General features: G+C 68.1%; 106 protein-coding genes and 5 pseudogenes (2 of these 111 running past the window's edge). 44 read left to right on the forward strand and 67 right to left on the reverse strand.

All coding sequences use genetic code 11. The features are described 5' to 3' along the window. The 9 genes from asnB to HEB94_RS03425 all read right to left on the reverse strand — a co-directional run. Positions 1-98, reverse strand: partial view of an asparagine synthase (glutamine-hydrolyzing) gene (gene asnB, locus HEB94_RS03385; RefSeq protein WP_192748586.1) — the 5' end (the start) only. The gene continues 1,753 nt to the left of window position 1, outside the view; the window shows 98 of its 1,851 coding nt (coding positions 1-98); the start codon lies at positions 96-98; the stop codon falls past the left edge of the window. Between the two features lie 89 nt (positions 99-187). After that, positions 188-433 carry a hypothetical protein gene (locus HEB94_RS03390; RefSeq protein WP_192748587.1) on the reverse strand — a complete coding sequence of 82 codons (246 nt, stop codon included), beginning with the start codon at positions 431-433 and terminating at the stop codon, positions 188-190. Then, a complete protein-coding gene (gene car / locus HEB94_RS03395; RefSeq protein ID WP_192748588.1) occupies positions 430-3,933 on the reverse strand; it encodes a carboxylic acid reductase in 3,504 nt (1,167 codons plus the stop codon). The genes HEB94_RS03390 and car overlap by 4 nt, the downstream gene beginning before the upstream one ends. A 98-nt stretch (positions 3,934-4,031) precedes the next feature. After that, the gene (locus tag HEB94_RS03400; RefSeq protein WP_192748589.1) at positions 4,032-9,518 is read right to left on the reverse strand and encodes a non-ribosomal peptide synthetase; all 5,487 of its coding nucleotides are present in this window, start codon (positions 9,516-9,518) and stop codon (positions 4,032-4,034) included. Continuing rightward, complete coding sequence (locus tag HEB94_RS03405) at positions 9,515-10,225, reverse strand: VOC family protein (protein ID WP_192748590.1); 711 nt, start codon at positions 10,223-10,225, stop codon at positions 9,515-9,517. The genes HEB94_RS03400 and HEB94_RS03405 overlap by 4 nt, the downstream gene beginning before the upstream one ends. A gap of 13 nt (positions 10,226-10,238) precedes the next feature. Further along, the gene (locus HEB94_RS03410) at positions 10,239-11,333 is read right to left on the reverse strand and encodes a Gfo/Idh/MocA family oxidoreductase (protein WP_192748591.1); all 1,095 of its coding nucleotides are present in this window, start codon (positions 11,331-11,333) and stop codon (positions 10,239-10,241) included. A 2-nt stretch (positions 11,334-11,335) separates the two neighbouring features. After that, positions 11,336-12,433, reverse strand: coding sequence for a saccharopine dehydrogenase NADP-binding domain-containing protein (locus HEB94_RS03415; protein WP_192748592.1), 1,098 nt, complete (start codon positions 12,431-12,433; stop codon positions 11,336-11,338). After that, on the reverse strand, positions 12,430-16,968 hold the full coding sequence (locus HEB94_RS03420; protein WP_192748593.1) for a non-ribosomal peptide synthetase: 4,539 nt from the start codon (positions 16,966-16,968) through the stop codon (positions 12,430-12,432). The genes HEB94_RS03415 and HEB94_RS03420 overlap by 4 nt, the downstream gene beginning before the upstream one ends. 66 nt (positions 16,969-17,034) lie before the next feature. Further along, positions 17,035-17,607: a methyltransferase domain-containing protein gene (locus HEB94_RS03425; protein ID WP_192748594.1), complete on the reverse strand. Its 573-nt coding sequence runs from the start codon at positions 17,605-17,607 to the stop codon at positions 17,035-17,037. Between the two features lie 247 nt (positions 17,608-17,854). On the opposite strand from HEB94_RS03425, the gene HEB94_RS03430 reads away from it, so the two are divergent. Continuing rightward, the gene (locus tag HEB94_RS03430) at positions 17,855-18,583 is read left to right on the forward strand and encodes a thioesterase II family protein (RefSeq protein WP_192748595.1); all 729 of its coding nucleotides are present in this window, start codon (positions 17,855-17,857) and stop codon (positions 18,581-18,583) included. Between the two features lie 7 nt (positions 18,584-18,590). Here the strand turns inward: HEB94_RS03430 and HEB94_RS03435 are convergent, their stop codons facing one another. The 9 genes from HEB94_RS03435 to HEB94_RS03475 form a co-directional block, all read right to left on the reverse strand. Further along, positions 18,591-20,195, reverse strand: a complete 1,605-nt coding sequence (locus HEB94_RS03435) for a (2,3-dihydroxybenzoyl)adenylate synthase (protein WP_192748596.1) — start codon at positions 20,193-20,195, stop codon at positions 18,591-18,593. A 64-nt stretch (positions 20,196-20,259) separates the two neighbouring features. Beyond that, positions 20,260-21,564: a Rieske 2Fe-2S domain-containing protein gene (locus HEB94_RS03440; protein ID WP_192748597.1), complete on the reverse strand. Its 1,305-nt coding sequence runs from the start codon at positions 21,562-21,564 to the stop codon at positions 20,260-20,262. A gap of 55 nt (positions 21,565-21,619) precedes the next feature. After that, positions 21,620-22,633: an iron chelate uptake ABC transporter family permease subunit gene (locus HEB94_RS03445; RefSeq protein ID WP_202896090.1), complete on the reverse strand. Its 1,014-nt coding sequence runs from the start codon at positions 22,631-22,633 to the stop codon at positions 21,620-21,622. Positions 22,634-22,755: 122 nt separating this feature from the next. Beyond that, positions 22,756-23,817: an ABC transporter substrate-binding protein gene (locus tag HEB94_RS03450; protein ID WP_337917451.1), complete on the reverse strand. Its 1,062-nt coding sequence runs from the start codon at positions 23,815-23,817 to the stop codon at positions 22,756-22,758. Between the two features lie 16 nt (positions 23,818-23,833). Continuing rightward, entirely contained in the window at positions 23,834-24,991 is a 1,158-nt protein-coding gene (gene solA / locus HEB94_RS03455) for an N-methyl-L-tryptophan oxidase (protein ID WP_192748600.1), read from the reverse strand. Further along, a complete protein-coding gene (locus HEB94_RS03460) occupies positions 24,984-26,255 on the reverse strand; it encodes a DegT/DnrJ/EryC1/StrS family aminotransferase (RefSeq protein WP_192748601.1) in 1,272 nt (423 codons plus the stop codon). The genes solA and HEB94_RS03460 overlap by 8 nt, the downstream gene beginning before the upstream one ends. 4 nt (positions 26,256-26,259) lie before the next feature. Further along, on the reverse strand, positions 26,260-27,027 hold the full coding sequence (locus tag HEB94_RS03465; protein WP_192748602.1) for a class I SAM-dependent methyltransferase: 768 nt from the start codon (positions 27,025-27,027) through the stop codon (positions 26,260-26,262). 38 nt (positions 27,028-27,065) lie between these two features. Then, positions 27,066-27,806 carry a class I SAM-dependent methyltransferase gene (locus HEB94_RS03470; protein ID WP_192748603.1) on the reverse strand — a complete coding sequence of 247 codons (741 nt, stop codon included), beginning with the start codon at positions 27,804-27,806 and terminating at the stop codon, positions 27,066-27,068. Positions 27,807-27,839: 33 nt separating this feature from the next. Then, a complete protein-coding gene (locus tag HEB94_RS03475) occupies positions 27,840-28,733 on the reverse strand; it encodes an ABC transporter ATP-binding protein (RefSeq protein ID WP_192748604.1) in 894 nt (297 codons plus the stop codon). Between the two features lie 1,170 nt (positions 28,734-29,903). Here HEB94_RS03475 and HEB94_RS53300 point away from each other — a divergent pair. Together HEB94_RS53300 and HEB94_RS03485 are read left to right on the forward strand one after the other, a co-directional pair. Then, positions 29,904-31,070 (forward strand): methyltransferase, encoded by a 1,167-nt coding sequence (locus HEB94_RS53300; protein WP_192748605.1) that lies wholly within the window; start codon positions 29,904-29,906, stop codon positions 31,068-31,070. A 113-nt stretch (positions 31,071-31,183) separates the two neighbouring features. Beyond that, positions 31,184-33,151 (forward strand): GMC family oxidoreductase N-terminal domain-containing protein, encoded by a 1,968-nt coding sequence (locus tag HEB94_RS03485; RefSeq protein WP_192748606.1) that lies wholly within the window; start codon positions 31,184-31,186, stop codon positions 33,149-33,151. 875 nt (positions 33,152-34,026) lie between these two features. Here HEB94_RS03485 and HEB94_RS54260 read toward each other — a convergent pair. Both HEB94_RS54260 and HEB94_RS03495 read right to left on the reverse strand, forming a co-directional pair. Beyond that, the gene (locus tag HEB94_RS54260; RefSeq protein ID WP_192748607.1) at positions 34,027-34,701 is read right to left on the reverse strand and encodes a 4'-phosphopantetheinyl transferase family protein; all 675 of its coding nucleotides are present in this window, start codon (positions 34,699-34,701) and stop codon (positions 34,027-34,029) included. After that, the gene (locus HEB94_RS03495) at positions 34,698-34,967 is read right to left on the reverse strand and encodes a hypothetical protein (protein ID WP_192748608.1); all 270 of its coding nucleotides are present in this window, start codon (positions 34,965-34,967) and stop codon (positions 34,698-34,700) included. The genes HEB94_RS54260 and HEB94_RS03495 overlap by 4 nt, the downstream gene beginning before the upstream one ends. A gap of 1,062 nt (positions 34,968-36,029) precedes the next feature. Here HEB94_RS03495 and HEB94_RS03500 point away from each other — a divergent pair. Continuing rightward, entirely contained in the window at positions 36,030-36,659 is a 630-nt protein-coding gene (locus HEB94_RS03500; protein WP_192748609.1) for a hypothetical protein, read from the forward strand. Between the two features lie 474 nt (positions 36,660-37,133). Here HEB94_RS03500 and HEB94_RS03505 read toward each other — a convergent pair whose 3' ends face one another. Then, positions 37,134-37,334: a helix-turn-helix domain-containing protein gene (locus tag HEB94_RS03505; RefSeq protein ID WP_192748610.1), complete on the reverse strand. Its 201-nt coding sequence runs from the start codon at positions 37,332-37,334 to the stop codon at positions 37,134-37,136. Between the two features lie 113 nt (positions 37,335-37,447). Here HEB94_RS03505 and HEB94_RS03510 point away from each other — a divergent pair, with 113 nt between their 5' ends. After that, a complete protein-coding gene (locus HEB94_RS03510) occupies positions 37,448-37,651 on the forward strand; it encodes a hypothetical protein (RefSeq protein ID WP_192748611.1) in 204 nt (67 codons plus the stop codon). 124 nt (positions 37,652-37,775) lie between these two features. Here HEB94_RS03510 and HEB94_RS03515 read toward each other — a convergent pair whose 3' ends face one another. Next, positions 37,776-39,206, reverse strand: coding sequence for an MFS transporter (locus HEB94_RS03515; RefSeq protein WP_192748612.1), 1,431 nt, complete (start codon positions 39,204-39,206; stop codon positions 37,776-37,778). Beyond that, positions 39,203-39,910: an NAD(P)H:quinone oxidoreductase gene (wrbA, locus tag HEB94_RS03520; RefSeq protein WP_192748613.1), complete on the reverse strand. Its 708-nt coding sequence runs from the start codon at positions 39,908-39,910 to the stop codon at positions 39,203-39,205. The genes HEB94_RS03515 and wrbA overlap by 4 nt, the downstream gene beginning before the upstream one ends. A gap of 78 nt (positions 39,911-39,988) precedes the next feature. Here wrbA and HEB94_RS03525 point away from each other — a divergent pair, with 78 nt between their 5' ends. The 3 genes from HEB94_RS03525 (at position 39,989) to HEB94_RS03535 (ending at position 41,696) form a co-directional block, all read left to right on the forward strand. Then, positions 39,989-40,456, forward strand: coding sequence for a MarR family transcriptional regulator (locus tag HEB94_RS03525; protein ID WP_192748614.1), 468 nt, complete (start codon positions 39,989-39,991; stop codon positions 40,454-40,456). 69 nt (positions 40,457-40,525) lie between these two features. Continuing rightward, positions 40,526-40,771 (forward strand): hypothetical protein, encoded by a 246-nt coding sequence (locus HEB94_RS03530; protein WP_192748615.1) that lies wholly within the window; start codon positions 40,526-40,528, stop codon positions 40,769-40,771. Positions 40,772-41,420: 649 nt separating this feature from the next. Continuing rightward, positions 41,421-41,696 (forward strand): hypothetical protein, encoded by a 276-nt coding sequence (locus tag HEB94_RS03535; protein ID WP_192748616.1) that lies wholly within the window; start codon positions 41,421-41,423, stop codon positions 41,694-41,696. A 420-nt stretch (positions 41,697-42,116) separates the two neighbouring features. Here HEB94_RS03535 and HEB94_RS54265 read toward each other — a convergent pair whose 3' ends face one another. The 4 genes from HEB94_RS54265 to HEB94_RS54275 form a co-directional block, all read right to left on the reverse strand. Continuing rightward, positions 42,117-42,458, reverse strand: coding sequence for a type 2 periplasmic-binding domain-containing protein (locus HEB94_RS54265; protein WP_420481574.1), 342 nt, complete (start codon positions 42,456-42,458; stop codon positions 42,117-42,119). 189 nt (positions 42,459-42,647) lie between these two features. Beyond that, positions 42,648-42,998: an alcohol dehydrogenase catalytic domain-containing protein gene (locus HEB94_RS54270; protein ID WP_420481510.1), complete on the reverse strand. Its 351-nt coding sequence runs from the start codon at positions 42,996-42,998 to the stop codon at positions 42,648-42,650. 134 nt (positions 42,999-43,132) lie between these two features. Beyond that, entirely contained in the window at positions 43,133-44,878 is a 1,746-nt protein-coding gene (locus HEB94_RS03545; RefSeq protein WP_192748203.1) for a helix-turn-helix domain-containing protein, read from the reverse strand. A 195-nt stretch (positions 44,879-45,073) separates the two neighbouring features. Beyond that, the gene (locus tag HEB94_RS54275; protein WP_420481511.1) at positions 45,074-45,529 is read right to left on the reverse strand and encodes an alcohol dehydrogenase catalytic domain-containing protein; all 456 of its coding nucleotides are present in this window, start codon (positions 45,527-45,529) and stop codon (positions 45,074-45,076) included. Between HEB94_RS54275 and HEB94_RS48925 the strand changes: the two genes are divergently transcribed. From HEB94_RS48925 to HEB94_RS03560, 3 genes are all read left to right on the forward strand, one after another. Continuing rightward, positions 45,421-45,981: a TetR/AcrR family transcriptional regulator gene (locus tag HEB94_RS48925; protein WP_202896091.1), complete on the forward strand. Its 561-nt coding sequence runs from the start codon at positions 45,421-45,423 to the stop codon at positions 45,979-45,981. The genes HEB94_RS54275 and HEB94_RS48925 overlap by 109 nt on opposite strands. Further along, entirely contained in the window at positions 45,978-46,235 is a 258-nt protein-coding gene (locus tag HEB94_RS48930) for a hypothetical protein (protein ID WP_202896092.1), read from the forward strand. The genes HEB94_RS48925 and HEB94_RS48930 overlap by 4 nt, the downstream gene beginning before the upstream one ends. Positions 46,236-46,799: 564 nt before the next feature. Then, on the forward strand, positions 46,800-48,689 hold the full coding sequence (locus HEB94_RS03560) for an RCC1 domain-containing protein (RefSeq protein WP_192748618.1): 1,890 nt from the start codon (positions 46,800-46,802) through the stop codon (positions 48,687-48,689). Here HEB94_RS03560 and HEB94_RS03565 read toward each other — a convergent pair. Beyond that, positions 48,670-49,194, reverse strand: a complete 525-nt coding sequence (locus HEB94_RS03565; protein WP_192748619.1) for a hypothetical protein — start codon at positions 49,192-49,194, stop codon at positions 48,670-48,672. The genes HEB94_RS03560 and HEB94_RS03565 overlap by 20 nt on opposite strands. Before the next feature lie 221 nt (positions 49,195-49,415). Between HEB94_RS03565 and HEB94_RS54280 the strand changes: the two are divergent. From HEB94_RS54280 to HEB94_RS54290, 3 genes and pseudogenes are all read left to right on the forward strand, one after another. After that, a pseudogene (locus HEB94_RS54280) lies at positions 49,416-49,538 on the forward strand (MerR family transcriptional regulator); the annotation flags it as partial. A 248-nt stretch (positions 49,539-49,786) separates the two neighbouring features. Beyond that, positions 49,787-49,960: pseudogene (locus HEB94_RS54285) on the forward strand (TipAS antibiotic-recognition domain-containing protein); the annotation flags it as partial. Further along, positions 49,961-50,083 (forward strand): hypothetical protein, encoded by a 123-nt coding sequence (locus tag HEB94_RS54290; protein ID WP_420481512.1) that lies wholly within the window; start codon positions 49,961-49,963, stop codon positions 50,081-50,083. A gap of 267 nt (positions 50,084-50,350) precedes the next feature. On the opposite strand, the gene HEB94_RS03580 is transcribed toward HEB94_RS54290, so the two are convergent. Together HEB94_RS03580 and HEB94_RS03585 are read right to left on the reverse strand one after the other, a co-directional pair. Next, on the reverse strand, positions 50,351-52,168 hold the full coding sequence (locus tag HEB94_RS03580; protein WP_192748620.1) for an ABC transporter substrate-binding protein: 1,818 nt from the start codon (positions 52,166-52,168) through the stop codon (positions 50,351-50,353). A gap of 86 nt (positions 52,169-52,254) precedes the next feature. Beyond that, positions 52,255-53,094 (reverse strand): phytanoyl-CoA dioxygenase family protein, encoded by an 840-nt coding sequence (locus HEB94_RS03585; RefSeq protein ID WP_192748621.1) that lies wholly within the window; start codon positions 53,092-53,094, stop codon positions 52,255-52,257. Between the two features lie 64 nt (positions 53,095-53,158). Between HEB94_RS03585 and HEB94_RS03590 the strand changes: the two genes are divergently transcribed. Next, positions 53,159-54,025 (forward strand): helix-turn-helix domain-containing protein, encoded by an 867-nt coding sequence (locus HEB94_RS03590; RefSeq protein ID WP_192748622.1) that lies wholly within the window; start codon positions 53,159-53,161, stop codon positions 54,023-54,025. A gap of 99 nt (positions 54,026-54,124) precedes the next feature. Here HEB94_RS03590 and HEB94_RS03595 read toward each other — a convergent pair whose 3' ends face one another. From HEB94_RS03595 to HEB94_RS03605, 3 genes are all read right to left on the reverse strand, one after another. Further along, the gene (locus tag HEB94_RS03595; RefSeq protein ID WP_192748623.1) at positions 54,125-54,778 is read right to left on the reverse strand and encodes a DUF2399 domain-containing protein; all 654 of its coding nucleotides are present in this window, start codon (positions 54,776-54,778) and stop codon (positions 54,125-54,127) included. Positions 54,779-55,162: 384 nt separating this feature from the next. Next, complete coding sequence (locus HEB94_RS03600; protein ID WP_192748624.1) at positions 55,163-55,477, reverse strand: DUF6221 family protein; 315 nt, start codon at positions 55,475-55,477, stop codon at positions 55,163-55,165. A gap of 1,395 nt (positions 55,478-56,872) precedes the next feature. Continuing rightward, positions 56,873-57,517: a dihydrofolate reductase family protein gene (locus HEB94_RS03605; protein WP_337917452.1), complete on the reverse strand. Its 645-nt coding sequence runs from the start codon at positions 57,515-57,517 to the stop codon at positions 56,873-56,875. A 328-nt stretch (positions 57,518-57,845) separates the two neighbouring features. Here HEB94_RS03605 and HEB94_RS03610 point away from each other — a divergent pair, with 328 nt between their 5' ends. Both HEB94_RS03610 and HEB94_RS03615 read left to right on the forward strand, forming a co-directional pair. Next, a complete protein-coding gene (locus HEB94_RS03610; RefSeq protein ID WP_192748203.1) occupies positions 57,846-59,591 on the forward strand; it encodes a helix-turn-helix domain-containing protein in 1,746 nt (581 codons plus the stop codon). 305 nt (positions 59,592-59,896) lie between these two features. Next, the gene (locus tag HEB94_RS03615) at positions 59,897-60,106 is read left to right on the forward strand and encodes a hypothetical protein (protein ID WP_192748625.1); all 210 of its coding nucleotides are present in this window, start codon (positions 59,897-59,899) and stop codon (positions 60,104-60,106) included. Between the two features lie 79 nt (positions 60,107-60,185). Here HEB94_RS03615 and HEB94_RS03620 read toward each other — a convergent pair whose 3' ends face one another. Next, entirely contained in the window at positions 60,186-60,833 is a 648-nt protein-coding gene (locus tag HEB94_RS03620) for a hypothetical protein (protein WP_238361406.1), read from the reverse strand. 148 nt (positions 60,834-60,981) lie between these two features. Here HEB94_RS03620 and HEB94_RS03625 point away from each other — a divergent pair, with 148 nt between their 5' ends. Further along, positions 60,982-61,431, forward strand: coding sequence for an Hsp20/alpha crystallin family protein (locus HEB94_RS03625; RefSeq protein ID WP_420481513.1), 450 nt, complete (start codon positions 60,982-60,984; stop codon positions 61,429-61,431). 552 nt (positions 61,432-61,983) lie between these two features. Here the strand turns inward: HEB94_RS03625 and HEB94_RS03630 are convergent. From HEB94_RS03630 to HEB94_RS03640, 3 genes are all read right to left on the reverse strand, one after another. Next, a complete protein-coding gene (locus tag HEB94_RS03630) occupies positions 61,984-62,214 on the reverse strand; it encodes a hypothetical protein (protein ID WP_192748627.1) in 231 nt (76 codons plus the stop codon). A gap of 111 nt (positions 62,215-62,325) precedes the next feature. Next, positions 62,326-62,478 carry a hypothetical protein gene (locus HEB94_RS03635; RefSeq protein ID WP_192757182.1) on the reverse strand — a complete coding sequence of 51 codons (153 nt, stop codon included), beginning with the start codon at positions 62,476-62,478 and terminating at the stop codon, positions 62,326-62,328. A 32-nt stretch (positions 62,479-62,510) separates the two neighbouring features. Further along, positions 62,511-63,377 carry a helix-turn-helix transcriptional regulator gene (locus tag HEB94_RS03640; protein ID WP_192748628.1) on the reverse strand — a complete coding sequence of 289 codons (867 nt, stop codon included), beginning with the start codon at positions 63,375-63,377 and terminating at the stop codon, positions 62,511-62,513. 114 nt (positions 63,378-63,491) lie between these two features. Between HEB94_RS03640 and HEB94_RS03645 the strand changes: the two genes are divergently transcribed. Then, a complete protein-coding gene (locus HEB94_RS03645) occupies positions 63,492-64,190 on the forward strand; it encodes an SDR family NAD(P)-dependent oxidoreductase (protein WP_192748629.1) in 699 nt (232 codons plus the stop codon). Positions 64,191-64,497: 307 nt separating this feature from the next. Here the strand turns inward: HEB94_RS03645 and HEB94_RS50120 are convergent, their stop codons facing one another. From HEB94_RS50120 to HEB94_RS03655, 3 genes are all read right to left on the reverse strand, one after another. After that, positions 64,498-64,788, reverse strand: coding sequence for a Dyp-type peroxidase (locus tag HEB94_RS50120; RefSeq protein ID WP_420481575.1), 291 nt, complete (start codon positions 64,786-64,788; stop codon positions 64,498-64,500). After that, complete coding sequence (locus HEB94_RS54295; RefSeq protein WP_420481514.1) at positions 64,677-65,273, reverse strand: Dyp-type peroxidase domain-containing protein; 597 nt, start codon at positions 65,271-65,273, stop codon at positions 64,677-64,679. The genes HEB94_RS50120 and HEB94_RS54295 overlap by 112 nt, the downstream gene beginning before the upstream one ends. Before the next feature lie 163 nt (positions 65,274-65,436). Continuing rightward, positions 65,437-65,727, reverse strand: a complete 291-nt coding sequence (locus tag HEB94_RS03655; protein WP_192748630.1) for a periplasmic substrate-binding domain-containing protein — start codon at positions 65,725-65,727, stop codon at positions 65,437-65,439. Positions 65,728-66,565: 838 nt separating this feature from the next. Between HEB94_RS03655 and HEB94_RS03660 the strand changes: the two genes are divergently transcribed. After that, the gene (locus HEB94_RS03660) at positions 66,566-67,405 is read left to right on the forward strand and encodes a hypothetical protein (RefSeq protein ID WP_192748631.1); all 840 of its coding nucleotides are present in this window, start codon (positions 66,566-66,568) and stop codon (positions 67,403-67,405) included. Positions 67,406-68,027: 622 nt separating this feature from the next. Here the strand turns inward: HEB94_RS03660 and HEB94_RS48940 are convergent. Further along, complete coding sequence (locus HEB94_RS48940; RefSeq protein WP_202896094.1) at positions 68,028-68,417, reverse strand: hypothetical protein; 390 nt, start codon at positions 68,415-68,417, stop codon at positions 68,028-68,030. Between the two features lie 200 nt (positions 68,418-68,617). Between HEB94_RS48940 and HEB94_RS48945 the strand changes: the two genes are divergently transcribed. Next, on the forward strand, positions 68,618-69,085 hold the full coding sequence (locus HEB94_RS48945) for a Tn3 family transposase (RefSeq protein ID WP_238361933.1): 468 nt from the start codon (positions 68,618-68,620) through the stop codon (positions 69,083-69,085). Continuing rightward, a pseudogene (locus HEB94_RS54300) lies at positions 68,977-69,252 on the forward strand (Tn3 family transposase); the annotation flags it as partial. The gene HEB94_RS48945 and the pseudogene HEB94_RS54300, both read left to right, overlap by 109 nt. Before the next feature lie 113 nt (positions 69,253-69,365). Here HEB94_RS54300 and HEB94_RS03670 read toward each other — a convergent pair. Then, positions 69,366-69,992 carry a TetR/AcrR family transcriptional regulator gene (locus HEB94_RS03670; RefSeq protein WP_202896097.1) on the reverse strand — a complete coding sequence of 209 codons (627 nt, stop codon included), beginning with the start codon at positions 69,990-69,992 and terminating at the stop codon, positions 69,366-69,368. A 144-nt stretch (positions 69,993-70,136) separates the two neighbouring features. Between HEB94_RS03670 and HEB94_RS55060 the strand changes: the two genes are divergently transcribed. Continuing rightward, a complete protein-coding gene (locus tag HEB94_RS55060) occupies positions 70,137-71,021 on the forward strand; it encodes an SDR family NAD(P)-dependent oxidoreductase (protein ID WP_475554055.1) in 885 nt (294 codons plus the stop codon). Next, entirely contained in the window at positions 70,939-71,529 is a 591-nt protein-coding gene (locus tag HEB94_RS03680; RefSeq protein ID WP_238361407.1) for an NADPH-dependent F420 reductase, read from the forward strand. The genes HEB94_RS55060 and HEB94_RS03680 overlap by 83 nt, the downstream gene beginning before the upstream one ends. Positions 71,530-71,672: 143 nt before the next feature. Here HEB94_RS03680 and HEB94_RS50125 read toward each other — a convergent pair whose 3' ends face one another. From HEB94_RS50125 to HEB94_RS54305, 4 genes and pseudogenes are all read right to left on the reverse strand, one after another. Then, entirely contained in the window at positions 71,673-72,695 is a 1,023-nt protein-coding gene (locus HEB94_RS50125; RefSeq protein WP_238361408.1) for a hypothetical protein, read from the reverse strand. 142 nt (positions 72,696-72,837) lie between these two features. Further along, positions 72,838-73,917, reverse strand: coding sequence for a cytochrome d ubiquinol oxidase subunit II (locus HEB94_RS03690; RefSeq protein ID WP_192748633.1), 1,080 nt, complete (start codon positions 73,915-73,917; stop codon positions 72,838-72,840). A 9-nt stretch (positions 73,918-73,926) separates the two neighbouring features. Further along, the gene (locus tag HEB94_RS50130; RefSeq protein WP_337917454.1) at positions 73,927-75,288 is read right to left on the reverse strand and encodes a cytochrome ubiquinol oxidase subunit I; all 1,362 of its coding nucleotides are present in this window, start codon (positions 75,286-75,288) and stop codon (positions 73,927-73,929) included. 555 nt (positions 75,289-75,843) lie between these two features. Next, positions 75,844-76,095, reverse strand: a pseudogene (locus HEB94_RS54305) (phytanoyl-CoA dioxygenase family protein); the annotation flags it as partial. A 418-nt stretch (positions 76,096-76,513) separates the two neighbouring features. On the opposite strand from HEB94_RS54305, the gene HEB94_RS03700 reads away from it, so the two are divergent. Continuing rightward, on the forward strand, positions 76,514-76,828 hold the full coding sequence (locus HEB94_RS03700; protein ID WP_192748635.1) for an AbrB/MazE/SpoVT family DNA-binding domain-containing protein: 315 nt from the start codon (positions 76,514-76,516) through the stop codon (positions 76,826-76,828). Positions 76,829-76,863: 35 nt separating this feature from the next. Beyond that, entirely contained in the window at positions 76,864-77,136 is a 273-nt protein-coding gene (locus tag HEB94_RS03705) for a hypothetical protein (RefSeq protein ID WP_202896098.1), read from the forward strand. Between the two features lie 62 nt (positions 77,137-77,198). On the opposite strand, the pseudogene HEB94_RS03710 reads toward HEB94_RS03705, so the two are convergent. From HEB94_RS03710 to HEB94_RS50135, 10 genes and pseudogenes are all read right to left on the reverse strand, one after another. Further along, positions 77,199-77,842: pseudogene (locus HEB94_RS03710) on the reverse strand (transposase); the annotation flags it as partial. 88 nt (positions 77,843-77,930) lie between these two features. Beyond that, positions 77,931-78,230 carry a YybH family protein gene (locus HEB94_RS03720; protein WP_192748639.1) on the reverse strand — a complete coding sequence of 100 codons (300 nt, stop codon included), beginning with the start codon at positions 78,228-78,230 and terminating at the stop codon, positions 77,931-77,933. Between the two features lie 322 nt (positions 78,231-78,552). Beyond that, the gene (locus tag HEB94_RS03725; protein WP_192748640.1) at positions 78,553-79,845 is read right to left on the reverse strand and encodes an IS256 family transposase; all 1,293 of its coding nucleotides are present in this window, start codon (positions 79,843-79,845) and stop codon (positions 78,553-78,555) included. A 153-nt stretch (positions 79,846-79,998) separates the two neighbouring features. Further along, a complete protein-coding gene (locus HEB94_RS03730) occupies positions 79,999-81,567 on the reverse strand; it encodes a hydrogenase large subunit (RefSeq protein ID WP_337917455.1) in 1,569 nt (522 codons plus the stop codon). Next, on the reverse strand, positions 81,564-83,063 hold the full coding sequence (locus HEB94_RS03735; RefSeq protein WP_192748641.1) for a proton-conducting transporter transmembrane domain-containing protein: 1,500 nt from the start codon (positions 83,061-83,063) through the stop codon (positions 81,564-81,566). Before HEB94_RS03735 ends, HEB94_RS03730 begins: the two co-directional genes overlap by 4 nt. Then, positions 83,060-83,722: a hypothetical protein gene (locus HEB94_RS03740; RefSeq protein WP_192748642.1), complete on the reverse strand. Its 663-nt coding sequence runs from the start codon at positions 83,720-83,722 to the stop codon at positions 83,060-83,062. Before HEB94_RS03740 ends, HEB94_RS03735 begins: the two co-directional genes overlap by 4 nt. A gap of 7 nt (positions 83,723-83,729) precedes the next feature. Then, a complete protein-coding gene (locus HEB94_RS03745) occupies positions 83,730-84,689 on the reverse strand; it encodes a respiratory chain complex I subunit 1 family protein (RefSeq protein WP_192748643.1) in 960 nt (319 codons plus the stop codon). After that, positions 84,686-86,725 (reverse strand): proton-conducting transporter transmembrane domain-containing protein, encoded by a 2,040-nt coding sequence (locus HEB94_RS03750; RefSeq protein ID WP_192748644.1) that lies wholly within the window; start codon positions 86,723-86,725, stop codon positions 84,686-84,688. The genes HEB94_RS03745 and HEB94_RS03750 overlap by 4 nt, the downstream gene beginning before the upstream one ends. Then, positions 86,722-87,213 (reverse strand): NADH-quinone oxidoreductase subunit B family protein, encoded by a 492-nt coding sequence (locus HEB94_RS03755; protein ID WP_337917456.1) that lies wholly within the window; start codon positions 87,211-87,213, stop codon positions 86,722-86,724. The genes HEB94_RS03750 and HEB94_RS03755 overlap by 4 nt, the downstream gene beginning before the upstream one ends. Before the next feature lie 163 nt (positions 87,214-87,376). Beyond that, positions 87,377-87,688, reverse strand: coding sequence for an ArsR/SmtB family transcription factor (locus HEB94_RS50135; protein WP_238361410.1), 312 nt, complete (start codon positions 87,686-87,688; stop codon positions 87,377-87,379). Between the two features lie 392 nt (positions 87,689-88,080). Here HEB94_RS50135 and HEB94_RS03765 point away from each other — a divergent pair, with 392 nt between their 5' ends. Then, positions 88,081-88,542 (forward strand): STAS domain-containing protein, encoded by a 462-nt coding sequence (locus tag HEB94_RS03765; protein ID WP_192748645.1) that lies wholly within the window; start codon positions 88,081-88,083, stop codon positions 88,540-88,542. Positions 88,543-89,671: 1,129 nt separating this feature from the next. Here HEB94_RS03765 and HEB94_RS03770 read toward each other — a convergent pair. The 3 genes from HEB94_RS03770 to HEB94_RS03780 form a co-directional block, all read right to left on the reverse strand. Then, a complete protein-coding gene (locus HEB94_RS03770) occupies positions 89,672-89,827 on the reverse strand; it encodes a hypothetical protein (protein ID WP_192748646.1) in 156 nt (51 codons plus the stop codon). A gap of 187 nt (positions 89,828-90,014) precedes the next feature. Next, the gene (locus HEB94_RS03775; protein ID WP_192748647.1) at positions 90,015-91,046 is read right to left on the reverse strand and encodes an aldo/keto reductase; all 1,032 of its coding nucleotides are present in this window, start codon (positions 91,044-91,046) and stop codon (positions 90,015-90,017) included. 53 nt (positions 91,047-91,099) lie between these two features. Then, positions 91,100-91,543 (reverse strand): nitroreductase family deazaflavin-dependent oxidoreductase, encoded by a 444-nt coding sequence (locus HEB94_RS03780; RefSeq protein ID WP_192748648.1) that lies wholly within the window; start codon positions 91,541-91,543, stop codon positions 91,100-91,102. Positions 91,544-91,779: 236 nt separating this feature from the next. On the opposite strand from HEB94_RS03780, the gene HEB94_RS03785 reads away from it, so the two are divergent. From HEB94_RS03785 to HEB94_RS03795, 3 genes are all read left to right on the forward strand, one after another. Further along, complete coding sequence (locus HEB94_RS03785; RefSeq protein ID WP_238361411.1) at positions 91,780-92,349, forward strand: TetR/AcrR family transcriptional regulator; 570 nt, start codon at positions 91,780-91,782, stop codon at positions 92,347-92,349. Positions 92,350-92,420: 71 nt separating this feature from the next. Next, complete coding sequence (locus HEB94_RS03790; protein ID WP_192748649.1) at positions 92,421-92,669, forward strand: DNA ligase-like domain-containing protein; 249 nt, start codon at positions 92,421-92,423, stop codon at positions 92,667-92,669. A gap of 756 nt (positions 92,670-93,425) precedes the next feature. Then, positions 93,426-96,107, forward strand: coding sequence for a polysaccharide lyase 8 family protein (locus HEB94_RS03795; protein ID WP_192748650.1), 2,682 nt, complete (start codon positions 93,426-93,428; stop codon positions 96,105-96,107). Between the two features lie 249 nt (positions 96,108-96,356). On the opposite strand, the gene HEB94_RS03800 is transcribed toward HEB94_RS03795, so the two are convergent. The 5 genes from HEB94_RS03800 to HEB94_RS03820 form a co-directional block, all read right to left on the reverse strand. Then, positions 96,357-97,448, reverse strand: a complete 1,092-nt coding sequence (locus HEB94_RS03800) for an amidohydrolase family protein (protein WP_192748651.1) — start codon at positions 97,446-97,448, stop codon at positions 96,357-96,359. A gap of 105 nt (positions 97,449-97,553) precedes the next feature. Next, complete coding sequence (locus tag HEB94_RS03805; RefSeq protein ID WP_192748652.1) at positions 97,554-98,420, reverse strand: carbohydrate ABC transporter permease; 867 nt, start codon at positions 98,418-98,420, stop codon at positions 97,554-97,556. Continuing rightward, positions 98,413-99,357, reverse strand: coding sequence for a carbohydrate ABC transporter permease (locus HEB94_RS03810; RefSeq protein ID WP_192748653.1), 945 nt, complete (start codon positions 99,355-99,357; stop codon positions 98,413-98,415). Before HEB94_RS03810 ends, HEB94_RS03805 begins: the two co-directional genes overlap by 8 nt. 30 nt (positions 99,358-99,387) lie before the next feature. Further along, the gene (locus HEB94_RS03815; RefSeq protein ID WP_192748654.1) at positions 99,388-100,734 is read right to left on the reverse strand and encodes an ABC transporter substrate-binding protein; all 1,347 of its coding nucleotides are present in this window, start codon (positions 100,732-100,734) and stop codon (positions 99,388-99,390) included. A 1,294-nt stretch (positions 100,735-102,028) separates the two neighbouring features. Beyond that, positions 102,029-102,607 (reverse strand): TetR/AcrR family transcriptional regulator, encoded by a 579-nt coding sequence (locus tag HEB94_RS03820; RefSeq protein WP_192748655.1) that lies wholly within the window; start codon positions 102,605-102,607, stop codon positions 102,029-102,031. 131 nt (positions 102,608-102,738) lie between these two features. On the opposite strand from HEB94_RS03820, the gene HEB94_RS03825 reads away from it, so the two are divergent. From HEB94_RS03825 to HEB94_RS48960, 3 genes are all read left to right on the forward strand, one after another. After that, positions 102,739-103,737 carry an aldo/keto reductase gene (locus HEB94_RS03825; RefSeq protein ID WP_192748656.1) on the forward strand — a complete coding sequence of 333 codons (999 nt, stop codon included), beginning with the start codon at positions 102,739-102,741 and terminating at the stop codon, positions 103,735-103,737. Between the two features lie 447 nt (positions 103,738-104,184). Next, entirely contained in the window at positions 104,185-105,042 is an 858-nt protein-coding gene (locus HEB94_RS03830; RefSeq protein ID WP_192748657.1) for an NmrA family NAD(P)-binding protein, read from the forward strand. Between the two features lie 49 nt (positions 105,043-105,091). After that, positions 105,092-105,391, forward strand: a complete 300-nt coding sequence (locus HEB94_RS48960) for a DeoR/GlpR family DNA-binding transcription regulator (RefSeq protein ID WP_202896099.1) — start codon at positions 105,092-105,094, stop codon at positions 105,389-105,391. Between the two features lie 71 nt (positions 105,392-105,462). Here HEB94_RS48960 and HEB94_RS03840 read toward each other — a convergent pair whose 3' ends face one another. Beyond that, positions 105,463-106,116, reverse strand: a complete 654-nt coding sequence (locus HEB94_RS03840) for a TetR/AcrR family transcriptional regulator (protein ID WP_192748658.1) — start codon at positions 106,114-106,116, stop codon at positions 105,463-105,465. Between the two features lie 192 nt (positions 106,117-106,308). Between HEB94_RS03840 and HEB94_RS03845 the strand changes: the two genes are divergently transcribed. The 10 genes from HEB94_RS03845 (at position 106,309) to HEB94_RS03885 (ending at position 113,392) form a co-directional block, all read left to right on the forward strand. Further along, the gene (locus HEB94_RS03845) at positions 106,309-106,857 is read left to right on the forward strand and encodes a carboxymuconolactone decarboxylase family protein (RefSeq protein ID WP_192748659.1); all 549 of its coding nucleotides are present in this window, start codon (positions 106,309-106,311) and stop codon (positions 106,855-106,857) included. An 81-nt stretch (positions 106,858-106,938) separates the two neighbouring features. After that, entirely contained in the window at positions 106,939-107,763 is an 825-nt protein-coding gene (locus HEB94_RS03850) for an isocitrate lyase/PEP mutase family protein (protein WP_192748660.1), read from the forward strand. Between the two features lie 312 nt (positions 107,764-108,075). Next, positions 108,076-108,723, forward strand: a complete 648-nt coding sequence (locus HEB94_RS03855) for a nitroreductase family protein (RefSeq protein WP_192748661.1) — start codon at positions 108,076-108,078, stop codon at positions 108,721-108,723. Between the two features lie 165 nt (positions 108,724-108,888). Next, on the forward strand, positions 108,889-109,272 hold the full coding sequence (locus tag HEB94_RS03860; RefSeq protein WP_192748662.1) for an MmcQ/YjbR family DNA-binding protein: 384 nt from the start codon (positions 108,889-108,891) through the stop codon (positions 109,270-109,272). A 66-nt stretch (positions 109,273-109,338) separates the two neighbouring features. Beyond that, positions 109,339-109,887: an NAD(P)/FAD-dependent oxidoreductase gene (locus HEB94_RS52195; RefSeq protein WP_273374853.1), complete on the forward strand. Its 549-nt coding sequence runs from the start codon at positions 109,339-109,341 to the stop codon at positions 109,885-109,887. After that, positions 109,773-110,633 (forward strand): NAD(P)/FAD-dependent oxidoreductase, encoded by an 861-nt coding sequence (locus HEB94_RS52200; protein ID WP_337918504.1) that lies wholly within the window; start codon positions 109,773-109,775, stop codon positions 110,631-110,633. The genes HEB94_RS52195 and HEB94_RS52200 overlap by 115 nt, the downstream gene beginning before the upstream one ends. Before the next feature lie 311 nt (positions 110,634-110,944). Further along, a complete protein-coding gene (locus HEB94_RS03870; protein ID WP_192748664.1) occupies positions 110,945-111,103 on the forward strand; it encodes a hypothetical protein in 159 nt (52 codons plus the stop codon). A 180-nt stretch (positions 111,104-111,283) separates the two neighbouring features. Continuing rightward, a complete protein-coding gene (locus HEB94_RS03875) occupies positions 111,284-111,526 on the forward strand; it encodes a hypothetical protein (protein WP_192748665.1) in 243 nt (80 codons plus the stop codon). A 651-nt stretch (positions 111,527-112,177) separates the two neighbouring features. Next, positions 112,178-112,933, forward strand: coding sequence for an SDR family oxidoreductase (locus HEB94_RS03880; protein ID WP_192748666.1), 756 nt, complete (start codon positions 112,178-112,180; stop codon positions 112,931-112,933). A 36-nt stretch (positions 112,934-112,969) separates the two neighbouring features. Further along, positions 112,970-113,392 (forward strand): cupin domain-containing protein, encoded by a 423-nt coding sequence (locus HEB94_RS03885; protein WP_192748667.1) that lies wholly within the window; start codon positions 112,970-112,972, stop codon positions 113,390-113,392. Between the two features lie 50 nt (positions 113,393-113,442). Here the strand turns inward: HEB94_RS03885 and HEB94_RS03890 are convergent, their stop codons facing one another. Continuing rightward, a complete protein-coding gene (locus HEB94_RS03890; protein ID WP_192748668.1) occupies positions 113,443-113,589 on the reverse strand; it encodes a hypothetical protein in 147 nt (48 codons plus the stop codon). A gap of 476 nt (positions 113,590-114,065) precedes the next feature. Here HEB94_RS03890 and HEB94_RS03895 point away from each other — a divergent pair, with 476 nt between their 5' ends. Next, positions 114,066-115,148: an IS630 family transposase gene (locus HEB94_RS03895; protein WP_202896100.1), complete on the forward strand. Its 1,083-nt coding sequence runs from the start codon at positions 114,066-114,068 to the stop codon at positions 115,146-115,148. 150 nt (positions 115,149-115,298) lie between these two features. On the opposite strand, the gene HEB94_RS03900 is transcribed toward HEB94_RS03895, so the two are convergent. Continuing rightward, positions 115,299-115,343: the final stretch of an alpha/beta fold hydrolase gene (locus HEB94_RS03900; protein WP_192748670.1), read on the reverse strand. Its footprint extends 210 nt past the window's final position; 45 of the gene's 255 nt are visible here — the last part of the coding sequence; its start codon lies beyond the right edge, outside the window — the gene reads right to left on this strand; its stop codon occupies positions 115,299-115,301.

Raw genomic sequence — 115,343 nt, forward strand, 5'->3', positions numbered from 1 at the left:
TCGGCGAGGGTGGCAGTCATCGCCGCGACGATCTCGTCGCGGTCGCCGCGCTCGTTCGGGTCGCGGTCGAAGTCGACCCAGCCGCAGATGCCACACATGTGCGCCTCCTATGGTTCAGCCGGAAGTGGTGAGGTGATAGGGATCCGCGACGGACTGTCGCGTGAGGCGGCGACGCGCGCCCAGCACATCAATGTGCATCGATCGTCCAACTCATGGGCTCGGCCCCGACCAGCAGCCATGCCTGCTTCGCGGCACCCGGATCCCCGCCCAGCGCGGGGACCAGCGTTTTGAAGAGCGCCATCGCCGCGGCGACCAGCAACAGCCCCGAGAGCGCCCCGAGTGCCATGAGCACTCCCGAGAGGATGAGATGTCCGCGCAGCCTCGCGGCGAGCCGCCAGAACGAACCCCGGGCGCTGTCGTCCGTCCGGCTCATCGGGCAGCACCGGTCAGGCCCAGTGCCGCCAGATCGGACACGTACTTTGACACGAGATGTAGGGACAGGCCCGGGATGACCCCGGTGCCCCCCACGCCGACGTCGTGCACGGCCGAACGGAACCGGGACGCCGACGCGAGCGAGGACGACGTGGCCGCGGGACTTCGGAACGCCTCAATCAGCGGCAGCGCCGTGAAGGCGGCGATCCGCTCGGGCGCGCCGTGTAACCCGATCTCGAATCGGCGCAGCCATTCGGAGTGGTCGTCGATCCGCGTCACCGACGCACCGCTGTCGATCAGCCAGTCCACGGCGGTGTCGAGTGAGGGTCCCAGCGGGTCTGGGTTGATCGCGTTGAAGGTGCGATGGCCGAGCCCGGAGTGCGCGGTGCCCAGCCGCACCACGCTCTCCGCCAGGAAGTCGACCGGCACACCGCCGAAGGCAGCGGATCGGGCTCGATGCGCGGTGGACCGGTATGCGGTGAAGGACGTCGGCGCCACTCCGGTGACAAGGATGCTGAGCATCAGCCGCGTGAACATGTCCTGCGGGTTTAGCTGGCCGACGTATTGTCCGTGCGCCAGGATCAGACCCGACCGGAAGACCGTGACCGGAAGACCATAGCGGTCGTGGGCATGGCGCAGCAGCACCTCTGCCGCCCACTTGCTGTTGGCGTATCCGGCGGCGTAAACCGAGGACAGGACGCGGGTCGGGTTCGTTACGCGGATGTCGTCGTGTTCGCCGAGGTCACCGGCCACCTGGTCGGCGATCCCGACCGTCGACAAGAACACGACCTCCTTGAGCCGCGATGCCAGGGCCAGGTCGATCACGGCGGCGGTGCCCCGCACGTTGGGACCGAACAACTGCTCGTAGGGAAGGACATGATTGACCTGGGCCGCCGGATGGATGATCGTGTCCACTCCTTCGGCGAGCCGCAGCCACCCCTCGTGGGTCAGCCCCAGACGCGGATCGTCGACATCGCCGGCGATGACGTGGAGTCGGTGCTCGGCCAGTTCGCGGAACCGGTCGAGCAGGCCGGGATCGCCCGTGTCGAACGCCTGCTCCAGTCGTCGACGCGCACCCTCGTCGCTTCTCCCGCGAACCAGGCAGACAACCTCGCAGTCCAGCCTCTTCAGCAGTTCCAGAGCGACGAAGCGACCGAGAAAGCCGTTCCCGCCGGTCAGCAGCACAGCGCGGGGGGAGGATGGGCGATCGGCAAGCGGCGGGGCAGCGGCCGTGGCGGCGTCGAGTAAGGCGTCGGTGCGGAGATCGTCTACCCGAATCGTGGACCCCGCGCCGTGCACCAAGCGGGCGGTCGGCCGGCTCGTCCCCGCCGTCCTGGCCGCCTCGATGTGGCCTGCGACGTCCCCGAGGGAGGTCGCAGGCCCGACGAGCATGCTCACCGGGACCTCTACACCGTAGATCTCCTGCAGCAGCGTGGAGAGACCGAGCGCGGACAGCGAGTCGCCGCCGAGATCGACGAAACGCATCGCCGGGGCAGGCTGCGTCGCGTGGTCACCGACGAGGGCGCCCACGGCGCGGACAACGGTGTCGAGCACCGGCCGGTCGTCGGCTCCGTGACGTAGGGCGGCGAGCTCCGACTCCTGCTGGGCGGCCAGGGCCCCGTAGAGGCGACCCAATTGGTCGTCGAAGCGGTCCCGAACCTTCGCGCGGAGCACCTTTCCGAGTCCGGTGACAAGTCCGTTGTCCACACTGAAAGGCTCGTGTTCGACGATGAAGCTACGGGGAACTTCATAGGATCGCAGACCTGCCTCTTTCCCACGAGCACGGATGGCCCGCGCCAGCGCGGACTTGAGCTCCGCCGGGTCAGGGTAGGTCTCTGCCACCTGGCGGCTGGGCACGACGACCGCCACCAGGTAGGCCCGGCCGTTGTGCCCGTGGACGAAGATCTGGTGGATCAGCGGGCTGTCGGCTAGGGCCTCCTCGATCCTGGCCACGCTTACGAACTCGGCCTGCGCCAACTTGATCACATTGTTCCGGCGGTCGACGAAATGCAGTTGGTCCGGCGCGGTCTGCGCCATCACGTCCCCTGTCCGGCAGTATCCGTCGGCGTCGAAGAGCGCGGCGTTGAGGTCCGGTCTCCCGTAATAGCCGGGGATCATGGATCTGGTCTTGACCAGTAGTTCCCCTCGGGGGTAGGGCCGGTCGGTGCCGAAGTACCCCAACTCGGGGACGTCGACGAGCTTGTAGTCGATGACCTGCGGTCGCAGGATCTGGTTGTCGACCAGGATCGGCCCGCCCGCTTCGGTGGTCCCGAACCCGTCGTGCAGGGGAACCCCGAGCAGCATCGTCATGAACGACCGCAGCTCCTCGCGCAGCAACGCGCTGCCATTCGACGCCCGGGTCACCCGACCACCGAGCACGCGATCACGCAACTCCACCACGGCCTGGTCCCGCGCGTCCTCGCGCGCCGCCCCACCCGCGATCCGGGCTTCGACGTCACTGGTGAAACGCTCGTAAAGGATCTCGCACACTCGAGGGACGACGGCGAGTTCGGTCGGCCGGACCAGCGAGAAGTCCTCGAGAAGGGTCGAGGTGTCACTGGACCCGACGAAACAGCAGGTGCCGCCTCTGGCCAACGTCCCGGCGAGCGCGAGGCGGCCGGCGATGTGGTTCATGGGCGCGTGGTGCAGGGTGATACCTGGCCACGGTGCCTGCGCCAGGCCACGCCAGGAGTCGGCCAGCAGGTGTTCCGGAAACATCGCCCCTTTCGGGTCGCCGGTCGTTCCGGAGGTGTAGAGGATCTGGGACAGCGGCTCGGCGTTCGCCGCGGGCACGTGAAGCGGAGCCGCCGGCAGGTCCCGGCCGATCCGGTGCAGGCTCTTCACGCTGTGGACTGCGGTACGGGTGTTGACGACGGTCCTGCGGGCATCGAGTACCGCCTGGTTGATCCGGCCCGCTGATCGGGCCTGCCCCAGCACGATGAGGGTCGGCGGCAGGAGATCGGGCGGCAACGACTTCAGGACGGTCGCCACGAGGTCGACGCCGACGGCGAGGACCCGCGGTCGGGTCGCGGAGAAGATGGACACCCACTCTGTGGCCGGGGCTGACGGCGCGACGGGCACGGACACGGCACCGCTGGCGATCGTCGCGAGTTCCAGGATCGCGTAGTCGACGCTGGGCGAGGCCATCGAGCAGATGACGTCGCCCGGGCGGAGGATGCCTGTCGAACTGTGCTGCCAGGCCGTGCTGATCGACCGGGCGCACGTCCACACCTCCCGGTAGGAGACGGTCTCCAGACGCGGTTCCCGACGATCGGCGAAGCCGCCGGAGTCCGTCTGTTCCGACGCCACCGGACGCTCGGCCAGCGCCGGCCGGTCGGCGTAGCCGAGCATGATCGTCTCGACGATCTCGCTGAGGGCACCGATGGAGTCCCTGACCGCGTTGGCAACGGCGGGCAGCGGAAGCCGCGCCCTTACCTTGTCGTCCGCGGCGAGGACCTCCGCGAGTCGCCGTTCCTCGGGGGTCAGCTGCGTTGCGGTCATCGAAGGGCTCCTCCGGTTCGGGCCAGGGTTTTCGGGCCAGGGTTTTCGGGCCAGGGTTTTCGGGCCAGGGTTTTCGGGTCGGCCTGGCGGTCGTCGTGTCAGGTGGCGTGCAGCGGCCGGGCGATGTGCGCGGCGACGTCGGCGACCAGGGGTTCTTCAATGCAGCTGAAGTGGTCGCCGTCGATGTCGAGGACGTTGAGGTCGCCGAGGCAGACCTCTCGCCAGAACGACATCGTCGCGTCCTCCATGCCGGGGGCGAACCCGGACGTGGCATGCGGAAGGAGGAAGCGGATGTCGCCGGTGTAGGGCGCGGGACGGAAGCGGGTCGACAGGAAGCTGTGCCGCAGTACCCGGAACATTCCCGACACCATCTCAGGCGGCGTGTACTGGCCCGACAGCCGCGAGGCGGCGTTCGCATACAGGGTGAACCGGTCCTTTTGGCTGTACTCGCCGAGTTGACGGAAGAGCGCGGCGACCGCGTCGAGGGCGTTGTCGCCGCCGACCTCACCCAGCGCGCCCACCGGGACTCGGCCGTCGTGCCGTTCGATCGCCTGGGCGAAGGCCCGCCCCGCCGCGTCGGGGCTGACATGGCCGAACCCGAGCCGATCGATGCTGAGTCCCAGATTCGGTATGAACAGCGCCTCGAGCATGAGGTCTTCCTCGACGTCGACGAGGACCGGGTGGCTGCTCACGAGGATCAGGTCATCGACGTGGATGCCGCGCTCCAGCAGCCGGCGAGCCACCTCGGTGGCGTACAGGCCACCCACGCAGTAGCCGATCAGTTGGAAACGCTCGTATCCCTCGGCGAGCAGCCGATCGGTGTAGTGGTCGGCGAGGCGCTCGATGGTGTTTCTCGGCTCCAGCGCGCAGTACATGTCCGGATCCTCGATCACGATCCCGACCACAGGGCCGAGGCCCTGGGCGGTCAGTCTCGCCGCCAACGGCCGGAAGCAGTCCATGGTGCCCATGCCGGCGTGGAACATCACGCGAACCGGTCCGTCACGGGTGTCGCGGAACCGGACCAGGCTCGCGATGGAGGCGTCAAGTCGTGGCGCGGTGCCCGCATCGGCGCGGTCGGGCTCGGGTCGGGCCTGTTCGCGCAGGAAGCGGGCGAGGTCGGCGATGGTGGGCGAGTTGAGCATGTGCCGCAGCATCGTGTCGAACGGAGTGTCGGTGGCCTCCGGGATCTCCTCGCGCAGCCGCCCGGCCGTCCGCGCCATGATCAGGGAATCCGCCCCTGCTTCGAACAGGTTCTCGACTCGCCCGATCGGCCCGGTGGCGAGCGCGTCGGACCAGATGGCGGCGAGGGTGGCCTCGAGTTCGTCGGCCGGCGCGTCGACCGGGTCGACGGTCTCGGCAGCGTTCGAGGTGGGCAGCCAGCCCTGTACCACGCCTCGATCGACCTTGCCGTTCGTCGACAGGGGCAGCCGGTCGACGATTTGGATAGTGCGCGGGATCATCGGCTCGGGCAGGCGCTCGACCAGGAACTGACGCAGATCCTCGGGCCGCAACGGCATCCGATCGGCCTTGAAGCGCGCCGCGAACAGGTGCAGCCCCGCAGGCGCAAGGACGTGCTCGTCGTCGGGCAGGCACACCGTCTCCACCGCGCCCGCCTCCGCGAGCAGGGTCAGCCACTGGTCGCGGTCGAGGTAGGACGCTCCGGACAGGCGCGCGGCGTCCTCCGGCGGCGTCATCATGAACGCCTGGGAGGCGAGGATCCATGGGTGCTCGCGGGTCGGCTCGGTGAGCACAATCCAGCCGCCGGGGGTGACCAGGTCGCTGAGCCGACGCAGGGCTGCGGCCGGATCGCGGGAATTCTCCAGCACGCCGGCGGCGAGCACCACGTCGAAGGAGTTCGGGGTCAGCCCCTGTGCGCGCATGTCGATGTCGATGTCGACGACGCCGAACCGGACCCCGGGGTAGGCGCCGAAGCGCGCACGCGCCGCGGGCAGGAAGAACTTTGACACGTCGGTGAACAGATAGTCGACGTCGAGGCCACCCAGCGCCTCGAGCACGGGCTCCGTGGTGGCTCCGGTACCTGCGCCCACCTCCAGCACCCGCAGGTCGAGGGCTCCGGCCGACTCGGTCGCGACGCGCTCCACGACGGTGCTCAAGCCCCGGTTGAGGTAGCGGACCATGAGGTTGTCCCGGTACAACGCGTCGGCGGCGTCGGTCTGCCCGCCGGGCAGGAGCAGGGCGACCGGATCCTGCTTGCCGGTGAGCAGCGCGGGCAGGACCTCGGTGTTGCCTCGCACGTACCGCAGGAACTCCGCCAGGCCCAGGCCGGTGGAGGCGGCCTCGGTGACCTGCCAGTTGCGGGCCACGGTTTCCTCCTCGACGGGCATGCGGAGGGCGAACCGCTTTCCGCCGTCCGACGCCGTCAGATAGCCGGCGTCGGCGAGCACCGCGAGCCAGCGTTCCAGCAACCAGCGGTGGCGCGGGTCGACTGCGGCTGCGATGTCGTCGCCGTCGTGGGTGGTGTCCGTGGTGGGGAAGAAGCCGAGCCTGCGCAGGGCCAGGGCCATGGCCGACAGGACGGCCTCGTCGAGGCAGGCGACGTAGGTCTCCACCTGCGCGCGATCGACACCGGCGACGACGGCCCCGGTCGCGGAGTGCACCAGCGACGCGATCTGTCCGGCCCGGTTCTGGTCGGCGACGGGCTCGCGCCGGGCGGGCTCGACCGCGCCGAACAGGGCGCGCGGGCCGCGGGGCTGCCCGTCGACGACCACGCACGCGGCCGCCACGGCCGGGTGCTCGCTGAGGGCGGCCTCGACCTCCCCGAGCTCGACGCGGTGGCCCCGGATCTTGACCTGGGTATCGTCTCGGCCCAGGAACTCGATCTCGCCGCCGGGTCGGTAGCGGCCTCGGTCACCCGTGCGGTAGAGGCGCTCCCCGTCCCGCGGGTGGGTGACGAACCGGGCCGCGGTGGTCTCCGGGTCCCCGAGGTAGCCCTGGGCGAGACCCGCTCCGCTGATCACCAAATCCCCGGCGACCCACACGGGGCAGTCCCGATACGCCGGGTCGAGCACGCGGAAGCCCTGGTTGGTCAGGGGTACGCCGTAGGGGATGCTGGACCACGCCGGGTCACGGCCGGTGATCGGGTGGTGGATCGACCAGATGGCCGCCTCGGTGGCGCCACCGAGGCTGACGACCCGCACGCCGGGGACGATGGCGATCTCCTCGGGGAGCGCGACGGGGATCCAGTCCCCGGACAGCAGCGCAAGGCGCAGCGACGACGGCACGGCAGCCGGGTCGGACCGCAGGTAGCTGGTCAACATCTGCATGAGGGCGGGAACCGAGTTCCACACCGTCACCTCGTGCTCGGCGAGCAGCGCGGCCCAGTGCGACGGGTCGGCTCGGCGGGCGGCCTGCGGGTAGACCAGGGCGCCGCCGACCGACAGTGGCCCGAAGATGTCGTAGATCGACAGATCGAAGCCGAGATTGGAGACGCCGAGCACACGATCGGCCGCGGTGATCGAGAAGCGCTGGTTGATGTCGCCGATGGTGTTGGCTGCGGCCCGATGAGTGATCACCACGCCTTTGGGGCGGCCGGTGGAGCCCGAGGTGTAGATCACGTAGGCCGGGTCGTCGGGATCGCGGCGAGGGCCCGGTGCCACCGCTGAGGGTTCCACGTTGTCCACCTCGATCACCTGTGCCCCATCCGGCCAGTCGGTACCGGTGGACAGCCACGACTGGGTGAGGACATGACGCGTGCCGGCGTCAGCGATCATCGCCTGGCGCCGCACCGGCGGCTGGACCGCGTCGACAGGGACGAAGGCCCCGCCGGCCATCAGGACACCGAGCACGGCGGCGACCTGTTCGACGCCCTTGTCCATGACGATCGCGACCCGATCGCCGGCGTTGCAGTCCGCCGCCCGGAGGGCCTGTGCCACCCCCGCAGCCCAGGCGGCCAATTCGCCGTAGCCCACCGTTCGCTGCGGGGCGATCACTGCCGGGCGCTGCGGTGCGCGAGCCGCCTGGGCGAGGATCTCTTCGTGCAGCAGGATGGACGGCAGCGGCGCCGCGGTATCGTTCACCGCCCTGCGCTCCTCGCTCTGCCAGCGCGGCAGGGCGACCACCTCGTCGGCCTCCCAGGGCGCGTCGCTGCCGGCCAGCTCGCGCAACAGCGCCTCGAAGGCGGCGAACATGTCCTCGGCGACGCCCGCGGGGAAGACGCCCTCACGGACGTCCCAGTTCACGAAGAGACCCTCGGCGTCGTCCATCGTCTGGCAGTCGATGAACACCTGGGGAGTCTGGGTGACGCCGGCGCCTCCGGGCCGGTGGGTCGGTCGTTCACCCTCGGCGTAGTCGCCGAGCCCGATCGCGCTGGTGAAGACGATCGGCATCAGGGCAGCGTCGCGCCCACGCCGACGCGCCAGCTCGCGCATCACCTCGATGCCGCTGCACAGCGAATGATCGAGATCCTCGAACAGCTGCGTTCCGATGACAGCGGCTCTGGCCGCGAAGGTATCGGCGTGCGCCCACTGGATTGCCAGCACGTCGACTGAGGTGAAATCGCCGACCACCTGGCCGAGGTGGGGGTGCAGCGGCTGGCGGTTGAGCACGGTCAGGTTCAGGCTGAACCGAGGCATCCCGCACCAGCGCTGCATCACGGCGGCATAGGCGGTCAGTACGACGACGGACGGCGTGAGGCCGTGGTCGACGCCACGTCGCTTCAACTGCTCCCACGCCGAGGTGTCCAGCCGCAGCGACCGGCGGGTGAACCGCGCCGTGGACGGCGGCTGTGCGAGCACCGGCAGCTCGGGGGCGGCGGGCAGGTCGTCCAGGCGTGACCACCAGTAGTCTCGGTGCCGCTGGCCGCGGCTGGACTCCCGCAGTCCGCGCTCGGCGATCACGTAGTCGCGGAAGGTGATCTCCAGCGGGGGCAACTCGAGCGCCGGCTCGGCGTAGAGAGCCTCGAACTCGCCCAGCAGCATCCAGATACTGGTCCAGTCGGCGACCAGGAAATCCATGGACAGGTGCAGCACGGTGTGCGCCTCGGTCTGGGTCAGGCGCAGCGCGAAGACGGGCCAGGTTGTGGTGTCGTGTATCGCGTGGTCCATGTCGTCCCGGACCGCGGCCAGCTCCGCCTGCGCCCGTACCTCGTCCAGCCCGCGCAGGTCCAGTTCCGGCAGCACCAGGTCAGCGACTGTGGGCAGTACCCGTTGGTATCCCTCGGGTTCGATGACGACCCGCAGCATGTCGTGGCGCTCCACGAGCCGGTTCCAGGCGATCTCGGCCCGGCCGGTATCGAGGCGGGAATAGTTGATCTCCATGTAGACATGGCACGCGACCCCCCCGTACTGAAAGACCTGCCCTCGCCCGAGGAGATAGGCGGCCTGCACGTCGGTCAACGGGAAAGGGTCGTACCTGGCATCACGGTCGGGACGGAGCACCACAGTGGAGTCCCCGTCGCGCAGCCACGCGATGACGGCTTCCCTGTTGGCGCGCAGCGCGTCCAGGTGATCCGGGGTCAGCACACCCTTGGGCGCCCGGTACCGGATCCGGCCCGCCTCCTCCCACAGCTGCACCCCGGTCCGGCGCAGGTCGGCGATGAGTTCCTCCACGCTGGTGATGTTCGTCACGAGGTGCCCTTCCGCTTCGAGGTGGTCATGGGACTCAGTAGCGCGCCGTGCAGCTTGGCCGGGTCGAGTTCGGCCTGCAGGCCCTCCAGCTCCACGCCGAGCACCTCGCTGGCGGCAGCCGGGACGACGCTCAGGTACGGGTCGTTGCCGAGGAGGAGATCCATGGCCGGTCGGTCGGCGTCGGCCACCGCGAAGCGCACACGGCCGATGCCGCGTGCGCCGTTGCGGTGCACCATGCCGGCCGACCGCTGCGGCGGGTCGTAGGCCGACACCACCAGCGGCAGCCCGACCGGGCGGGTCGCGAGGAATTCGTAGCGCACGAGCTGGCCGTCCGGCCGGGTCCGCTTCCCCTTGATCACCCGCGAGGTGGACACACCCGCGGACCGCAGTGCCGCCCGCGTATCGGCGAGGCTGGTGGCCTCGGTCTCCAAGGCGAGGTCGCGGCAGCCCTGCCCGGGTTGTGCCCAGCGAGCGAGCCGATCGCCCGCCGCGGCGCCGAACAGGAGCCCGACGGGTCGGCGCCACCGCCGGGCGGCCGCCGTCAGCTCGAAGAACTCCAGGAACGGACCGTCGGCGAAGCGGACGAAGGCGTTGCGGGCGCGCTCGGGAGCTGAGCCCCACTCCATGGTGAATCCGAGATCCTCATAGTCGCGGACCAGGGACCGGACGTCGTCGACCTTGCATATGACATGGCTGCATCTGAGCACGGGAACGCTCCGTTCACCTCGGGTCGGTCGCGGCTGCCGCCGCGGCCGCGATGAGTTCGGTCGCGGGCAGCGGTCGATGGGTCTGGGCCGGGCGCAACGCCGGGTAGCCCAGTTCGGTGGTGGCCTCCTGCCAGAGTCGGCACAGCGTCAGGTGGTACTGCTCGGAGGCGGGGCTGCCCCGGCCGGCGAAGATCTGGTCCCGGAGGGTGAGCAGATCCGCGCCGATCGCCGCGGGCCACCACCGCGTCAGGATCTCGCGGTAGCTGGGCGGCGACGGGTCGAGCTGGACGAGGCTGGGCTCGGCGAGGAACGACGCCGCCTCGTCGTCGAAATCGAAGGCGGTCTTCACCGGGTCCGGGATGTGCAGTCGTGGGGCCCACGTCAGGGGCCCGTGGGTGTCGGTCAGGCAGAGGCGACCGGCATCGGTGCTGATGGAGATCTGCTGCAGCAGCGGAAGGTGGTTGTCGGGGTCGTCGGGATCGATCTCGTGATGCACGATCGCGGTCAACGGGGTGTCACCGAGGTGTCCGGTCAGCACCCGGGACGGGCCGCTGGGTTCGGGGGCGGCCGTGAGCCCCCAGGGTCGGATCGTGCCCAGCGCCTCGCCGAGGATGTGGACCAGGGGAAAAGCCACCTGGATCGCGCATCGGGCGTCGACCTGGCGGGCCGGCCGGCGGGCGAGCAACCCTCGGGCGGCGGCCACGAATCGGCGCACCGGTGGCAGGTGCACGTACAGGTCTCCGAGCAGGTAGACGACGCCGTGCCGCCGCGCGGCCTGGACGCAGCCGGCGACGTCGTCGTGGTGAACCGGCTGCTCCTGCAGCACGTGGATGCCCAGCGCGAGCAGCTCACGTGCCAGGTCGCTGCCGGCGCCGCCGGTCACCCCGGAACGGACCACGACGCAGGCGACGTCGACGCGCCCACGGAGCTGGGCGGGATCGGTGAACAGCGGAACACCCGCGCGTTCGGCGCACGCCGCGGACTGGGCGCTGCCCCGGCTGAGGATGCCGACCAGCTCGAAGGCAGGGCGGAGTGCCGGGAGGGCGGCCAGGTAGAACTGCCCGAACGTGGTCCCGCAGACGACGACACGCAAGCTGCGCCCTTGCATGCTCACAGGGCACCCGCCTCGACAGCGCGAAGCGCCTCCACCGAGGTCTGCAGGACCCTGACCCGGCACACGCCGGCCGCGACCAGCCACATCAGGGCCGCCAGGGGGTCGAGCGCGGTGGCGGCACAGGCCGTTCCCGGTGCCACGGCGCCGTCGTGAACGGCCAATGCGGCCATCGCGGTGACCGCTCCGGTCAACTCCGACACGCCGGGGCCCTGCAGCAGGCCGGTCCGGGTCCGGGCGACGCCGTCGACCTCGCCGTCAAGCTGGGCCAGCACGGTCGTGGACGGCAGATGGCCCGCGGCGTCCAGTTCGGCCGCACGGCACAGGTCGGCGACCGCATCGGCACGCGGTCGCGTGCGTGCGCGGTCCAGCGCCACGCCCCACGTGCCCGGCAGGACGCTGTACCAGTCCGCGTGGGTCAACGCGAGGGCCCGCGCGACCTGTATCCCTTCGTGGTCGAGGTAGGGGAAAGCGGACACGTCCTCGGGAAAGAACGGCAGCGCCTCCTCGATCACTCGGTTGAGCACCCGCGAGCGCGGGCCCTGCCGCCACGCGGCAAGGGGTTCACTGCCACCGCCGAACGCGCCGTCCAGGTAGTCCGCCGCCGCGGTGGCGGTGAACCTGTCCCGTACCCCGATGTAGGCGGTCAGGGTGTGGACCGTGGCGAACTCCTGTGCGGCGAGCCATCGCGGGAAGAGCCCGGACAACCCCGGCCACGCCCCGGCGGCGAAGACGGCCCGCCGATCGGGGCCCGCCGCGCCGCCGCGGGCGACGCGCTCGGCGGTGGTGGCGTCGCCGCCGGCGTCGACGTAGTCCGCGCCGGCCCTCCACGCGGTCAGCGCCGCCGCCTCGGCCAGGTGCTGTGAGGGTCCGGCGCAGTTGACAACGACGGCACAGCCGCGGGCGAACGCGGCCAGAGGCGCCTCCTCCGCGGCGTCGACCCCCACCACCTCGACACCGCCCGGCAGCTCGGCGGCGATCGGTTCCACGGCCTCGGGCCGGCGGCCTCCCAGACGCAGGTCGGTCCCACCGTGGCGGGACAGCAGCCGAGCGGCGTGCGCACCGACGGCCCCGGACGCCCCGAGGAGGCCGATCACAGGGCGCCCTCGTCGATGTCGGCGTCATCGCCGGCGATCTGCCGGGCGACCGCGCTCACCGTCGGCTCGGCGAAGAAGTCCCGCAGGGACAGGGTTCCGCCGAACCGGTGCCGGAGCCTCTCCAGGAGTCGGGTGGCCAGCAGGCTGTCTCCGCCGATGGCGAAGAAGTTCTGGTTCCGCCCCACCCTCACGTGGCTCAGCAGGTCAGTCCAGACGGCGGCGACCGCCTCTTCCAGGGGCCCCTGCGGCGGCTCCGCCAGCTCCGGGCTCCGGTCGGTGGCCAGCGATCGGGTGAGAGCTGCCCGGTCCACCTTGCCGTTGCGGCCGAGCGGCAACCACGCGACGACCTCGATCCGGTCCGGCACCATGTGCTGCGGGAGCGCCGACGCGGCGTGGTCCAGCAGCGCCGCCGGGTCGATGTCGGGTGCCGTCTCCGGCCGCGCGCCGCTGAGCAGAACGGTCGAGGACGCGCCGACCCTATGGTGGGTGATCCCGCGCCAACCGGCGCGCCCGCACACGGTGCCCCATTCCCGCGCCGACAGCGTCGGTGATCCCGCGGCGCGTCGCTCGCCGTCGAGGTCGCGGTAGCCGTACTCAAGCAACGCCGCGGTGAGCAGCGCGAGCGGGGGGAACTCCCCCTGCTCGACGGCCAGCAGTCGGCCCCCGCGGCGCGCCAGCAACCGCGCCAGCATCAGACCCTGCGTCGGTTCCGGATAGCGGTGCAGCGCGTTGACGGCGACTACCACGTCGAAGCGGTGGCGGAGGTCTCCGGGCGCCCAGGGGTTCGGCGTCGCACGGCACTTCGTCGCGTGCGGGTGGGTGGCCAGTCGGCGTCGGGCGTCGGCGACCATGGCCGGTGACTGGTCGAGCAGGGTGTAGCGCACCTGCTCCGGAGTGAGCGAGGACAGGATCCGCTCGGCGGCGTGCCCGGCGCGGCCGCCGATCTCGACGACCTCTATCGGCCGCTTCTCGGCGGCCGAGCGGGCCGCGATCTCGCGTGCCACCTCGGCCAGCGCGGTGTGGCCGCTCGGGTCGTGGTCGGCGAGCGCGGAGGGGGCCAGCAGGTCGTCGTCAAGGAGCACCGCGGGGTCGAGGTCTCCGGCTAGGACGCGGCGGTAGTCCTCGCGCCGGTGCAGCACGCGGTCGCGGACCCGGGCCACGAACCCGGCGTCGCCCTCGGCGCCGGGCCGGGTGGCCAGCCGTAGCGCCGGGTCGAGCCGGGGACCGGCGCCCAGTGTCCCGCCGTCGCCGGACAGTACCGCGCGCGACCGCAGCCACCGCAGCCAGAGTCGGAGGACTGGCCGGTGCTGCTCGGCGACTCCGAGCCGGTTGGTGAGTTCGGTGACGGTCTCGCGCCGGCCGCCGGTGAGCGTCTCCAGACCCAGGATCCGCACCAGGAGGGCGTCCACCTCCTCGGCCTCGATCGACCCGGCGGGGGGCGTGCTGCTCGCGGCGGCGGCATCATCCACCATGGAGACCTCCACCGCAGCGGCATCCACTGTGCAGGCAGCTATCTGCGCCGAATGCGACTCCTGCGCGGCGCCGGCGGTGCCCGTTTCGACGACGGTCACGACAAGCTGGCGGTGGTCGGTCACGGCGGCGACGGCGCGGCCGACGCCGGGGTGGCTCTGGAGCACGGCTTCGATCTCGCCTAGCTCGATACGGTGGCCTGCGATCTTGACCTGTTGATCGGTACGGCCCAGGAACTCCAGAACCCCCTCGGGTCGGTAGCGCCCGAGGTCTCCCGTGCGGTACCAGCGGCCAGCCTCGGTGCTGATGAACTGCCGGTCGGTCTGCTGCGGGGCGCCACGGTAGCCGCGGGCGACTCCGGTGCCGCCGATCCACAGTTCGCCCGGCACCCAGTCCGGGCAGTCCCTGCCCGCGGTGTCCACTACCCGGAATCGCTGGTTGGCCAGCGGCCGGCCATAGGGGACCGAGGACCAAAGCGGATCGACCCGCGCGACTTCGGTGAAGTTCGACCAGATCGCGGCCTCCGTCGCTCCGCCGAGGGCGACGAACCGGCACTGCGGCCGCGCCGCGGCAACCCGCCCCGGCAGGTCGAGTCCGACCCAGTCGCCGGAGACCAGCACCAGACGCAGCGGCAGCCGGGCGGAGGCGTCGCCTTCGATCACGGTCAGGAGCATCTCCAACAGCACCGGCACCGAGTTCCACACGGTGACGCCGTGCCGCTGCGCGAGGTCCACCCACCGCCGGGCGTCCCTACGTGCCGCGTCGGTGACCAGCACCACAGCTCCGCCCACCGACAGGGGGCCGAACACGTCGTACACCGAGAGGTCGAACTCCAGCGCGGAGACCGCGAGCACCCGGTCGCTGTCACTCACAGCGAACCGGCGGTTGATGTCGGCAATGGTGTTCCACGCCGACCGGTGAGTGATCTCGACACCCTTGGGCTCCCCGGTGGAGCCGGATGTGAAGATCACGTAGGCGAGGCCCTCGGCGTCGACCGCGGCCGGGCAGGGCAGGGGCGCCGCGGTGGTGGCCGCGCCGATCAGGACCACTTCGGCCGCAGGGCGCCCGATCGCGCCGGCCTCGTCGGTGATCACCAGACGGGCGCCGGCCAGGCGCTCCATTCGCTCGCGTCGCGCCGCGGGCTGCTCCGGCCCGATCGGGAGATAGGCAGCACCCGCCGCCAGTACTCCCAGCACGGCAACAATCTGGTCCGGGCCTCTTGGCAGGCTCACCACGACCGGCTCGCCAGGCTCGACCCTGCGGCTCGCGAGTGCACCCGCCACCCGTAACGCCCGGTCGGCCATTTCCCCGTAGCCCAGTGACCCGTCCTCCTCCCACCGCAGCGCCACCCGGTCCGGAGCCTCGGCAGCGCGTCGGAAGAACTCCTCGTGCAACCTCACGTCCGGGAACTCCCGGGCGGTGGAGTTGACCGCTGCCCGGACACGTCGCTGGGCGTCTGGCAGCAGGTCCGGCACCGGGCGTCCCCACTCCCCCTCCCCCAGCCACGCCACCACCGCGCGGTACGCCTCGAAGAGCGCGTCCAGCACACCCGCGGCGAAGACCCCCTCACGGGCGTCCCAGTTGACCAGGATTCCTTGGTCGAACTCGCTGACCTGCACGTCCAGCCAGATCTGGGGGCCTTGCGAGACGATCCAGGCCGGCTCGCCGAAGCATCCACGGGCCTGCGGGGCGAACAGGTCGCCGAAGCCGAGGGCGCTGGTGTAGACGACGGGCGCGAGCACGGTCTCGCCGAGCAGCCGCGATGCGTCGCGCAGCACCTCCACCCCCGAGTAGCGGCTGTGCGCCACATCCGCGTGGAACTGGTCCTGCAACCGGCGGGCCCGCTCGGCGAACGACCCGGGGGTCGACCCGGCCCAGCTCACCAGCACCGATGAGGTGAAGTCGCCCACCACGGCGTCGACCCGGGGATGCAGGGGTTCGCGGTCGAACAGCGGCAGGTTGAGCAGGAAGTCGGGCTCGGCGCTCCACGCCGTGAGGGTCTCAGCGAACGCCGCCGCCAGCGTCATCGACGGGGTCAACCCGTGGTTACGGGACAGCTGCCGCAACTGGCGTACGGTCTCCGGCGCCAGCCAGTGGCTGCGGCGCACGACCTGCGTCGCCGGGGCCGCCTCACGGTCGGTGCGTACCGGAAGTTGAGGTGCCGCGGGCAGGTCGGCCAGACGCGCCCGCCAGTAGTCCCGGTCGGCCTCGACCCGTTCCACGGGACGGGTGGCCCGGTGGTCCGCGCAGTAGCGGGGGAAGCTGTAGTCGAGCGTGGTGAGCGGGGCATCTGGATGCTCGTACAGCCGGGCCAGGTCACTGAAGAGGGTCTGCACGCTGAGGGCGTCGGCGGGGATCATGTCGAGGTCGAGGTGCAGCCGGGTGCCGCCGATGCGGATCGCCTCCGGCAGCAGCGAGAGCCGGACATCCAGCACCTGGCCGGACCCGATCTCCATCTCCTGGGTGGACATCCGGCGCCGCAGCGCCGCCAGGGCGTGCTCGGCCTGGTCGGTGGACATGGCCCGCAGATCCTGGACGGGCAGCCCCAGCCACCCCGCGTTCGGGAGAACCTGCTGGTAGCCGTCGCTGATCTGTACCCGCAGCATGCCGTGTCGCGCGATCAACGCGCGCACCGCGGCCTCCAACCGGTGCGGGTCGACATGAGCGCCGTCGAACTCGAAGTAGAAGTGAGCCGCGACCCCTCCGAGTCGCTGACCGGGCGCACGACCCACCCGGTAGGCGTGCTGCATGGTTGTCAGCTCGAACGGCGCGAACTCCTCAGCCTCGCCGGCGCGATCGTCGCGAGCCGCGTCCTCGACCCCTGCGTGCCGCCGCGCGACGAGCTCCCGCCAGGCGGCCAGTGTCGGTCGCGCGATGAGGTCGGCGAAGCGCACCGTCACGCCGGCCTGCTGCCACTGGCCGGCCAGACGCATCATCGTCATCGAGTCCATGCCGAGCTCGATGAGGTTCAGGTCCTCGCCGATGCCCTCGACCGGGAGCTCCAGAACGGATGCGACCGTGTGGCGCACGTCGTGCGAGTCGAGTTCGCTGGTTGTCGGATGCATGTGCTCGCCCCTCTCGGTATCAGGCCTGCAGGCGTCGTCGTCTCGCGGTCAGGCTGTGTCTGGTGCTCAAGCCGCGCGCAAGGCCCACAGCAGGCCCAGCTCCAGGTCCTTCCACACGCAGTCCACCTCGCTGAAACCGGCTCGACGAAGCCAACGCAGGTGCGATTCGGCATCCGCCGGGTTAACCCGGACGTCCCAGTTGTGGCGCCGTGTGGGGTCGCGGCGGTACAGCTCTGCCAGGCCCTGGCTGGCGGGGAAAAGGAGATCCATGGTCAACAGGGCACCGCCGGGGCGAAGCAGACCGAAGATGTCACCGTAGACACGCTCGATCAGCTCAGGCTCTTCCACGTTGTGGATGGCCATAGCCGACACGACGGCGTCGAAGGGGCCGCCGAGACGATCCGCCCAGTCGCGCTCGTTCATGTCCGCGAGCCGGTAGGTGACGCGCGATCCGTAGCGGCCGAGGCGTTCCGTGGCCGCGCTGACCATGGCCTCGGAGTAGTCATGCAGGGTGACGTGTGCCGCTGGCCACCGCTCGAGGACTTCCGCGCTGACGGCGCCGTAGCCACCCCCGACGTCGAGGACGTGTAACGGTCGGTCCGGCGCCGCCGGGATCAGCCCAGCCAGGCGACGCAGCACCGGCCGTCGGTCGTCGTCGCGGGTCGCGTCGCCCTCGATCCATTCGGATACGTAGGTTGCCGAGTGCCAGTGGTGCGTGCCGCTCGGCCGAAAGTCAGTGCCCACATCACTTCCAATCTGTCGCCATAAGAGCGCGCCCGACGGGCGTCCGACGCGTCACCGGAAAAGCCAAACTGAAATGACAACCATTACAGTTTTTGCTACCGACCGCCACCCCTGCGGACGCACCACCGCGACAATTGGTGTCATGCTCACCGCCCTGAACCAAGGAGTGCCCGGCTCGCCCACCGTGGTCGTCTTTCCGCACGCGGGCGGCAGCCCGCGCTTCTTCCAGCACTGGAGGACGGTCCTGCCCACGACCACCCTCGTTGGCGTCACCTATCCCGGGCGGGACACCCGCCTCGACGAGTCGTACGCCGACAACCCCTACGGCGACGACCTCCTCGGCCTGGCCCGCAGCGCCGCCGATGCGATCAGCCACGCCGGAATCGCGTCGCCGGTGCTGGTCGGCCACTCGATGGGCGCCTATGTCGCCTATGAGGTCGCGGCCGCGCTCACCCGCGCCGGAACCACCGCCGTGCGGGTGGCGGTCTGCGGACAGAACCCACCCGAGGACCGCCCGACGACCGCGCTGCACCTCGCGGACGACGCGGACCTTGTCGCCGACATGGTCCGCCAGGACCCGGACTCCGCGCCGCTGTGGCAGCTCGACGACGTGCGGTCGATGTTCCTGCCGGCCGTCCGGGAGGACTACCGGTTGCTCGAGACCTACACGCCCACCGCAACGGTGGTGGCCGAACTCCTCGTCTGTCACGGCGATCGCGACCATGAGGTCTCCCCCGATCGACTCGACGGGTGGCGCCGGCATGCGACCCGGTTCCATCCACCCGTGGCCCTGTCCGGCGGCCACTTCTTCCTCAAGGCCCCCGATGCCCAGCTTCCGCGGCAGCTCACGACCAGCTTTGGGCTGTCCTAAGGCATGGTCATGAACCTGACGCCGAGCCGGCAAGGCGCGCCACCAGCACCTTCCGATCGATCTTCCCGATCTTGGTCAGGGGGAGGCGATCCACGTACTCCAGCCGGTCCGGAAACTTGAAGCTCGCCACCCCCCGCGCCTGAAGGAAGGCCCGGACCTCCCGTAGGGACTGCCGCTGCTCGCAGACGAGGAACACGCAGACACGTTCACCCAGCCCGGGATCTGCGACGGGCACCGCAGCGGCGGCACTGATCGCGGGGTGCGCGAGCAGGTGGCCCTCCAGCTCCTCACACGCGATCTTGTCGCCGCCCCGGTTGATCACGTCCTTCAGCCGGCCCTTGATCACCAGGTGACCCGAGGGGAGCCGTCGGGCCAGGTCGCCGGTGCGGTACAGGCCGTCCGGAGTGAACGACTCGGCGCTGTCCCGGGGCGCACGGAAGTAGCCCCGCACGGTGTAGGGTCCCCGCGTCCACAGCTCTCCCACGGCGCCGGCCTCGACGTCGACCCCGTCGGGATCCACGAGCCGGACCTCATCGGCCGGACACGGTGGCCGCCCCTGGGTGGTCAGGACCAGATCGTCTGGCTCGTCGAGCGCAGTCATCGTCAGCAGGCCCTCGGCCATGCCGTACACCTGCTGGAGGCCGCAGCCCAGACCCTGCGTGGCGCGCCGCGCGCTCTCCGGCCGTAACAGCGCGCCCCCGACCTGGACGAGCCGGAGACTCGACACGTCGCTGCGGTGCCACTGTCTGGCCTCGGTCCAGAAATCCACGACGGAGGGCACGAGCGTGGTCCACGTGACGCGCTCACCCTCGATGAGCGGGAACGCGTCGTCCGGGCTCGACGTCGGCGACATGACAGCCGTCCCCCCGGACGTGAGTGTGCCCAGCAGGCCCGGGCAGGCGAGCGGGAAGTTGTGTGCCAGCGGCAGGGCCGCGAGATAGACGTCGCTACGGTCGAGACCCGCCGCGGCACACGCATTGGGCAGGTAGGCGTAGTTCTCGTGGGTACGTGGCACCAGCTTCGGCCCGCCCGTCGTCCCGCCCGACATCACGCACAGTGCGAGGTCGTCGGCATCGACGTCCGGAAGTGGTTCGGGCCCGTGGTAAAGCCCCTCCACCGGGGTGAACTCCTCCGGCTCCCCGGCGACCACCACATGCCGCACTGTCCCGATGTCCTCGCACAGCTCCCTCGCCTGCGACCGGAAGTCGAAGCCGCCGTAGCAGTCGGGGATGACGTAGGCCGTCGGCTCCGCGATCTCCATCAGCGCGCGGAGTTCCTGTCGCCGGTAGGACGGCATGACGAGTACGGGCGTTGCGCCGACACGCATCAGCGCGAACAGCACCTCGACGAATTCGACGAGGTTGGGGAGCTGGACGGCAACCCGGTCACGGGGCTGGACGCCCAGCGCGGCCAGGCCGTTGGCGAGCCGATCGCATCGGTTGTCCAGCTCGGCGTAGGTCAGCCTGGCATCGCCTGCGACGACAGCCGGGTCGTCGGGATACCGTCGCGCGCACTCACGGAACCTCTCTCCCAATGTCTTGCCATGCCAGTGGCCTTGTCGGCGATAGTCCGCGGCCGTGGATTGCGGGTAGGGGGTCCAATCGTGTCCCATCGTCCTCCTTCGGGCTGGATCAGGCGCCGGCAATGCGGTTCCGGTGGGCCCGACTCCGGTCGGTTCAACCGGCACGGGTCGCGGAGAAGTCGCCGACGCTCTGCCAGGGCTGCTCGATGTCGATGACACGGTCGTCGGCGCGGAGCCGTTCGTGGGCCACGTCGCGACTCACCCCGATCGGCGCTTCACCTCGCTCGACGGTGTCCGCCGCCCGTAGCAGCACTCGCCGCATGTGCGTTACCGCCCGGTCGGTCGCTCCGAGGTGTTCCCGGCTGCGGTCATAGATCGGCCCCATGCTCTCCTGGACGGCGAGGTCCTCGAGCATGATCCCGTCAATGCCCGACCAGCTGGCGCCTGACTGCATTGCCATCCGATCCTGCTGCCACCGGTTGTCTCGTTGCCGCACCAGGTGCGGGTCGTCTGCGGCGTCCTCGGGCGGGCAGCCGGCCTTCGCCCGCAGGAACTCCTCCTCGACAGCCTGCTCGTAGCAGTACTGGATGTTGTAGAACATGGTGTGTTCGTCGTCGAGCGGAACCGGAAACTGCATCGTTCCCCATCCCGGTATCGCGGGCAGCACCGTGTAGACCGGCGCGACAAAGAGTGTGGTCCGCACGTACTTCTTGTGGTCGGGGTCCTGCACCGGGCGGCGAATCGCTGCGCTGCGGAAACCGTAGGCGGTGTCCTCCACCTCCATGCGGGGGCGATGATCCTCAGACGGGCGCTGGATGCGCCCCCCGTCTTCCCAGTCGACCTGGGTGCCGCCTTCGGGTGCAGCGGTCCGGGTGACCGGTCGCACGTGGTCGCTGTGGAGAAAGCCCACGTGCGATGAGTCGACCAGCCCTTCCAGAACCTGTACCCAGTTGCAGTCGACGCGCAGTCTCATGATCGCCACATGGTCGGCGGGCATACCCGTCCACTCGAATCGGGGCAACGGTGGCTCCAGTTCGGTGGGACCCAGGTAGGCCCACACGACGCCGCCCAGTTCCTCCGCCCGGTACGCCGTGTGGCGGACTTTTTCCCGCAGCCTGTCCGGCTTGGGCTCGTTCGGAATATCGACGATCCGCCCCCGGTGGTCGATGAGCCAACCGTGGTAGATGCAACGCAGACCGCAGTTCTCATTGCGGGCCAGTGCGAGGGAGGCCCCTCGATGCGGGCAGTACTCGTCCATCACTGCGACCCGGCCGGCGGGGTCCCGCAAGACCACCAGATCTTCCCCCAGCAGCTTGACGCTGTGGGGTGCGCCGCCGGCCACCAGGTTTGAGCCGAGCTCCACGGGCAGCCAGTAACGACGCATCACTCGACCCATGTCGCTGCCCGCACCGATGCGGCACAACCGCTCATTGTCTCGGGAGCTCAACAACGCAATCACTCGCCTTCCTCGGCTTGTTCCAGACACGGAAGCGGGCACGCTTCGTCCTCGACGATCACCCGGCCATCGCGCCGGTGCGGGATCGGCGCAGCAGCCAAAGGAAGAAGGGCGCACCCACCAGAGACGTGACGATGCCCAGGGGAAGCACGTTCGGGCTCACCGCCACCCGGCACATCAGGTCCACCAGCACCACGAAGATGGCCCCGGCCAGCGCCGACACGGGCAGGCCCCGGCGATGATCGGGGCCGACCAGGAGGCGCACGACATGCGGGACGACCAGGCCCACGAATGCGATGCCGCCCGCGGCGGCGACCATCACCCCCGTGATCAAGGACGTCACGACCAGCATGCGGAGCCGGAAGGCCCGCACATCGATCCCGGCCGACAGCGCCGTCTCCTCGCCGACCACCACAGCGTTGAGCGACCGGCCCTGAGCTTGGAGATAGACGGTCCCGAGGGCCACCACGACGGCAGGCAGCCAGAGGGTCGGCCAGCTCGCGCCGGTGAGCGAACCGAGCAGCCAGAACAGCACCGCCGTGGCAGCGTTGGGGTCGCTGCTGTGGAAGATCAGGTAGTTGGTTAGTCCCAGGAAGAAGAAGCTCAGCGTGACCCCGGCGAGGACCACACGCACGGGAGCGAACCGGCCGCCCGGCCCCGCTGCGATGGCGAGGACCAAAACGGTCGACAGCAACGCCCCCACGAATGCCGCCCCTGACGCGGACAGGCCGGCGACCGTCGCGGAGCCGAGTGTGATCACCATGGCCGCCATGAACCCGGCACCGGAGGAGACCCCGAGCAGGTAAGGGTCGGCCAACGGGTTCCTGACGACCGCCTGCAACGTCGCCCCGACCACCGACAGACCGGCACCGATCACTGCCGCGAGCAGCACCTCGGGCAGCCGAAGCCGCCAGATGATCTGCTCGTCGATCGGGGTGAAGTCGGGTGTCACCACCGAGCCGAATATCTGGTGGCCGATCACCCGCGCCACAGTCGAGACTTCGATCGTGACCGTGCCGTAAGCCGTCGCCACCGCGATGGCGAGGACCAGCACGATCGACAGGGCCGACACCACCACAACCATCGATCCGGCCCGTGGCCGCGGTCGGACCTGAATCGTCGCTCGCCCCTCAGGCTCCGGTCCGGCGTCCCGGGCCCGGTCCATGCGCGCCGGGGTCATCCTCATCCGGGATCTCACTGGAACACGGTGGGGTGCAGGAACTGGGCCACCTGGCGCAGGGAGGCCACCGTCTCGATGGCGCTGCCCGGGAGGGTGGAGGAGAAGTACCCGATGGAGTAGATCCGGTTGTTACGCACGGCCGCGGTGGTGGGGAAGGTGGCCTTGATGTTCGCTGCCTCCTTCTGCTGGTCGACAGTTCTGGGGTAGGAGCTCTGGAAGATGAATGCCTGTGGATCGCGGGCCGTGATCTCCTCCTTGCTGATGTTGGCGTTCGGGTCCTTCACCACAGGGAACATCGATTTACCCCCGGCCATGTCGAGCGCCTCCAGGCCGATCCCGACCACGGGGTAGAACTGATCGCCGTACATCGTGCCCTCGAACACGGACACCTCCGGCTGACCGGCGACCCGCCGCTCGACGTCGGCGACCTCCGCCTTCAGCTTGTCCGTCAGCTCCTTGGCCTTGGCATGCACCCCGAAGATCTTCCCGAGGTTCTCCAGGTCGGTGAAGACATCAGTGAACCGACCCTCGGTGTAGTTGGCCGTGCACCCGGCCGCGGCGACGTAGGACTGAATCCCGGCCTGCTTCAGTTGATCGAGCGAGGCGCCCTTCTGGGCCGGGTCGAGACGGTAGGCGAGGTCACTGATGACCAGGTCGGGGCTAGCCCCGAGGATGCTCTCGGTGCTGGTCAGATTCTCCTTGCTGAGCACCGGCGCCTTGGCGGTCTGCGGGGGCGGGGAGAAGTAGTCGGTTCCGGACTGGCCGACGACCCGGTCTGCGACTCCGAGGGCGACCAAATCCCGCGCGATCATGGGCGAGAGGATCACCACGCGCTGTGGAGGCGCCTTGAAGGTCACCGTCCGCCCGCAGCTTGTGACCGTGACGGGGAAGCCCGAGACCGAGTCGGCCTTGGCGGACGGGTTCGCCGAATCGTTGCCTGCTCCACACGCCGTCAGGAGCGCCGCACAGGTGAGGACCGCCGCTAAGAGCCCTGCACGGGCCCGGTGTCCCGGCCACGGTGCGCGCTCGCCCCGGACCTGGGGACGCTGCCGGTGATGCCGCAGTCTCGAGGTCACGTGATTCCTCTCGTTGTCATATCTTCTGCTCGGTCAGGAAGCGATCAGGATCGGTGAACGGCAGCGCGAGGCTCGGCGCCTCCCCGACGGCGGTCTGCGCCAGGAACTCGCCGATCCCCGTGGCGTGCTTGAAACCCTGGGAACTCTCGCCGGTAGCCACGATCAACCGCCGGTCGCCACCGACCGGTCCGAGCGCGAACTGGTTGTCCGGGGTGTGGGTCCCCATACACACCGACACCCGGGTCGGCACCGGACGGACCCCGGGCACGGCCTGGGAGACGACCCGGCCGAGCTCCTCCCAGTCCGCCGCGGAGGTGGAACGGTCGAGGATCTCAGGATCGATCTCGGGCGGCACCCGGCCCTTGGCCTCCAGGCCGAGCTTCACGTCCCCGCCGTCGTAGGCACCGCACCCCCACAGCACCCGCCCCTCCCCGCACTCCCGCTTGAACATCGGGAACCGGTCCACGGAGAACTCGCCGGGCGTGCCCTCGGGAGCGAACCACGTGATGGGCTTGCGGATGATCCTCAGCGGAAGCCGGGGAACGAACGTGGAACACCACGGACCGACGGCGAGGACCGTTCGCCGGACCCGGAAGGTCCGGGTGGGCGTATGCAGGACGACACCCCCGGACACCGGTTCGATCCGCACGACCCGGGTGTCCCGGCACACCCGGGCGCCGAGCCGCGTGCTCACCGCGACCGCAGCGCGAACCGCCGCTTCCGGACGCAGCAGCCCCGCCGAGGGTTCCCACACCCCCACGTGTCCGGCTGCCACACCCTCGTGCTGCGGGAAACGCCGCTTCAGTTCCGTGGCGTCCAGGCGTTCCACGTCGAGGTCGAAGTCGCGTGCGTTGGCGAGGGTTTCCCTGATCATGCGGCCCTCCGGCGCGCCGATCAGCAGCCCACCACAAAGATCGAGCAGCGGCACCCCAGCCGCTGTCTCCAGCGCTCGCCACAGGTCCAAGGAGAGCTTCGCCAGCGCCACGAGACCCCGGTGCTCGTAGCAACTGAGGCGGAACATCCGACTTCCGCCGTGGGAGGAGCCGAACGCGTGTCCCGGCTCGAACCTTTCGAAGCCGAGAACGTCGACGCCCCGGTGGGCCAGTCGCCACAGCGTTGCCGAGCCCCACGCCCCGAGGCCAACCACACCGACGTCCGCGTCGAAGTCAGCCATCGACCTGCCTCAGCTTGTCCTCTATCGCCTCGTGCCGCGCGTCGGCGTCGGCGAGGACCGCGGCCAGTGAGTCCTTCAGGGCGTGAGCGAGGAAGTCGACCTGATCGTCGGACAGTCCCGGATGGCACGGCAGGTTCACGTGGCGGGAGAACCAACTGTCCTCGGCCACCGGACACTCACCGGGACCGTGGCCCTGACGCCGCCACTCCGGGCGCAGATGCAGCGGGAAGTAGCGGAGTTGGACCTCCACGCCCCGGCTGTCCAGTTCGCGGACGATCTGGTCGCGCGCGTCATTGCCTGCGTCCGCGAAGAACGTGTACAGATGGTAGGCGTGCTCGACGTCCGGTGGCGGGCGGTGTGGGCGCACCTCGGGGAAGCCGTCCACGACCGAGTCGAGTCGGGCGGCGATCTGCCGGCGCCGGTCGATGAGGCTCCCCAGCTTGGCGAGCTGACTGAGGCCGACCACGGCGGCCGCCTCGGGCATGTTGGCGTTCGTACCGGTCCGGATCACATCGACACAGGCACGCTGGTACGCGCCGCCGTGGAACTTCATCCACGGTAGGGAGGCCGGCGCGGGCTCCCCGGCCATGTCCAGCGGAACGAAGCGCCCGTCGATCTCGTTGGCCCGCACCTGCCGAACCCGTTCAGCCCAGTCGTCGCGGTCGAAGGTCAGCATTCCACCTTGGCCGAGCGTGGTGATGTTCTTGGTGGCGAAGAAGCTGAAACATCCGATGTCGCCGAGGCTGCCCGGCATCCGACCCCGGTAGGAGGCACCCAGAGCGTGCGCGCAGTCCTCGATCACGACTGCTCCGTGCGCCCGGGCGAGTGTCGTGATCGTGTCCATCTCCGCGGGCAACCCGCCGTAGTGCACCAGCACGACGGCCCGGGTCCGGGGACCGATCAGGGACGCCAGCGCGGCGGGGTCCATGTTGATCGACCTGGGATCCACATCGCAGAAGACGACCCGAACACGCTGCTCCAGAAGTGCCTGGATAGTCGCGTGGTAGGTCTGGGGCGTGACGATGACCTCATCGCCCGGTTCCAGCCCGAGCAGACGGATCGCGATCTCCAGTGCCACCGTCCCGCTCGTGACCGACAGGGCGTGCCGGGTGCCGGTGTACGCGGCGAACGCGGCCTCGAAAGCGTCCCGGCGCCGCCCCCCAGAAAGCGGATCGTTGGACCGGATGAGCTCGGCGACTGCCGCCAGGTCGCCGTCGTCGAGCAGGCTCGCCCGGTGCGCGAAGGAAACCTCGTAGGTACGCATTCGATCACCCTCGATGAAGGTCGGGCCCGGATGGGGCGAGCCGGGTGCCCTCGACGAAATAGAAGGAGAGATCTCGGTACATCATCGCCGCGTCGGATGGGGACCGCGTGTGAAGTACCTCGTCGATCCAAGCCAGTCGTTCGGCCATGACGGTGCCGAGGCCAGCCCGCCGCCACACGTTGCGGGCCGGGTTCAGATCGCGGGCGTGCAGCAGGGGGAGAAAGCGTGTGACCTCGACCGGATAATCCCCGTCGTCCATGTCACTGATCAATTGCGGGGACCACAGGCTGTCGATCGCCACGACGCGACCCCCGGGCCTAGTGAGGGCGGTCCAAGCCCTCACGGCCTGCTCCGGCCACGGCAGCGTCCACAGCACGTGGCGGGATATGACGGCGTCGACAGGCCCGACATCCGGTGGCGGGTGCTCCGCTTCGCCGCAGACGAGGGTGAGATTGGTCAGCTCGCGGGCATCGGCTGCGGCACGACAAACCCTCAGCATCTCCGGGGAGATGTCCAGCCCGACGACCTGGTGTCCCAGCTCGGCGAGCGAGAGAGCAACGAATCCGGAGCCGCAACCAACGTCGAGGATCGTCTTCGGTTCGGCGCTGGGGAACATCCGCGCGAGGAGCAGCGACCACGCTCGCCGCTGGGGATCGTTGGAGTTGAAGTGGTCATGGCTCGCATAGCTCTCCGCAGTCGCGTCCCAGTACCGCTGCATGGACTCTGCGATGTCGGCCTGAAGTTGGGCCGTGGCGGGTGGGCAGGTGTTCATCGACACTCCTTCACCAGTAGCGCCGGGATGGGAATCTCTCATCGCGCAGGACGGATGCCCTCGACCAGGTAGTAACCCAGGCGCCTGGTCATCGGGCGCAGGTGGACCGGGGCCTCCGAATGAACAACCGCATCGATCCAGCACAGTTCCTCGACCATGACCTCATCCAGGCCGGACCGCCGCCAGAGATTCTCGATGGGATCGAGGTCGCGGGCGTGCAGCAATGGCAGGGCATCGAGGACTTCTGCTGGGTACCGCTGGCCGGTGGTGGCACGGACAAGTTCCTCGGACCGCAGCGCGTCGATGCCGAGAATTTTGCCACCGGGTCGGACGAGGTCGAACCAGGCGTTGAGGGCGTTCTCCGGGCGGGGCAGTGTCCACAGGAGATCGCGGGAAATCACCACGTCGAACGGCCCAAGGTCGGCCGGCGGATGCTCGGCCGCACCCTCGACCAGCTGGAGATCGTCGACTCTGGCCCGCTCAGCCTCGGCCCGGCAGACCCGCAGCATGCCCGGGCTCACGTCGAGTCCGGTCACCGTGTGGCCGAGCGCGGCCAGTGTGAAGGCCAGGAAGCCGGACCCACACCCCACGTCGAGAATGCTCAAGGGCTGCGCGGACGGAAGCAGGCGACTGAGGAGGACGGTCCAAGCCTGCCCTTGTACGCCGGCGGCATCCAGGGGGCTGGACTTGTGATCGCCGTTCGAGGCGGCGTCCCAGATGTCCCGGACGATCGCGGTGGTGTCCAGACCGAAGTGGTCGATGTCGGTGCTCGTGCTCATGGCCCTCCTAGTCGCTCGCTCGCCGGCGTCGCATCACGTCGTCGAGGGAGAACGGGACGTTTCACCGAGCGACGCGGCGGCGCGCTCGGGGCGAGGCTCGTCAGGGGGTTCGGTCTGCGGCGTACCGCTGTCGACGCCGGTCTCGTCCGGCGCCCGTCGCCCTTCGCCAGCCGAGAAGGCGAGGAGAAGTCGTCCCGTGGACGGATGGGTGAGCCGGTGGGCGTGGACAGAGAAGACGTCGTGGATCAGGGACTCGGTCAGAACATCGGCCGGCGGTCCGATCGCGACAACACGGCCGGCTTGGAGCACGCAGACCCGGTCGCAGTAGGCGGCGGCCAGATTCAGGTCGTGCAACACGCAGAGGGTCGAGAGGTCGAGGCGGCGCACGAGTTCGAGGAGGTCCAGAGCGGCATTGACATCAAGGTGGTTGGTCGGCTCGTCGAGGAGCAGTAGATCCGTCTCCTGCGCGAGGGCGCGAGCAAGTAGAACCCGCTGCTTCTCCCCACCGGACAGCGTCGCGAAGGCCCTGATGCGGTAGGAGGCCATGCCGACGCGCTCAAGGCCCTCGGCGATGGCCTGCCGGTCGGCGGCACTCTCCCTGTCGAAGGCGCGCTGATAGGGCGCCCGGCCCAACGCGACGACGTCCTCGACGGAGAAGTCGAAGTCGGAGGCCGTCTCCTGAGCGACGAGGGCGGACCGGCGGGCGACCTCCCGCTGGCGGAGGCTGGAGACGTCCTGGCCGTCCAGGAGAACCGTGCCGCGTACGAGCCGGAGCGAGCGGTAGATCGCCCGGAGGAGGGTCGTCTTGCCGGAGCCGTTCGGCCCCACCAGGCCGACCTTCTCGCCCTTTGCGACGTCGAGGTCTGCGCCCGTCACGATCGGAACGGAGTCAATCTCGACCGACACCCCCGCAAGTGAGAGCTTCATCGGGCCTCTTCAATGCCAGACACCCCGACGGCCCAGCGCCGCGAAAAAGAAGCCACGGGCACCATCGCGAGTCGCGACCGAAGAACCTGGCGATACGGGTCGGTCTCCCCCACGGTCGAAACAGACCCGGGTGTGTTGAGGACAGGCAACGAGCACTCCTTGGTCAGTTCCGGTGCGCGTCGAAATACTCACGTCAACCTTCCGAGTAACAGAGGAAGGCCTCTACAACCATCGACTGACATCTCGCGCGGGCACGGACCTGAATCTGGTCGGACGCCGGCACCGCCGACGATTCGGGGTCGCCGAGACGGGTGGCGGGCCGAGGGCAACAAGGCGGGCACTGGGAATCGTTATTGACAACGACAATCGATTTCGGCAGCCAGGCTAACCTAGCCTCAACTCCTTGTAAAGGGCTGTCCACGGGTTGGCCCGGGAACATGAAGAGTGCGTTCTGACCTGGGAAAAGAAGGTCTTTCGAGAGCTCACGTTCGGGTCACGGATAGGCGCGCCGGAGCCGTTGTGTAGTCGAGTGGCGGCGCTGGTTTTGGCCGTCTCCGCCCGAGGCGGAGCACGGGCGGAGGACGGGCGGAGGACGACAGGCGCAGGTGCGGCCGCGTCGGTGATGGCTGTCTTCCCCACACAATCGGTTCACATGGGGCTGCTTGGGCAGGGCGTAACGGTGTGGGTGGTGGTCCCAAGTGGTGAACGGTTCGGCCGGTCGGTCGTTTGACCCGCCAGGAGTGGTGTCGGGCGGGTTGAAGACGCGGGACAGGTTCGGTCACGGCCGGGGGCCCGGGTTTGGCTGCGGATTTCGGTCAGGGCGTCGACAAGTGCCTCGGAAGGGCGTTCCCGGGGGTGACGGCCGAGTGGTCGGGTGACCTGGCGGCGCACGATTCGGCGGCATTGATGCATGATGTTCGTTCTAGGTCGTAGCCGGCGGCGTCGAGTAGCCGGGCAGAAGGCGTGGTGCGCCGGCAGTAGCCCCCACATCTGCGGTTCGGCCAGGTATGGCGATCGTGAGCGCCATACCTGGCCGCTGCGACTCGGCATCCGGGCTGCCGTCGTCCAGGGGCCCTACTGGCATTGATGTCCGCAGTAGGATGCGGCTTATCTGTTCCGCCACTGCGTCGCCGTCGCCGGGGCCCGTTTCCCCGCAGGAGGAGCCACCGCGTGCGCGAAGACGTCCTACAAGTCGATCCGGCGGAAGTGGTCGCCGCAGCCTCGGCCGCAACCCGGCACTTCGGCGGAGTGCCGACCAGAACCGCCGCCGAGAGCCTCGTCGCGACGCTCGAGAAGGCGGCGCTGACTTCGATGCTGCGCGTACTGCAGCGTCACGGTGTGCTCGACGACCCGACGCGGACCTACCCGACAGCCAACGTGGTCGCGGCCGCCCGGGTCGCACAGCGCCACGTACCGCTGGTCGGCCGATGGCTGCGGGCACTCGCCGACGCAGGCTGGATCTCCCGCGAGGCCGACAGCTACGGGGGAACCCCACCCGTCGGGTCAGGTGCAGAGTCCGCTGCCTGGGACGCCGCTCACCGGCAGTGGATCGAGGGCGGTTTCGGAGGGCCAGCCTTCCTGACCTACCTGCGGCACAACGCCGAGTGTCTCGACGGTCTGCTGACCGGCGACATCGCGGCCGCCATGCTGCTGTTCCCCGAAGGGCGCACCGAACTCGCCGACGCCGTCTACCGTGATACGGCGACTGCCCGATTCCTCAACGAGACGATCGCCGGCGCCGTGTGCCGCTTGGGTGTCTCAGGAGCGCCCCGGGTGCTGGAAGTCGGCGCGGGCACCTGCGCTACGTCCGAGGTCGTGCTGACACGGGCCGCGAGCTGCGGTATTGGGCTGCGCTATACCGCCACCGACGTGTCCCGGTTCTTCCTGAGCACCGGCCGGGCCCGGTTGCCCGGCGCGCGGTTCGCCATGCTCGACTTCAACCGGTCGCCGATTGTGCAGGGATTCCCGCCCCGCTCGGCCGATATCATAGTGGCGGCCGGGGCACTCAACGCGGCCCGCGACGTCGACGCCGCCGTGCGCGGGCTGGCGCGGCTGCTCACCCCGGGCGGTTGGCTGCTGGTGAGCGAGCCCACCCGGGAACACGTGGAAATCCTGGCCTCGCAGGCATTCATGATGGATCCGCCCCTTGACGTGCGGGCGCGCACCGCCACAAGCTTCCTCGACTGCGCTCAGTGGGCCGCGGTGTTCGCCGGAGCCGGACTGGGCCTGCGCGCGACACTGCCCGCAGAGGACCATGCCCTCGCACCCCTAGGTCAGCGGCTGTTCCTCGTGCAGGCGCCGGACACCACAAAGTCAACTCCCGGGCCGGCGGCGTGAACCGACCGGATTCCGCGCCGGCGGGACGGCGCTACATTCCCCGTCATCACGCTCACATACGCACCCCAAATGCGATGGTTCCGCTCCCCATCCGCGCCGCCTGAGGAGACTACGTGTCCGTTGAACTGACCGAAGCCCAGCGGCACACGCTTGCCGCCCTGGTGGACACCTTCGTCGCGGCTGTCCCGCCGCCACCCGGGATCGAGGACACCGACGGGTTCTGGGGTCGGAAGGGCACCGATGTCGGCGTCCACCACGCGGTGGAATTCGCTATCACCCAGACGCTCGCACCCGAGGCGGCCGCCGGCATCCTCCAGGTCCTCGACGCCTTCACCGGCGTCGGCCTGGCCGACGCCCCACCGGAGAACCTCGAACCCACCGTCGCCGGCATGGCCGCCGCTGCGCCCGAGGCTGCCCCCGGCCTCGCCGCGCTGCGCGCCATGACGGTCAGCCTCGCCTACACCCTGGTCGACGATTCCGGCACCAACCCGTTCTGGAGCACCATCGGCTACCCGGCGCCGGGCACCGCGCCCCCACTACCGCACCAGATCCACCCGATCGCGCCGCCCTCCACCGGCGAGGTCTGCGCCGACGCGGTGGTGATCGGCTCCGGCGCCGGTGGCGCTGTGATCGCCGCCAGCCTGGCCGCCGCCGGCCGCTCCGTGGTGATCCTGGAAGCGGGCGGCTACTTCGACGGTGACAACGCGATCCAGCACGAGATCGAGGCCGGCCCCAATGTCTACTACCGCGGTGGCAATTTCAACACCACCGTGGAGGGCAACGTCAGCCTGTGGGCCGGCGCGACTCTCGGCGGCGGCACCACCGTCAACCTCGCCAACTGTGTCCGCCCGCCGGCCGCCCTGCGCGCCATCTGGGCCGAACGACACGGACTGTCCGATGTGGACGGTCCCGAGTTCGACGCTCACATCGACGCCGTGCTCGCACGTCTTGGTGCCAACGAGGAGGCGAGTGTCTACAACGGACCGCACCGGAAAATGGTGGCCGGCGCGCAGGCCCTCGGCTGGAAGCACCGGCGCGCCCTGCTCAACCTGGACCCCAAGCTGATCGAGCCCGACCGCGGCTCGCTGCTCACCTACGGCGACCGCACGGGCGCCAAGCAGAGCACCGTCCGCACCTTCCTCCTCGACGCCGCCACGCACGGCGCTCAGACCTTCATCCGCACCCGCGCCGACCGGATCCTGGTCGAGGCCGGCCGCGCCACCGGCGTCTCCGCCACCACACTCCGCCCGGACGGAGCCCCGACCGCACTCACCGTGCGGGCCCCCACCGTGGTGGTCGCCTGCGGAGCGCTGGAGACCCCGGCCCTGCTCCTGCGCTCCGGCATCGGCGGCCCCGCCACCGGCAGGCACCTGCACCTGCACCCCGTGATCCTGGTCTCCGGGCACTACGCAGAGGCCCTTCAGCCGTGGACTGGCCCGCCGCAGGCCGCGCTGGTGGACGAGTTCGCCGCCGACCTCGACGCCGACCACACCGGCTTCCTTATCGAGACGGTCGCGTCCCAGGTCGGCGCCACCGCCAGCACCCTCCCCTGGGTCGACGCCGCCGACCACAAGGCCCGGATGGCGAAGATGCGCAACGTCGCGGCGCTGGTCGCGATCATCGGCGACAAGAACGAGGGCACCGTGAGGCTGGACGACAACGGACAGGCGGTGCACGGGTACCCACTCACCGACCAGGCCGACCGGGCCGCACTGTACCGGGCGCTTGAGATGGTGGCCAGGCTGCACGAGGCGGCCGGTGCGGAGGAGATGTACCCGCTCACCCCCGGCATACGGGCGCGGACCTGGCGGCGCGGCGACGACCTGGCCGACGTGCTCGCCGAATGGAAGACGATCCCGCTCGGGTTCGGAGGGCACGTCCTCAGTTCGGCGCACCAGATGGGCACCGCGCGGCTCGGCACCGACCCAGCCGACAGCGTGGCGAAACCCAGTGGGGAGTTGCACGACACCGCCGGGGTGTGGATCGGCGACACCAGCGCCTTCCCGTCGGCGCTCGGCGTCAACCCGATGATCACCTGCATGGCGCTGGCCCGTCGCATGGCCGGGTACATTCTCGGCTGAATCGGACCCCTGCGGGATGGAGACCTACGACGCGGGGATCGATAGCCGCGGTTTGATGTGACTATGCGTGTCGGCTTGATGAACGCGCCCGCCGATCGCTCAATTCCCGGAGATGCTGCACGGCAGTCTGGAACTGCTCGCTCGTGAAGGGAAAGTGTCGTCGCGGACCATCCCCATTGGGTCGTCGGGGCTCCGGGGCAACCGATAGGTGCGGTGTCCGGCCACCGAAGAGGAGCTCGGTGACGGCATGAGCTCCCGCGGCAGAAGGTGCTGAGCCTGTGAGGAGGCACCATCGACGAGTACGCCTTCAACGACGTCATCGTTGACCGAATCAGCGACGTGGTGAAGATGACCCCCGCCACTGGCTGTGAGGATGTGCCAAGTTCGGTGGATCTTCGGTGGCGGCACGGTGATCATCAGGCCACGCTTATGGTCTGATCATTGCAGGTGGTTCGGACAGTTTCGATGATCTCGCGATGTGATCGTGCAGCGTGGCGATCGGCCGGGCTGAGCGCCAGACTGGTCGCCAAGCGCCGGCGTGCGGCGAGCTCTCGAGCGAGGTCACAGATCTGCCCAGCCGGAACGGCGCCTCGATACGTCATGCGCCGCTGGTCGGAACTGAGGAGGAGCTCGATGCGTTGGTCCTGCACTTCGACAACGGCACGGCCCTGGCCAGCCAGGCGATCCTTCACCCGGCGCCTGCCCGCAAGCACACCTTGCGGGCCTCGGATCTCTACTGCGAGCTACCTCCGGCGGCATGTGGCCCGTCGAGGAGTTCCAGTCAACGACCGTTCCGGGGCGTCACGGCCGGGGGACATGGTGCGGCCGGCGACACTGCCAGATGCACTGAGGTTCCTCGCGTCGCTCACGACTCTTCACCTCGATTCCCCCGCTACCGCGACGACGTGATCGGGGTCGGTCTGAAACCAGACGACTTCGAAGCGATCCGAACCCGTCCGAGGGACCCGCCTCGGGGAGGGTACGTCGAGGTCGTCCATGTCGAAGACGAAGTCCTTTGGCTCCGCGGCCACGAAGCCGGTTCCGATCGCCTTTGCGAGGGCTTCCTTTCCGGTCCATAGTTGGGCGAGGAGGCCGGGATCCTCCGACGCGGAACGTTCAGAGGGATGCAGAAACACCTCCGCGACACCTCGCAGGGCGCCCGCATCGATACGTTCGACGTCAACACCGATCCGTGACAATCCCCACGCGACTACGGCACGCCGAGCGGTGTGGCTGACAGAGAAGTCGAAGTCCACTGGACTGACCAGCTTCCCCGCTGCCGTACGACGCAGCGGCACAGATGCAGGCGAAAGCCCCAGGCAAGTGCCCAACATCCGTCGCAACGCGCTTCGCGTGGCGATCCGCGCCAACCGAGTCGGTTCATGGCGGATCCGCGCGAACTCCGCGCGTTCGCCATCACTGAGCACCGCCTCGGTCGCCCCCCACCGGAGCGGATCGAAGATCCAGACCCGCACAAGATCCTTCTCCGGAGGGGGCGACGGCTCAGGCGTGCCGACCGCGCGATCCAAGGAGTCAAGAATGATCTTCATGGATGTTCATGGCGTATCCGTGCGATCAGGCGATCGACGCCTGGTAGATCGACTGGATGGAGGTGTCGAGCGATCGAACTCCGTGTCCTCTGCTGCGCCGTGAGCAGCAGGAACGATCGTGCTGGGTCGTTGGCACGACGCCCGGCCAGGTAGGTGGTCGCCATGTCGATCTCCTCGCGTACCGGGACGATCCGGGAGCGGATCACCTTGTCGAGCTCGCCGGCGCGGATCGCGCGCCGCCGATCCGGCCGCCCGCTCGTGCTCACGTGCTCCGTGATCGTGCGCGTCGACGGCGACTCGCCCCATCGCGACGGGCTCCCTGGGCGCGACCGTCGCCCTCACCAGCCGCCACTCGAGGTGGTGCAGTTCCGACTCCTTGTCGGCCGACACCGACGCGACACCGTCACTGATCCGGAGTTCACCCCCCGCAGGCCTGAAGGGCACGGCTCGGCCAGCCAATCCTCACGCCCCGGGTACTGCACGCCGAGCACGTTCACATCGTCGGCCAGGCCACAGGCCCAACTGAGGAAGCCGGCGGTGACGCCTGCGTGTGGCAGGAAGACCACCCGCGCGGCCGGCGTCTGTGTCACCTCCCGAGCCCGCAACCAGCCGCCTCCCACCATCATCGCGTGCCCTCCCTCACCCATGTGCGCCATCGAAGCGTTATAGATAATGATTGTCAATCCAAGTAGGTCGGGAACTGGCAACCTGGGCGGACGTCATAACCGAGGTGACGATCGCAGGGGCGGAGGTCGTCCGGATCGGCTCGATGCATCAGCGACACGTCATCCCCATAGCCTCCAGGGAGCCATCCGGCCCAACTTGGTGCACCGTCACGCCATCGGGCTAGCTCATGTTCATATCGCCTGTGGCCACGGACTCCCATCGCTGCGTGCGCAGCTGAGTGGTGAATACGCGAGCCGCCGCCGACCATGAAGCTCCACCGGAACGTGTTCAGCCCCGCTTGCGATCACGCCAGCAAGCTTGGGGCCTACGCGATTCGTCGAGAAGGATCGAAGGTGCCGACCAAGCGCGGGATCCGCCCGTGCAGCATCTTCGGTCGCGAGCCCACGTAGCAGTCCGGTGTAGGCGGACAGGTGTCAACCCGACGTGGCCGATGCGAGCCGTCCACCCTCTCATCCCAGGTGGGAAGGTGCACGGTCTGGGTGCCGCCCCGCGCCGCGAATAGATATGTACGGAACTGCGGCCGATGTTCTTCGCGAGCATGGGCTCAATCGGCCCACGGATAGTGCCGTACTCGGGCGGCTGTTCCGTCCGGTCCCGGCCCGGTCGCCGTTGACCCTGGCCATGCAGACGTCGGACCCGCAGTGGCCGAGGAGTTGTTCGACACGATGGCCGTCGCCGAGGGCCTGGTGATCAAACCGGCGAATAGTCCGTACGTCTCCGGTGCGCGGGTGTGGCTGAAGTACAAGTCGCGGCAGACCACCGACGCCGTGATCAGCGGAGCCACCGGCAGCCTCCACCGGCCAGCGGCACTACTGCTCGGCCGGTACGCCTCCGACACGGGCCGACTCCACTACGCGGGCAGGACCGCTCACCTGACCGATGCTGAGGCTGCGGCGGTCGCGCCGCTGCTCCTCGCGGCGATCGGCGGGCACCCGTGGCCGGCGCAACTCGCCGCCAACTGGCGGTCGAAGCCGAGCGGCTACCACCAGGTGGCACCGCTGGTCGTGGTGGAGATCCGTGCCGAGATCGCGACCGACCAGGGCCGGAGGTGGCGACACGCCGTGCGGATGCTGCGGTCCGGGACATCGCGCCCAACGAGGTGCCTCTCGACCTGGACCTGGACCTGGACCTGGAGGCCTGATCCAGCGACGACGGGGATTCAAACCGATGTAGCCCCCGCACTCCTGGTGGAAGGGTGGAAGGGGGGCTACACCGGCCATTTACGGGCGGTGCGGGCGCCGCGCTGGGGGCACGTCCGGCGTTCGATGTGACGACGCCTCGCACCGCTTCTGGACCAACCTGACTAGCTGCCGCCATCCCGGTGGGAGCGCCGACAGGTCGGCCTCGTTGGGCGGACCGTCGTGAGTGATGTCGAACAGGCAAGCAGCAAGCGCGTGCCCGGGTTCCACCCAGTGACGGTGATACCCGGCCCGTTGGCACGCAGGGTCGTTGCAAAGCCGGCCATCACTCGGCGGGCCCGCAGACATTGATCCTCCTGTCGTCTACCGGCGACTGTAGGCACCGGCGAGCGGCGAGAGCGGGGGACGATCGTCCCGACCAGGCCAGGACTCACGTTGCCAAGCCCGGAAGCCACCTCGTGGTCGACGGACTGGGTCAAAGCCCGATGAACCGCACCACTTCCTGACCCTGACGCTCGAACGAACCGCCGGCAAGCGCACGGAGGCCTCCACCTCCAGACACGCGGCACCCGCCCATAGAGGTCAGGGGCCGTGGTCATGCTTGCCTCAATCCGGCAGGATGACGTGCCGGTAGGAGATGCCGCCAACCACCCTGGCGATGGTGCCCCGACTCACCCCGAACTCGGCCGCGAGCGCCCTCCGCAGCTCGGTCGACGCACGCCGCCGGATGGCGATCACCTGCTCGGCCGTGAGCTTTGCACGGGCGGTACGGAACTCCTCCATCTGGAGCCGGTTAAGGTCAGTCACGGTGCCGAGGTACAGGTTGCCGAATGTTGATGCACCCCGCTGCGCCTCTCCCGCAGGTGTTGAGAACCACCAGGTCGCCCGGGTCCGTATGTGCGAGAACCCAGACGGCCCGGATGGCAGTCATCGACTTCCCGTTGAGCGCCACGTGCGGGCGCCCCTACTACCCGCGGGAGGTCCAGGCACTCCCCGGTGGTCGCTTCCGCCGCGCGCTGGAGCACGCCGGGCACGCTGTTGCGCCGACGGACGCGCCCGCCCGCGAGCTCCTCGGCGTCCCGCACGCACTGCTTCCAGGTCTAGAGCGTCGCCGGAATGTGTGACAACTCAGAAGGTCGGACAGGCAAAGGGCCAGCTCAGCGGGTACCGTGCCCCCTGACCCGGCCGGGGTCATCGACCGGGGTCAGGGGCGCGGCGAGCGAGCACGCCACGCCACGTCGTCTTCGGTCAGCCGCGACGGTGCAGTGGCAGCAGCACGCTGACCGCCGCGATGGCCAGGCCGAGCCCGGCCGCCACGAGGAAGACCAGGTCGTAGCCGGCGGCGAGGGCGGCGGCCGGGGAACTCCCGGTGGCCTCCATCGCGGCTCTTGCGCTGGCGGCTGTCGCGAGCACCGCTAGGCCTATCGACCCCCCTACCTGATTGGCGGTGTTGGCCAGGCCGCCGATGATCCCCGCGTCGCCCTCGCGAACGTCGGCGGTGGCCGCGGCCATGAGGGTGGGGAAGGTCAGCCCGATGCCGACCGCGATGAGCAGCGTAGGCCCGAGCACGCTGGTGACGTAGCCGCTGTCAGCGTGGGCCTGGGCAAGCCAGCCGAAACCTGCCACGAAGAAGCCGCAGCCGGCCAGCACCAGAGGGCGCACACCGGTCCGCGGAAGCAGGACGGCGGCCCATCGTGCGATCACCGCGAACGTCACCGCTGCGGGTGTCTGTCCGAGCCCGGCTCGAAGCGCACTGTAGCCGAGTGCGTTCTGTAGGAGCAGCGACGTGAAATACCACATCGCGATGGCAATCCCTCCGAACAGCAGCAGCATGACGTTACCGACTGCCACCCTCCGGATTCTGAACAGCCGCAGGGGCATCATCGGCTGGGTGGCGAAACGTGCCTCCATCACGGCGAAGACGACGAGCAGGAGCAGGCCCGCCACGGCTGGCCCTATGACCAGTACGGACGTCCAACCGTGATCGGCGCTCTGCATGACTCCGTAGATCAGTGCGGCCAGCCCTGCCGTTCCGGTGACCGCGCCGGTGAGGTCGAGCGATTCCCGTAGGCCGGTTCGTGTGCCGGCCAGGGACATGATGGCCACTGCGATCAGCACCGCGCCGATCGGCAGGTTGATCAGGAAGACCCACTGCCACGACAGGTCAGTTGTGATGGCACCGCCCGCGACCGCGCCGGCCATCCCGCCCAGGCCGCCCGCGGCAGACCATGCGCCAAACGCCCGGCCCCGCGCGTGCTTCTCGATGAAGTTGGTGTTGATCACGGCCAGTGTCGCTGGAGCCAGCATGGCGCCTCCCATGCCCTGCGCGACGCGGGCCACCACCAGAACCTCCGGAGCGGTTGCCAGGCCGGCGACAAGGCTCGAGGCGGAGAACAAGGACAGCCCGGCGACCAGCATTCGGCGATGGCCGAACAAGTCAGCGGCGCGGCCACCCAGCAGCATGAAGCCGGCGAAGGTAAGCAGGTAGCCGTTCACCACCCAGGCCAGGCCGGTGGGTGTAAAGCCGAGGTCGCGGCGGATCGAGGGCAGGGCGACGTTGACGATGGACGCGTCCAGGATCACCATGAACTGGCAGGCACACGCCAGCGACAGGACCATCCAGGCGGGGGCGGCGTGCGGCCTGGCCTTCCGTTGAGTTGCGGTGCTGGTGCTTGTCATGACGTCTTCCTTGCTAACCCGCCGCTCACGCGGTCTGGGGTTGTTCCGGCCATGGTTCCGCGGGCGTTCTCGTCGCCCGCGGCCGCGTCGGTGACGCGGCTGCCCGCCAGCAGCCGGATCGTGATCTGGGCCAGCCGCCGTCCCTGGTACCGGGCCGCCTCCAGGGCCGTGGCATCGGGGCCGTGTCCGGTCGGGCCGGTCACAAACGACGTGCCGTAGGGGTTGCCGCCGGCGGCGTACACGACCGGATCGGTGAATCCGGGCGGGACGATCAGCGCCCCCCAGTGGTAGAACACGTTGGCCAGCGACAAGATCGTGGCCTCGCTGCCGCCGTGCCGGTTGAACGCCGAGGTAAAGGCCGTCACCGGCTTGTCGGCCAGCCTGCCTTCCTGCCACAGCCCTGCGGTCTGGTCGATGAACTGCTTGAGCTGCGCTGCTGGCGTGCCGAACCGGGTCGGCGTCCCGAACGCGAACGCGTCGGCCCACGCCAGGTCCTCAACCGAGGCCTGGGCAATCGATGCTGTGGCGTCGACGTGCCGACGCCACAGCGGGTTCTGGTCAATCGCGCTGTCGGGTGCCAGTTCGGCGACCCGCCGCAGCCGCACCCCGGCCCCAGCCGAGGCGGCGCCCTCGGTGACGGCCTGCGCGAGTGCGTGCACAGTGCCTGTCGCGCTGTAGTAGATGACTGCGACCTTCACGGTCATGTCCGGCTTCCTCGATCCCGTGTAAGATTAGTTATGCGCATAATGTTATGCGCATAACTAACATGTCAAGGAGAGTCCGTGGACTTCGAGCAAGCTGACGCCCTCAACCAGGCCATCCGCCTGCTGAGCCTGCGCCACCGAGCCAGGGCCGCGGCGCTGCTGGCCCCGCTCGGTCTGCACCCCGGACAGGAGGCGCTGCTGCTCGAACTCGCCCGGACCGGCCCGATGATCCAGGCCCAGCTCAGCGAGGCCCTCGGCTGCGAGCCGCCCAGCGTCACGCTCATGACCCGCAAGCTCGAAGCCTCCGGCCACATCCGCCGTCAACCCGCCCCCTCCGACAAGCGCGCCAGCATCGTCGAACTCACCGACAGCGGCAAAGCTCTGACCAAGGAGCTCAGGCGGCTTTGGCGCGCTCTGGCGGAGGAAACCGTGACCGGCATACCCGCCGAAACGCTGGCAGAACTACCCGGCATCCTCAAGACCATGACCGGCAACGTGGATACCAGGCGCCCCCGCCACCCACACGACGGTCGGGACGGTGAGTAGAAGCGGCGCACGCAAGTGCGGCGTGATGGGGCCGTCCCGGCTGCGCGAGTGGATGACACCGTCAACCTGATGATGGAAGCGATGGCCGACGGCCGAGTTCACCCTCGGATGCTCGCCGCCCGAGGGCAGGGCCGGCGGGAGTGGCTCAGCCTTCCGTCAGGGACATGGACGCCAGCAGCCGACGACGCGGTGAAGCGGGGGCGTGAAATGTGTGAGGCGCCGCAGCTCACGCAGGCGAAGGAGTGGGACGAGGACGCCTTTCCGCAAGAGCCCGAGCCCGAGCCCCCGTCGCCACGGCTGCAGCTCGTCCGCTGACCCAGGGACGCGAAAGCCCGGCACCTCCAGGTTGCAAGGCCGGGCTCGCTGTGGTCGAGCGGGTCAATGCTTGTAGACGTCGCGGGGGTGGCCGATGTGAACGATCAGGACTCCCCCCGTGCCCGGGCGAGTAGTTCACCTGATAGTCCCCGACCCGGATGCGCGGCGCGTCGATCACACCCTGCGGCGCCTTGGCGCCGGGGGCCGAGGGGCGCGGCTACCGGCAACCCGCTGGCCGACGCCACGCCCGTCCCCTGGGGTCACGGAGCTGTGCTGCGCTCGCGCAGACGCAAGCGCCATCAGCACCTCGAATGCTGGGCCTACCCTGCGCCGCTCCCCGCGGCGAGCGAAGTCGCAGGTGACCCGACCCGGTGTAGGAATCGACCAGCCGGACCGCAGCGCCAGCCGTACGCGTGGCCGGGACTCGTGAGGGACGAGTTTCTGAGCCGCCCACCGCGCCCGCACGACGACCGCACGGTTCGGTGTACGGATCAGGCCAGTTCGGGGTATGTGGCACCTAGTCCTACTCGACCACGAGCCGGGGCGGTGACCTGAAGGGCCCGGGCGGCGCTGTTGCGCGAGCTCGTCGCCAAGGGCACGGCACCTACACGACGTCGACAACACAACCCCCATCCGGAGGTGAGGCGCAATGAAAGAACCGCTGATGCTGCCCGAGACCACCGGGAGAACGGCGCTGATCGTCCGCATCAGCCGCATCGACACCGACCTCCTGGGTGCGCCCGGCCGGTCTTGGCAAGCCGAATGGGAGTTCGACGACGGCTCCAGCAGCGTGGCCCAGGGCGAAGACCTTGCCTACATCGTGCGCTGCGTCGCACAGATACCAGCCCCGGAGATGCTGTTCCAGCATCCCGAGACGGGCAAGTGGTCGCCGTGCTCTCCTCCCGAGGTGTCGGGCCAGTTGTAAGATCTGAGTTCAGCAGCCGAAGGCCTCCAGTCCGGCAGCGTCGCCGAAGGCTGGAGGCCTTCATCGTGTTCCGAGCTGGTCGGTCAGCAGGCGAGTCCCGCCACGACCGGCAGGAACTGTCTATCCTCGCCCGGCACCTACTCCGCGCCCTGCATACGTGGGCGTTCCCTGGTGTGTTTGGAGCAGCCCCACGACCAGCGCTTCCGCCACCGCGTCAAGGACCGCATCCCCCAGCAGTATCCGGTGAGGAAGTGCCGGGTCGGCTTCGCTCCGCAGTAGGTGTCCTGTCCGTCGACCTTGCGCCTCGCGCGGCCACGCTGAGCATGACCTGGCGCTCCTTCTCCCCATCGATCTGTCGGATGACCAGCGCGTCAACACTGGGGTTGAGTTTCTCCAGGGGCGACGCCTCGCCAGGTCCACCTAGGTGGTGAGGGTGGCGGTGCGCAGTGCTTCGGCGACCCTGATGACTGGTTCCGATGGCGGCCTTGGCGGCCTGGCGGGGAGGATGCGTCGCTGTTCGCTCGTGCCGCCACGTACGGGCAGGACAACTACGCCAGGGGGTATGGCGTCCTCGAGCACGGCGGGAATGGTGGTGAGGCCGCAGCCGGCGGCGACCAGGTGAAGCCTCGCTAGCCAGTCGCGGGCGACATGCGCCATCTCGGGTTGTTCGTCGAGGCCTGGCCACGCACGCAGCTGTGGACCTCCGGCCGGACCACCTCGAGTGGGCCCGCCGCTGCCGGAGATCCAGCGTTGCCCGTGCAGCTCGGTGACGTCGACGTAGTCACCGCGCGCGAGGGGGTGGGTGGCGGGCGGGCGAAGCTGTGGTTGACCTGGCTGGCCACAGCGGTGACGCGGGCGCCCATGGCGACGCCGAGTTGGATCGCCATGCTGCCCACGCCGCCGCTCGCGCCGACCACTAGCAGGTCCTCGCCGGTCGCGAGCCGCAGCACGTCACGCAGCGCGCAACGCGGTCACCCCAACGCTGGGAGCGCGGCGGCCAGGGTGCGATCCACATGGGCCGGCACGGGACGAGGGCGGAAGCCTTGACGGCGAGGTACTCGGCGGCGGCGCCGGCGGCCGGAGACGTCGCCGACGAAACCCCCACACGCGCTGCCCGATGTCCGCGTCGGTGACTCCCGGCCCGAGGGCGGTCACCTCGCCGGCGAAGTCTAGGCCGGTTCGCTTGGGAAAGCGGCGGCCCGCCATCATCTTCATGCCGCCGGAGCGGATCGTGACGTCAAGTGCTGGTGCTGCGGACGCGGATGAGTACCTGTTCCGCGCCCGGCTCTGGCCGGGTGACAATGCGCACGCTCAGCTTCTCCGGCCGGCCGTACCGTCGTATTCCACCGCGCACACTCAGCTTCGGCGGCCTTTTCGCCAAGTACTGCCCTACCGCTAACGCTGATTCTCGCGCAGCGGATTCAACCCCAGCTTGATCACTCGTATTCGTAGCGGAGGTGTCGTCCGCCCCACCAGGGGACTTCGGTGGTGGGGAGGTCGGCGTGGCGGAGGACGGGTGAGTAGGCGCGTCGGTCGAGGCGGACGATGGTTTCGTTATCGCGGTTTTCGATTGTGCCGCCGGTGGAGAGGAATCGGCGTTGCAGGGTGTCGGGTGTGGCGGTGGCGTAGCCGGGGAGGCGTCGGCGGAGCGCGGCGCAGATGGTGTGGGCGAGTACGGAGAGCACGACGTCGAGGTCGATGTTGAGGGGGACCGCGCCGGCGAGGGCGTCCAGGCCGAAGGAGCGGATGGCTTCGGCGAGGCGTTGTTCGATGTTCATCCGCCTGGCGTAGGCCTCGATCACGTGTTTGGTCGGGGTGGTGCGATTGTTGGTGATCAGGATGGTGGGTTCGTCGTGCCCGAGTCCGGTGATGGCGAGTTGGCGTAGCGTGCTGGGGTAGGCCGAGAGTGTGGCGGCGGGGTCTTCGATCACGCGGACACGGCGGGTTTTCCCGCCCGCTCGGGCGATGGTGAGTGGTGTCCAGTCCTTGGCGGGCAAGGCATGTAGGTGTTCGGTGAGTTTCGGGGTGCGGGCGCGCAGGGTGATGAAGGCGATGCCGCGGGCGTCGAGGTCGGCGAGCTGGGCCTGGGTGGTGACCTTGGAATCGAAGATCAACAGTTTCGGGTCCGCTCCGGAGGTTGTGCGCCAGTGGTCGGCGAAGGCGAGGATTTCGTTGTTCTGGTTGGCTTTGGCGAGGTCGGCGTTGGCGTAGAGCAGGGTGTGGGTGGCCGCGTCTTCGGCGAAGAAGGTCAACACTGAGCGGGTGCGTTGCGAACGTCTGGGCACGTAGTGTTTTTCCAACGCGGGGTCGGCGCCCCAGTGCATGACGGCGTGGAAGTCGAGGTTGATCGCCTCGCCGTGCGCGAGCCCTGCGGCGAGGCTGGCTTTGTCCAGTGCGGCAAGGAATCGTTGTTGCCGGGTGTGGTCGAGCCGGTAGGAGTAGGTGGTCAGCGCGGTGGCCTTGGGCAGGCTGGTCAGCCCGGCGAACAACGCCGCACCGGGGTCGGTGGCGATGTCGTCGATGTGGGAGACGCGGCGGGTGGTGGTGAGTTTGATCGCCAGCAGCGACAGGATCGAGCTGATCGCCGGGATCACAGACGTGCCGGGATAGCCCGCGGCCCGCACCAGGCCGGGCAGGTCCAGTGCCACCAGATCGGGGATGGTCAGCAGTAGCCCGGCCATCCGGGTGTCGGCGTGGGCGGGCAGGACGGCGAAGTCGATCACCTTGGTGCGGGGCTGGGATTCGCGTCGGGGTAGGCCGCGCTCGGCGTGCGGACGGGGCCACAAGCGTGGGAACCCTTCCTCGGCCAGGACTTCGGCGACCCCGGTGCGGTTGAGCGGAGTGTCCTCCTCGGCGAGCGCGGCAGCGATCTCGTGGGCCGAGTGGCCCAACCGGCGCAGCTCGATGATCCTGGTGCGGGCCGCTTCCTTGGCCGGGGCCGTCTTCGGGCCCGGACGCGAGCTCTGGAAGAACTCGCAGCGTCCGGCCCGGAAGTCCCGCACCAGCGACTGCAGCGTCGTCAGGGTGTAGCCGAAGCGGGTCGCCGCCTCCGCCGCTGAGACTCCCTCGAACAGGTACGCGCGCAGTGCCTCGTAACGACGCTGGTTCGCCGCTGCTGGGGCGGCGAAGTACTCACTGCCCCGACGGGCCGCTTCGGGGGTGGATATCGCTGCTTGTTCCACGATTCAACTACAGCAAGCGACACGATCGCGGTCAACATGACACGCCGATCACTGGCGGCGACAGAGCGCAACGGCAGCCATCGCTGCGTCTCTCCCGCCGTCGTACTCCAAGTGAGATCGTGCTCGCTCATCACATCCGGGTCGGACGACAATCCGAAATCCGCCACAACAGGCAGTCAGATCGACCCTGACCGATCACCCGCTTCGGGCGCAACGACCATCACAATCACATGCCCATAGGCGAAAGCAGCCCGGAGCCGCCCAACATCCTGGAGCCACCGACGCGCCACCGCTAGACACGAGAATCGGCGCTAAGGTCGCGTACTCGGCCAGCGGGCCGGAGGTGACGGCGGGGATACCGACGCCGGGAGCGAACGACGGCGGGGCGCCGAAGCGGAACACCTCCTCGCCCACCTCGAACCCCTTCGTGCCGGGGCCAAGCTTGGTCACCGTACCGGCGACGTCGGTGCCGGGGACGAACGGGAAGTCCAGCGGGACTATCTCGCGCACCGTCCCTGCGGTCATCAGCAGGTCGGCCGGGGTTGACCGAGGCGGCCGCCACCCTGATCTGGAGCTGTTCTGGGCCGGGCTTGGGGATCGGCAGATCCTCGATGGCGAACGAGTCGGGCGTGCCGTTAAGCAACCTTCCAACGAGACAACTTGTCTCACAGCAGGCATACCGTCTGAGCCAGGTCGAGGTGACCAGGCTCAACGCTGGCGTTCTCGACCTGGACAGGAGCCTCGAAATGTCCCGGGAGAACGACCGGGTTCGGCGCACGCGCACCCTGCTCAGGCAGGCGCTGGTCGAGCTCATCGAGGAGCACGGCTTCGAGCGACTCACGGTCGGGCAGATCACCGAGCGGGCGATGGTGAGCAGGGCCGCCTTCTACCGCAACTATCGCGACAAGTACCAACTGGTGGAGCAGATCTTCGACGACGCCATGGCCGGACTGCTCGGCACCATGACGGACGCCCCGGCCCGCCCGTGCTGGAGCGGTGGACCGGGTTCTTCGAGCACATCAACCACTACCACCGCCTCTACGGCGCGCGCAACGGCAGCACCCGGTTCGCGCGCAGGATGCAGGCCACTCTCGCCGACATGACCGCCCAGCACCTGCCCCAGCCGCCGGGCGACCTGGTCCTCACACCCCTGGGAGGCATCTTCCTCCAGGCCATCACCTGGTGGCTGGACACCAGCAGACGGGTCCCAGTACGGGAGATCGCCACCCGGACGGCCGCACTCGCCTCGGCGCTCATCACCGAGGCCAACAACGGCGGATCACGAAACCGCTACGCCGCCGTTGAACACCGTCAGTCACCATCGAGCTCACCATCACCGAGAACTCGCGACAGTTGAATAGGCGACTCCACGCCGGAAGGCCGCCGCAGTCGGTGGGGACACGTCGGTGCCGAACAAGACGCGGTCCGGGTGCCGGTCGATGAGTGCCCGGGTGGCGCGCGGACTGGCGGCCCAGCTCAGCGATGCGGGCGGCGATGTCAACGGCGGAGTTCGGTAGGTGGTCAGCATCCCGTCCACTCAGCCGAGGTCTTCGGCGTAGCAGCCCAGGGCGGCGAACAGCAGCACGGAACTCCAGAGCTGCGGCTTCCAAGCATCACCTCCTGGACGTCCCGCGCCTTCTCTCGGAGTACGTCGCGGAGCCACCATTGCTTGCTCATCACAGCGTGTGGTGGCGACGGTGGACGCTTGCGCCTGGAGATTCGCATATCGGTGTGATGACAGGCGGTACCGGTTAATGTCTGGTGATCAAGGTCGGTTGTGGCGTGCTTTCAGCCCTCCGAGTCGTGTCCGGGCAGTCGGTCGGTTTCTTACGTGTTCGAGGGAGGGATGGCGCTGATGCGTGCATGGACTTCTGGCGGCAGGGGGAGGCCGGAGCAGGGCAGGGGATGGTACGGCGGGGCGATGTCCGCTGTCCTAGCCATGGTGTGCCTGGTGGGGGGCTTGATGGCGGCGCCGCCCGCGGTGGCGGCGCCCGGCGCCGACCTCGCCCTCGCCTGGGGCTACAACACGGCCGGGCAGTTGGGGGACGGCACCACCACCAACCGCACCACCCCGGTGGAGACGGCCCTGCCTGAGGGCGTCACCGTCACCCAGATCTCCGCCGGCGACAGGCACGGCCTCGCCCTGACCTCGGACGGCCGCGTCCTGGCCTGGGGAAGCAACAGCAACGGGCAGTTGGGGGACGGCACCACCACCAACCGCACCACCCCGGTCGAGGTGGCCCTGCCTGAGGGCGTCACCGTCACCCAGGTCTCCGCCGGCAGTTTCCATAGCCTCGCGGTGACCTCGGACGGCCGCGTCCTGGCCTGGGGGTCCAACGTCTATGGGCAGTTGGGGGACGGCACCACCACCAACCGCACGACCACGGTCGAGGTGGCCCTGCCTGAGGGCGTCACCGTCACCCAGGTCTCCGCCGGCAGTTTCCACAGCCTCGCGGTGACCTCGGACGGCCGCGTCCTGGCCTGGGGCTACAACGGCCGCGGGGAGTTGGGGGACGGCACCACCACCGACCGCACCACCCCGGTCGAGGTGGCCCTGCCTGAGGGCGTCACCGTCACTCAAGTCTCCGCCGGCGTGAACGAATTCAGCCTCGCGGTGACCTCGGAGGGCCGAGTCCTGGCCTGGGGCCACAACGGCTATGGGCCGTTGGGGGACGGCACCACCACCGACCGCGCCACCCCGGTGGAGACGGCCCTGCCTGAGGGCGTCACGGTCACCCAGGTCTCCGCCGGCTTCGACCACAGCATCGCGGTGACCTCGGACGGCCGAGTCCTGGCCTGGGGAGGCAACCACTATGGGCAGTTGGGGGACGGCACCACCACCGACCGCACCACCCCGGTCGAGGTGGCCCTGCCTGAGGGCGTCACCGTCACCCAGGTCTCCGCCGGCGTGCACCGATTCAGCCTCACGGCGACCTCGGACGGCGGCGTCCTGGCCTGGGGATGGAACGTCGATGGGCAGTTGGGGGATGGCACCACCACCGACCGCACCACCCCGGTCGAGGTGGCCCTGGCTGAGGGCGTCATCGTTACCCAGATCTCCGCCGGCGGTCTCCACAGCCTCGCGCTGGCCCAGCCGCCACCTCGGGCGAGCAGCAGCACGTCGTTGACCGCTGAACCCGCCGAGGCCGCGCCGGGCGAGGAAGTCGCCCTGACCGCGACCGTCACCTGCACCGATGGCACGCCGACCGGCACCGTCACCTTCCTCGACGGTGAGACCACGATCGGCGCCGCACCGGTCGGGGACAACGGGACTGCCACCCTCACCACCACTCCCAGTGAGGGCGAGCACCAGATCACCGCCCGCTACGAGGGCAACGGCTGTCTGCCCTCCACCTCCGAAGCGGTCACCGTCACCATCACCGCCGAACCCGGCCCGGGCGAGCTCACGGTCGAGACCGCCACACAGTCCACGGCCCGTCCCGGCGAGAGGGTCACCTACCGGATCGAGATCACCAACACCGGCGACACGACGCTCACCGACGCTCAGGTCACCGACGACCTGTCCGACGTCCGGGCCCACAGCACCATCACCGACCGCCCACACGCCACCAACGGCACCATCACACCCTCCCGCGACTCCTTCACCTGGACCGGCACACTGGCGCCCGACGAATCGGCGGTCATCACCTTCACGGTGAGAGCGCGCAAGCCCGGCGTGATGGAGAACACGCTCACCTGGGACGGCGGCTCGGACCGTACCTCGACCACGATCTCCCTCTCACACGCTGGCGAACACGGTGGTGAGCACTGCCGCAAGCACCCGGGAGCACCTACCGCACACTGCGCCTGAACACCATCGCCCACTTCGGTACTCGCCGTACGTGCCTAAGGCGATCGGCTGCTGTGGACCGACTCCGTCGGTCCTTGCATCGGATCCGCCCGGGACGGCCCCAGCAGTGACCGTGTCGGTGCGCGGCAGAAAGCAGCGCCCGGATCGCCTCAGAGGCCAGCACGAGCAGGGCGGGTCCTGCCCAGAAGAAGAGCGGCGAGAAGACGAGCGTCGCCGTCGCGATGGTCGCGAGCAGCGTCCAGGCGAGGTTCCCGGCACAGGTGATGTCGCCGGTGCCGGTGATCCGGCCGATCTTGTTGCCGAGGAATTCGGTGAACCACACGGTGCCGCCCGGGCCAGCGGCGATGAATGTTGGGCCAGAACTGGGCGTGACGGGAAACTCAGTGACGATCGGGTTGTGTTGCGTCTCGGCGTGTGCCGAACCGGTCAAGGACGTGGACATCGCGACGGCGACGCCGACTCCGGCCATCGCCTTCCGGGTTAGCCCACCAGTTCTAAAACGCATGATCGGCTTTCTCCCTTTCGAATACGATCGGGGGCCAGCTGCGGATCGGCCGCACAGGCCTGCCCAGGGGATCCGCGAGGGATGCTGCCGCCTGACGTCGCGTCAGGTGCAACCGGGAGAACTCGGCGACGTTCACGCTTGCGCCTGACGTCGCGTCAGGTAATAGCGTCGGTCCGGTGGTCCACATAGATGAGCGATGCTGGAAGATCGGCGACCTGGCCATGGCGACGGGTCTCACCGTCCGTGCCCAGCATCATTTCGATCGGATCGGGCTGTTGGTGCCGACGCTGCGTACGCCGACCGGGCACCGGGTGTACACCGACGGCGACGTCCGTCGGCTGTACCGGATCCTCGCGTTGCGCCAGCTCGGCATGCCGCTGGCCCAGATCGCCGAGTCGCTCGACGGCGACCTCGATGATCTCGGCTCGGCGGTACGTGCCCAGCTCGTCGCCGTCGAGCGAACCATCGAGGCGCAGGGCCACCTGCGTATACGGCTCACGGCTCTGCTTCAGGCCATCCTGCGGGCCACCGAGCCGTCCATCGACCAACTCATCGAAGCGATGGAGGCACTGATGCAGGCGAAACAGCGACACTGGAGCCTGGATTCGCCGACAGGGTCGCCGAATGGCAACGGCGGGGCACGGAGATCTTCGCTGAGCTCCAGACACACATCGAGGACGGAACGGACCCGGCCGATCCCGCCGTACAGCAGTTGGCTCGGCGGTGGACCGCGGTAATGCGAGACATGGCGGGCGGAGAACCGGCCATGATGTCGTCGATCTACGCCCGGATCGAACGGAAGGGGCCCCAGGCCGCGACCCGCGGCGTGCTGACCGCGCAGGTCTGGGACTACCTCAGGCGAGCATTCGCGATCGGCTTCGGCGCTTGACGGCCGCTTCGGGGAACGAACGTCCGCGACCATCACTGCCCGGGGATCACGGCGATCGGACGAGCCGCTCGCGCGGTGGCAGCGAGGTCGCCGAAGACCTGGCCGTGAGGCCCACCTCGTCGACACATGCGAGAGCCAGCGCCACAGCCCATGGGGCTCAGACCATGGCAGCGCCCACACCCACCCGTCTCGCGGGTGAGGCAGCGATCCCCGGCGAGAACAGGTCTCGGTAGCGAGGCAACGTCACCAACGCCTCGGCGGTTGAGCCTATGCGGGGTCCAGGCCACCCTTGAACATGAGCAGGGTGGTGAAGTTGTCCGCGTACGGGGCGTTGAGCATGATCGGGCCGTCGTCGGCGGGCCACTGCTTGACGCGGACACCTTCGAGGGCGGGGTTGTTCCCGTAGCGTTCCTCGATGGGGATGATCGGGAGCAGCTCGTTGAACGCTCGCGCCGCGATCGTGACGTTGCGCTTCTGGAGTTCCTCGTCGAGACCGGAGCCGGCGTCGTTGACGATCTTCTCCAGGTCTATCTTCCCGAATGCCTTGGTTTCCTGGACGAGGGGGAACGCGATTCCTTTGCCGCCCTGGTTGGCTGCGATCGGGGTGTTGTGGGTGAAGAAGTCGCTCACGAACGAGAAGTGCGGGTGGGGGTCACTTGAGGAGCCCCAGCCCTGCATGGCGAACTCGAAGTTGCCCTTGTCGAGGTCGATGGGTTGCTGGGTGAAGGTCACGCCGCGCATCGTGAGCTGGATCCCGAAGTCCTTGAGTTCTCGGCTGATGCTCTGCGCAGCTGCCACGTAGTCGAAGTACTCCGCTGGGTAGGAGATCTCGTACTTCGCAGGTTTGCCTTGCGGTGTGTGCCAGGTGCCGGCTCGTTTGGTCCAGCCCGCCTCCTGAAACATCTCCGCGGCCTTGGCCGGGTCGTGCTCGTAGCGGTTGAGCCGAGCCTGGTCCTCCTCGGTCAGCCAGGCGGGTACCTGGATGTCGGAGAACCCGGCCATCAGCTGGACGCCTTTGTAGGACTCTCCTCCGACCTTGGCGGCCAGGTCCCGGTCGATCGCGTGCGCGAGCGCCTGCCGGGCCCGGACGTCGCGGAACTCAGGGAGCGCATCGAGGTTGAGGAAGAGACCCCCGCCGGCGTAGGTGGGCGGGCGCAGGATGCGGATGCCCTTGTTGACGATCTCCTTCTCGGTGGCGGTCGGGAAGCCGTGGGTGGCGTAGTCGACGCTCTTGGCGAGAACGACCGGTGTGATGTCGGTGGTCTCACCGTTGTAGAGCGTGATCTTGTCGAACTTGATCTTCTCCGCGGCGAAGCCCTTGTCGTTCTTGACCAGGGTGAGCTGCGCGTTGGTGATGCTTGCGAAGTCGTAGCGGAACGGGCCGCTGGTCAGGACGTCCTTGTTGGGGTCCTTGGGACGGTAGGCCTGGAGTTCCTCGTTGAGCTTCTTGCCCTCGTCGCTGTCCAGGTCCTCGCCGGACTCGAACAGGTCGGTTGCTCGTTGGGCGAACTCGCCGTACGTGGCGTGTGGGAGGACGTGGGCTCGGACGACGTACCGCTCGACGACCGTCGAGGCGTTGTTCATGGTGAACACGACGGTGTGGTCGTCGGTGGCTTCCAGCTTGTTCAGGAACTGCCATTCGGTCTGCCGCATCACGCGCCGGCACATGAAGGTCGACACGACGTCCTCGCTGGTGATGGGCGTTCCGTCGTTCCAGGTGAGACCGCTCCTGATCGTGTAGGAGAACGTGCTGTTGTCCGGGTCGAAGGCCCACTTCTCCCCCAGCAGCGGCTCCCACTTCTTCTCCTGCCAGTACCACATGCCACCGGGGAGGAAGATCAGGTCGCGGTACATCCCCAACTCGATCGCGTCAGTGACGCCCGCCATCAGGTTGAAGTGACCCTTCGGGGGCACCTGGTAGGGCCATGCGCCGTGGAACTCCCGCAGTCCCTCACTCCCACGGGTCTCACGGTCCTGAGCAGCGCAGGCAGCCGCGGTCGCTGCTCCCGCGGCACCGAGACCGACGAGTTCCAGCAGCCGCCGTCGGGACAGTCCCCGCACCGATGAGCTTGGCGTCCTCATCATTCCCGCTCCTCAACCTCGGTGGTTCTCGCATCGCAACTGCCTCAGCGCAGGCCCTTCAGGTCGCACCTACTCAGGCGGTCCCGCCATCACTCCTTCGAGTGCCGTGCACGCTGGGCTCGTGGGGTCGTCTGCTGCCCTTCCCGCCACGGGTACACCGCCGGATTCGCTGCCGGCGTACGCGCTGCGCTGCCTCCGATGATGTAGGCCCGCCGGTAGTCGTCGGACCTGTTGGCTGCCGTGTAGTGGACAGTCCTGCTGTCGTGGATCGTGGCGCCGCCGGGCGGGAGGGGACATGCCACCGCGGTCGACACGTCCACGACTCCCGGTACCACCTCGAGACCGTGCACACGCGGGTCGTTGCCGATCTGTTGGTGCGGCAGCACCTCACCGCGGTGGGAGCCGGGTATGAACTGCATGCACCCGTTCTCCACGGTCGCCTCCTGCAGGGGAATCCAGATGCTCAGGGAGCAGTAGGTGTAGGCCGGATCCCAGTACGCCTCGTCCTGATGCCACGGCGTCTCCGCCCCCTGGTGCGGCGGCTTGTTGATCGCGTGGTCACCGCCAACCGTGGCCGAGGGCCCCAGCAATGCACGCACCAGCGCCTCCACACGTGCGATGGTCTCGGCCTGAAGGATCTCCGGCGCATATCGTGACGGCTTCAGGATCTGGGGTAGGCGGGCCTCGCTGTCCTCTTCGTCGGGCCCGGCAAGGTCGAACTGGTCGCCGTTGGCGCGCCCCGCCCGATCGGCAAAGAGCCGATCGTAGATCCCGCGCATGCGCGCAACCTCGTCGGCAGAGATGACGGACGGCAACGCGAGGAAGCCCTGCTCGTGGTAGCGGGCGACATCGTCTGCGGTGAGTCCACTGGCGGCGTGCGAGCTTGGGTGCGTCGCGTCGGAGCCGGTGGACTTGTTGACAGAAGCCATGCGACGAAGCTAGAGCCGAGGGAAGCCAGATGCGTCCACAATCGAACGCGAGAGGAAATCGAACGTGGGATCCTCCGATCGACTGGAACTCCGCGACCTCGGCGTCCCGGGCATCCTCGTCCTCGGCCGCTACCGGCACTCCTACGCCCACGTCGGCCTGAAGCGGCACTCACACCCCGGATGCGTCGAGGTCTGCTTCCTCGCCCGGGGACGGCAGCGATACCGCCTCGGCGGCCGCGTGTACGACCTCACCGGCGGCGAACAGTTCGTGGCACTGCCGGACGAGGAGCACGACACCGCCGAGGAGCCCCAGGACAAGGGCGTGCTGTACTGGCTGATCGCTCAGCTCACCCCGGACGACGCGCCACTGCTCTACCTTGACCGGCCCCAGAGACGGCAGGTCAAGCAAGCGTTGTTGGAGATCCCTTCGCGGCAGTTCACCGCCTGCCCCGATGCGCGCACACTCCTCGACGACGCGATCAGCGTGCTACTCCTGCGACCACAGGGTTCCCTCAACCGGCTACGGGCCGCCATGCTCCTGGCGCAGTACCTCCTCGCAACCATCGCTGCCGCCACCGCCGAACAGGAACGCCTGGTATCCGAACCGGTCCGGCAGAGCAGGCAGTTCATCGCCGACCACCTGACCGAGCCGATCAACGTCACCACCCTGGCTCACGTCGCCGGGCTTTCGGTGCCTCGCCTGCACGCCCGGTTCCGCCAGGAGATCGGCCAGTCCCCGGGCGAGTACATCCTCCGCGCCAAGATCGCACGTGCGCGCGACCTCCTCGCCGACACCGACCTGTCCGTGACCGACATCGCCCACTCCCTCAGCTTCTCCAGCGCCCAGTACTTCGCCACCGCCTTCAAACGCCTGACCCGGGCCACACCAACGTCGTTCCGGCGCAGCCTCAAGGGCCTTGCGGCGACCTGACCCGATGGTCCGCCGTCGGCCCCCACTACTGGGACGTCGTGAAGTCGTCCCTGGCGGGGGCCGGGTGGTCACGGCGGACAGGCGCACGCTCGGCGTTGGTCAACGGTCGATCGGACTTAGTCTCAGTGTTTGTGTGAGGTCGGGAAGCAGTACCTCGAGAAGAGATTCCTGGACTGCTACCTGTTGCTCGTGCATCGCCGCAGCCAGTCTCGGATCCCACGGCGTCGCGACCGGTACTCCCTCCAGCCCGAGCCTGCTGTCCGCTGGCAACATTGCTACGGCGGAGAAGTAGTCGTCAGCCTGCATCCGCCACGGGACCACCCCGTTCGCGTACAGTCGGCCCGCGATTGTGACCCCCGGCCAGTCGAAGTCGCCGTGGTAGCGGAGCCGAACCGATGACCCGAGCAGCTCCCGCACTATTTGCCAGCCGACGCTGGCGGGGTTTCCCGACGTGCACAGCAGTGGGCTGGGCGCGCCTGCGCGGGCAGCCGCCTGGAGCACCTGTGGGTTCTCGCACACTGACATCAGCGATCCCGGCTCTGCCAGCTGCACGCCAGCGGCAGGCCCACGCAGCTCCTGCAACGTCAGGTGCGTCACCGTGCCGAGGTGGGCCCGCTGCCGCATCATCTCCGACCACAGATCGTGTCCGGGCGGCCTCAACCCCCATGCAAGGACGGTGCCCGACACCAGGTCAGGCGTGACCTCCAGCACAGTCCACAACTCTCTGCGCGCGGCCGCCTCGACGCCCTGCACGCCGCGCTCGGTGTTGACGACGCCACGGCCCTGATCGCAGCGCTGAGGGCGGCTGAACCATCACTGCGTAGGGACCATCCCGCCTCACCGACGAGATCGCCGCCATCGAGCAGAAGGCAACTGGAATCCGCAGCGCCGACCAACGCCACCGAACCTGCCCCGGACAACCACGACACGGGCGTCCGGACGCGTGTCGCCGCAGGCGCCTACGGCGAGGACCTGCAACTCGCGCTTTACACCTGCACTTCGCCGGCACGGACGGACGCTGGGGTGGGACCCGGACCTGCTGCGCCTGCGCGGTGATATGGAGAGCCGCTGCGTCGCCGCGCTGCCGACGACGTTCTACGGCGCCCCGACCGCGCGCGCCGCCCCGGACTCAATGGCTCATGGCCGCCACTCGTCACGGTAGTCAGGGTGGTCGGCGTATGGCCTGGCAAGGATGGCCAGAACCGCCTGATGGGCGGTCGGGTCGTGCGCGGCGACCTGTTCCCATTGGTCGCCCAGTTGAGGGATCACGATCCGGCCCTTCGCCTGAAGGTCGGCGAGCACGAAGTGGGCCACGATCGGCGGCAGGTCCGCCACCGTGCTGGTGTCCCATCCGGGATCGAAGTCGGGAGGCGCTTCGGCGTGGAGGCAGCCGCGTAAGGCGTTCTCCTCGGCCACGTCGAGCCGGGCGAGTAGGAACTCGGCGAGGGTCATATGGCATCTCCTTGATCTGGTCCCACAGGGCGACGTTTTACTTCCTCACGCTGACGATCGTGTCGCATACACGGTTGGTGCGCTGCCAGTCGTCGTTGCGACCGCCCTGATCGCAGCCGCGGGGCCGCCGGGAACAAGGATTTCGGTGCCTGGGCTGATCCTTCGGGAACGGAAGATTTGAGGACTTGCATGGTGATCGTGATCGGTGAAGAGGGCGCGACTGGCCCACGCACATCCACGGTTACGTCATAGCCTTGCAGCCTTCTTCACGCATGGTAGAGCCGGGAATGAGCCGAGGCCTGGGGCGCCAGGTCTTCACCGCCTCGCATCAGCTATCCCTACGCGATCTGGCCCACGCAGCGCGGTCGGGATGTAGACCGACATCGTGACCGACCAGGGTTGGCCTTGGCGGCACGCCGCCCGCACACTCGGAGTCGGGGTCATCGCCCCATATGAGAGACCCCTCGATCTCGATCTTGAGGCGCGACGCGTCGCTTCTCGCAGCGGATCATGATAGGCCCTTGGACCGCTGGCGAACACGGAATATCCTGGATCTGGCTCGCCTTACTTAGTAAGGATCGATGAAGGAAGCGAGTACCTGCACTTAGTGTGGAGGGTCAGATGTACAGCGTTGAGCGTTTTGACTGCAACGTTTGCCGCTCGTCTGAAGCCAAGTTTCGTGCACAGTCCGGCAGCAGTTCCGTGAATACCTGTGAGGCTTGCGCCCCGTTCGTCCTGTCCGGCTTCCGCGCAAGTCGGCGAGAGGCGTCCTTGATCCCGCTTGACGAGCAGGCGCCAAATCGGACCGTCTCCAAAATGGCTGGCGAAATGTCCGGAGCGCCGTTCAGGAGGTATCCCGACCATAACTGGCTAGAAGGGACGTAGATGACAGAAGGAGCTTGACCATGGCCAGCGATCGAACGGTCTACCGCGTCCAGCCCAAGCCGGGCGAGTGGAAGCTCAATAAGACGACCCGTGGAACGAACAGCTCTGTGGCGAGGAGTGCGAGCTGGTCGGTTATCACCGTCACTGGGTTGATCCCGGGCACGCGCTCGTGGCTTGTCTGTTCGACATCGTTCATGGGGGTTCGCCGAAGGAGGTCGACCTGTCGTCGCTCCCACCGGGATGGCGTCGGCTGGTCAGGTCCATCCAGAAGCGGTGCGAACGTAACTGCGCACAGGTGCCGGCGAGTTCGTGGGCGCCCCGGCGCAGCGCCTAGCGCTGCCCACAGCGGCCGGTCTAGTCCCTTTGCGAAGTTTCGAGCTACCACCGGCCGCTGCATCCCCGGCATTCGGTACCGCAAGCGCTTCACCGCGCTACCCAGGCGGTCTGGTGGGTCGACTCGTCCTCGATCTCGTCTCAGCGCACGACATCGCAGTCGCTCCGGATGCAAGGTCACCCGACGGTCAAGCAGGTAGCTTCCGTCCGGGCGACCGGTCGAGGACGGTCGCCGAGCGCCCTCCTCCACGGTGGCTCCACGGTGTACGCGCCCGCGGAGATCGAGCCGTGGCTTGCGGGGGTGAGGGGCAGCGAGACGACGCCGCCGGCCAGTACGCGCGAGTTGTCTTCGTCGGTTGCGAACGTGGCGGGCGTCGATCCGTCGGAGAACAGGCGCTTTCCCGCCCCGACGACGACGGGGTACTGGAGCAGCCTGTAGACGTCCACGAGTCCTGCCTGGTGCAGCGTCTGCACGAGCCTCGAGCTCCCGTGAGCCTGGAGCTCCTTACCGGGGAGCTCCTTACCGGCGAGCTCCTTGAGGCGGCGTACGACCAGACCTGCCGAACCGTCGCGGCCACGTCCTGGGTTCTCGTACGGAACCGTGGTCCAGATCCGCCCTCCCCGGTGGACCCGGTAGAGGTCGGACGCGCTCTCTTGACACTCCTGAACGTTCGGTAGCGACGTCCACCGCCTGAGCCCCGCGAAATGACCCAAGGGCCGGGCTCGTGGTTTCGGCCCCCGGGCGCCGAGACGCCCGGGGCGAAGCACTCGTATCGATCGAGGAAGTCGAGAGGCTGAGCACGCGAGTGCAGCAGCCGTCACGCGAATCGAGGCTTAGCGCCGATTCTCGTGTCTAGCGGTGGCGCGTCGGTGGCTCCAGGATGTTGGGCGGCTCCGGGCTGCTTTCGCCTATGGGCATGTGATTGTGATGGTCGTTGCGCCCAAAGCGGGTGATCGGTCAGGGTCGATCTGACTGCCTGTTGTGGCGGATTTCGGATTGTCGTCCGACCCGGATGTGATGAGCGAGCACGATCTCACTTGGAGTACGGACGGCGGGAGAGACGCAGCGATGGCTGCCGTTGCGCTCTGTCGCCGCCAGTGATCGGCGTGTCACGTTGACCGCGATCGTGTCGCTTGCTGTAGTTGAATCGTGGAACAAGCAGCGATATCCACCCCCGAAGCGGCCCGTCGGGGCAGTGAGTACTTCGCCGCCCCAGCAGCGGCGAACCAGCGTCGTTACGAGGCACTGCGCGCGTACCTGTTCGAGGGAGTCTCAGCGGCGGAGGCGGCGACCCGCTTCGGCTACACCCTGACGACGCTGCAGTCGCTGGTGCGGGACTTCCGGGCCGGACGCTGCGAGTTCTTCCAGAGCTCGCGTCCGGGCCCGAAGACGGCCCCGGCCAAGGAAGCGGCCCGCACCAGGATCATCGAGCTGCGCCGGTTGGGCCACTCGGCCCACGAGATCGCTGCCGCGCTCGCCGAGGAGGACACTCCGCTCAACCGCACCGGGGTCGCCGAAGTCCTGGCCGAGGAAGGGTTCCCACGCTTGTGGCCCCGTCCGCACGCCGAGCGCGGCCTACCCCGACGCGAATCCCAGCCCCGCACCAAGGTGATCGACTTCGCCGTCCTGCCCGCCCACGCCGACACCCGGATGGCCGGGCTACTGCTGACCATCCCCGATCTGGTGGCACTGGACCTGCCCGGCCTGGTGCGGGCCGCGGGCTATCCCGGCACGTCTGTGATCCCGGCGATCAGCTCGATCCTGTCGCTGCTGGCGATCAAACTCACCACCACCCGCCGCGTCTCCCACATCGACGACATCGCCACCGACCCCGGTGCGGCGTTGTTCGCCGGGCTGACCAGCCTGCCCAAGGCCACCGCGCTGACCACCTACTCCTACCGGCTCGACCACACCCGGCAACAACGATTCCTTGCCGCACTGGACAAAGCCAGCCTCGCCGCAGGGCTCGCGCACGGCGAGGCGATCAACCTCGACTTCCACGCCGTCATGCACTGGGGCGCCGACCCCGCGTTGGAAAAACACTACGTGCCCAGACGTTCGCAACGCACCCGCTCAGTGTTGACCTTCTTCGCCGAAGACGCGGCCACCCACACCCTGCTCTACGCCAACGCCGACCTCGCCAAAGCCAACCAGAACAACGAAATCCTCGCCTTCGCCGACCACTGGCGCACAACCTCCGGAGCGGACCCGAAACTGTTGATCTTCGATTCCAAGGTCACCACCCAGGCCCAGCTCGCCGACCTCGACGCCCGCGGCATCGCCTTCATCACCCTGCGCGCCCGCACCCCGAAACTCACCGAACACCTACATGCCTTGCCCGCCAAGGACTGGACACCACTCACCATCGCCCGAGCGGGCGGGAAAACCCGCCGTGTCCGCGTGATCGAAGACCCCGCCGCCACACTCTCGGCCTACCCCAGCACGCTACGCCAACTCGCCATCACCGGACTCGGGCACGACGAACCCACCATCCTGATCACCAACAATCGCACCACCCCGACCAAACACGTGATCGAGGCCTACGCCAGGCGGATGAACATCGAACAACGCCTCGCCGAAGCCATCCGCTCCTTCGGCCTGGACGCCCTCGCCGGCGCGGTCCCCCTCAACATCGACCTCGACGTCGTGCTCTCCGTACTCGCCCACACCATCTGCGCCGCGCTCCGCCGACGCCTCCCCGGCTACGCCACCGCCACACCCGACACCCTGCAACGCCGATTCCTCTCCACCGGCGGCACAATCGAAAACCGCGATAACGAAACCATCGTCCGCCTCGACCGACGCGCCTACTCACCCGTCCTCCGCCACGCCGACCTCCCCACCACCGAAGTCCCCTGGTGGGGCGGACGACACCTCCGCTACGAATACGAGTGATCAAGCTGGGGTTGAATCCGCTGCGCGAGAATCAGCGTTAGCGGCGAGGAGCCGATCCTAGATCGCACGCATGCGTGCGACCTCCTCGGCAGAGATCAGCGACGGCAACGCGAGAAAGCCCTGCTCATGGTAGCGAGCGACATCGTCAGGGACAGGCGGCCGGCGGTCCCGATCGGCGACGTCGTTCTCGGAGGCGCCGTCACCGGCGTGGTCGTCGGTGTCGCCGCCACAGACGCTAGCGAACGTTTCGCCGGCATCCTTCTCCTGCTCGTACGGCCCTTCTCGATCGGGGAGATGGTGCAACTGTGCTCGGGGCAGCTCGTGGTCCCGTCACCGGCCGGGTACTCGACATCGGGCTCGTCTACGTCCGTATGCAGTCCGACACCGGCCCGGTGGCCGTGCCGAACAGCCAGGCGCTCAACGCGGTCGTCTGCCCACCGGGCTACCAGACGGACACCGACGTGCCGCTCGTGCCGACCGACCAGCCGTTGGCGGGCCGGCAGTCCGGCGGTTGACCGAGAGCGCTTCGCGCGCTGTGGGACAGAGAGAGCGGTGATGAGAAAGCGGCCGAGGGTCTTGCTCCCTCGGCCCGCTTCATGTCACTTGTTCGCGCCCGGAATTCCGGCGGCGTTCGTCGGCACTGCGGACCCCGGTTGCCTTCTGGCCGATGGCGGTGATCTCCTCGGCGAGGTCGGGATGATCTGCACGCAGGGACGGCTCAGCCGCCGCCAGGGGGGCGATCAGCGCCGCGGCATCGTCGTCACCAAGGGCGGCATCCAGCGCGTCGAGGCGCTCCCGCTGCAGCGGGTCCTGCGCCAGGAGTGGGCTGACCTGGCCAGCGAGGCGACGCAGGCCGGCGGCGTTGTCTCGGGCCCACATGGCGACCGCCCGGTCAGCGGAACGCCTGTCCCGGGCCGCCTGGACGCGCTGCTCGCGCGTGGTGTCGGGATCCTCGCTGGCATGCGGATTGATCCGAAGGTAGCGACGTTCGGCAGCCTGCCGGCTGGCCAGACCCAGCACTTGTGCGATGTCAGTCCAGGTCACTCCTCCCTCCCGTGCCGCCCGGATCAGGACCGGCTCCCACCTGCTCAGGTCGTCGCGGAGGCGCCGAAGAGCAGCCAGGGCGTCGAGCAGTTCCCTCTCACCCGGCTCCTCCCCACCGCCCTGTTTTCCACCGTGACTGGGCTCCAGTCGGGTGATCAGGTCTGCCAGGCGGGCGACCACGGCCGCACTTGTCTCCAAATCGGACCTCCGAGACCTTCGGGACGGGTGTCGCCATCCAGCGCGCCCCGTCATTGATTCGTTGACTAACCCTGTTGTCATCGGTTCGATGACATGCTACAACGAGAGCGTGCATTGACGTCCCGGCCACGTCTTAGCAAGGAGGTTCATGACGATGTTGATGCGCACTGACCCGTTCCGAGAATTGGACCGTTTAGCGCAGCAGGTCTTCGGTGGCACGAGCCCCGGCACCTGGTCCCGGCCCAACCCGATGCCGATGGACGCCTACCGCGTCGGCGACCAGTTCATGGTCGAGTTCGACCTGCCAGGCGTCAGCCCTGAGGCGATCGAACTGGACGTCGATCAAAACGTCCTCACCGTGAAAGCCGAGCGACGCCCCCGCGAAGGCGGCGAGCACGTCGAGATGCAGGTGGCCGAACGCCCACTCGGCGTCTTCTCTCGCCAACTGTTCCTCGGTGACACCCTCGACAGCGAGCGCATCGAGGCGCAGTACGACTCGGGTGTTCTCACCCTGAGGATCCCCGTCGCCGAGCGAGCCAAGCCGCGCAAGATCGCCATCGGCACCAGCGACACCGAAAAGAAGCAGATCAACGCCTGAGACAGCGTGCCGGTGGGTGCCCGCACCCACCGGCACGCCCGGACGAGGCCGGTGATGGTCGATGACGGGAGCACACACGACCCTCGTCGAGGACACCGCAGCGTTCTGGGACATCATCTGCGAAGACACGGCCTTGCTGCGGGCACACTTCGACGAGGTTGTCGCCGCCTGCTGTGACGACACCCCTCCACCCCCACCACCACGTCGGGTCGGCGCTCGACGCCTGCCACCCCGGGAACCCCACTACCGTCTCCACGGCGAGCCACGACGCCCGCCGCAGAGCGAGACGACCGGACCCGCGAGCGTCACCCAGCAAGGAAGGCAGCGAGGGCCTCCGGCGTACTGACCGGCCCCCGTCCGCGGACTGACGAAGAGGTGATGCTTTGACGAAATAACACAGCACCGTTGACGAGACCAGCGATGCGGCCGCCCCGCCCGAGGTCCTCGCACAACGTGACAGCACATCCGTCACGCGCTCCAGACTGGAAGGACAGTCCCTCGGTAGGGACGCCGCATCGCCCCACTCCAGCAGCCAAGCCACCACTGCCCTGTTCAGCCACGGTGTCGGTGCGACTGAAGTTGCCCGGGTCGATCGCCTGGGAGATGCCGATGACGGGGAAAATCCGCCTCCTCGATCGTGCCACCGACGATGACGCGGCTGCCACCGAGTTGGCCGAAGCTATCGCGGTCGTCCTCGGAGTTCGTGATCCGGACCTCGACGCGAGGATTGGTGCTGCCGTCGGCGACCTCACTGGACAGGATGTCCTGGCCGGTACGGGTCACCGCGTCGATGAGCGCGCGCCGGTCCGTCCGGGTGAGTGCCTAGCCGCCGAGGAAGGCGTCCAATCCGCTCTGGTCGCGAACTCCGGGAACGAGGGCCGCCGCACCGAAGATTCAGGGGTTGACCCGGGCACCGTCGAAGTCGAGGGTGCGCCAGTCATCGTCATTCGCCCGTTCGAAGGTACCCATAGTGACGGCGAACGGACTGACGCCCACCGCGAAGTTGGTGGCCGCGCCGAAGCTCCCGGTACCGGTGCCCAGCAGCACCGACACATTGTTCGATCGACGCATAGGTCGGATCAGTTGTGCGTGGTGGCCGGTGGGCCGGCGATGGCGGTGAGCGCGAGCTTGGTCTCGTCCTCACTGCCGGGCACGGCTGTCATGATGACGATCTTGAGCTCGGAGTCGCCGTCGGTCAGGATGTCGCAGTCCACCGTGATCGGGCCTACCGACGGGTGGTCGATCGTTTTGTGGTCCTCGCGGTGCGCGGCCACCTCTCCGGTCGCCCATAGCTCAGCGAACCTCCTGCTGCCCGCGTTCAGATCGCGGATCAGCGTGGCCAAGCGGCTGTCCTGGGGGAAGCGGCCGGTGGCGCGTCGCAGGTCGGAGACGACGGCGGCGTCGGTGGCGTCGCGGTCGGCCTCGGTCACCGGCCACAGCGCGAGGTGGGCGGGGCCGGCGTCCACAGGGAACCTGTCGCGGGCGAAGTTTCGCAGCCGCGACGGCGAGGTGGACGGGTCGCCCAGCAGGGCGGCCCACCCACGATTCCACCACACCAGTTGCCAGTCCGCCGCGAACACGGCGACTGCCACGTCCCCGAGGCGGGCGAGCACCCGCTGCATGCCGAGCGGGAGATGGTCAGAGATCGCACCGTCCACCGGCGGTACGAGCTGGGCCAGCCGGTACAGGTGGTCCCGCTCGGCGGTGGAGAGCTGCAGGGCGCGCGCCAGGGACGCCACCACCGACGCTGAGGGTGTCGTGGCCCGCCCCTGTTCCAGGCGCACGATGTAGTCGACCGATACCCCGGCCAAGTCAGCCAGTTCCTCGCGCCGCAGCCCGGCCGCCCGGCGCCCGCGGGCCGCCGGCAGCCCGGCGGCCGACGGGGGCAGCCGGTCCCGCCACGTGCGGATCATCGCGCCCAGTCCGGTTCCGGGTGTCGTCGACATGATCTCGATCCTCCTGCATCCCCGGTCGTGCGTGTGGGCGCGAGGGTGGTACTGGTCTTCCTACCGTCGAAGCGTTCCTGGTCCGCCTCCCTCGTCGAGACCAGTATCGAAGGCATGAGAATCACCTTCATCACCGGAGCCAACAAGGGTCTCGGCCGCGAGACCGCCCGCCGCCTGATCGAGTGTGGCCACACCGTGCTCGTCGGAGCCCGCGACCGCGAGCAGGGCGAGGAGGCCGCCGCCGCGCTCGGCGCGCGCTATGTCCCCATCGACGTGACCGACGACGCGTCCGTTGCCGCCGCGGCCGCGAACGTCGCCGAGCACGAGGGCAGGATCGACGTCCTGATCAACAACGCTGGTGTGCACGGCCCCGTCGGCGATCCCAGCGACCTCACCGCCGACGACGCCCGCGCCGTCCTAGACGTCAACGTCATCGGCGTCGTCCGCACCACCACCGCATTCTTGCCGTTGCTGCGCCGCTCGGACGACCCCCTGATCGTCAACGTCAGCAGCGGCATGGGCTCCCTCGCCCTCACCCACGACCCCGCCCGGCCCGAGTCGCAGGGCGTCGCACCGCTATACGCCTCCTCGAAGGCGGCGCTGACGATGTTGACCACGCAGTACGCCAAGGGGCTCAAGGACATCCGCGTCAACGCCGCCGATCCCGGCTACACCGCGACCGACCTCAACGGTTACACCGGCCACCAAACCGTCACCGAGGGTACGGACGCGATCGTCGCCCTCGCCACCGAGGCGCCCGGCGCCAGCACCGGACGCTTCGTCGCCCGCTACGGGGAGATCGCCTGGTCCTGAAACCGGCCGTGCCGGATCAGCCACTTCAGGCGACGACGAGGTGCGCGGGCGCTACGAGGTGAGTGACTTGTCCGCAGCGCTCAAGGGAGGTCGCCGTCCAGGGTCCGGATCACCGAGCTGGACTGCGTGGGGCGGGTGCGGTCCGCGGACGATAGCGACGCCGACGATCCTGCAGGACCACGCACAGAACCCAGCGACTCCTACTGGGGTTCGCCTCAGTAGCCACCGCCGCGCCTCGATGCCAACCTCCCCTAGCGCATGGAGACGATGGATCCTTCGTGCCTAGGCGGGGAGTCGGCAAATACCGTTATCGGTGCGAGCTCAACATGTCTCGTCCGAGCCAGTCGTTATCGTCGCGTGCGCCTGGCAGGGCGAAGAAGTAGCCGCCGCCGAACGGTGAGATGTAGTCGATGAGCGGCTCGTCGATGAGGCGCTTCTGGACCGTCACGAATTGCCGGTCCAGGTCCTGGTTGAAGCAGGCGAAGATCAGCCCCATGTCGAGCTGGCCGTTGGGGTCGGTCCCGGCGCTGTAGTTGAACGAGCGCCGCAGCATCCTCTGGTCGTCGACGGTCCCGTCATGCGGGTTCGCGAATCGGATGTGCGCCCATGCGGGCTCGTTACGGGCTTGGCTGACTTGAGCCCGAAGCGGTCGTCGAAAAGGCTGGATCCGACGCTCACCGTCACGGTGAGCCCGTCCGGGGCTATGTCCGGTCCGAGCACACCGTTCTCGTAGGAGGTGGACACCATGCCGTCGTAGGGCACCCCACGTCCGGTCATGAGGTGGCGGATCGTCGAGGTGAGGGTCTTCAGCATCTGCTGCAGTCGCGCGCGATCGGGCGAGGTCACCGTGAACGCCACGAACGCCGACGCACGCTGCGCAAGCTCCAGGATGCCGGACTGGTGCTTGCCCTGGAAGGGGTACGCCGCCGGCGGGGTCACAGGCACGCCGCCGTCGGCGGCCGCGGGGTTGGTGGTGAGGGCCGTGACTGCGGCAACCGCGCCTGCCGACCCTGCGACGGCGGCACCGATGAAGCCCCGCCGGCTGACCCGGTCGCTTGGTGCTGGCGTCCGAGGCCCGGTCATCGGGTGCCGTTCCGGGGTTCGGTGATGACGGCGACGTGGGACAGCAGCTCGACGGTTTGCTGAACGTCGGCGTTGAGCTCAGCCCGCTGGCCGATGGTGAGTGACGACAAGGGGATCCATCCGTCTCGGTCGCGGTAGCTCTGTACCAGCTGCTGTGTCTTCTTCAGCCACTCCAGCCCTGCATGGCGAACTCGAAGTTGCCCTTGTCGAGGTCGATGGGTTGTTGGGTGAAGGTCACGCCGCGCATCGTGAGCTGGATCCCGAAGCCCTTGAGGCGCTCCCGGCGGACGCGTGCCCACTCGGAGTCAGTCAGCGGTCGGCCGGCGCGACGCTCGGCGTCGGCGTCCGGGTAGGAGAACGACAGCTGTCCGAGCGACAGTTTGCCCTCGCGGAGGTCCGCCGGTGCGAGGTTCTCGTCGAGCAGTTGCTCCACTAGGTCAAGGTCGCCCGTCACGGCCGCTGGCCTCCCATGTCGCGGCAGACTGAGGCGACACCCCATGCGCGGGAATCGTGCTGTTGGGGGTCAGCGTTGTGCGTGCGGTGAGCGGCGATCGTCGGCTCAAGCGTGAGGTAGTTGAACACGGCGATCAGGGACCACGAGGTTGGCGGTGCGCCTGGCAGACCACTTGCGGGCGCCAGGCGCACCACCACCATGATGCGCTCGACCACCCCCGACGTCGAGCCCGAGCTACCCCCGTCATGGCTCTCAGCTAAGAAGCCCCTACTACCCAGCCTCTACCGGGATTCCTTGCTCGTTCAGCGGCGCGGAGAGCGCGGAGAGCGCGGAGAGCGCGATCAGCGGTTGTCTGTGGCGTGTCCAGGTACTCGATCTCACGTCAGGTAGGCGTTGTGGACGCGCAAGCTCGCGGTCGAGCCGTGAGCCGCAGCCAGGCGGACCCCATAGTGAAGCCGATGCTGCAGCTCGTCGACGCGGGCGCCGTCTGCTCGATCGGCTGCGGTCCGGTCGCATTCGGCGCACGACCACCGGCCCAGCCAGCATGGGAGTGCGCGCCGGGGCCCTCGCCGGCGCCTGGGTGGGGTGGTGCGAGTGGATGGCGAGAGGCTTCTAAACCACCAGCGCGTGCGGACATGCTCGGCTCACCGGATGCCCAGCCGCAGGATCCGCACCTGCATCTCGAGCTCCCCCCAGCGAGCCTCGGCCCGGGCCGATCAGCTTCGCGACCTCGCAGTCGACGTCGAGGTAACGAACTTCGCCCTGTCCCCCACGGAGGGAGTGCCTTCACCCTTGAGAGGGAGGCTCATCAAGAGGGGGCCACGCGATCATGGCGGGTATGGAATCACGTGTACGTCCAGTACTGCTGGCAGCAGGATGGGCGGGGGCTGCGGCACTCATCCTGGTCGCTCCCGGCAACCTGGTGATGCGTCTCGTATTCGGCAAGTTCGACGACCCATCGCTGGTCCGGCAGGTCCTCCTCGCTGCGCTGGGACTGATGGTTGCCCTCGCCACCGGATACTACGGTCTGCGAACCTCCAACCGTCCACCCGACGCCCGCCCCGACGGGACGTTGCGCCCCGCGCCGTGGGTCAAGGCAGTGACCTGGGCGGCGGCGGCCGTACCGCTGCTCGGGTTCTCAGTCCCCCACATGCTGTGGGGGCTGGGGGTACCGTTCGGCGTCGCGGAAACCGAAGCGATCAAGGACGCCAGTTCCGGCGCATCGGTGGCCTTCTGGGGGCTGCTCGTAGCCGGACCGGCGGCGGGGGGCCTGCTCACCCTGGGGTTGATCTGGCCGTGGGGCCAGATCGTGCCGTCCTGGATACCATTCGCGGGCGGGCGGCGGGTTCCACGCTTGCTTCCCGTCGTCCCTCCTGCCGTGGTAGGCATACTCGTCGGCCAGTACGGGGCGATGATGTCCGGCTGTCTGGCCTTCGGCTTCACGCGCACGTGCGCCCCTGACGGGGGCACCCAGGCCCTCGAAGGTAACTGGGCGTTCTCCGGAACCTACCCGGTCTTCCTACTCTGGGGCGGCTTCCTGCTCGCTGCCACCGCCGGCTACGTCCACACCACTCGTGCCAGCATCTCACCGAGGCGACCAAACGAACCCCACGTTCGACCTGTCGATGTGTCCTCAGGGCCCAGTTGGCGTTTCAGTTCTCCGTCTGGCAGGGCCTAGCCGTGAACTTTCTTCCTACGTGGCCTCGTAACCAGCTACCTCACTGGGAGGTGGTTCGGCCTCTAGGAGGCCACCAACTTCAGCTTGACTAGAAGCTACCAGTGAGCGCAGAAAGCCCGTCGAACAACTCGGCGTTGCCGGCGCCTCGTGCGTGAAGCGGTACCCGGAGCGCCGGTCGACGGTGTACGAGCACGCGGCGGAGATCAGAAGCGGTTCAATCAGCGGGACTTCAAGGACCCGAGGTGGGGCCGGGAGTCCCGCGGCTCCTGTACGGGGCGGGCGTGGACGCACGCCGATGGGGCCGGTGGCGCTGTTCAACCACGCGGTGACGTGGCTGCCCGGGACCGGGTGCTGCTGCCCCGGTTGAGCGTGCAGGCCCAGCAGGTGTCCGAGGCCCGGACGACGGCCGAGCGGTGCCTGTACGAGGCGGTGGCCAAGGCGACACACCGAGCCGATCCCGCGCTCGCGCCGGCCTCCGGTCTGGGGGTGGGCGAGGTGGACGTGTCCGGGATACCGCCGCGGCGCTGGCGGAGCTGTCGCGGTACGGGATCGACGGCAAGGCGTCGCTGCTCAAGCGGAACGGGGATTCCTGGCGCCTGGCCACGCTGCTGGCCACTGCGGTCTACCTGACGTCCCGGGGGGTCGATGACGCCCTGGACCTGCTGGAGGTGCTGATCGCGACGAACCTGCTGGCCAGGGCGGAGCTGGAGACGGCGAAGGAGAAGCTGAAGACTCTGCCGCGAGTGGAGCTGGCGTCGGCGAAGCTGGCCGCCGCGTTCCAGATCGTGTTCGACACCACCAGCGAGCAGGTCGACACCGACACCGGGGAGATCAGCCCGCCCGAGGTGAAGTCGCTGCCGGACCTGATGGGACCAAGAAGGTCGGCCCCGCCGAGATCGACACCGGCCTGCTCACCGGGTCGTGGCGGCGCCTGGTGCTGTCCGCGCCGCACCTGGAGCCGGCCACGGTCGACTGGAAGGCGTACGCGTTCTGCGTGCTGGAGCAGGTGCACGGGATGCTGCGAAGCAAGCAGGTGTTCGCAAGAACTCCTCCAAGTGGGGCGACCCGAGGGCGAAGCTGCTGGGCGGGGACGCTTGAGAGCAAGCCAAGCCGACTGTGCTCGCCTCGCTGAACCTGCCCGCCGAGGCTGGGGAGCACCTGGCGGCACGGGCCGCGTTGCTGGACGGCACCTACCGCGAGGTCGCCGCGCGGATGCCGGCGAACTCCCAGATCGTGTTCGACGACGGCCGCCTGCACTTCGCCGCCCTGGAGCCGGAGCCGGAACCCGCCTCCCTACGCCAGCCGCGAGGCGGTGGAGGCGATGCTGCCCCGGTCGACCTGCCGGAGGCGCTGCTGGAGGTGTTCTCGTGGACCGGTGCTGACCAGGCGTTCACCTCGGTCACCGGCGGCGAGGCGAGGCTGAAGGACCTGCACGTGACGATCGCCGCGCTCCTGGTCGCGCACAGCTGCAACGTCGGCTACACCCCCGTGATCGGGGCCGCGGACGCCCTGAAGTACGGCCGCCTGTCCCACGTCGACCAGACCTACCTCCGGCCGGCGACGTGGCGGGCCGCGAACGCCAAACTGATCCATTGCCAGGCGTCGATTCCGCTGGCGCAAGTCTGGGGGTCCTCAACGCCCTCGTGCTGTTCAACACGCGGTACATGGATGCCGCGGTGAACCAACTGCGGGCGGACGGCTTCGACGTCCGCGACGAGGACGTCGCTCGCCTCTCCCCGTTCGTGCGGCACCACATCAACATGCTGGGCCGGTACTCCTTCCAGCCTCCCGACCTGCCCGGCGGCCTGCGCCCGCTGCGCCACCCGGGCTCCGCCGACGACGAGTGAGTGAGTGAGTGAGTGACAAGCCAGCCCGGGCCAGGTGCCGGGCGGCTGGTGTCGCGTACCAGTGGGTGCAGCCGGACGATCGGCAGCGCGTCCAGCGGCCGCGGAGTGCCAAGTTAACTTGACACTTCCTCCCGTCGCCGGTCATCGCTGGCTGTGGCGGGGATGGCGTTGTCGATGAGGACGGCGGCGATGGCGGCGGCGGTGGGGAAGGCGTCGGCGTTGAGGACCCGGGTGCGGGCCGCGGCGCCGTCGATGAGCAGCGCGAGCTGCTCGCCGAGCTGTTCAGGGTCGGCGGCGCCGGCTTCGCGGGCGGTGTCGGCGAGCCGCGCGGCGACGGCTTTCTTGTAGTCGCGTGCGTACTGGGATGCGGGGTGCTGGGGGTCGTGGAGTTCGACGGCGGCGCCGATGTAGGGGCACAGGGGGGTGGTGGGGGGGATGTCGAAGGCGGCGAGGAGCCGTTCGCGGGGCGTGAGGTCGGTGCGGTCGAACACGCCGGACAGAACGGAGGGGTCGAACCGGCGCAGGTACTCGGCGACGAGTTCGTCCTTGCCGGTGAAGTGCTGGTAGGCCGTGCGCTTGGACACCTGGGCCGCCGCGCAAAGCTGGTCCATGCCGGTGCGGTTGATGCCCTGCTCGCGGAACAGCTGCTGGGATGCGCTGAGGATGCGCTCGCGGGCGCCCCGGCCGCGGCGGCGGCCCGTGGGGCCCTTCTCCAACTCCATCTTCTCCAGCTCCGTCATGGGTCCATCATACCCGTTGGGTAACGATCGGTGTACATAGTTTGCGTTCCCGGCCACCCGCCCCGTACCTTTAAGCACACAGACCGGTGTACCTAACACCGTCACCCCAGGTGCCCACGGCACCACCGACCCAAGGGAACGACTATGGGAAAGCTTGACGGCAAGGTCGCGGTCATCACCGGCGGCACCACCGGCATGGCGCTGGCCGGCGCGAAGCTGTTCGTCGATGAGGGAGCGCACGTCTTCATCACCGGCCGCCGCCAGGACGCCCTGGACGAGGCCGTGAAGCAGATCGGCCGCAACGTCACCGGCGTCCAGGGCGACGCCGCCAACCTGGACGACCTGGACCGCCTGTACGACACCGTCAAGCGGGAGAAGGGAAGCCTCGACGTGCTGTGGGCCAGCGCCGGAGGGGGCGAGCCCGCCCCGCTCGGCGAGATCACCGAAGCCCACTTCGACACCTGGTTCGGGCTCAACGCCCGCGGCACCCTGTTCACCGTCCAGAAGGCCCTCCCGCTCTTCAACGACGGCGGCTCCATCCTCATGACCGGCTCCAACGCCTCCCTCGGCGCCTTCCCCGGGTGGAGCGTCTACGCCGGCAGCAAGGCCGTCCAGCAGGCATGGGCCCGCATCTGGCTCAACGAGCTCAAGGACCGCCGCATCCGGGTCAACGTCCTGACCCCCTGGGCAGGTCGCCACCGCCAAGCAGGAAGAACTCTTCGACGAGGCCACCAAGCGGCAGTTCGAGTCGCTCATCCCTCGCGGCCAGATGGGCCGCCCCGACGAGATTGCTGCCGCCGCCCTCTTCCTCGCCTCCGACGACTCCAGCTACGTCAACGGCATGGAACTCGTCGCCGACGGCGGCACTACCGCCATCTAAACCGAACAACCCACAATCAGGGCAGGACAGCTCATGAGCAACATCAGCATCATCGGCACCGGCAACATGGCCCGCACCATCGGCGCGCGGGCGGTAGCGGGCGGCAACACCGTCGAGGTCATGGGCCGGGATCAGTCCAAGGCCGCTGACCTGGCCAAGGCTCTCGGCGGCGGCGCCACGACGGGAGAATGGGGCACCGCCCCGGCCGGGGACATCGTCATCGTGGCCCTGTTGTACGACGGTGTCCTGCCGGTCGTCGCCCAGTACGGAAACGCTCTCGCGGGCAAGGTCATCGTCGACATCAGCAATCCCTTCAATTCCACGTTCGACGGGCTAGCCCACCGCGAGGAGACCTCGATCGCGCAGGAAGTCGCCAAGGCGGCCCCGGCCAGCGCCAGCGTGGTGAAGGCGTTCAACACCATCTTCCGCCATGTCCTGGAGAAGGGTCGGCCCGACGTCTTCATCGCTGGCGACAATGCGCAGGCCAAGGCAAGTGTGGAGGCGTTCATCGAGAGCCTCGGACTGCGCCCGCTAGACGTCGGCGGCCTGAAAATGGCGCATTGGCTGGAAGGAGCGGGCGTGGTCACGGTGGGCCTCGCCAACCACGGGGTGGGGAACTTGGACTTCGCCCTCAGCATCACCGAACTTCCCGTCTGAGCAACGGTTGACGGGTGGCCGCCGCCGCAGCACGGCGACGGGCAGTAAGCGGCACCCAGGTCATGCGAGCTAGGCCTACCTCCTGGTGATGTCGAGCCTGCTGGGACATTCCTCCGGTCCTGTCCCCGGGCTGTTTTAGGCCCTCAGCGTCGGCTGTCTCCCGGCGCGAGCAGGCTGGTGACCTCGGCAACCGCCTCCACCGACGGGTGGAAGTACTTCCGTACGTTCTCCGGCTTCTTGTGCCGGGACTTCGCCATGAGCATCGGCAGGCTGGCCCCGGCCTCGTCGAGGTGGGTCAGCCCGGAGTGCCGGTACTCGTGCAGCTCCCAGCCCCTTCCCGGCCCTTCGCTGACAGCCGTGTGCGCGTCCAGCAGGGCGCGGGCCCGCCCGTACGACAGCCGGACCAGGCCGGTGTCCGGGCAGAAGTCACGGGGGGCTAAGGACCTTTCCCGGCCCCGGCTTGCGATGGGTGACGAACACCGGCCCGCGGGTGCGGCCCTTGATCGGCCGGGGCAGCAGCCGAGCCGTGCCCACGTCCCAGTACACGGTCTCCAGCACGAACTCCTCGCGCGGGCGCCCCGGCGCCGGGTACCCGGCTGGGCGCCCTTCGCCTTGACCGGGGCCCGGCGGCCCGCCAGGTCCAGCTCCTCGATGTTGACGCCCAGGACCTCCTCCGACCGTGCGACGGTCTCGTACAGCATTCGCCACAGCGTCTTCTCCCGAAGGTGGACGTCGCGGCGGGCGATCGCCCGGTCAACGGCCATGTTCGAGCGCGCCGGGGTCTGCGAGTCCGGCGGAGGCATCCGCTTCACCCAGGCCGGAACTGCCGGGCCGTCGTAGCCGCGCTCGGCACACCAGCCCAGCCATGACAACACCGCCGCCCGGCGGGCGTTCCAGGTGTTGACCGCCGCCCCACCCCACAACTGTTCGAGGGTGCCGCCATCCTCGTCGCCCTCCACCGTGGAGAGCGGCCGGGCCTCGCCGAGGTGCTCGGCGGTCTTGCCCACCCCGATGCCATACGAGCGGAGGGTGTTGGAGTTGCCGAGCGAGTCGAGGAAGACGTCGGCCGCCGCGCGGACGGTCAACGCGTTCCCGACACCATCGCCGACGCGGGCGTGGAGAACTACGTTGAGGCGGCGGCGCTCACCCCGGACGCGCTCGCCCACCCCGCCCGGCCAGGATCCCAGTCTGGACGATCACCTGCTTCACCGCGTCGTTGATCCGGTGCGGTGGTCTTCCGGCGGCCGATTCCCAGCCCCCGAAACCTACAAACCCGCGGGTACGAAAGCAGGGTGCGGTGATCGCGGATCACGAAGAGTCGCCCCCGCCCTCAGCTTCGGGAGACGCACCAGCGCCGGGCGGCGCCGGGCCAGTCGGGTCCGTCGGCGGCGGAGCCTGGTGGCCGCTCTGGAAGGTCGTGTAAAGCCACCACAGCGAAGGCACCAGCAGCACCGCACCGACGGCCAGCGAGACGAGGGTGGCGGCCAGCACCGTGGCCGTCGCGGCGGCCTCTCGAAGGGGGAGACCGGGCAGCAGTTCCGGGTACTGCCCGACGCCCCAGCCCCAGAGCAGCCCGAGCACGGCAAGAGCCGCTGTGAGCCGGACCGCGACGTATGCACGTCGCCACAGCAGCACGAGCGAGGCCACTCCCGCCACGACCGAGACCACCAGCAGCGGAAGGCCACGTCCAGAGGTGAGCTCAGTGAACAGGCGCGGCCGGTCGAAGTACAGCGCCACCAGACCGGCGACCGACAGGGCGCCGACGATGGCTCCGGCATACAACGCCCGGCGGCTAAACGCCAGCGCGAGGTCGCGCCGGCCGCCGCGTTCGGCGTCCCGCGTGAGATAGACCGCGGCGAGATAGACGGCCACCCCCGCGGCCAGCACACCGGCGAGCACCGACGTCGGGTTCAGCCAGCTCGCGAGCGGGTGGCCACGCGCGATGCCGGGCGGAACCCGGCCACCCGCGACCGCGCCCACGCATGCGCCGAGGAAGAAGGGTGTGACGAGGGAGGAGAACGCGAACGTCGCGCCGAAGAGCCGCTGCTGCCACAGTTGTGTACTGGCCTTACGGAACGCGAACGCCGCGCCACGGGCGATGATGCCGACCGCCGCCAAGGTGAGCGGGATGTAGAGCGTGGAGGCGACCGCGGCGAAGACGGGCGGGATCCCGGTCCACATCAACACGAGCACGAAGATCAGCCAGACGTGGTTGGCCTCCCAGACCGGCCCGATCGAGTGCTCGACGAGGGCCCGCTGTTCACGCCCGCGGGCCGTCCCACCGGCGAGCAGGTCCCAGATACCCCCACCGAAGTCGGCGCCGGCGAACAGGACGTAGGCGCTCAGCCCCAGCCACAGGACCGCAAGCATGATCTCCGGCAGCGGCATCGGGTGGCCTCATTCGACGCGGTAGTCGGTCACGTCACGCTCCTGCGGCGCGACGGGAATGGGTGTGGCGGCCAGGCGACGCAGGACGTAGACCGTGCCGACGGTCAGGATCGCGTACACGACGACCAGCAGGGCCAACCCCCACCGCAGTCCGGGTGCGGGGTTGACCGCGTCGGAGGTACGCATGAGGTTGTAGACGATCCAGGGCTGGCGGCCAACCTCGGTGACGATCCAGCCGCACTCGAGGGCGACCACGGCGGCGACCCCGGACACCGCCCCCGCCCGCAGGAACCACCTGGTCTTCGGCAGATTCCGCCACAGTCGCCAGGCGACAGCAGCCCACACGCCAAGCGCGAGCAGCCCGAAACCGATGCCCACCATGATCTGGAACGCCCAGTGCACGATGTTGACCGGCGGCCACTGATCCGGCGGAAACTCGTTCAGACCGATGACTTCGGCGTTCGAGTTCCAACGAGCCAGCAGCGACAGCAGGTACGGAATCTCGATGGAGTAGCGGAGTTCATTGTCCACGACGAATCCACCAATGTGCTCTGGCACCGCCCGCTGGGTCTCGAAGAGTCCCTCCATGGCGGCGAGCTTGGCCGGCTGATTCTCCGCGACGAATCGCGCGGCCCAGTCGCCGACGAAGATCTGCACCGGTGACACCAGCGCCGCGATCGTGAACGGCACGAGGAACCCGAGCAGGTGGTAGCGCTCCCGTCGACCACGCAGCATCGCGACGGCGTACACGCTGGCCATCAGGAATCCCGCGACCATGAACGCCGCGAGGATCATGTGGACCGTCTGCGGTGGGGTGGCGGGGTTGAACATTGCTGCCCACGGGTCGACTGTGACGACCTGGCCGTCCCGCTCGGTGAAACCGGTCGGCGCCTGCATCCAGGAGTTCGCCGCGACCACGAAGAAGGCACTCGCCACGCCTGCGACGACGATCGGGATACCCGACAGGATGTGCTTGACAGGCGGCAGCCGGTCCCAGGCGTAGAGATAGATACCCAGGAAGATCGCCTCGATGAAGAACGCGATGCCCTCGAGCGCGAACGGCAACCCGATGACCTCGCCGTACCTGCTCATGAGCCCCGGCCACAAGAGACCAAGCTCGAAGCTGAGGATGGTCCCGGAGACGGCGCCGACGGCGAAGAGCACTCCCATCGACTTAGCCCAACGCCGCGCGAGCAACCGGTAGGCGGGGTCACCGGTGCGGTGTCCGCGCCACTCCGCGAACAGCGTGATGGCCGGCATGCCGACTCCGAGGCAGGCCAGCACGATGTGCCAGCCGAGGGACAGGGCCATCTGGGTCCGCGCCGCGACCAGATCGCCCTGGCTCGCGGCCAGGAGTTCGATCTTCAGCACCAGATCTCCCGTCGTCCCGGACTCCGCTTGACCCCGGCAACCGGCGTATACCCAGGAGTCCGAGGCGGCAAGAGCCGTACGTGCAGGAGAGCGGAACCGAACACCGCCGATCGAGCGAAGCGTGGTTCCGCGGATCTTCCGCGTCCTTTCGACGACATGCTCGGGCCCCTGGTCGCCGCGGTGGCCAGGTGGCCCACGCCGAGTTGTCGCTGCACGCCGTGGTGACATCTCCGGCTCAGGCCGCTGACCAGGAAGGCAGCCGAGCCTCCGATGTCTCCGCCGGGCGGCTCGACGCCCTGGCCGCCGCCTGAGCATCACATTGACTTCCCTGGCCAGGGCAGACCAGTGGACCGACCAGACGCCGGGACTATCCAGACCCTCCTCAGGGGTGCGTATCGCGATCCGGCTCAGCTTTGGGATCTCCACGACCTGGCCTGTCGCTTGGGCCAGTGCGGCGGTCAGGTGGTGTGGCGCAACAGGGCGTCCACGACTGCCGGCCACGTCGCGCGCGGCAGGCCCTGGCCGACGCCGGGCAGTGTGAGAGGCGCGCCGGTAGTCAGCGGAGGCGTTGGTCGACGTGTAGTGCACGGTCCTGCTGTCGTGGATCGCGGCGCCCCCGGCAGGGAGGGGACAGGCCACGGCGGTCGAGGCGTCCACCACGCCGGGTACGACCTCGAGGCCCTTTACGCGTGGGCCGTTGCCGACCGGCTGGTGCGGGAGGACCTCGCTCCGGTGGGATCCGGGAATGAACTGCATGCTCAGCTGGGCTGTCAGCAAGCAGTCGCGGGAGGTCCTCCAGGTGCGCATCGCACGCCCACACCGAGTGGGGTAGGACCGGCATCCACGGCAGGTGGGGCGGGCACGTCGAAGGAACCCCGGACGCTGGACGTGCCGTGGTGATCGCGGTGCGGCCGCCCGGTCCAAGGCCGAGCCCCCGGTTCGCTCTCACGTTCGGTCTCCGATCATTCGCCCCGAGGCAATCGCGATCCACTCGATCCCCTGAGGTCGTTGTCCACTGACGTCCTCCGGCGGCGAGCAGGGCGATGCCCAGGATCACACTCCAGCAACGATCCAGAGGATCATCCGATGCGAAACGAGTAGGACCCTGACCCAAGCCTCGTCACGAACTACGTCAAGGGTCAGGGCTGACCGGCGTCGCGCGGGTAGCGGCCGCCGAAGGCGACGGAGCACACCACGGAACCAGGAGTCCTGGTATCCTGGTTTCATGGAGACGCACGTCGGGTTCGCAACCGTTCAACCAAAGAACGGGACCATCACCATCCCCGCGCAACTTCGGCGCCAGTTCGGCTTGGACAAACCCGGCGCACAGGTCGAAATCGTCGTACGAGACGGCGTGATCGTGCTCGTGCCACACGTCGCCATCCCCGCCGACCAAGCATGGTTCTGGTCGCCGGAGTGGCAGGCAAAGGAACGTGAGGCCGATCAGGACCTGGCGGCCGGCGAGTACACAGAGCACGAGACCGGCGACGACTTCCTCGCCCACCTGGACCGACTAGCCGAGGACGGCGCCGGCGCGTGAAGTTCCGCACCCTTGCGGCGTTTGACCGTGACTACGTGAAACTGCCAGGCGAGCATCAGCGCGCCTTCCAATCGATTCTCCGTGAGCACTTCCTACCCGCCATAGCCGCGGGATCCTTCACCGGAAACCCGCCGTGGCCCACCAGGCTCCGCGTCCACCGACTCACCCGAGCCGCGATCTACTCGATCACCTGGAGCTTCGCAGGTCCTGACGGACGCGCCACCTTCCACCTCGAAACCGGGGCGGACGGCGCCGCGATCCTGGTTTGGCGACGCATCGGAACCCACGCCATCTACGACCGTCCCTAAAGGTTGTCCCGTAATTGATCTTGTGGAGTGCTCGGGTAGGTCGGTCGACCTTGCTGTCGGGGTCAGTCGGTGGTGAGGGTGAGGTTGCGCATGAGGGCGATGCCTGAGGTGGCGTAGTAGACAGCTCGGTGTTTGCGTCGGCAGTTGCGCAGGATGTTCCAGTTCTTCATGCCGGCCAGGGCGTGTTCGGCTCGGGCGCGGATGCGGCGGGTGTTGATCTGTTCTTTCCATTCCGGCAACGTGGCGCCGGCCGGTTTGCGGAACGGTGTGATGAACCGGGTGCCTTGGTAGCCGCCATCGCCCATCACCGCCATCTGCGCGCAGGCTGCATCAGCGCCGGACTCGGCGAAGGCGCGGCAGTCGTTGCGGTTGCCCGGCACCGGTTTGCCGACCGCGACCGTCAGGCGGGTGTCGGCGTCGATGACAACCTGCAGGTTGGTCGAGTACCGGTAGTTCTTCGACGACGCCGCGATGCTGCGGTCATGGGTGGGGACCAGGGTGCCGTCCACGATCAGCACCTGCTCCGGCCCCCGGCGGCGCCGCACCGGCGAGAGCACCAGATAGGGGCGAGATGGTCGACGACCCGACCTGCCGCGGACTTGGAGATCCCGAACAACAACGCCACCTGCCGCAACGTCAGGTTCGTACGGTAGTACACCGCGACCAGCAACACCCGGTCCTCAAGTCCCAGACCCCACCGGCGACCCGCACCAGTCAGCTCTCCACCACGAGCCCGCATGATGCCGGGGTTCCCCCGAGGTGTGGACACCGGCTGTCATGCGGCGAGTAGCACCTTATTCGACGGTGACGCCGCCGTCGACCAATCGCGTCGAGGTCAGCGCCAGATCGCCCGTGCGGAGAGTGGTTAGTTGCTGGCCAGGCGCGAAGGTCGGCTTGTCGGCGACGAGGTGTTCGTACGCCTTGCGGATCTCGCTGCTGCCCGTGGCGATCAGGCCGTTCGGTAGCGCCAAGACCGCATCTGGCTCATACAACGCCACCAACCCATCGACGTCACCTGCGTTCAATCGTTCCACGACGAACCGGCTCAAATCCCCCGGTCGCCCAGCACGCTCATGTCCCTGACCATCATCCATCGCCCAGTCCCTCCTGATCAGACCCTATGGCCCACCCGCCAACGCATGGTCCCAGGAGCCCTCCGACAGATCGGCGCTGCAGACAACCAAGGAGCGAACACTTCTGAAACCCGACCCTAGCCTCGATCTTGCATCGGGCTCCTGGGGACTGCGCGACGGGTTTGGAGCTATGTTCTGCTCCCTCTTCGGTCTGTCCATCGACCCAGGGGACGTCGCGTCAGTAACCTTCCCGTGCTCGTAGCTGCCCTGACGATCCACGACCTGGCTCTCGCAGGTCACCATGGGAGTGTCAAGTTAACGGTTGATCTTGGTTTGTAGGGGTTCAGTTGTTGGCCGGGGTGAGGCGGCCTTCGAAGGCGATCTGGAAGGCGTTGAGCGGTGCCTTCCAGCGCTGGGTCCATCGTTTGCGGCCCTGGCCGGTCGGGTCCAGGCTCATCAGCGCCATGTACACGCACTTGAGTGCGGCTGTCTCGTTCGGGAAGTGGCCGCGGGCTCGGACGGCCTTGCGTATGCGCGCATTCACGCTTTCGATCGCGTTCGTGGAGCAGATCACCTTGCGTATCTCCACATCGAAGGAGAGAAAGGGCACGAACTCCGCCCACGCGTCCTCCCACAGGCGCACGATCGCCGGGTACTTGGTGCCCCACGCTTCCTGGAACTCCAGGAACCGTTCCATGGCCGCGTCTTCGTTCGGCGCGGTGTAGACGGGCTTGAGCGCCTTGGCGATCTTGTCCCAGTCCTGGCGGGCCGCGTAACGGAAGCTGTTGCGCAGCAGGTGGACCACGCAGGTCTGGACGATTGTGCGTGGCCAGACAGTCTCGACCGCCTCTGGCAGGCCCTTGAGCCCGTCGCAGACCAGCATCAGCACGTCCTGCAGGCCGCGGTTCTTCAGCTCGGTGAACACGCGCAGCCAGTACTTGGCGCCCTCGCCGCCCTCACCTGCCCAGATGCCGAGGATGTCGCGGTGGCCGTCGACGGTCACAGCCATCACGACGTAGATCGGGCGGTTGGCGACCTGCCCGTCGCGGATCATGACGTTGATGGCGTCCACGAACAAGACCGGGTAGACGCGGTCCACCGGCCGGTTCTGCCATTCGGCCATGCCGTCCATCACCTTGTCGGTGATCGTGGAGATGGTCTGCTTGGACACCTCGGCCCCATAGACCTCGGCCAGGTGCGCGCAGATCTCCCCGTGGGTGAGCCCCTTCGCCGACAACGACAGGACCATCTCCTCCACCCCACTCAGGCGCCGCTGCCGCTTGCGGACGATCTGCGGCTCGAAGGTGCCGGCCACATCGCGCGGGACCTTCACCTCCACCGGGCCGACGTCAGTCAACACGGTCTTGACTCTGGCGCCGATACGGCTGTTGCCGCTGTTCTCCCCCACCGCATCGTGCTTGTCGTAGCCGAGGTGGTCAGTGATCTCGCCCTCCAAAGCCGACTCCAGCACCCGCTTGGTCAGCTGCTGCAGCAGCCCGCCCTCCCCGGTCAGCTGCAGGCCCTCGCTACGGGCCCGGTCCACGAGCATCCCGATCAACTGCTCATCCGACGCTGTGCTTGACAGCGCCTCGACAGGCTGCTCCACCGACTCAGGCGCAACGGCGGTCTCGGTCATCTGGCATCTCTCCCTTGATCAACAGATCCGCCGTTAGTTTTACAGTCCCGTCACCATCACTTGCTCTGGTCACCGTCGAGGATATTGGCCGCAACGTCGGTGAACGTACACGGTGCAGCGACAAGCGACGACGACCTGTAGGCGGGCTAACCCCTACAGGTCGTTTCCAGCATAGGAGAGGTTGAAGCTCTTGTTGCTGAGGGGAAAGTCAGGGACGATCGTATCGGTCAGTGCGACGGGTAGCGCGGGCCAGTTGAAAAAGGATGGATCGACGATCTTGACGCGCGTGAGCATGCCGTCGGCGGCTAGCTCGACCCGGTGGGTGATGGTGCCGCGCCAGCCTTCGACGATTCCGACACCGGATCGCGGGTGGGAGGGTGCTAGGCCGGTTAGTGAGTTGTTGGTCGAGTGAACGTGGCTCTGCGATGTGTCGAGGAGTTCAGCAATCACGTTCAAGCTGGTTTTGATCTCCTGGGTGCGTAGGAGGAAGCGAGCGAGGACGTCGCCGTCTGTGAGCGTGCGCACTGCGAACGCGGGCGGCAGGTCGAGGAATGGGTGGTCTCGGCGGGCATCGATGTCCAGCCCGCTGGCGCGGGCAACGTAGCCGAGTGTGCCAAGGTCGGCCGCCTGCTGTTGGGTGAGTGTGGCGGTTCCGGTGAAGCGGTCCCGTACGACGCTGTGCCCCAACGCGAGACCGATGATCTCGTCGATGTCGGTGGCGATGGCTGCCAATTGCGCGACATCTGGTGCTTGTCGGATGGTCGCCGATCCGGGCCGTATCGCTCCCCTCAGGAGCCGGTGGCCGGTGAGGGCCGCGTTGGAACGAAGCAGCTGTTCCCGGATGTGTTGGGCGTGCCCGTTGAGGATGCCGTAACCGACGTCGTTGCACAGTGCGCCGATGTCGGCTACGTGGTTGTGGATGCGTTCGAGCTCGAGGAGCATCGCGCGAACCCTGCTGACCGCCGTGGTTACGGGCAGGCCGAGTGCTTCCTCGACAGCGAGGCAGAAGGCGAGGGTGTGGCCGACAGCCGTATCGCCGCTGATCCGCTCCGTGAGCTCGATGGCGTCCTCGGGCGTACGGCCGTGGAACAGCTTCTCCAGGCCCTTGTGGACGAACCACAGGCGGGCCTTGAGATTGAGGATCGTTTCGCCAACGACGGAGAAGCGAAAGTGACCGGGCTCGATCAGCCCGGCGTGCACGGGGCCGACAGGGATCTCATAAACGCCTGGGCCTTCCACAGGGCGGAACGGGTACGGCCCGTCCACGTCGCCGAACACCGGCGGCTCGCCGGCGTCATGGCGCATCGGGTGCCAGCCGCGCGGCCAATGGAAGTGGCGGACCAGCCGGGCCGGCAGCGGATGGTCATCGGGAACGATGCCGTAGAGGTCGCACATTTCGCGTTCGAACCGCCCGGCGGGGAATGACAGCCCGGCCAGGCTGGGCACGTGGGGTTTGCTCGGATCGAGCGGCACATGGATCTCGACGCGACGGTCTGGCTGTGCGGCGACGAAGAGGTAGACCGACCGGAGCTTCTCGCCGTCATCGTGTCCGGCCACCAATGCGATCCGGAAACCCTGGTCCAGCAGGTTGATCGCTGCCGATGGCAGCTCCTCGGGTTGCACGGTCAGTGTTCGCCGGTTGTCGCTGACGGCAACGCCGACCGGAATGCTCGATCCGGCTGACTGCACAGCGTTCGACAAGTGGCTCAAGTGCTCTCTCACAGCGTCCCTACGATGGTGGCGGCGGTATGCAGAAGACTCTGGAGTGGGCCCAGGGTGACGCCGAGGGCGGCGCAGGCGATGAGCCCTCCAAGCAGTGGTAGGGCGGTTGTCACGGGCAAGGCCGGACTGAAGGTCGCTTCGCCTGAGTCCTGTGGTGGCGGGCCGAGGAGCATCCGGCCCGCGTGCGTCAACACCGCGGCGGCGATGACGAGCATGAGGACGAGGGCAGCGGCAGTCTCCCAGCCGAGCCCAGTGGCGAAGCCAGCGCGGGCGATGCCGAGGCTGCTGGCGAACAGGCTGAATGGTGGTAGGCCAAGCAGCGCCAACACACCGAGGCCGAAGATGCCGGCGAGGAACGGCTGGCGACTAGCGAGGCCGCGTACGTTGTCGATCACGCTTGTCCCAGTGATCTGCAGGATTCGCCCGGAGCTGAGGAACAGGACGGCCTTGCCCAGTCCGTGCCCAAGTACGTGCAGGAGTACGGCGGCGAGGGCGAGGCGGCTCCCGGCGGCCGCACCGAGGGCGAGCAGCCCCATATGTTCGATGCTGGAGTAGGCAAGCATCCGTTTGTAGTCGCGTTGGGCGAGCAGTAGCGACGCCGCGATGGCCAACGAGGCGAGGGAGAGCGTGACGAGCAAGGTTCGGGTGAAGCCCACCCCCAGTGCGGCGTCGGCGATTACCTTGACCCGCAGGATGACATAGAACGCGACCGACAGGAGGACACCGGACATCAGAGCGGAAACGGGCGCGGGCGCCTGCCCATGGGCATCGGGTAGCCAGGCGTGCATCGGAGCGAGGCCAGCCTTGGCGCCGAACCCGATGACCAGTAGCGCCACCGCGATGCGCGTAACCCCGCGGTCGAGGCCGGTCGCTGCGGCGGTGAGCTCCACCCAGTCAAGTCCAACGCCAGCGAGACCAGCATCGCCCGGGCCAGCGTGGGTGGCGGCGTAGTTGAGGAGGACGGTGCCGAGGAACGCGAGAGCGATGCCCACCGAACAGATGACGACGTATTTCCAAGCGGCCTCGACGGCGGCCCGGGTGCGCCGGTGTCCGACGAGGAACGCCGTGATGATCGTGGTGGCCTCGACCGCGACCCACGCGGTACCCAGGTTCGCGGCGAGCACGGCCAGTGCCATCGTCGCGACGAACCCCTGCACGAGGAGACTGTGTAGCCGGGCCGCACGTGTGCTCGCTCGGCCCGAACGGATCTCGGCACTCAGGTAGGCGGGGCTGGCAGCGGTCGCGAGCAGCGTGATCGCACCGATCACGATCAGCATATACGCGCTCAAGGCGTCCACTCGCAGTTGTCCGCCCAGTGCCGTCCGCGGCCCGTCGAGGGTCACCACGGTCGCAAGGAGGATGTCGGCCACGAACACCACCCCGGCGCACGCGAAGCCGAGCCATGCTGTCGTGCGCCGCCAGCCGAGCACGGCGTAGGCCATTCCACCCAGGGCAGGCGCCAGCACCGGCACCAATGCCAACAGACTCGTAGTCATGCGTCCCGGAGCTCCTTCAGCTCGTCCAGGTCGGTGTCGCCAAACGTCGCGCGCATCCGGGTGGTAAGCACTTGCAACACAAGGACGGCGAAGAGCACGTCGAGTGAGACACCCAGCTCGACGATGATCGGCACGCCGGCGGTGGTGAGGAAGGCGACTGCGGTGATCCCGTTGTCGATCAGCAGGAACCCAATCACCTGGGAGAGTGCGCGGCGGCGGGTGACCAGGACGAAGAATCCGATGAGTACGACAGTGAGGCCGACGGGGGTCGCCCTGGTCGCGGTCGACGGGGACAGCTGGACGAGAGGCTGCGCCACGGCGTAGGCGACCAGGGTGAGGACGGCGGCGGCGAGCAGCGAGGAGGCCACGTTGACGAGCGGGCTCGTCTCCCGTGCCTGCCCAGCGCCGCCGAGCGCTCGACCGACGAGATACGGCAGCAGCACCGCGCGCAGGGCGAAGATGCCCAGGGCAAGCAGTCCCAACTCGACCGATCGCTCGTGGCCGGCGAGCACAGCGACGATCGCAGCCAGGGTGACGCCCTGCAGGGCGAACAGGCGGATGATCGCGGCCAGATCCCGCCGCCACAGCACCAGCACTGCAGCCAGCAGGAACGCCCCGCACGCGAAGTAGAGCGCCTGAGCAAACGTCGACTCGGACATCGGGCTCCTAGGCGAGGAAGAAAGAGGCGGCGACAGCGAGCAGTGCGAGCAGGAACGAGCCGGCCAACAGTTCGGGCACCCGGAACAGCCGCAGCTTGGCCAGGAAGACTTCGCCGACGGCGAGGGCGAGGCCGAGCAACCCAACCTTGACAGCGAAGACGACCAGGGCAAGGAGTAAAGCGGTCAGGCCACCGCCGGAGGCGATGCCCCACGGCGCAAACAGGTTGGCGAGCAGCCCGAGAAAGACCATCAGCCGCATCGCCGACGCCCACTCCACCATGGCGAGGTCGGGCCCGGAGTACTCCAGCACCATCGCCTCGTGCACCATCGTCAGCTCCAGGTGCGTGGACGGGTTGTCCACCGGCAACCTGCCCGTCTCCGCGATGACCGCGACGGCGAGCGCGACCAAGGCCAGGAGGCTGACAGGGGAGACGACCTGGCCTGGATCGTGCAGGGTCGAGGTGACGATCGTGCCGAGGTTGGTCGAGTTGACCCGTACCGACAACGCAAAGATCGCGAGCAGCAGAGTCGGTTCCACCAGCGCCGTGATGGTCATCTCGCGGCTTGCGCCCATTCCGCCGAACGCCGTACCTGTGTCGATCCCGGCAAGTGCGAGGGCGACCGTGCCGAGGGCCAACAGTGCGACCACCGCGAACAAGTCCGCGATCGGGCCAAGCGGCGACTCGGTAGTGAGGAATGGTGCGACGGCGGCCACCACCACCGTGGTGGCAACCATCACCACAGGAGCGAGGCGGAACACCTCGCTTGTCCCACGGGGCGCCAAGGGATCCTTGCGCAGCAGTTTCCGGAGATCCCGCCAAGGCTGGCCGACACCAGGCCCGGCCCGCCCATCCAGCCGAGCTCGCACCTGGCGCATCACACCAACCAGCACCGGCGACCCCGCGATCACGACCACTACCTGCAGCGCCGAGCCGAGGGCACCCGCCACACCTGCGGTCCCTGTCATCTGGTCACCGCCAGCAGGACGAACAGCCCGATGACGGCGGAGAAGCCATAACCCAGATAGCGGTGCACGCTGCCGGTGGCGAGTCGTCGGCCGACCCGACCCCACCCCCGCGCGAATGCGAGCACAGGATCATAGATCGCGCGTTCGATTCGATCGGGCACCCGGCGGTGGTACTCGATGCGGTCTACCAGATAGCGGGACTCCTGAAGGTGGGTGACGTCGACGTTGGACTCGGGCTCGAGTACGTCGTCGAATACGCGTTGGAGCGGCTCAACGAACGACGTGGCGGTGTACTGCGTCCGTGGGCTGAGCGGACCTGCGCCGCAGTCCCACAGTCGAACCTCGCGCCGCACCCCGCGCATCCGTGAGCCGCGGCGTACGGCGGCCACCCTCAGCCCGGCCAGCACCACGACCATCCCGACGAGCACGAGGATCGCGAGGAACAGCGGCGACAGCGCACCGGCCACGCCCACCAGCCGCATTATGACCGCGCCCTGGACTGCCGAGTGGTCCAGTGTCGGCTCGGCTACGCCGACGGCGCCGGTCAGTACGGGTACCACGACGGTGGGCGCCAGGGCGAGCCCGACGCAGGCGAGGCCCGCCAGCCCCATGCCGGTGAGCATGGTGACTGGGCTCTCCCGTGCGCTCGCGGCGGCGGCGCTCCGCGCCCGCGCTAGGAAGCCCACTCCGAACGCCTTCACGAACGTCGCGCCCGCCACTCCGGCGGTCAACGCGACCGCCGCGACTGCTACCGGCATCGTGATGGCCGTCGCCGCTCCCGATGCGGGCAATCCGTGAATCAGGCTCTGCAGCAGGAGCCACTCGCTGACAAAGGCGTTGCCCGGTGGCAGCGCGGAGGCCGCCAGCGCTCCGAGACCGAACATTGCGGTGGTGACGGGCATCGGTGTCCGTAACCCGCCGAGCGCGTCCAGGTCCCGGCTTCCTGTCGCATGCAACACCGAGCCGGCGGACAGGAACAGCAGTGCCTTGAACGCCGCGTGATTGACCACATGCAGCAGTGCCGCAGTCAACGCCAGTCCGGCCAGTACGCGGGCGCCAGCGGAGACGAACACACCGGCAGCGCCCACCCCGACCAATATCAGTCCGAGGTTCTCGGTCGTGGAGTGGCCAAGCAGCCGTTTGAGGTCGGCGCTCATCGCGGCATGCAGAATGCCGTACAACGCGGAGATCGCGCCGAGGCCGAGGACGAGAAGCCACCACCAGCGCGGCCCGCCGCCGAGCAGGTCGAAGCCGACCCGGAGGATCCCGTAAACGCCGAGGTTGACCATCGCCGCCGACATGAGTGCGGATACATGGCTGGGCGCCTCGGGATGGGCCCGGGGCAGCCAGGCGTGGAGAGGAAGGATGCCAGCCTTCGACGCGAATCCGATCAGGGTGGCCACGAAGACCGTGCCCGCGGCGGCGGGTGAAAGCTGGTCGGCCACCGAGCGCAGGGCGGCGAACTCGTCGCCGTGTGCGCGGGCGGCGAACAGCATCAGGCCAATCAGGATCGCCACCATGCCGAGGTGAGTCATGACGGCGTACCACAGGCCGGCTTCACCCACCGCTGTCCGCCTGCGGTGCTCGGCCACCACGAGCAGGAGGGAGGTAAGTGCCATCAACTCCCAACACACAAGGAATGTGCTGACGCTCGCTGCTGCTGGGACTAGCAGCATGGCCGCGACGAACAGCGGGACCAACGCCTGCACGCCTCGCCCAGCCAGACCTTGACCGGAATAGCCGATCCCATAGATGCCTGCCGTGATCGCGACGCCGCCGGTGACCGCAACGAACAACCCGCCCAGCGGGTCGAGTTCGAGTCGTACACCGAACAGTGGCAGGAGGTTCGGCAGGGTCGCGCTGAACGCCTGGCCGGTGAGGGCAGCGACACCGGCGACGGCGGCAAGTGCTCCGCTGATCGCGGTGCAGGTCCCGACGACGGCGGGGCGTATGCGGTCGTAGCTGACCAGCGCCGTGACCGCGGCCAGCGCCGCCGCTGCGAGTGACAGTGTGAAGCTCAGACCGGCGAGACTCATCGACCGGTCAGCCCACGCAGCGCCGCCACGATCGCTTCCGGCGGCGGTGGGCAACCGGGAACCTCCACGTCGACCGGCACGACATCGGAGACCGCACCAGCGACCCCGTGGGCACTGGCGAACACCCCACAGTTGTGGGCGCAGTCCCCAACCGCGACCACCAGTTTCGGACTCGGAGCGGCGGCGTAGGTGCGACGCAACGGCTCTGCCATGTTGCGGGTCACTGGACCGGTCACCAGTAAGGCGTCGGCGTGCCGTGGCGACGCCACCAAGCGCGCGCCGTATCGCTCGGCGTCATACACCGGACTGAAGGCTTGACCGATCTCGATCTCACACCCGTTGCACGACCCGGCGTCCACATGTCGCAACTGGACCGACCCGCCCAGCTGATCAGCGGCGCTAGAAACACCATCCGGTCGCGCAGGGGCCTGCTCGGCGATCCGGCCAACTGCTCGGATACGGCGCAGCAGTCCGCTCACAGCTCCCACGACATCCCCTTAGCCCGGCCTTCCCAAGGTCCAGGTGCGCGCGAGGCGCACATCCGGCACTGATCTCCGCACCGGGACATTGCCGCTGCGGAAGGCGTCACACGCCGCGCGGCCGCGCGGCGACGGAAGTCCGATTCCGACTACCGGTGTGGACCGCCGCTCCCTACGTCTCAGCTGCTTTCAGGTCTTCCAAGAGCTCCATTTGCCCCGATAGCACACCCGTCAAGATGGCCCGTGCCACTGCCAACAGTTCGGCCACCCGCGGGCTGGTCAGACGGTAGTAAACGGTCGAGCCCTCTTTACGAGACATGATCAGGTTCGCCCGGCGAAGCACAGCCAGCTGCTGTGACAGGTGTGGCGGTTCGATGCCCACTTCCGGGAGCATCTCGGCCACCGCGTACTCCCTCTCGCTGAGCAGCTCAAGAACGCGGATCCGCGCGGGATGCGCAAGCGTCTTGAAGAACTCGGCCTTCAACTGATACAGCGGCGTAGTCAGCGTTCTCGCCCCCGCACACTCGCCCCGCGGCGCCCCTCGACCAGAGATTCTCTGGCCGGGATCAACACCACCGTGTCTCGCACCGCACCTCCTTGGCAGCCGTTCGCGGGGTCTCGGCGAGGCCACCAAGCCCGAACCGCGCTGCAAGAGTACAGTATCAATTGCGAAAGTTCGCATGTGCGCTGAACAGCAGGAGGTGGAGGTGCGGGTCACGCCCATCCGCGGCGCTTGCGCGACCCGGCTGCTGTGTCTCAACTGCCGGGCAGTATTTGGGCGTAGCGCGCTCCGCTCCGAGGCATGCTGTCCCGTCTGTGGGGGTTTCGTCCGATTTTTGCAAATGACGGGATCTTTCGGGCCCTTCCGATTGCTCGATGCACCGGGAGGCCTCCGACCCGGTCAACACAAGACAGGACACTGACTGGCGAGGAGCTATCACCGCTGTGACCCTTCAATGGCACAACGAAAAACAGCGTGGCATCACGATCCTGCACCTCACCGGCTACCTCGGCGAAAGCGCCATCGACCGCTTCGCCGGCGCCGTCGGATGGGTGCTGGCCCACGGAACCGGGCCAATCGTGCTTGACCTTGCCGACCTCCACGGCTGGAGCGACGAAGGCCAAGCCGCAGTCGTGGACGCCGCGACTCGCCTCGCCAGTCACGAACGGATCCTCGTCATCTGCGGGCTGCATCGGGTCCCCGAGCCGAAGGCGCCAGGAAATTTCGGCCCACCAATTACCGTCTATCCCGACGTCGGCGCCGCCCTCACCGATCTCTGCCAGACCGCCAGTCAAGATCGACCTCCCCGGCGACAACCGACGAATCGCGTGCCCTGAGCAGACCGAACCCGCAGCTTCGAACCACCTTCGCGATGGGAACGCCGCCGAGGGAGGCTTGATGGTGCACCCTGCGTAGCCGCGGCATCTCCACGCGTCCGCCCGTCTGCTTCGTGTATTGCAGCCACGCGTCGCGGGTGTAGTCCTGGTCGAGCCGGTGCGCTGCTGGTCGACCTTCGCGGGCAGTCGCGTGCGAATCTTCTCGACCTCACGACGGTCGCGAGAGGACTCGGGTGAGATAGCTGTCCTTGCCGGTCCGTGGGTCCCTTCCGGCGTAGACGAGGACCTGAAACGAGTTCCCTCGTTGGCGGACGAAGCCACGCGTACGCCGCGTCGAGGCACTCTCCCGAACAGGGCGATCGGGATCGCCCGCGGAATGGTGCGACGGCGGTCGCGGACTGCCTCCGCTATGGTGACGACGCGGGCGTAGGGTACGAAACCCCTGGCTGGCCTTTCGCGTGCTCCGGGCCGCGGGTCTTTGCTCTTCGCGTTCGCTAGGTCTAGCTTTCGACGCCACAACTTTCTCGCCGACCTGGACGCCACCGGGCGAAGCTGTTGGTGCGGATCGTCGACGCCGACCTGGGCATCGCCGGCGCCCGATGGCAGCCGGGCGAGTGAGCGGTACCGGTTGATCACCACCCTGATCGACCACCAGCGCCACCCGGCACTCGAGCTCGTCAGGCTTTACCACGAGCGCTGGGAGGTTGAGATCGCCTACCTGGCATTGCGCCACACGATCCTCGAAGGTCACGTGCTGCGCTCTGGCGACCGCAGCGGCCTGCAACAAGAGACCTGGGCGGTGCTGGTCCCGCCACGCCGATCAGCGAGGTGTACAGGCCTTCCCGACGCGACAGGGCACCCTTCTCCGCCTTGTCCAACTGCTCGTACTCAGCCAAGATCTTCGCCTTGTACGACGCCGAGTACGTCCGCGCCTTCGCCGGGACCTCCCTATCAGGCACCCGCCCCTCGTTCGAAGTCACAGTAAGACTGAACTCCTCACTCGCCCTCAAAACAAAGTTTCAAGCTCCGATCCTGCCTCACTCGAGCTCGACACAGAGGGGACGCGCGCACTCTCCTCGACGACGCGATCAGCGTGCTACTCCTGCGACCACAGGGTTCCCTCAACCGGCTACAGGCCGCCATGCTCCTGGCGCAGTACCTCCTCGCAACCATCGCCGCCGCCACCGCCGAACAGCAGCGCCTGGTATCCGAACCGGCCCGGCAGAGCAGACAGTTCATCGCCGACCACCTGACCGAGTCGATCAACGTCACCACCCTGGCTCACGTCGCCGGCCTGTCGGCGCCCCGCCTGCACGCCCCCTTTTCCGCCAGGAGATCGGCCAGTCCCCAGGCGAGTACATCCTCCGCGCAACGGGGCTTGCGGCGCGGACTTCGTCGATGAGGCGGAGCTGCCACCGCCACCCACGAAGCTCGAGCACCACGGCCGTCCTCAACGTCGGCGGATCAGGGGTTCAGGCGGCGGAGCGCTCGGCCACCGACCGGCGGCGCAGGCTCACGTCGGCAATGGCCGGCGGTGTGTAGGCGGCGTCGTTGGGGCCGGCGTCGGTGCCGGGTGGTGCGATCTCATCAATCTGGTTGAGGACCTCGTCGTCCAGGGTGACGTCGGCGCCGGCGAGCAGGTCGTCGAGGTGTTCCATGGTGCGCGGCCCGATGATCGCCGACGTGACGCCCGGATGGGCGATCGCAAACGCCATCGCCAGGTGGGTCATCGGCAGGCCGGCCTGCTCGGCCAGCGGGATGAGCTGTTCGACCACCTCGAGCTTGCACTCATGGGCGAAATGCTCCGGCGTAGCCGCCACGCGATGGGTGGCGCCACCCTGTGCCCCCTTGCGGTGGCGTCCGGTGAGCAGGCCCTGTGCCAAAGGGCTCCAGACGAGGGCGCCCATCCCGTAGCGGCGCGCAACGGGCAACACGTCGCGCTCGATGCTGCGGTTCAGGATCGAGTACGGCGGCTGCTCGGTGCGGAAGCGCTCCAGACCGCGGCGTTCCGCGACCCACTGTGCCTCGACGATCTCCGCCGCAGGGAAGGTGGACGATCCGATCGCCCGGACTTTGCCGCTGTGGATCAGGTCGGACAGCGCCGACAGTGTCTCCTCGATGTCGGTCGTAGGGTCGGGGCGGTGAACCTGGTAGAGGTCGAGGTGATCGGTCTGCAGGCGGCGCAGGGAGGCCTCGACCGCGGCGATGATCCAGCGCCGAGAATTGCCCCGGTGATTCGGATCATCACCCATCGGGAAGTGCATCTTGCTGGCGAGCACGACGTCGTCGCGGCGGCCCTTGAGTGCCTTGCCGACGATCACCTCGGATTCGCCATCGGAGTACACGTCGGCGGTGTCGACGAAGTTGATCCCTGCGTCCAGCGCCCGGTGGATGATCCGGATCGAGTCATCGTGATCGGTGTTGCCCCAGGCCCCGAACATCATGGTGCCAAGAGCGTAGGGACTGACCTGGATTCCGGTGCGTCCCAGCGTGCGGTACTTCATGCCACTTCTCTCCCCGAGCCGCAGCGGCTCGGCACTCGAATGGTTGCCGCGGGTCACTCCGCCGCCGCCGCTTCGTGAAGCTCTTGGTCGTCGAACACGATCTCGACCAGTGGACTGTGTGCCAACCAGACATCAACGTCCTGGCGCGGAACACCTCGCGCCGCGTACTCCGGACGGTCCTGCAGGGCCACGACAGCAGGGATGACGCGTTGCCGGGTCTGTTCGTCGACAACAACCGCCGTCGCCGGCAGATCGGCCGTGACCCCCCGCTTCAGGTGGACCACGAATTGCGGGTTCTTGCGAAGATTCGCGTACCAGCCGCGGCGCGCCGGCATCCCGGTGAGGTAGAAGCGCCCGTCGATTTGGTGGAACCAGATCTCAATGCGCCGCGGCAGGCCAGTACGAGCCCCTGTCGTGGTGATGTCGATGACGTGGTCACCAGGCGGCGAGTCCGGCCGAAGCGCCAAGGCTCGGACGACCGCCTCGTCGACGCTCATCGCCCGGCCCCCACAACTGGAGGGCTACTTCCTCCACCGCATTGGGCTGTCATGACGGCAGCACGATCGACCATCGGTCCTCTCTTCCGTCGAGAGTCGTCGGGTCGGCGACGACGACCTTAACCGGCACAACGTGCCGGTATGATCGGATACTATGTCGAACGCTGTGCCGCTTACAAACTGGAGGGGGACCGTTGGCGACGACAGGAGGCACTTCGAACCGCGGGATCCGGCCGTTGCGAGCCGACGCGAAGCGGAACGTCGACGCCGTGCTCGAGGCGGCGAAGACCGCCTTCACAATGACCGGCGTCCACACGCCCGTCCGTGAAATCGCGGCCATGGCCGGCGTTGGAACCGGGACGCTCTATCGGCACTTCCCGCTCCGGGCCGATCTCGTCTCCGCGGTATTCCGACGCGAGCTGGACGCCTGCGCCGAAGCCGCCGCCGCACTTGCCTCAACCTACGAACCGATCGAGGCGCTCGAACGCTGGCTGGCGCACTACGTCGAACTCCTGAGCACCAAGCGCGGCCTGATCACCGCGATGCACTCCGACGCCCCGACGTATGAGTCACTGACGGAGTGTTTCCAAGATCCGCTCCGACCCGCACTGAGGCTGCTTCTGGACAACGCCAGTCGCGCAGGCCTCATCCGGCCCGACGTCGAGACCGACGACCTGCTCCAGGGTGTGGCCGCGTTGTGCCTCCTGAACACAGCTCAAACCCAGCGGATGGTCGCACTCCTGGTCGCCGGACTACGCAACGCGCCGCCTGGTCCGCCGTCGACTGCGACTCGGCCGGGGCGTTGAGACACAGTCGAGCGTGAACCGAGCCGCGGATCCGGCCGCGCCCCGCCGGGTGGCGTGGCGACACTGCCGGCATGGCCTCAACGGCAACCGACCTGCTCGGCCCGGTCGGGTTGGCGCTCGCCCAGGCGGTCGAGCAGGTGCCCGGTGAGCCGACACTGACGGGCGGTTGCCGCTACGAGTTGAAGTGGGCGGCTAGCCGCGCACTGGCCACAATTCGGAAAGATGCCTGCGTATCAACGTATTCGCGGTGCGGCACACCCCTCGCCGACGGGCTCCCCGAGATCGCGAGGAGCTTCGGCAGGTGCGCCGCCAACGGGTGAACACCCCAGTCCCCACCGATGGCGGCTCGGCAGCGAGAGAAGGGTCATAGACCCCATCGTCGAACTTCTGTTCGAATCAAATGGGGATATGGGCCAGCAGCGCAGGTACGGAAAGCAGGGAGTCGACGGCTACGAAGTGCCAACCGGCGGTCGCCGCCAGCAACTCGAAGACACCTGCAAGCCATCCACGTCCACGTCCAACTGACCGGGCAGGCCGGCATCTACTCCGGTGACGGCACCTGGCGCGCAGCCCCCACCGACCAACTACTCGCCCCCATGCTCGAAGGCCCCGACCGGGTGCGCCGCGGCGAACGCGTCGACGCGCCGACACCATCCTCGCCGCCGACCTGACCGACTCCCGTGAGGACATCCAGGACTGGCTGTACCGGTCCCGGCACTACGCCTCCCCGCGCATGCTCACCCGCCACCGGATCGCCGAAGTGCTCTACGCCGGGGTCGGCGCCGGGCTGCTCGAGCCTGTCCCGGGAGGCTGTGCGCACGACACCGTGACATCGTGACCGAATTCAGCGGGAACGGGCCGAACGTGACGCGACCTGACGGAATCGGCCGGCCGATCTCGCCGGTTCTCTTCTCTTGTTCTGATCCGCGGTCTAGACACGAAGGTCGCGCGTTTCTCGGCGGTCGTAGGCCCGACTGCCTATGCGCCCCGCGTGGTGCTCCGATGTTGCGCTCTGTGTTCCGAAGTTGTGCTCAGGAAACGAAGCCGACGCTGCGAATATCGAACGGAGACCGACCTTGAACGACGCCGGAAGCCCCCGAAATCCCCGGCACGTCCCGCTGTCCCGCCGACATGCACTCCACCTCGGAGGGCTGCTCGCCGGTACGGGCCTGCTGAGCCTGGCCCGGCCCCACGCGGCCCGCGCCGGCACCACCGCGGTGGGCGGAGCCGCAACGACCGTCGGCGCCGTCACGGCGGCCGATGCCGGCCCGTCCGCCGCCACCGACGACGACTTCGCCCGGATGCGGGCCCAGTGGCGGGCAGGGTACGTGGGCAGCGGCTACGACCCGGCCGACCCGGCGATCGCGCCCGGGCTCGCCAATCTCGCCGCGGAAACCCACCAGTGGTGGTCGACCATGGAAACGGGGGCAGACCGGGCGTTCCTGTGGCCGGACGCCAGGCTCGACGTCCAGATCTCGTTCGCCATCTCCATCTGCTTCGGCCGGCTGTCCCGGATGGCACTGGGCTGGGCGACGCCCGGCACCGACACCTACGGCGACCCGAAACTCCTCGCCGATGTGATCGCCGCGATGGACTGGATGGTCGCGCACTACTACCGCGAGGACGGCGAGATCATCGGCAACTGGTACGAATGGATGATCTCGGGGCCGCAGAGCTGCAACCTCGCGGCGATGCTGGTCTATGACCACCTGAACGCGGACCAGATCGGCGCCTACACCAGGGCGGTGGCCCACTACACACCCGAACCCAGCGCCACAGCAGCCAACCGGGTGCTCACCGCCGACGTGGTCATCGGCCGCGGCATCCTGGCCGGGGACGCGGCGGCCGTCCGGCTCGGAGTCGACGGGCTGGAGCCGGTAATGGCCTACGCCGACCACGGCGACGGCTTCCACCGCGACGGATCGTTCATCCAGCACGACTACTACCCCTACAACGGCTCCTACGGCGTCGCCCTGGTGGCCACGCTGCCGGGCATCTTCCAGCGAGTCGCGGGTACTCCGTTCGCGGTCAGCGACCCGATCGTGTACGAGTGGATCCGAGACGCCTACGACCCGCTGATCTGGCACGGCGCCCTGATGGACATGGCCAACGGCCGGGTCATAGCCCGCTACACCGAGCAGAACCACCAGGCCGGCCACGCCGCGGTCAACGCCGCCCTCGGCCTGTGGGTGGCCGCACCGCCCGCGACGAAAGCCTGGCTCGGGCCGATGCTGAAGGAGTGGATCCAGGCCGACACCCTGGACGACCCACTGGCCGGCCGCAGCGTCCCGGCCCTCCTGCAGGCGCGCACGCTCCTCGCCGACGACGCCATACACCCCCGTGGGCCGCTGGTCACCAGCCACGTCTTCGCCGCCATGGACCGGGTGGTACACCGGCGTACGGACTGGGCGTACGGCATCTCGATGTACTCCAGGCGGATCGCGAACTTCGAGTCGATCAACGACGAGAACCTGCGCGGCTGGCTGACCGCGGACGGCGCCACCTACCTCTACGACCACCAGCTCGACCACTACAACGACGCGTTCTGGCCCACGGTGGACCCCTACCGCATTCCCGGCACGACGGTCGACGTCCGCGAACGCAGGCCGATGGAGGGCCGCGGATACCTCAACCCGCAGGACTGGGTGGGCGGCACCACCCTCGCCGACCGCTACACCGCGGCCGGGATGCGACTGTCCTCCCAAGGCTGTTCGCTGGTGTCGCAGAAGTCGTGGTTCTGCTTTGATGACGAGGTGGTTGCGCTCGGCACCGGCATCACCGCACACGACGGCCGCCAGGTGGAGACCGTGGTGGAGAACCGCCGGCTGGCGACTGGGACCGAGGCGGTGCTGGTGAACGGGACGGCCGCGGTGCCCGGCCTCGGCGACGCGGCCACGACGCCGGGCGCCCGGTGGGTCCACCTCGCCGGGACCGGCGGATACGTGTTCCCCGATGGCGTCCAGGCACACCTGAAACGCGAACACCGGGTGGGCCGCTGGTCTGACATCACCCAGCACCCGTCCTGGAAGGACGACACCCCGCTCCCCCGTGACTACTTCACCCTCTGGCTCGACCACGGCGTGGACCCGGACCAGGCGACCTACGCCTACGTCCTGCTGCCTACCGCCGACTCTGAGACGACCAGGCAGTACGCCGAGCGGCCGGGCACCGCGATCGTCGCGAACATCGTCGGTGTCCAGGCCGTACGCGCCCTGACCGCCGGCGCGCTCGGCGTGAACCTGTGGGGGGCCGGCGACGCGTCGATCGTCTCCACCGACGGACCGGCCGGTGTGGTGGTGCAGGAGGGCGACGAGGAGCTCGGGTTGGCGGTGTCCGATCCGACCCGCAGCGCGGGGACGGTACGGGTCACGGTGCGGGTACCGACGAGCAAACTGCTGGCCGGCGACGACGGTGTTCGGGTGGTCACGCTGGACCCGCTGACCGTCGAGGTGGACCTGACCGGCACTGACGGCGCCAGCCGGAGTCTGCGGGTCGCCTACCGGGCCTGGACGGTGTCGGACCTGGCCCAGGTGCTGGCAGGCCTGGACACGACCGAGGTCACCCCGAACGCCCGGCACGCCCTGGCCCAGTCCCTGGAACTCCTCGCCGACCTGGTCGAACGCCGCCGCCCGGCACACGCCCAGCTGTGGGCGCTGCGGCGGAAGATTGCCGCCCTGGCAGGCCACGGCGTCAGCCCGGGGGCAGCCGACGCGCTGGACGACGGCACCCAGAGGTTGTTCGCCCGATTCCCGCGCTGACCGACTGGCCCTCCGAGACGTTCAGTGGGCGACCGCCTCGGCGGCCGCTCACTGAAACGTGGTGACTTTGGCGGTACCGCCTCGCAGGAGGGTGCACTCAGCTGTCGACCTCAACTCCGATGTGCAGTGCTCAACGACGGCCGCCAGGGCTGAGGCGGAGGCCGCGTCCGTGGTCGCACCGACGTCGGGCCGAAGTGTCCCAGACCGCGCCTCGGTGAGCACGATGGCGGTGAGCAGCCATCAGGTCCGCTACGCGCCTTCCCCTGTCGGTTGGGTGACGGTGTCACGCAAAGCCGGGACCAGCCGCGCGGCGTTCGCTCCGTAGACCTGGCGCAGCGCCTCCTGGTCCAGGTCCAGCCCGGAGATCGTCCAACGCCCGGCGCCCGGCGGGTTGGAGCCGGAGTAGGGGAAGTGCTCGTCGGCGGTCTCGAGGAACCGGAAGTAGCGCCGGAAAGCTTCCGCGGTTGGTGGGAACACGTCGGTGCCGAACAGGACGCGGTCCGGGTGCCGGTCGATGAGTGCCCGGGTGGCGCGCGGCTGGCGGCCCAACTCGGCGATGCGAGCGGCGATGTCGACATTGAAGTTCGGGTAGGTGGTCAGCATCCGGTCCACCCAGCCGAGGTCCTCGGCGTAGCAGCCCACGTGCGCGCCGATGACGGTCACGTCGGGGTGAGCGGCGACGACGTCCTCCAGCGCATCGAGCAGGACCTGCATCCGCGGGAACTGAGGATCCCCGAAGTACCAGTCCGGGCGCCTCACCAGCTCCTCGAGGCGCTCGTTGTTCTCGTCGAGCGGCTCGAAGAAGGCGGCCGGGTCGGCGGTGTGGATCAGCACGGGCAGCGACAGCTCCCCGAACGCGGACCACATGTCGAAGAGCCGGTCGTCGTTGATCATCAGGAGCTTGTCGTTCTCGTCCCGGATGTGGAGTCCGAGGTCTTTCCAGAGCTTGACGCCGGCCGCGCCCCGGCGTGCTGAGTCCTGCAGGCTGCGCACCAGCTGATCGGGCCAGCCCGGACGGGATGGCAGCGTCCAGTCGAGCCTGGCGAACGTCGCGAAGCGTCCAGGATGCGCGCGGTCGTAGCGATCCAGGTTGGCCTCCAGCTCTTCGCCCCAGTCGCCGTCAAGATTGACGATGGCCGCGACATTGCAGCTGTCCATGACCAACAGCAGGGCATCGACATCGGGCGCCGACGTCCACTGCCCGGTACGCCGTCGGCCAAGATGATTGTGCACGTCGATCGCGGGCGCGGCCGCTTGGTCAACCTCGTGGGCTGGCACCCGAAGCATGGGTCGCGGTGTGTAGTCACGCAGCCGTATCGCGGCCGCCTCGGCAGAATCCATTCGGGTCTCCTTTGGGTCTCAGCGTTCAGCAGCACATCGGACAGTTCGAGTGCGGTGACGTCGTGTCCGTTCTCGGCGACCGACTCGGGTCCACCGTGATCTCGCTCAGCCCTTGGTGGCGCTGAACGCGATGCCCTCGATGAAGTGGCGCTGGAACGCGATGAAGATGATGATCAGCGGCAGGCTTGCCATCACCGATCCCGCCATCAACACGGGGTAGTTCGTGAGGTACTGCCCCTGCAGGGTGGCCAGACCGGCGGAGACCGGCATGCTTCCCGGGTCGGTGTTCACTACCAGCGGCCACAGCAGGTCGTTCCACGACCACATGATCACCAGGATGGCAAGCGCGATCAACCCGGGCCGAGCGAGCGGCAGTACCACCTGCCAGAAGGTCCGGAACGGTCCGGCGCCGTCGATGTAGGCAGCCTCCTGGAGCTCCCGGGGGAGTTGCATGAAGAACTGCCGCATCAGGAAGGTGCCGAAGGCGCTGAAGATGCCTGGCAGGAAGAGAGCGGGAAGGCTGTTGAGCAGGTTCAGCCCGTGAATGATTTCGTACTGCGGGATCAGGAACAGCTGCGAGGGCACCATCAGCACGGACAGGAAGAGCCCGAACACCACCCCCTGGCCGCGAAACCGCAACCTGGCGAAGGCGTACCCGGCCAGCGAGCAGAACACCAACTGTCCGATGGTGCGGGCCAACGTCATCAGCACCGTGTTGACGAGCATCTGGCGGAACGGCATGGCGCTGAAGACGTCCATGTAGTTCGACCACTGCCAGACCTTCGGGAACAGCGTCAGCGGGACGGAGGTGGCTTCGGCGAACGTCTCGACCGAGATCAACAGTTCCAGCAGGAAGGGCGCGACCATCAGCAGCGCCCCCACCGACAGGACCACGTGGACGACGCGGTGGCTGGACCTGTCCCGTCGGCGTCCGCGGACACGGACCGCGGACGCCTCGACGGCGCTACTCATAATGCACCCACTTCTTCTGCAGCCAGAACTGGCAGCCGGTGAAGGCGATGATGATTCCCAGCAGGAGGAAGGCGATGGCGGCGGCGTATCCGCCGTTGGACTGCACGAACGCCTTGTCGTAGAAGAGATAGACGATCGTCTCGCTCTGTGCCAGTGCGGGGTTGTTCTTCCCGATCATGACGTAGATCAGGTCGAACGCCTGCAGGGAGTTGATGACGCCGATGACGGTGACGAAGAAGATCGTCGGCGACAACAGCGGCACCGTGATGGAGAAGAACTGCCGGATCTTGCCGGCGCCGTCGATCTCGGCGGCCTCGTAGAACTGGCGCGGGATCGTCTGCATCCCGGCCAGGAGCAGGATCATGTTGTAGCCGATCGAGGACCAGATCGAGACGATGGCTACGGCGTACAGTGCCGTGGCCGGGTTCGACGTCCAGTGCGGACCCTCGATCCCGACCACCCCCAGGACCTGGTTGAGCGGACCGTAGTCGCCGTTGTAGACGAACTTCCACATCAGCGCGACCGCGGAGGGCAGCGTGATCACCGGAAGGAAGTACAGCGTCCGGTAGATACCCAGCCCACGCAGGCCCGGTCGGTTCAGCAGCGCCGCGACGACGATGCCGATCGGCACGCTCAGCAGCGACAGCACCGCGAACACGAGTGTGTTCCGCAGTGAGTGCAGGATCTCCGGATCGGAGAAGAGCGTCCGATAGTTCTCCAGACCGGTCCAGGTGTGTCCCCCGAACGCACCCCACTCCGTGAACGAGTAGTAGAACGTGCGGAAGATCGGCCAAATGGAGAAGACGCCAAGGCCGATGACGCTCGGCGCCACCAGCAGCCAACCCCAGCGCGCCTCCAACCTCTTCTGGGCCGAACGCCGCCGGCCGGGACTACTGGTACGCCTCTCGTTCTGTACCTGTTCGGTGATTACTACCATGGCCGTAGACTCTCCACCTCCGATCGGTCGCTAGCTGGGGCGGCTCGGCTCCTTCGCGAGGGCTTCGTTCATCTGCTTGGCGAGGTCCTTGGCCACGGTCGCGACCGGCCTCTTCGCGGTCCACGCGTCGGCGAGTGTCTTGGTGGCGTAGTCACTCCAGACCGCCGTGTTCACCGAGACCGGGAACGCGTAGTTGTACTGGAACTCGTCGACGAACGTCTGCAGGTTGAACTCCGGCGTCGACTTCACCCAGGCGTCCTGCGTGCCGGAACCCTTGGTCGCGGGGATGACCGTACCGGTCTCGCCCTGGATCTCCGCGGCCCGCCGGGATCCGAGGAACTTGACGAACTCCCAGGCCTCCCGCGGGTACTTCGTCTTCGCGTAGATGACGTTCCCGAGACCGTTGCTCACCGTCTTGGCCACCTTGCCCTGCGGCAGTGGCGCTACGTCAACATTCTCCTTCGCGTACGGAATCCTCTTGAAGGCGATGGACTCCCAGGAGCCGCCGTAGTACATCGCGACCTTGCCGGCGCCGAACATCTGGTTCGGTTCGGTGTCGGTCATCTGCTGCAGGGTCGGCGAGACGTGGTACTTGTTGATCAGGTCAGTCCAGAACTGCAGGCCCTCGATGGTCGCCGGCAGGTCCCAGCCCGACTTCTTCCCATCGGGAGAGATGACATAGCCGTTGTTCTGCGGAATCGTGTTGTAGTACGTCTCCTGGGCCGACAGGGTCGCGGCTATTCCGTGCACCTCGCCCTTGGTCAGTCGCTGCGCCGCGGCGATCAGGTCCGACCACTTCCACGAGGCGTCGGGCACGCGCAGTCCGGCCTCGGCGAAGAGCTTCTTGTTGTACCAGAGACCGATGCTGTCGATGTCCTTCGGCAGCGCGTAGACGTCCTTACCCAAGGTGTAGCCCTTCGTGATCGCCGGCTCGTACTGCGTCATGTCGATCTTCGCGTCCGCGATCGGTTTCGTCAGCGGCAGGAGGATCTCATTGGACGCGTACAGCTGGAAGTACGAAAGGTTCATCCAGAACACGTCAGGCGCGCTGCCACCGGTCGCTGCGGTCTGCAGCTTGGTCCAGTACGAGTCAAATGGTGTCACTGCGGTGCGTACCCGGATCTTGGGGTTGGTCTTCTCGAACTCCGCGATGATCTGCTTCATCGCCGGCAGCTGCTCCTGGTCCCACAACGCGTAGGTCAGCGTGACCGTCCCGCTGTGGCTCTCTTCGGAGTCCATGGACGAGCCAGACGACTTACCGCACGCTGCGGCGGCCGTCATCAACATGGCGGCCGGGACCGCCGCGAGGATGGAACGGCGCGACACCTGCTTCTTGCCCGAGGCAGGGGCGGACGCCGAAGACTGATCGGGCTGCATTGCTCTCCTCTCGATAGAAGTCGCGCCCTACGGCCGCGATGGATTCGAGTGGTTTTCCTGCGACGTCGATCGGGGGGACAAGCTCACGGATCCGGTGAGGTGGCGTGGCTGGTCGGGATCACGGCCGCCGGCATACGCGGTGACGACCGCGACCCGGATGACCCGCACCAGTTCGGCGAGCGACTCCAAGGCATCGCCGACGACCGTGGCGCCGGTAACCGACTCGTCCCGACGAGTCCCGGTGCCGGCTCGCCAAGAAACCACACCACGGTCGTGAGACCTGCTGCGCTCGCCTCGCTGGAGGGCGTTGGTGTAGTGGGGCGGCGAGTCAGCCGCCCGCTGTCACCAGTCGGGCTGCGCGGCTCAACTCGACCTAGCGACCCATGCGATCACCCTTTCCGAGGGATGACGGCCGTGACGCCGTGCTCAGTGATGCTCGACGTTGCTCACTTGGCTCGCAGGCTGATCAGACTAGACCTCGACAGGTGACGGTGTCACTCAATTGCGCAACCCACCTCGCGGCCGGCGGAAAGTCTCGCGCCACTGGCGGCCCGCCGTCCACTGGGCCGAGGCGCTCGGCGGACCCACGACCTATTCACAACAGTGCGGTGATGAGACGTTCGTCGTACGCCTGCAAAGCTGCAGCGAGCCGCACGAGGAGTTTGGGTCAAAGAGCAATTGACTGCTTCGTCCAAGCGCTCGACGACATCGGGCTGACCGACCCAGTGCGGCAGGTGTTACATGACTAATTCGCGTGGGCCACCACGACGAGCATGGCCCGCCACCACAGCGCCAAGGACAAGGTTCCCGACGGGGATACGCCTTCCGCACTGGTCGTGGGCCGGCCTCGCCGGCTAGTCGTAGTGACCTGAGGGTTGTTGACGGCGCAGGCACCGGGAGGTCTTTCGTCTGAGAGCCAGCGTGCGGGTAGCTCGGGCACGACACCGGGGGTAGTCAAGCGCAGCATCGTGGTGGTGCGCCTGACGCCCGCAGATGGTCGCCAGGCGCACCGCCAACCTCGTGCTTACAGCCCGATCCAGCGCAGCGCATGGGTTGTCGCTCCAGTCGGCCTCGCGCGTACGTAGTCCATGATCTGCGGCGACGTGGGAGACCCACCGGCCGTGCCTCGCGATGTACGTCGGATGCCCCTTCTTCACCGTCTCGGTCGCACCTCCAGCGCGCCGACCGTGTGCGTGCGACACCGAGGAGGAAGCGTGCGCCCCATGGTCATGGCGCCCGACAAGCTGGTCCACCTTGGAGCATCGGACTGAGGTATAGCCTCAGAACGCGCGCGTCATCGAGGTGGAGCAAGGCCGTCGAACACGATGGCCAACGCGCGCGCTCGCACGGAGTGGTCCCTGCCGGCGTACTCCGCGGCATGGCAGCTTCCTGACAGCACCGCGATCACCTCCGGAAGTCCAACGTCGTCCCTGACTGCTCTGGCCTGCTGGGCCTGAATGAGAAGCCGTTCGAGCGCCGCCAGCAATCTCTGGCCGATAGCCGATGTGGACGCCTTGATGTCCACGCCCGCTTGCGCCAGCGGGTCTGCGAACGCCTTCTGGGCGGCGGCCTGGTCGACCATCCGGGTGAAGAGTTCGAAGAACGCCTCGCCTGGATCCTTCGCGGCCGACAACGCGTCGGCGTCGTCCGCGAGACGTTCGTAGCGGTTGACGATGATGGCTTCGAACAACGCGTCCTTGGTGGGGAAGTGCCGGTAGATGGTGCCCACTCCCACACCGGCCGTCCGGGCGATGTCCTCCATCGCCGCCGACAGCCCGTCGGCAGCGAACACGCTCTCGGCCGCGTCGAGGACGCGCGCCCGGTTTCGGCGGGCGTCGGCCCGTAGCGGACGGTTTCGCTTCGTCTCGTCCATCACGAGTCCAGACGCGAGCGGAGATTGACAACCGGAATTTCCGCTCCGTATAGTCTAACCGGAATCACGATTCCGATACTAGGCGGTACAGCAGGGGATCCTCAAGCCGCCAGCGAACCAAGGAGACGCGCATGGACTACGTCACGCTGGGTCGGTCCGGTCTCAAGGTGTCGCGGATGTGCCTGGGAGCGTTGAACTTCGGCACCGGGTGGGGACTCGGCGTCGAGGAGCCAGAGGCCAGACGTCTCATCGACACGTTCCTGGACAGCGGACACAACGTCATCGACACCGCCAGCAACTACAACTCCGGGCAGTCGGAGGAGATCGTAGGCCGCGCGTTGCACGGACGCCGTGACTCGGTGGTTCTCGCCACCAAGGGCGCCATGCCCTCAGGCCCTGGCCCCAACGACCGCGGACTGTCCCGCGTGCATCTCACGCGCTCGCTCGAAGCAAGCCTGCGCCGGCTCGGCACGGACTACGTGGACCTCTATCAGTGTCACTTCCCCGATTCGGTGACACCGATGGAAGAGACCATGGCGACTCTGGACGGCTTCGTGCGATCCGGAAAGGTCCGCTACATCGGCTGCTCCAACTTCACCGCGAGCCAGATCGTTGAGGCACAGTGGGCGGCCGACCGTGTCGGTGGTACGCCGTTCGTCAGTCTGCAACCGGAGTACTCGCTGCTGCGCCGGGACATCGAAGCGGAGATCCTGCCGGTGAGCGCCCGACACGGTTTCGGCGTCCTGGTGTGCGGCCCACTCGGCGGCGGAATCCTGGCGGGCCGATACCAGCGTGGCGGCGAGCCCGATCCCGCGACCAGGATGGGCCGCCTCCTGGCAAGCGACCAGCCAGGCGCCCGCGCCTGGGCCCAGAGCAACCTGACCGACCGCAACCTTGCCATCGCCGAGGCGGTTGCCGATGTCGCCGGCAAGCTGGACGCCACACCGGCCGCGGTCGCGTTGGCGTGGGTGCGTAGTCGTCCTGGCATCACCTCGGTCATCATCGGACCGCGCACCATGTCGCAGTACGTGGAGAACCTGGCGGGCTTCACGCTCGAGCTACCCGAGGAGTCGCGTGCCCTGCTAGACGGCGTTTCCGAGCCGCCGGTACTGACGGCGGCCAGGTCCTAGCAAGCCCTCTCGGCAGTGGTGAGATCTCGGGTTCGACGGTGATGTCGAGATCCGACTTCGCCGTACGGCTCGTGCCAACGGGTAATAGGTCGGGTCGACCACCTTCATCAGCTTGAGGGATTGGATCAGGGCCTGGGTTGCTGGACCCGTGCAGTTCGCGGATGGCAGCTTCGAGTGCAATGTAGATGCCGGCGGATTCTCGTCCGACTGGCCGGGGATTGAGGACAGCCGGTAGTCGTCAGTGGTGGACATGCTGCTCCAGGGGTCTTTGGCCCGCCCCGCCCGCCGGAGCGGGTCTGCCCTCCCGTCAGTGTTGCCATCCCAGCACCCTCGGTCAGCCCCGTCCTTCCTCGCCCGCATGCCGGCGGCCCGGCACGCCTCCGGTCGCCACCCCGGGATCTGACCTCCCCTCCGTATGTCCATCGCAGCAGACAGGAAGCCATCATTATGATCGTCGTCACCGGTGCGACCGGCGCCCTCAACGGCATCACCGTCGAGCACCTGCTCAAGCTCGTCCCCGCAGACCAGATCGGCGTCAGCGTGCGGGACGTCGCCAAGGCCCAGCACTTCGCCGACCGCGGCGTGCACGTGCGACGCGGCGCCTACGACGACCCGGCCGCTCTGCGCGACTCCTTCGAGGGCGCCGGCCAGATACTGCTCGTCTCCCAGAACGACCCCAACAGCGACGGGGCGGCCCTGCACCGCACGGCGATCGAGTGCGCGGTCGCGGCAGGCGCCCGCCGCATCCTCTACACCAGCCACCAGGGCGCCGGCCCCGACAGCCCCTTTCCCCCGGCTCGCGAGCACGCCGCGACCGAAGCCGTCCTCGCCGACAGCGGCGTCGCCTGGACCTCTCTGCGCAACGGCTTCTACGCCCACAGCCTCGACTGGCTGCTCGGCCCCTGGCAACAAACAGGGACCATCGCAGCACCCGCCGACGGACCGGTCTCGTGGACAGACCGGGCCGATGCAGCCGAAGCCGCAGCCCTCATCCTCGCCAGTGACCACACCTTCGACGGCCCCATCACCCTCACCGCGAGCAGCGCCCACACCTTCAACGACATCGCTGAAACCGCCTCCCGGGTCAGCGGACGCACCGTCAAACGCATCGTCGTCGACGACGAGCAGTGGATCAACGACCGGGGCGCACAAGGCACCCCCGAGCCCACGGCCCGCATGCTCCTCACCTTCTTCCAGGCCGCCCGCCAAGGCCGCTTCGCCGGCACCGACCCCCTCCTCACGCAGCTCCTCGGCCGCGAACCTCACACCGTCGCCGACCTCCTAACCGACCGCATCACCACCTGAGCCGGACCTCCGGGCATCAAGCCCCCGGGCAGCAGGCCGCCCCGGCCCGGTGGCGGGCCGGCCACGGCCGGGCGAGCTCGCGCTCACCGGCCCGCTGGCCGAGGCGTCGCTAGCCGCGCTGTGCGTCGACACCGCGATCACCGGCTGCTGTGGTCTCACCTCCGCGACCGGCCCGACCTCCTACGACCTGGACGACGCCGCCCTCAGGCGCACCGCGATCGCCTCAGTACGCCGCCGCAACCGACGAGACCGCCCCGCGGAGGAGATCGACGCGCCGCCCGTCCGCGAGCGTCACCGTAGGGCAGGCCTCCGGCGCCGCCGGGTGAGGACGGCCCACCGTGGAACCTGACGTGAACGACGGCTCGGCCGAACCCGCGGGCTACCGGCGGTCGGCCGGGTCGCCCATACACGTGGAAGCGGCTACCGAGCTTGGAGTACGCCGGCGTCGGGAGACGTCGCGAAGGTCTGCACGTGGTCGATGGCTGTCTGCAACGCATCTTTGAGTGGAGCGATGTCCCGCGCGACCTGGGCGAGGAGCATGCCGCCCTGGAAGGCGGCAAGGAGCAGATTGGCCAGCTGCGTGGGATCTGCCTCAGCGCTGATACGGCTGAGTTGCTGCATGCGCTCGATTCCATCGCGGAAGATGCCCCTCCACTGGTCGAACGCACTCGCCAGCTCGTCGTGAACGTCGAGGTCCGTCTTGATGATCTCGCTCGCCAGGGAGCCGAGGGTGCAGCCTTCCTGGTAGGCGCGCTCGTAGCCGACGTAGAAATCCGCCCACGCCCGAAGCGCGTCGAGGTTGTCGAAGCAATTGAATCGCTCGCCGCGGTGGAACGTGAGGACGCGCTCGGCCTGCCAGGCGATCACGGCCAGGACGAGACTCTCCTTGGTCGGGAAGTAGTGGTTGAGCTGCGATCCGCTGACGCCGGCGGCGCGGCGGAGCTGTTCGTTGTTCGTCGCGTGGACGCCCTTGGTGTAAATGAGCTCAGCGGCCTGCTCCAGGATGCGGGCACGCGTTGCCTGCCCCTTGGACGTGAGCTTGTGAGGCGGCGCAGCTGCCGTAGTGGCGGTCATGCTTCACGGTACCCCAGATTGGGCTTGACAGCCCAGATCCGAGTGGTGTTGACTCTGCGAAATGGGCCGGGCAGCCCAAAAAGACTGCCGGCGGAGTTCGCAGTCACCACGGGGACTGCACCTCTGAACCGCTACGACCCCGACCTGGGCCCGACGATGACCGTTCACACACTCACCGGAGGCTGACTCGCCGTGTCACGACTGAACGCTCCCTCTCCTGACGACGTCCCCGACGGGGCGAAAGGCATCCTCGACAACGTCGGCGCACAGTTCGGCTTCGTCCCGAACATGTTCGCAACGCTCGCGTCGAACCCGGCCGTCCTCGACGTCGTGATGACACTGCAGGGCACCTTGAGCCGGGTTCTGGACGCGAAGACACGGCACACCATCGCGCTCGCCGTGTCGCAGGCCAACGGTTGCGACTACTGCCTGGCGATGCACACGCACGTATCGTCCGGACTCCCTGGCATGTCGAGCGATGACATCGACTTGGCCCGGGCCGGGAGCTCGATCGATCCCAAGCGCGCCGCGGTCGCTCGCTTCGCTCAGCAGGTGGTGGAGAGCCGCGGTCAGGTGAGCGACGCCGATCTGGCCGCTGTGCGAGGCGCCGGGTACACCGACCCGCAGATCCTGGCGATCGTCACCGTGGCGGTACAGGTCCTGCTGACCAACTTCATCAACAACGTCAACCAGACCGACAACGACATCCCCACCGCCAGCTCGGTCGGTACGCGGGGATGAGCGTCGGCGTCCTCGTCGAGGCGGCGGACCTAGCCGCTCGATCCGTCACTGTCTCCAACGATCACTCGGGAAAGGTTCGGCATGCCGGGCTCGGAACTCTATGAGCAATTCATGGCGCTGCACACCCGCGACGGTGGCCTCGTCATGCCGAACGCATGGGACGGCCTCTCGGCGCTGATGCTGGCCGATGCCGGCTTCGAGGCGATCGCCACATCGTCAGCGGCGCTCGCTGCCACGCTCGGCCGGTCCGACGGGCGTCACGAAGTCACCCGTGGCGAGCACCTCGAGCATGCGCGGCTGTTCGGCCGGCTCACCGGGCTGCCCGTCAACGGAGACTTCGAGGACGGCTACGGCGACACGCCTGAAGACGTCGCTGCGACCGTGGAAGCCGCCGTGGCGTCTGGCCTGGCCGGTATCGGGATCGAAGACACCTCGGGCAATCCCGATCAACCGATCCGCGACTTCGACGACGCTGTCAACCGCATGCGTAGTGCCGTCCACGCGTCCAAGGGACGCATCGTCGTCACCGGCCGCACCGACAACTTCATCCAGGGGCGGCCCGATCTCGACGACACCGTCCGGCGTCTGACGGCCTTCGCCGAGGTCGGCGCGGATGTGCTCTACGCCCCTTACCCACCCGACCTCGATGCCCTGACCGCGATCGTCACCGCCGTCGCGCCGACGCCGGTCAACGTCCTGATCTCGCCGGCGGACAAGGTGCTGACCATTGCTGAACTACAGAAGGCCGGGGTCAAGCGCATCAGCGTGGGTCCGGCGCTCTACACCCACGCAATGCGGGCACTCGAACAGGCCACCAAGGCTCTCCTCGCGGGCGACCTCACCCCCGCAACGACAGGAATCAGCTTCGGGCGCGTGAGAGAACTGCTGGCCCGCGGCAAGAACTAGCCCCCTGGCGAACCATCGCTCAGCATCCCTACCGATCGCCGGTCAACGTCCTCATCTCGCCGGCGGACAAGGTGCTGACCGTTTGCTGAACTACAGAAGGCCGGGATCAAGCGCATCAGCGTGGGTCCGGCGCTCTACACCCACGCAATGCGGGCACTCGAACAGGCCACCAAGGCTCTCCTCGCGGGCGACCTCACCCCCGCAACGACAGGAATCAGCTTCGGGCGCGTGAGAGAACTGCTGGCCCGCTGCACACAGAACCTGCGAACCACCGCTCCTCACCCAGTCATCGCAAGAAGAAAGCAGATTGACATGAATCTCGACAAGCTCATGAACAAGCACCTCACCAGGTATTTCGACCCCAGCAAGACCATTCCGGAGGAAACACTTCAGCAGCTGCTGAGGTTCCTGCGCTCCACGCCCTCGTCGGTGAACGTACAGCCCAACCACTTCTACGTCCTCGCCACGCCCGAAGGCAAAGAGCGGCTGACCGCCAACCTGGGCGAACGATTCCAGGACAACGCCGAGAAGATCCTGAACGCGTCGCACACCATCATCCTCACCACCCGGGCCGATGTGCCCGACAGCCACCTCGAGGCGGTGTTCACGAAGGAGAGGGCCGACGGCCGGTTCCCTGACCCGTCGAAGCAGGAGCTGTGGGAATCGATGACCCGAGACTTCCTCAACCTGCGCAGCTACGGCTACAAGGACCTGAACCACTGGATGGAGAAGCAGACCTACATGGCGGTGGGCCTGACCATGATGGCGGCCGCTGAGCTCGGCGTCGAGGCCACGCCGCTGGAGGGGTTCGACCCGACCAGTGTCGACAAGGCGTTCAAGATCCGCGAGACCGGACACAGCACGACCGTGCTGCTGGCCCTCGGCTACCCCGACCCGGAGAGGGTGTACACCACGCCGATCTCGCGATTCCACGCCGACCACCTGTTCACCTTCATCTAGACACCCACCCGGAAACCAAAACCCACAACACATAGAGCTCGTAACCCGAGCTTGTTGAGGTTGCCGGCGTGCGGGCACCCCCGTCCGTGACGGCCATGCGGGAGACGCCACCTTGGCCCTTGGCCGGCGGTCAGGGCACTCGGACCGATAGAGGAGTTGATCACTTTGGACGGACAGGAGCTGCAGAAGATCGCGGGCGACTGCACTGTGGGACTGCCCGGCGTCGGCCTGGAGCATCGTTCCGGCCCCGACTGGAAGCTATACAAGGTGCGCGGCAAGGTCTTCATGCTCATGACCGACATGCCGGGGCGCCCCGTCGTGATCCTGAAAGCTGATCCGGACGACGCCGCAGCCCTGCGCGACCAGTACGCGGACATTACCCCCGGCTATCACATGAACAAGAAGCACTGGATTACGGCGGAAGGCGGGGGCACCATCGATGAAAAGCTGGTGAAGGAGCTCGTGATCGACTCCTACCGTCTCGTGGTCGGCGGCCTTCCCAAGTCCGAGCAGCCCGTGGATCCGCGCACCTACGGCCGCCGCGCCTGACCTTCGTATACGTAATCGTGGGTAAAGGTGGCCGTCATCACTGAGTCACCAGGTCAGAGAGGAGAGATGTCCCACACGCCCGCCCAGGTCGTCGTCGTCGGCAGCGGCTTCGCCGGGTTCATCGCCGCCCGCAAGCTCGCCCAGATCCTGCCTCGTGAGCGGGCCGAGGTGACCATGGTCAGCGCGACCGACCACCTGTGCTACAGCCCGCTGCTCCCCGAGGTCGCCGCCGGACGTCTGGACCCGCAGCACATTGCAGTGCCCCTGCACGGCTCGCTGGGCTGCTCCCGCATCTTGCAGGGCCGCGTCGAGGGCGTCGACTTCGACAACCGGAAGGTGCGGGTTGCGTGCGGCGAGGAGCTGTCGCTGCCGTACGACCGGCTGGTCCTCGCCACCGGCAGCGTCACCCGTGAAGTTCTGACGCCGGGCCTGAGCGAGTTCGCGTTCGGGCTCAAGACGCTGGCCGAGGGGCAGTTCATCCACGACCCGTGCTGCAGCAGCTGCAGCTCGCCGACACCACCACCGATCCGGAGGTACGCCGGGCGCGGCTCACGTTCCTCGTCGTCGGCGCCGGGTATGCCGGCACGGAGACCGCCGCGCAGCTGCAGAGGATGACGCACAAGCAGCTGGCCAGCTTTCCTAGGCTGTCTGCCAACGACCTGAGATGGCTGCTCGTCGACCTCAGCCCCACCGTCCTGCCCGAGCTCGGTCCGCGGCTCGGCCGCTACACCCTGCGTCTGCTCCGCCGACGCGGCATGGACATCCGTCTCGGTACAACCGTCACCGCGATGCGGCCCGGCGAGGTGGAGCTGTCGGACGGCACGGTGCTCCCGTGCCACACCGCCCTCTGGACGGCTGGCGTGACGCCCCCACCGATCGTTGCCCACCTCGGCCTGCCCGTACGCCGCGGGCAGCTCGTGGTCGACGAGTACCTGAAGCTGCGCGACCACGTCTGGGCTGCCGGCGACTCCGCTGCCGCGATCGATCCGTACGACCGCGACGGGATGGACTACCCGCCGACGGCTCAGCACGCGCAGCGCCAGGGCACAGTGATCGCCCGGAACGTCGCTGCCTCCCTCGGGGTCGGGACGCGAACGACCTACCGACATCGCGACCTCCGCCTGGTCGCCGACCTCGGCGGCACGAAGGCCGTCGCCCGGCCCTTCGGGCTGCCTCTCACCGGTCTGCCCGCGAAGGTGGTCACGAAGGGCTACCACCTCGGTGCCATCCCGCACCGGGCCAACCAGCTCAGAGTCGCCGCCGACTGGTTGGTCAACTTGGTCAGTCGGCCGACGGCGACTCAGCTGGGACTGGTGCAGGAGTCTGCGGCGCAGCTGCGATCGGAGTATTCGACGAAATGAGCCGTCGGGCCGGCGCGACGGCGAGCGGGAGTGCGGGAGTGCGGGAGTGCGGGAATCGTGCAAGAGCGACATCGCTCCAGGGCTGGGTACCCCTCCATCTGGACCTGGAGTCGAGAGAACAGTCAAAGACCCGGTGGTCGGACAACGTGAGTCCTGGACTGGTCGAGACGATCGTCCCCCGCTCTCGGCGCTCGCCGGTGCCTACAGTCGGCGGGTAGACGACGGAAGGATTAGTAACTGCGGTCCCACCGAGTGATGGCCAGCTTTGCGACGACCCTGCGTGCCAACGGGCCGGGTACCACCGTCACTGAATGGAACCCGGCCACGCGCTCGCCGCTTGCCTGTTCGACATCACTTACGACAGCCCGCCCAACGAGGCCGACCTGTCGGCGAAAGTTCAGTTCAATGTCTACCTCGTGATCTCGTCACGCAGGTCAAGCACCGCGCGATCGACGAGGATCTCTCGCTGAGTGTCCTCGTCGAGCGGGTTATGCGCAGCTACGTGGACAACGTGACCAACGCGAAGGAAGCGAGCCGGTGATCTCCTCCGCACCAATCCGTTTCAGCGCGAACATCGACGAGATGCGCAGGTTCCTCGAACTACTCGGGTTCGAGGCGCACATCATCTCCGAGAAGCATGGCGGGTTGAGATGCCTGGCGACGTCAGCATCATCAACCTCTGCGGCGCCGACCGCGAAGAGAGCTCCGTCGTGTTCGACACCGACGAGCCTCTCGAATCGCTGCAGAAGCGCCTCCGAGACGCCGGGTTCAGCGACGCGCGCATAACCGATGAAGCGTGGGGGCGCATGCTCGAAGTCACCGACCCGCAAGGCGAGTCAGTCTGGGTCAACGAGCGAATGAAAGACGCCTATGGCTACCGCGTCGTCGACTGAGTGGTCTGGCGTCACGAGTAAGACAGTGGTCTGGCGGCGACAGGACCACCGGGTCGGGCGAGCACTACTGGCCCGGCGCGGCCGCGGGGTCGTTCACATCCCAGATCGCCATCACGGAGCCGGCCGACTTGCACCCGAGGGCAAGGCCGAGGCGCCGCCAGGCTGCTGTCTCTCCCCGGAGCGTCCGGGCCCTTCGCGGCGACCGCCGCCGCCAGGTGGCTCCCCGCCCCTGCACCCTGGGCACGGCCTGTGTGAGGCGGGCCCCACCATGGCCGGCCCGTCCTGATCGGGGCATCCGGCCCCGGTAGCACTGGTCCACCCATGAATGCCTTCTCACCTGCAGTTCAGGTAAGTGGCCAGGTGTGGCGGGCAGAACTGCAGATGACGGAGACTTTTTCCACCCGTTGAAGCCGCAAAGTGGGTCTGGGACATGGTCTGTGACGAACCTCGGGCGCGCTCACCACCTCCACACAGATCAAGACACGAACAGCCCCTACCTTCAGGCACCCTGAAGGTATGTCCCCGCACCACTGCTCGCCGCATTCCTTGGCATCTCAGCCTGCACCGGTTCGGGCACCGTGAAGCCTGTTCAGGCTTAGTTTTGGTTGGCGGTGGCATGCAACAAGTCTCCGGCGGACAAGGAAGGTGGCCATGAAGATCGTCGTAGTCGGTGGTACCGGCCTGATCGGGTCGAAGCTCGTGGAGCAGCTGGGTGAACACGGCCACGAGGCGGTGGCGGCGGCTCCGAACACCGGTGTCAACACCCTCACCCGCGAAGGCCTGACCGAGGTACTGCAGGGCGCGCAAGCGGTCGTTGACGTCACCGACTCCCCGTCGTACGAGCCCGACGCCGTGATGGAGTTCTTCCAGACCTCCACCGGCAACCTGCTCACGGCGGAGAAGGCGTCCGCCGTCGTTCATCACGTCGCGCTGTCGATCGTGGGGACGGATCGGATGCCCGACAACGACTACTTCCGGGCCAAGGTCTTCCAGGAGCAGCTGATCGAGCAGTCGACGGTCCCGTTCTCGATCGTGCGCGCGACGCAGTTCTTCGAGTTCGCTCCGAGCATCGCCGAGGCGGCCACGGACGGCAACGACGTGCGGATCCCGCCCGTGCGCTTCCAGCCCATCGCGGGCGACGACGCTGCCCAGATAGTCGGCCGGGTCGCGGCGGGCCCGCCGTTGAACGGCAGGACCGAGGTCGGTGGGCCCGAACAGTTCCAGATGGACGAGTTCTTCCACGACGCCCTGGCCGCCTGGGGCGATCCGCGTGAGGTGGTCACCGACCCGCAGGCGCGCTACTTCGGGGGCCTGCCCGGCGAGCGGACGCTGGTTCCGGGCAACGGCGCCACACTCGGCACGATCCGCTACCGCGACTGGCTCAGCCACAACCCTATCGGCAACTAATCCATAGCTCACGAAACACAACGAAAGGCGGTTCACATGCCCGACACCGGACCCAACCCGAGATCGACCGCGTGGCAGACCGCGATCACCACGCTGCAGGAGATCGAGCCGCCGTTCATCCCGGAGGGGGCACATGCGATGACCATTGTCATCGAGTACCCACCTGGCGACCCCGGTGTGCCGCCGCACCGCCACACCGGACCATGCTTCGGCTACGTCCTGGAGGGCGAGATGGTGTTCGAACTCGAAGGTGAGCCGGAACGGGTCCTCCATGCCGGAGAGGCGTTCTGGGAACCCGGTGGAGACGTCATCCATTACCAGGACGGCAACAACCGCGACGACATTCCGCTCCGCTTCACCGTCACGATGCTGTGCGCACCCGGCAAGCCGATGCTCACCCTGGTCGACGAGGACGAACTCGCCCAGCGCAGAGATCGCCGCGCTCCTCGCCCATCCTGACCACAACAGCCTTGTCCCGCGCGGCTTTGGTGAAGGATCCGCGTCAGGTTTCAGCTGTCGTTGGTGAGGGCGGCGGCGAAGTTGATGACGCGGGTGTAGCAGCCGTCGAGGAGCATCGGCAGAGCTGGGCCGGCCGGTAGCCCGTCGCCGACAGGCTTGGCGATCCAGTCTTTGACCCAGGTGGACTCGTGGCCCATTCGATGCCGGAAAAGCCGGCACTTTCGGTCGCGGCGAGCAGTGCTTCTGGGGTGACCACGAAGCTGTCGGTGCCGTCCAGTGACCAGAGCATGAGTCAGGGAAGGCGCGCCGGGCGCGGCTGTCTGTCCCAGACAGCCAGGCGTGAGCCAGGGGCGAGCCTCTCGGCTACGTGCCCGAACCAGATGGTCTTGTCGTGAACGTTCCTCTGGACGTGCATGGTGACCGCGGCCTGGAGGAGCGGGTCGGGCTGGAAGGTAGCGATGTCGCCGACTGGTACTGAACGAGGCCGCTCAGCCCGGTCTTGGCCGTGGGTGCGCGAGCGGGCTCGACGTAGGCGGGGGTGAAGTCGATGCTGACGACGTTCTGCATAGTGGCCCCCGCGAGCCCGTTCAGGACGAAACACCGTCTAGTGTTGCGTGATTCTGGTTGCGTTACTTTTCGTGTTGTGGCTCGTTGACTCGGTGTGGAGCTTTCGGTGGAGCAGGACGCTGAGTTGCGGGCGTTGGTGAACAGTCGGGATGTGTCGGCCGTGCTGGCGACTCGGGCGCGGATCGTGTTGTGGCATGGGGAAGGTCGGCGTCGTAAGGACATCGCGGAGTTGGCGGGGGTGTCGTTGCCGACGGTGGATCGGTGGGTCCGCCGCCACGCCGAGCATGGCCTGGCCGGGTTGGACGATCGTGATCGGGCTGCGCCGCGGGTGCAGGTTCCACCGCGGGTGCGGGCTCGGGTGGTGGCGTTGACCAGGACTTCTCCGCCGGCTGGGACGGGGCTGTCGCACTGGTCGACCCGTGGGTTGGCTGCGTATCTGAAGCGGACCGAGGGGATCTGCGTGTCGTGGAGCTACGTAGCTCGGGTGTGGCGGGAGGAAGGCCTCGCACCGCACCGACATGGCACCTTCAAGCTGTCCAAGGATCCCGCGTTCGCGGACAAGGTCGCCGACGTGGTCGGCTTGTATCTGGACCCGCCCGGTGGGGCGGTGGTGCTCTCCATCGATGAGAAGACACAGATCCAGGCGTTGGACCGGACCCAGCCGCTACTGCCGTTGGACTTCGGCGTGACCGAGAAACGCACCCACGACTATGTGCGGCACGGTGTCACGAACCTGTTCGCAGCCCTGGATGTGGGCACCGGCCAGGTCCTCGGGGAGGCCACGCCGACCCGGGACGGGGTGAACTTCCTGGCCTTCTTGAAGAAGGCCGTCAAACCTCATGCGGGCAAGGACATTCATGTGGTGTTGGACAACCTGTCCACCCACACCACGCCAGAGGTGGAAGCCTGGCTGGAGGAGAATCCGCACGTCAGGTTCCACTTCACCCCGGTCGGGTCGAGCTGGATCAACCAGATCGAGACGTGGTTCGGGATCCTGACCCGCCAGTCGATCCGCCGCGGCACCTTCACCTCGGTGAACGTGCTGATCAAACAGATCAAGGACTACATCGACACCTGGAACATCGACGCGAAGCCGTTCGCCTGGACCGCCACCAGCGAAGAGATCCTCGCCAAGGTCCGCCTCGTCCAGACCAACATCAAGAAACTCGTCGACAACAACGCGAAATAACACAACCAGAATCACGCAACACTAGCCAGCTCCTGCGCAAGAGCTCGTTGAATTCGTCGGCTCGTTCTTCGGGGAAGTAGAGTCGCGCGCCGACTAGCTCGACTGGGGGCTTTGCCCCCGGGATGGTCTCCGCCAGCCAGTAAGCCCATCTTACCGGGAGTAGACGTCGTCCGTAGCCCAGACGATCAAGGTTGG

The organism is Actinopolymorpha pittospori, from assembly GCF_014873875.1.
Taxonomy (GTDB): Bacteria; Actinomycetota; Actinomycetes; order Propionibacteriales; family Actinopolymorphaceae; genus Actinopolymorpha; species Actinopolymorpha pittospori.

Coding starts and splice junctions, on each gene's coding strand:
- HEB94_RS03390 (WP_192748587.1), bottom strand. CDS start 433: ATGAGCCGGACGGACGACAGCGCCCGGGGTTCGTTCTGGCGGCTCGCC.
- car (WP_192748588.1), bottom strand. CDS start 3,933: ATGACCGCAACGCAGCTGACCCCCGAGGAACGGCGACTCGCGGAGGTC.
- HEB94_RS03410 (WP_192748591.1), bottom strand. CDS start 11,333: ATGCAAGGGCGCAGCTTGCGTGTCGTCGTCTGCGGGACCACGTTCGGG.
- HEB94_RS03420 (WP_192748593.1), bottom strand. CDS start 16,968: ATGCATCCGACAACCAGCGAACTCGACTCGCACGACGTGCGCCACACG.
- HEB94_RS03430 (WP_192748595.1), top strand. CDS start 17,855: ATGCTCACCGCCCTGAACCAAGGAGTGCCCGGCTCGCCCACCGTGGTC.
- HEB94_RS03435 (WP_192748596.1), bottom strand. CDS start 20,195: ATGGGACACGATTGGACCCCCTACCCGCAATCCACGGCCGCGGACTAT.
- solA (WP_192748600.1), bottom strand. CDS start 24,991: ATGGCTGACTTCGACGCGGACGTCGGTGTGGTTGGCCTCGGGGCGTGG.
- HEB94_RS03460 (WP_192748601.1), bottom strand. CDS start 26,255: ATGCGTACCTACGAGGTTTCCTTCGCGCACCGGGCGAGCCTGCTCGAC.
- HEB94_RS03465 (WP_192748602.1), bottom strand. CDS start 27,027: ATGAACACCTGCCCACCCGCCACGGCCCAACTTCAGGCCGACATCGCA.
- HEB94_RS03470 (WP_192748603.1), bottom strand. CDS start 27,806: ATGAGCACGAGCACCGACATCGACCACTTCGGTCTGGACACCACCGCG.
- HEB94_RS03475 (WP_192748604.1), bottom strand. CDS start 28,733: ATGAAGCTCTCACTTGCGGGGGTGTCGGTCGAGATTGACTCCGTTCCG.
- HEB94_RS54260 (WP_192748607.1), bottom strand. CDS start 34,701: ATGAAGATCATTCTTGACTCCTTGGATCGCGCGGTCGGCACGCCTGAG.
- HEB94_RS03510 (WP_192748611.1), top strand. CDS start 37,448: ATGGCAGTCATCGACTTCCCGTTGAGCGCCACGTGCGGGCGCCCCTAC.
- HEB94_RS03515 (WP_192748612.1), bottom strand. CDS start 39,206: ATGACAAGCACCAGCACCGCAACTCAACGGAAGGCCAGGCCGCACGCC.
- wrbA (WP_192748613.1), bottom strand. CDS start 39,910: ATGACCGTGAAGGTCGCAGTCATCTACTACAGCGCGACAGGCACTGTG.
- HEB94_RS03530 (WP_192748615.1), top strand. CDS start 40,526: ATGATGGAAGCGATGGCCGACGGCCGAGTTCACCCTCGGATGCTCGCC.
- HEB94_RS03535 (WP_192748616.1), top strand. CDS start 41,421: ATGAAAGAACCGCTGATGCTGCCCGAGACCACCGGGAGAACGGCGCTG.
- HEB94_RS48930 (WP_202896092.1), top strand. CDS start 45,978: ATGACCGCCCAGCACCTGCCCCAGCCGCCGGGCGACCTGGTCCTCACA.
- HEB94_RS03560 (WP_192748618.1), top strand. CDS start 46,800: ATGTCCGCTGTCCTAGCCATGGTGTGCCTGGTGGGGGGCTTGATGGCG.
- HEB94_RS03565 (WP_192748619.1), bottom strand. CDS start 49,194: ATGCGTTTTAGAACTGGTGGGCTAACCCGGAAGGCGATGGCCGGAGTC.
- HEB94_RS54290 (WP_420481512.1), top strand. CDS start 49,961: ATGATGTCGTCGATCTACGCCCGGATCGAACGGAAGGGGCCCCAGGCC.
- HEB94_RS03580 (WP_192748620.1), bottom strand. CDS start 52,168: ATGATGAGGACGCCAAGCTCATCGGTGCGGGGACTGTCCCGACGGCGG.
- HEB94_RS03585 (WP_192748621.1), bottom strand. CDS start 53,094: ATGGCTTCTGTCAACAAGTCCACCGGCTCCGACGCGACGCACCCAAGC.
- HEB94_RS03600 (WP_192748624.1), bottom strand. CDS start 55,477: ATGACCCTCGCCGAGTTCCTACTCGCCCGGCTCGACGTGGCCGAGGAG.
- HEB94_RS03625 (WP_420481513.1), top strand. CDS start 60,982: ATGACGATGTTGATGCGCACTGACCCGTTCCGAGAATTGGACCGTTTA.
- HEB94_RS03640 (WP_192748628.1), bottom strand. CDS start 63,377: ATGTCGACGACACCCGGAACCGGACTGGGCGCGATGATCCGCACGTGG.
- HEB94_RS03645 (WP_192748629.1), top strand. CDS start 63,492: ATGAGAATCACCTTCATCACCGGAGCCAACAAGGGTCTCGGCCGCGAG.
- HEB94_RS54295 (WP_420481514.1), bottom strand. CDS start 65,273: ATGACCGGGCCTCGGACGCCAGCACCAAGCGACCGGGTCAGCCGGCGG.
- HEB94_RS03660 (WP_192748631.1), top strand. CDS start 66,566: ATGGAATCACGTGTACGTCCAGTACTGCTGGCAGCAGGATGGGCGGGG.
- HEB94_RS48945 (WP_238361933.1), top strand. CDS start 68,618: ATGCCGGCGAACTCCCAGATCGTGTTCGACGACGGCCGCCTGCACTTC.
- HEB94_RS03670 (WP_202896097.1), bottom strand. CDS start 69,992: ATGACGGAGCTGGAGAAGATGGAGTTGGAGAAGGGCCCCACGGGCCGC.
- HEB94_RS55060 (WP_475554055.1), top strand. CDS start 70,137: ATGGGAAAGCTTGACGGCAAGGTCGCGGTCATCACCGGCGGCACCACC.
- HEB94_RS03680 (WP_238361407.1), top strand. CDS start 70,939: ATGGCCCGCACCATCGGCGCGCGGGCGGTAGCGGGCGGCAACACCGTC.
- HEB94_RS03690 (WP_192748633.1), bottom strand. CDS start 73,917: ATGCCGCTGCCGGAGATCATGCTTGCGGTCCTGTGGCTGGGGCTGAGC.
- HEB94_RS03700 (WP_192748635.1), top strand. CDS start 76,514: ATGGAGACGCACGTCGGGTTCGCAACCGTTCAACCAAAGAACGGGACC.
- HEB94_RS03720 (WP_192748639.1), bottom strand. CDS start 78,230: ATGGATGATGGTCAGGGACATGAGCGTGCTGGGCGACCGGGGGATTTG.
- HEB94_RS03725 (WP_192748640.1), bottom strand. CDS start 79,845: ATGACCGAGACCGCCGTTGCGCCTGAGTCGGTGGAGCAGCCTGTCGAG.
- HEB94_RS03735 (WP_192748641.1), bottom strand. CDS start 83,063: ATGACTACGAGTCTGTTGGCATTGGTGCCGGTGCTGGCGCCTGCCCTG.
- HEB94_RS03740 (WP_192748642.1), bottom strand. CDS start 83,722: ATGTCCGAGTCGACGTTTGCTCAGGCGCTCTACTTCGCGTGCGGGGCG.
- HEB94_RS03745 (WP_192748643.1), bottom strand. CDS start 84,689: ATGACAGGGACCGCAGGTGTGGCGGGTGCCCTCGGCTCGGCGCTGCAG.
- HEB94_RS03750 (WP_192748644.1), bottom strand. CDS start 86,725: ATGAGTCTCGCCGGTCTGAGCTTCACACTGTCACTCGCAGCGGCGGCG.
- HEB94_RS03765 (WP_192748645.1), top strand. CDS start 88,081: ATGCACCGGGAGGCCTCCGACCCGGTCAACACAAGACAGGACACTGAC.
- HEB94_RS03775 (WP_192748647.1), bottom strand. CDS start 91,046: ATGAAGTACCGCACGCTGGGACGCACCGGAATCCAGGTCAGTCCCTAC.
- HEB94_RS03780 (WP_192748648.1), bottom strand. CDS start 91,543: ATGAGCGTCGACGAGGCGGTCGTCCGAGCCTTGGCGCTTCGGCCGGAC.
- HEB94_RS03790 (WP_192748649.1), top strand. CDS start 92,421: ATGGCCTCAACGGCAACCGACCTGCTCGGCCCGGTCGGGTTGGCGCTC.
- HEB94_RS03800 (WP_192748651.1), bottom strand. CDS start 97,448: ATGGATTCTGCCGAGGCGGCCGCGATACGGCTGCGTGACTACACACCG.
- HEB94_RS03805 (WP_192748652.1), bottom strand. CDS start 98,420: ATGAGTAGCGCCGTCGAGGCGTCCGCGGTCCGTGTCCGCGGACGCCGA.
- HEB94_RS03810 (WP_192748653.1), bottom strand. CDS start 99,357: ATGGTAGTAATCACCGAACAGGTACAGAACGAGAGGCGTACCAGTAGT.
- HEB94_RS03815 (WP_192748654.1), bottom strand. CDS start 100,734: ATGCAGCCCGATCAGTCTTCGGCGTCCGCCCCTGCCTCGGGCAAGAAG.
- HEB94_RS03820 (WP_192748655.1), bottom strand. CDS start 102,607: ATGGACGAGACGAAGCGAAACCGTCCGCTACGGGCCGACGCCCGCCGA.
- HEB94_RS03825 (WP_192748656.1), top strand. CDS start 102,739: ATGGACTACGTCACGCTGGGTCGGTCCGGTCTCAAGGTGTCGCGGATG.
- HEB94_RS03830 (WP_192748657.1), top strand. CDS start 104,185: ATGATCGTCGTCACCGGTGCGACCGGCGCCCTCAACGGCATCACCGTC.
- HEB94_RS03840 (WP_192748658.1), bottom strand. CDS start 106,116: ATGACCGCCACTACGGCAGCTGCGCCGCCTCACAAGCTCACGTCCAAG.
- HEB94_RS03850 (WP_192748660.1), top strand. CDS start 106,939: ATGCCGGGCTCGGAACTCTATGAGCAATTCATGGCGCTGCACACCCGC.
- HEB94_RS03855 (WP_192748661.1), top strand. CDS start 108,076: ATGAATCTCGACAAGCTCATGAACAAGCACCTCACCAGGTATTTCGAC.
- HEB94_RS52195 (WP_273374853.1), top strand. CDS start 109,339: ATGTCCCACACGCCCGCCCAGGTCGTCGTCGTCGGCAGCGGCTTCGCC.
- HEB94_RS03870 (WP_192748664.1), top strand. CDS start 110,945: ATGGAACCCGGCCACGCGCTCGCCGCTTGCCTGTTCGACATCACTTAC.
- HEB94_RS03875 (WP_192748665.1), top strand. CDS start 111,284: ATGCCTGGCGACGTCAGCATCATCAACCTCTGCGGCGCCGACCGCGAA.
- HEB94_RS03880 (WP_192748666.1), top strand. CDS start 112,178: ATGAAGATCGTCGTAGTCGGTGGTACCGGCCTGATCGGGTCGAAGCTC.
- HEB94_RS03885 (WP_192748667.1), top strand. CDS start 112,970: ATGCCCGACACCGGACCCAACCCGAGATCGACCGCGTGGCAGACCGCG.
- HEB94_RS03890 (WP_192748668.1), bottom strand. CDS start 113,589: ATGGGCCACGAGTCCACCTGGGTCAAAGACTGGATCGCCAAGCCTGTC.